Below are 114,348 nucleotides of genomic sequence, written 5' to 3' on the forward strand. Positions count from 1 at the left end.
GTATCATCATCTGTCATAGTTCAGTTGTCTCTCCGTGTTGCGTTCGTTTGCGGTGCGGAATGGAAAACAGCCGTGGCGGGTGAACGCCGCCGGCCGTGTTACAGCAACTGCTTTTCCTTCTCGTCGCGTTCGCGTTCGCGCTGCTCGGCTTCCTTCTGGCGGCGACGACCGCGCATGTACTGTCTGATTCCGGGGATGACCTTGTTCTTCAGGTCCAGGATGAACGACGCGATGCCGTACACCCAGAAGAAGAACAGGAGCGTTCCTCCCCCGAAGTACAGGAGTGCGGCCTCACTCACCATCGTCAGTCACCCGAGCGAGCCTCCGACTGGAGCGGCTGGGACAGTCCGTGGACGATAGCCTCTCCGGACGCGGTGTCGAACAGGTGGAGCCGCGAGCGGTCGAGGACGACCGACTGCGCGATGTCCTCCGAGATCTCCGTGTCCGGGTCGACACTCATCAGGAGGCGGTCGTCGCCCTCCTCCTGCATGCCAGAGGTCGCCTCGTCCCCGTAGGTGAGGTAGACGAATATCTCGTTCCCCATGGGTTCGAGCACGTCGGTCATCGTCTGGACGGGGCTGGTCGGGTCTTCGACCTTCTGGAGGTCCTCCTCGCGGTAGACGTCCTCCGGGCGGACGCCGAGGGTGACCTGGTCGCCTTCGGAGACGCCGAAGTCGCTGGGGTCGAACTGCACGTTGATGTACTCCGACGTGAAGCCACCGTTGGTCACCTCGCCCTCGATGAAGTTCATCGACGGCGACCCGATGAAGCCGGCGACGAACAGGTTCGCGGGCTCGTTGTAACAGACCAGCGGCGGGTCTATCTGCTGGAGCGTCCCGTCGTTGATGACCGCGATGCGGTCCGACATGGTCATCGCCTCCGCCTGGTCGTGCGTGACGTAGATGATGGTGGTGTCCAGCTCCTTGTGCAGGCGCTGGAGCTCCGTCCGCATGTGCACACGCAGCTTCGCGTCGAGGTTCGCCAGCGGCTCGTCCATCAGGAACACTGCAGGGTTCCGGACGATGGCGCGGGCGATGGCGACACGCTGGCGCTGCCCACCGGACATCTCGTCCGGCTGGCGGTCCAGCATGCCCTCGAGCTGTACGACCTTCGAGGCGTGCTCGACGCGACGGTCGATCTCCTCTTTGTCGTAGTCGCGCAACCGCAGCCCGAAGCTGATGTTGTCGTACACGTCCATGTGCGGGAACAGCGCGATGTTCTGGAAGACCATCGCGACCCCGCGGTCTTTCGGTGGGTAGTTCGTGACGTCGGTGTCGCCGATGAGGACCTGCCCGGACGTCGGCTTGGTGAGTCCGGCGATGGTCTCCATCGTGGTCGACTTCCCACACCCCGACGGACCGACGAGCGTGATGAACTCGCCGTCCTCGATGTCGAGGTTCATGTGGTCTACCGCTGTCACGTCGTCGTACTGCTTGATGACGTCGTTTAGTTTGACACGTGCCATGACTGAGTTACTCCTTGAGTGCTCCTGAGGTGAGTCCGCTGACGATCTTCTCCTGTGCGACCACCACGAGGATGGTGACTGGTAAGACCGCGATGATGCTCGCTGCCGCCATCGCGTTGTACGTGGTCTGGAACTGCCCGGCCCGGCGGAGCTGGAGGATACCAGCAACGACCGGTGCCCAGTTCTCCGCCTCGCCTGAGGTCATCAGGAACGAGAAGAAGAACTCGTTGTACACCGCGATGAACGTCAGCACGCCCGCGGTCGCGACACCGGGTGCCGACAGCGGCACGATGACGCGGAACAGCGCCCCCAGCCGCGTCGTCCCCTCTATCCTGGCCGCGTCCTCCAGGCCGTCCGGAATCTGGCCGTAGAACGTCGTCAGGATGAAGATGGACAGCGGCATGAAGATGGCGCTGAACGGGAGCATCATCGAGCCCGGCGTGTTGTACAGCTGCGGACTCGAGATGGTGTATCCCAGCAGCGAGAGGCTGACGTTCCCGTTGAACAGGTCCCACAGCGGCAGGAAGAACGCTGCCGGCGGGAAGTACGAGATGGCGAGCACGAGCAGCATCAGCCCGCGACGTCCCGGGAACTCCAGGCGTCCGAAGACGTAGCCTGCGAGGCTCGCGAGCAACAGCACGATGACCGTGGTGCTGAGCGCGAGGAACAGGCTGTTGAACATATACCGCATGAACGGTATCGTATCGAACACCAGCTGGAACGTGCTCACCTCGAACCCGTTCGGAAGCAGCCCGATCTCCGGGAGCGTCCCGCTCGGACCGGTCGGCGTCAACGCCAGTATCAGCAACCAGTAGAACGGGAACAGCGTCGTGGTGAGGAAGAATATCGTCACCACGTAGAACATCGAGCGGTACACACGCTGGGGGTCCTGGATGGACTTGTCGACCCAGCGCTGGAACGGGCCCCGCTTGAGCTCTGCGTCACCGCCAGCGAACGGATTCTCTTGCGTGGAATCGTCGGTACTCATGCCATGTCCTCCCGGGCGTACCCGATGATGTAGACGGTGACGACCAGGCCGATGATGCCTGCCGTCACGAACGCGACCGTCGCGGACGTCGCTATCAGGTTGTTATTGAACGTCGAGATGACGAGACATGATAGCGATGGAACCGTCGAACAACCGGACACCGTCTCGATGATCCCGTAGACCCGCATCGCCTGGATGGTGCGGAACAGCATCGCGACCAGGATGGTCGGCAGGATGAGCGGGAACGTGATGTACTTGAAGCGCTGCCACGGCGAGGCACCCGCGACGCGGGCGACCTCGTACAGGTTCCGGTCGATGCTCTGCAGCCCCGCGAGGATGAGCAGGGCCATGAACGCAGAGGTCTTCCAGATGTCCGCGACGATGACGATCAACGTGGAGTCGATCGTGTTCGCGAACGGGGAGAACGAGAACGGTCCCAGGGTCTGGAGTATGGTCGGTGCCTCTTCACTGCCGATTAGGAACCCGATGCCCGGCTGGAACATCAGGAAGAAGATCATCCCCTGCACGACGATGGGCACAGCCCACGGGATGATGATGGCGACACGAACCCAGCGTCGCCCCTTGAAGTCCTGATCGAGGACGAGCGCCTGGCCGAAACCGATGATGGTCTCGAAGACGACGCTCGTGATGGTGAAGATGAGCGTCACCGTGAGTGCGCTGTTGAACAGCGCGTCGACCGACAGACTGGTCGGGATGAACGGTGACGGCATCAGTGCGTTCTTCTTGCCGGTGAGCAGCTGGGTGTAGTTCTTGATTCCGACGAAGTCACCGACCTGACCGGCGGCGATGAGGTTGTCCGCGAACAACGACATGCGGAACGTACTCAACAGTGGCCACACCGCTATCGCGGCAAGCAACAGCAACGCTGGCGTGAGCAAAAGATACGCGAACTGGGCCTCGCTGAGATTCTCCATCCAGCGGACAGCCGACGCATATGGGCCAGATCGCTGGCTCTCACGCAGCGGGCCTGATCGTGTCTCTGATTCTGCTGCCATTATTATGTGCCAGGTCTGTTATTAGACGCTGTTCTCGATTTGTTCCAGGGAAGCGGCAAGACTCTCCATGGCCTTGCTCGGCGACTTGTTCTGCTGGAGGGTCGCATTGACTTCCTTGGAGATCTGCGTGGACTCCTGGCCCCAGACGCGCGTGACCGGACGCGGAACCATGTTCTGTCCACCGACACGGAGGGTGTCGAGGTAGCGGCCGATGATGTCGAGCTGCTTCGCCTTCTGGCTCTCGAGGACGGACGGGACCGGCGGGATCCAGCCACCGAGCTCGAACAGACGGAGCTGGGCTTCCTCCTTCGTGATCGCCTTGAAGATCTGGACGGCCGCCTGCTTCTGCGTGTCGCTCGAGTTCGGGTTGATGCCGAGGTGCCAGCCACCGAGGGCGGAGCTGGTACCACCGATGCCGTCGTACTTGGACTCCTCGGGCGTGACGCCGTACGGGACCGGCATCGTTCCGAGGTCCTTGCCCCAGGCGTCCTCTGCGCCGTTGATGATGATCGAGTAGGGCCAGTTGCGGTTGGCGATCGCGTCGCCGTTCGTGAAGGGTTCACGCGACGGCTCCTCGGTCATCTGGACGACAGCCTGGGGCGAGATGTTCCCCGTGACCGAGTCGAGCGACTGGTCGTCGCTGCTGCCGTGGATGAACGTCCGCATCATCTTCAGCGAACGGATGACGGGCTCTTCGGTGACGGTGATCGGGCGGTCGCCGACGGGGCCGAACAGGTTGTCCATTCCGCCGAAGTACGCGCCACCCTGGGTGCTCATGAATTCGTTGAACGCACAGCACGAGAGACCCTCGTAGGCCTTCCCCTGCCACGTGAAGCCGTCCTTGCCGGTCTGCTCCATCGTGTCGCTGATGACACGGGAGAACTTCTGCCAGCTCATCGGCTCGGTCGCCCAGTTGTTGTTGTCCGGGTCGTAGCCAGCTTGCTCGACCAGGTCCTTGCGGTAGTGGATGGTCGGGACGTCGGTGAACAGCGGGATGCCGTACAGGTCGCCGTCCATCGTGGCTGTCGCGACGCTGGCCTCGAAGTAGTCGCTCTTGACCTTCTCCGTGATCTCGGACGGGACGGACTTGCTCAGGTTCTGGAGCTGGCCGCGGACGACGAACGGAATCATCCAGCCGTTGTCCATCATCATGATGGTCGGCTTCTGCTGACCGGCCGAGAGGATGTTCTTGTACTTCGCCTTCCGGTCACCCGTGGTGAACGAGCCGGCGATGACTTCGAGAGTGATGTTTTCCGGCAGGCCGTTCTCGTGGAGGATCTTGTTGATCTCTCCTTCGACCTTCTTGAAGTTAGAGTCACCCGCGAACTGGACGGTGATATCCTCCGTCGGAGCTTCCGTGCTGATCTGGGTCTCGGTGTCGGTGTCTTCGCCACCGCCACCACCACTGTTATCGCCTCCGTTGTCGTTGCTCGAGACACAGCCGGCGAGTCCAACTCCCACACCGGACGCGCCAGCGACCTTCACGAACGAACGACGGCTAACTTTCCGTGCGCTTCTTCGACTCCCTTGCGAACCATTCGCAGGCATAAGCCTACGTTTATGGCCTTTGGATTTATAGATAACGTGGATACAACAGGCGTTGTAGTCCTATAGATGACAGGTTATCGGCTCTCGTATCTCCTACCTATAACGTTCGCGCACGCGAGGCTTTCCGAAAACACTCGACGGTTTGCTAGAATATCCGATACATTAGTTTGAACGACGATTCAGCGCGAAATCTCGGTCATCGTCAGCCGAATCCCCTCGATATCCTCGAGCATCGCACCCTCACCGCCGACGGTGATCTCGCCCTCGCTGGTCTCGACGGTGATCGACGCGCGTCCCGCCAGCTGGGCTAACGGAATCTCCTTTGCACCGACGTAGTCATCACCCTCGTAGTAGACGTCTGTGAGGTCGCCTTCCAGTATCCGTTCCTCACCAGACGAGACGTCCTTGCCGAGCACACGGACGCCGACGGTCGCCCCATCGAGCAAGAGCGGTTCCACGTCGCGGATGAACTCGCGAACGTCGACGTACTCGATGGGCGGCTCGTCGTTCCGGGCGGTGTAGATCTCGTCACAGATCTCCCACAGACAGCCGACGTAGTACCAGTGGAACACGTACTCGTGCATCCGGTCGTCGACGAGGACGCCGTACTCGTTCAGGGCGTCCTCGTGGGGGCCGAAACACGCCTTGCGCCGGTCGATGAGCGCGACGAACGGTGAGGGAATCGGTCGGTGGCGGGCCTCGGTCGTCGTCTTCGCGAGTCGCTCCTCGGCGGGGAGTTCGTACTCCTCGTCCGGAGCCGTGTAGATGGAGAGCTGGATGTAGACGCCGCGTTCGAGCGCCTCGGCGAGGGCACCCTCGAGCTGCTCGTACTGTTCGAGGCTGGCCGAGAGCTGTATCTGGTTCTCGGCCTCCTCGATGAACAGTCGCGCGCGGTCGACGACGGTCTCGAACCGCTTCACGATGCTCGCCGCGTGGCGGTCCAGTTCGGGCTGTTCCCACCGGTCCTCTATCTCGTCGGCGGCCTGCTCGAAGCGAGAGGCACGGCTCTGGAGGTCTTCGAGCACGTCCGCCGGGCTGTGCGCACGTGCCCGCATCGTGTCTTGCTCGTACGTCTCGACGTAGCCTCGGTCTTCGAGCGACCGGACCACGTCGTAGATTCGCGGATCCGGAACGTCGCTCGCCTCGACCAGCTCGCGTGCAGACGCCGTCCCGAGCTCGAGCAGGGCCACGTACGCCTTCGACTGGTACGGTGAGAGTCCCGCTTCCTGCAGGACTTCACGTAACTCGTCGGAGTTCATACCTGAAACGGTGGGGAAACAGGGAGAAAAACCTTCTCTCCGCGGCGACGTGTCGTGTGCTGTCGCGGACGACAGACCTTTGTCGTGCGCCACGTGACCATCTGGCGATGAGTACACTGGACCGGTTCCGGAACCCTGCGTACACGGGTGAGTCGCGTTGCTGGCCCTGTACGGTCGTCAACGTGGTCCTCGTCGGGGGCGTGGTCGCTGGCGTCGCGCTGCTGGACTACCCGGTCGTCGCGGCGGCTGTCGGCCTCGTCGGCCTGCTCGCGATCTGGGCCCGTGGGTACGTCGTTCCCTACACCCCCAGATTCGCGCCACCGCTGGTCGCCGCGCTGCCGTTGCCCGGCGACCCGTTCCACGCCGACGGCGGGGCGGAAGTCCCTGCAGAGGATGGGTCGCTCGGGAGCGACGAAATCGACGGTGAGACGGTCCTGACGCGGCTGGTCGAGGTCGGCGTCGTCGTCCCCGAGGGCGAGGACCTCATGCTCTCCGAGGAGTTCCACGCTGCCTGGCACGACCGGATGGAGCAGCATCAGGACGATTCGGCCGAAGAACTGGCTGCCGTCGTCCGCGACCTCCTGCCCGACGCCTCAGTTTCGGTCGAAGATGGTGCCCGTGGTCCCTACGTCGTGGTCTCGGCTGGTGACACGGCGAGCCTCTCCGACGCCTGGTTGACCCGGCCGGTCGCCATCGCGGAGGTCGCGGCCGTGGAAGCGCTCGCTGACACGGGACTCGACGAACAGACCCGGCTGGCGGCCGCGGAACCGCTCCGGACGTTCCTCGACGTGTGTCCGGACTGCGGTGGTGCCGTGGAAGTCACGACCACCGTCGAGTGCTGTGGGGGCAGCGCCGGGGCGACCGACCCCGACGAGGTGCTGGCCTGTACCGAGTGCGACACGCGACTGTTCACGTTCCCGGGGTAGTTCGATTCGGCGGTCAGGCACCGAGTGGCCCGCCCGCTGCTTCTGCAGAATCCCAGATGACGTTCGCCCGGTACACTGCCTCCTCGAACACTGCGGGCGTGCTGGCTCGACCCTCCAGGGTTTCCAGAAACGCCTCCTCTCGGCCGGTGTGCGCCACGATTCGGTCGGCGACGTCTTGGAGCCCCTCGACATCGTCACGGCTACAGCCCATCACGCGTTCGTTCACGGCCTGCCTGAGGACTGCTCGCTCTCGTTCGGAGAGCGGCTTGGAATCGAAGTTCAGCATTCGAGAGCTATCCACGTCGGTTGCCGGGCGTAGTTCGACTGCCAGTGCTACCCCGCGACAGTCGTCCGAGGCGAGGCACCCCGCGGAGACCGTTCCGAGCGAGACAACCGTTGCGAGGAGGGCTCGACGGTTCACACCGTCAGGTAGTCAATTATCTGGCAAGTGTCTTCTGGAGGGAGGGACCGGGGTCCGCGGTTGTCACGGATTGCTTCTCCCCAGTCCAGGTGGTCGTGGTCGATACTGGCCGAGAAGGGCGGGTCGCTGTCGGTTCAATCGGAGCGCACGAACGTCACCGGACACGGCGCGTTCAGCATGACCTCCTGGGCGGTCGACCCGAAGACGGCCTTCCCGGTCGGGGAGCGCTTGCGCCCACCGACGACGACCAGTTCCGCGTCTTCGGCTTCCGCGAGCCCGACGATCTCGTGGCCGTACTCACCGACGGCCCCGCGAATCTCGTAGTCGATACCGGCCTCCGAGAGGAGTGCTTCGACCTCCCGGACCGGGCTGTACTTCGCGGCGACGTCGTCGGGCGTGACCTCGGCGTCCTTGGAGATCGAGAGCTTCGCTTTCACCTCGTCGTACTCCTCCCACGTGAACACGTGGCCGAGGATGACGGTGGCGTCGCTGGGTGCGGCGATGTCGACGACGGTATCGGTGATCGATTCGATGCGTTCCTCGTCCCCTTGACCGAGGGCGAGCAGTACGGTGTCGAATGCCATTGTCTCGAGTCTCGCACCGCTCTGAGTTAACTGCTTGGGATAATTTACTCGGTGTGTTGTGAATGTTTGTGCGAGTCTCGGGGGTCGCTCCCAGGGCTACTGTCCGCTCGTGCCTTCGACGAGCCGCTCCAGTTGTTCGGGCGGGACAGCCCCGCGTGCGGCGTAGTCATCGTACGCGAACGTCGGGACGCCGGTGATACCAGCACGCTGGGCGTTCTCGAACTCCTCGTGGAGCTCGGCGCGAAGCGTCTCGTCGTCGATGGCCGAGCGAATCTCGTCGCCGTCGATTCCGGCCGCCTCGGCCAGTTCGACCAGGACATCCTCGTCACCGATGTCGCGACCCTCCTGCCAGAGGGCCTCGAAGATGGCCACGTCGAAGTCGAGCCACTGGTCGTTCGGATAGTGCTGTTTCACGTAGTAGGAGGCGATCTGGGCGTCGAGGGAGTCGACGTCGACCGCGAGGTCCAGCTCCATCTCGACGTCGTACCGTTCCTGCAGTCGGCGAACGCCCTGTTTCGCCTGATCGTAGTACTCCTCGTCCTTGCCGTCGTCGACCGACGTGTCGATGGAGCCGTCGGGACGGCGCTTCTGGGACCGGAGGTCGAACGGCCGCCAGTCGATCTCGAGTGGCTCGTCTCGTGTCTCCTGGTAGCGCTTCAGCGACTCGCGTCCGAGGAAGCAGAACGGACAGACGTAGTCGGAGTAGACGGTGATACGCTCGTCGTTGGCAGCGTTGCTCATACGGCAACCCATCGGACCTGCAGGGATAAATAAACGAGTCGCCTGTGGCGGTGTCGTGCACGAGCGAACACCCCTGGGACACGGAGGTTTCTCGTGCATTCATCTGTCGTGGTGTCGTAGAAAGGAGCATGGACACGGACGCCCCGTTCCCGGACCCACCGGTCGACCTCCCCGATGACGTGGTCGACGCGCTCCAGGCTCACGCCGACGAGCCCCACGTCGTCAGAGAGACCGTCCTCTACGCCCAGGAGCTACTGAACCGGTTGCACGAGCCCTCGCTCGACATCGAACCGCGGGGCGACGAGGAGATCCTGCGCGTCACCGAGCGACCGGGGTACACGGAGGTCGTCAAGCGGAACCACCCGGATTCGCCCGACGCGTACCTGTACATCGTCACCAGGGAACCCCACCCGAGCGGGGAGAACCGCCTCAGGTGGAAGGTCATCGGGCGGGTCGACGTCGACGAGATGGAAGAAGAATAGGTCGCGAACTCAGGCGAGTCGCGCGAAGCCGAGGTTGCCGGAGATGTTCTCGATGAGGACCGTTACGGTCTGGCCCTCCTTCGCGCCGGGCACGAAGATGGTGTAGTTACCGCGTTCGGCGACACCGTCGCCCTTGCGGCCCGTGCCGGTGATCTTGACCTGGTAGGTCCGTCCCTCTTCGAGCTCGGGCTGGCGCTTGTTTTTGCCCTTGCTGGAGTTCTTCGAGACGGGCTGGAAGGCACCACAGGCCTCACAGCGCAGCATGTCGATGCCGTCCTCGCGGACGAGGCGGGTGTCCGGGAGGCCACACTCGCCACAGGTGACGTACTCGGCGACGTAGCTGTCGATGGCCGCGGTGAAGTCCGCGATGGTGAACGACCCGTTGTAGCGGGCCTGCTGGCCGTCGAACTGGCCGTTGGTACCGAGTTCGCGCTGGATGCTGCGGTGCATGTGCTCGGCGTCACGCGAGACCGCGTCTGCGATCGCGTTGAGATTTGTCAGGCGTGTGAATGCGCCGTCCGTCTCGCCCGCGGGGTCGGGAATCTTGAGGCGCTCGCCTGCTTCCTGGGGTCGGTCCGGGAGATCCGAGAACGCTCTGTCGAGGAGAGAGTCGTATTCCATGGGCGTAAGAAGTCGCGGGAACGTTTAGATGTTGGGAAGCGCGTCCGACGGGACCGGGGTGGTCCGGGCTCGCGCCCGATGCGACTTAGCGCTCGAACTCCGGCGGCAACCCGGTGTGCCTGAGGCCGGACCAGTCGGTCACTTCGAACTGGTAGATATCGATGCCGAGGTCGCCACTCGTGATGGCGCGCTGGAACATCTCGGGCCGCCAGGCCGACTTCATCACGTCACCGAGGGCGCGCCACTCGGATTCTGGGACCTGGCTGAGCGTCCCGGTGAGCTGGACGCTCTCCCAGTTGAACGGTGAGTTCGTCTGATAGACCAGGAACTTGGCCGTCGTCGTCTTCTCTGTCAGTGCTCGCTTCTGGCTGTCCTTCCCGAGCAGGTAGGTGAAGTAAAGGTTCGTGTCACCGTCGTACCCGTAGGACATCGGGACGAGATAGGGCGCGTCGTCGGCCGGAAGGCCCAGGATACCCATCCCCTCGCTGTTCAGGAAGTCGCGAATCTCGTCGTCCCCCATGGCGACCATCCCGAAGTCGCTGAGTTCGTCGATAGTCATACCACCTAGAAGGTAGGTCCGCATTCACATAAGGAAAGCCACGATTTTCGAATCTGGGGAATCGACGCTCGATGTGTCCGTCGGCGTGTGATGCATTCTCTGAGGTGTCTGGTCAGTGCGTGGTCCTGTGGTCACCACGCGCCGGTTCCACGACTCGAACGAGCTCGCCCGAGCCTACCGAAAACATCACCTGCGAAGTACTCACTACCAGTCGATAACAACCGGACCGAGCGCTTCGAACCCATCATCGGCCACTGCGAGCTGGCATCGACAAAAACCGGTTCGCCCCGGACCCGCGAACTCACCGCGGTTCGAGGGTGTCTGTCTCCGTGTCGGCTGCCGACTCCACGTACTCGGTCAGTATCTTGCCCTGGGCTTTCCGGAGGTGGCTGTGGAAGGTCGAGGGGGCGATGTCCATCGCCTCGGCGACCTCCTCGGCCGTGCTGTCCCGCGGCCACTCGAAGTAGCCGGCGTTGTAGGCGGCCGCGACGGCCTCCTCCTGTCGCCCGGTGAGGTCCGCCTCGAACTGGGTCGTCGCCGGCTCAGTGGCGGGCGACCGCTCCTGTTTGGCCAGGAGCGATACCGTCCCCACGGCCTCCGAGAGCGCATCGGTCAGTGCCCGAACGTCGTTCCCGCTGCCGGTTTCGACGACGAGTTCGAGCGTCCCGTTCGCGGCGGTCGCGTCGTGGACGTTCGCACCCCGTGCCATCACGATTGGCAAAGGGGAGCCGTCGTGGAGGCGCAACTCCAGCGTGTCGCGGTTCGGGACCTGCCGGATCTCGTCGACCTCGGTCGCGTTCTCGAGTGCAGCCACGACCGATGCCACGTCCCCCTCCTCGACGGTGACGTAGAGCAGCAGGTCGTCGAGAGCGACCGGGACCGTTCCATTGACCGTCAGCCGACAGTCACAGTCGGCGCTCACGCGGGCGAGCACCGACGACGATGCGGGGAACTGGTAGGTGAGTTCGACGACGGTGTCCGCCAGGAGGGTCTGGCGGGTCTCGATGGCGTTCAGCGCCATACCGATGCTCTGTGCCAGCTCTTCGAGCGTCGCGAGTTCGCGGTCGCCGAAGGCGTCCTCCCGCTGGGTCTCGACGACCAGCGTCCCGTACGTGGTGGTCCCGAACGGGAGCGGGAGTCGCGCGGCGACTACGGGGCCATCGTCGCCGGAGTCGGTCGTCACCGACGGGTCTTCGGGGCGGCCTTCAGTTGGGCGGTCCGCGTCGACGTACGCATCGGTGTACCAGTCACTCGTCGCGAGTCTGCTCGTCGCCCCGTCGAGGAGGTCCTCGGCGGTCCTGGCACTCACGAGTATCTGGAGGACGCCGCGAATCGCGGTGTTGATCGCGTCGAGTTCGAGCAGTTCCGCGCGCTGGGACGCCAGTTCTGTCTGGCGACGTTCCAGTTCCCGGAGGTTACGCTCTCGCTCCGTGACGTCGTGGAGGGTGTAGGCAACCCCTACCGGCCGCTCCTCGGCGTCTTCGACGGTTGCCGCCGCGACCTCGAACTCGCGGTCACCGATGGTCTGCAGCGACTGTTCGGCTCCCGGCTCTGGGACCGTCGGCAGCAGGTCGTCGATGGAGTTTCCGACCATGCCAGTTGGCTTATTGAACACCCTCTCCGCCTCCTCGTTGGCGGTGACGACTGCGCCGTCGCGGTCGGTGATGACGACGGCGTCGTGGATGTTCGAGAGGACCGAGTACCGGCCGAGCTGGAGGACGGCAGGCGACCGTTCGAACAGGTCCTCTCCGGAGATGGCGGCCGCGAACGCCAACCCGGTGATGCTGAACGCGTACGGGGTCATGTCGAACCCTCGGAACGGTGCGTACCCGAGGACAGAGAGGAGGTTGGCGATGAGAGGGGCGGCCACGCCGACGAAGACCAGGGCCGTCGGCATCGAGAACAGGTCACCGGTCCGGCGAATCGCGAACAACAGGAGGAACGTTCCGCCTCCCACGAGGAGGTAGGTGTAGAGGAGGTGAACCCAGTACCATGGGCCGACATCCTGCTCGGCGATGGTGAGCGAGTAGACGACGTTGTAGTCGGTGTCCATCCAGATGAGTGGGTGCCACGGACTCGTCCACACCAGCAGCAGTGTCACACCGGGGACGATGAGCAGTCCTGCGAGGATGGACGGGTTGGCGAGTTCGTCGAACCCCGTGTACTCCGCGAAGAAGAGCAGGACGAAAACCGGGGCGAAGGCGATGCCGAACCACTGGAACTGCTCCCAGAAGAAGCGAAGCTGGGGGGCGTCGGTGAGGAGTGCCACCGCGTAGCCGCCGCTCCAGACCCCCGTCGACACCATCATCCCCACGAACGGCTTCGCCGCGGGCCGCTCCTTGACGCGCCACCCGACGACCGCGAGCCACCCCGAGAGGAGCATCGAGACGCCGAGCAGGGTGACGTGCAGGGCTGGTACCACCCCGACCATAGTTGTCACCACGATAGCAGCCGAGTGTAATTATTGTACCGATGATACGAACCGTCAGTGGCGACGCGCACCGTCTCGGCGATTCGCCCACGGGAGAATCGGGGTCTGTATGGTCGCACTCGCATGGATACCACAGGCGCTAGAAGTACTTCGCCTCGGTAGCTAAGCCGGAATAGATCCTACGGATGATGTGGGGGAGGGCGAGAACCTGTTGGGGGGAGAGAGGACGGCAAGAAGGCGGTAGAGGGGGGTCCGGACACGGTCAGCATCGTCGAACTGACTCGGCTGGGGGGCCGAGACGAACGAGAGATCGACAGTGTCCACTCGCACTCGGCGTGCTGCTACTGGGGGGTGGCCAGTTCGCCGGATACCTCGTGGAAGCGTCGGCACGACATCGACTGTCTATTCTTCGACCGCGGCTCACGACGACCGGAAATCCACGGGCTTTAGCATCATCAGAGTCTCAGCGCCTGCGTGGTGAGCACTACTCGTGGCTCCGGCAGCTGACCAGTCGATTGCAGCTGATTCCGGAAGGGATGAGACAGCCAGCGACAGTTCCGAGAGCGCTGCTGCCGGGGATGCTCCGGACGCCGACGAACCGGTCGAGGCCCGGCTCGCGGACGCGCTGGAGCGGGTCGCGCACGGCGCGACGGTCTCCATCCCGAGTATCCTGCTCGAACGCGGTCTCTCGGTCGCGTTCACCGCGGTTCTCACGAACGGGTTCTCGGCGAACGCCTACGGGTTGTTCGCGCTCGCGAGACGCCTCCAGCGGTTCCTGTTGCACGTCGCGCTGGGGTTCCGGAGCGGGCTGAGCCGTTTCCTCCCGAACGCGGATTCCCCCGAGGAACGCGACGCTCTCGTCACGTTCGCGAGCGTTCTGCTGTTCGCAGTCGCGTCGGTGTTCGGGGTGGTCCTGTACGCCACAGCCCCGACGATTGCGGACCTGACTGGCAGGGGGGCCGACTTCCGGGGTCTCCTGCGACTGTTCGCGCTTGGCCTCCCGGCGTCGGTCTGGCTGTTCACCGTCGGTGAGGCGCTCCGGGGGCTGGAGGAGGTCGTCCCGCTCAACCTCACGCTCCGAATCGGCTTCCCGGTCGGACAGCTTCTGGTGGCGGTGGCTGGGGTTTTTGTCTTCGACGACCTCGCAGCCGTCGCGGTCGGCGTCGTCGGCGTGATGGCGTTCACGGGAACCGCGGCCGCGGCCTGGCTGGTCGCGGAACGCGGACTCCGGTTCAGACTCCGAAGCCCCGGCGAGGAGGTGCTCTGGCGACGGTATCTCTCGTACACGCTGCCCCTGTTCGTGGGTGGCATCGCGACGACCATCCAGCGGCTCGGGTTCTATCCACTCATCGTGGTCTTCCTCTCGAACGTCGCGGGGGGCGTCTTCGCCATCGGTGTCCTCCTCGGGTCGCTCGTCCGGCTGCCCCTGATGGGCATCAACCAGTTCATCCCGCCGGTTGCTGCCGCCCTGAACGAAGAGGGCCACCGCGAGTCGCTCTCGCGGCTGTACCACGTCACGAGCCGGCTGGTCCTGGTGGCGGTGACCGGGCTCTCGGTCCCCGTCATCGTCTACCGCGAGTCCGTCCTCGCGCTGTTCGGGCCGACGTACGTCCAGTACGCGCCGCTCCTCCCGTGGTTCGTCCTCGCGCAGTTCGGGGCCTGTGCGGCCGGGAGCGTGGGTATCCTGCTCGCGATGACGGACAACCAGCGAGCCCTGCTGGCGGTTAACGTGTTTATAACCGCGTTCCTGACGGTCACAGCGATTCCGCTCACGAGTGCGTACGGGCTGGAGGGCCTCGTCGCGAGCTACTTCCTGATGCTGACCATCAACAACGGGCTCGAAGTCGCGGTGCTGTATCGGCTCGAAGGCCTGCAGCCGTTCACGAAACTGCACGCGAAACCGCTCGTCGCGGCGGTCCCGTTCGTCGCCGTGGCAGTCGTCGCCGGGGCGACGCTCCCTGGCTGGACAGGGCCGGTCCTCGGCACCGTCCTCGGCCTCGCGGTGTACGGACTCGTCCTCGGGCGACTGGGATTCACGCCGGTCGAACGGCGGCTCGCGGGGACGTTGGCGGAGCGGTACCGGATTCGCGGCTGGTAAGTGACCGAGGTTGGTCGCTACCGTTTCCCGGCGTCCGGCGTCCGAAGCACCGCTTCGTCCGTCTCCGGGCCGAGCGGTTCGACGCGGACGCTCGACACCTTGTACTCGGGGATGCCTGCCTGTGGGTCGAAGGACTCCTGGGTGAGCTTGTTGACTGCCCCGGCAGCGAAGTGCATCGGGATGAACAGCGTACCCGGACCGACCCGGTCGGTGACCTGCACCTTGACGACGATGTCGCCACGCCTCGACTCCACCCGGACGTACTCCTCGTCCGCGATACCGAGTTCGGCCGCGGTGTCGGGGTGAACCTCGACGAAGCTCTCGCCGACGTGGCTCATGAGCCCCTCAACGCGGCGGGTCAGCTGGCCGGTGTGCCAGTGGTACAGCACCCGCCCCGTGGTGAGCGTGAGCGGGAACTCCTCGTCCGTCTCCTCACCGGGCCGCTGGACGTCAGCGGGGACGAAGCGTGCCTTGCCGTCGTCGAAATTGAACTCGCCGTCCTCGTAGTCGTAGAGGTACGGGGTGCCGGGGTGGTCCTCGTCCCAGCACGGCCACTGCAAGCCGTGCTGGTCGCCCTCCTCGAGACGCTCGTAGGTGACGCCGCCGTAGATAGGGACGAGGCCGTTGATCTCGGCCATCACCTCACGCGGATGGTCGTAGTCCCAGTCGTACCCGAGCCGCCTCGCCAGCGCCTGCGTTATCTCCCAGTCCTGGCGGGCCTTCCCCGGCGGCTCGGACACGGGCCGAACCCGCTGGATGCGGCGCTCGGTGTTGGTGAACGTCCCGTGCTTCTCCGGCGACGTCGCGGCCGGGAGGATGACGTCGGCGTACTCCGCGGTCTCGGTGAGGAAGATGTCCTGCACGACGAGGAACTCGAGCTCATCCAGCGCCTCGGCGGCGTGCTGGATGTCCGGTTCGGAGAGCGCGGGGTTCTCGCCGACGACGTACATCCCACGGAGGTTGCCCTCGTGGACCTCGTCGAACATCTGCGGGACTTTCAGGCCCGGTTCGTCCGGCGGGCGCTCGCCCCACGAGTCTTCGAACGTGTCGAGCACGGCCGGGTCCGCGAGGTCCTGGTACCCCGGCAGGCAGTTCGGGAGCGTGCCCATGTCGCCACCGCCACCCTGGACGTTGTTCTGCCCGCGGAACGGTGAGAGCCCGGCACCCCGCTTGCCGACCTGCCCGAGCGCCAGTGCGAGGTCGGCCAATGCGATGACGTTCTGGGTGCCGTGGCTGGACTGGGTCATCCCCATCGCCCAGCCGAAGACGACGGTGTCGGCGGCCGCCAGCGTCTCGGCCGCGCTGGCGAGGTCCGCCGGTGGCACCTCGGTCAGTTCCTCGACCTTCTCGGGGGTGAAGGGCTCGACCTTCTCGACGACCGCCTCGAAGTTCCGGGTGTTGCGCTCGATGAACTCGGTGTCGTGCAGGTCGTGTTCGACGATGTAGCGGATGAGACCGTTGATCCACGCCGTGTCGTAGCCGGGCCTGACGCGGGTGAACTGGTCGGCGTGCTCGGCGATACCGATCTTCCGCGGGTCGAACACCACGAGGTCGGCTCCGTCGCGGACGTTCTGTTTGATTCGCGTCGCCAGCACCGGATGGGATTCGGTCGTATTCGACCCCGTCAGGAGGTAGGCGTCCGCCTCGCCCACGTCCTCGTTGATGCGGTTGCTCATCGCGCCGAAGCCGACGGTCTGCTGGAGCGCCGCGACCGTCGAGGCGTGACAGAGCCGGGCGCAGTTGTCGATGTTCTTGGTGCCCAGCACCTGCCGAGCGAACTTCTGGACGAGGTACGCTTCCTCGTTGCTCCCCTTCGAGGAGGCGAGACAGGACACGGTGTCGACGCCGTGTTCGCGCTGGATGTCCGACAGACGCTCGGCGACGTAATCCAGCGCCTCGTCCCACGACACCGGTTCGAGTTCGCCCTCGTCGGTCCGGCGCAAGGGTTGCGTGAGTCGCTTCTTGCTGTTGGCGAACTCGTGGCCGAACTTCCCCTTCACACAGGTCGAGAAATCGTTCGCAGGGGCGTTCGTGGGCTCCGTGACCGGGTCGACGCCGAGGACCTCGTCGTCCTTGCCGAGCATCTCGAACCGACAGCCGACGGAACAGAATCCGCAGGTGGTCTCTGCGGTGTCGATGCTGCGCTTTCGTACGTCGCTCAGGCGCCTGGAGACGTCGAACAGCATCCCCTCGGGCACGAGTTCCGAAGCGACCGTCTCGGCGGTGTGCTCCCCGGCCTGGAGTGCCCGCTCGGCAGCCGCCGAGATGAGGCCCTGTGCCTGGGTTCGCGCCTTCTGAACGCGCCCGGCCAGTCCGCGCGTTTCCGGCCCCTGGTCACTGGTGTCGTCGTCAGCGCGCCGGAACGACCGGTTCGGAGCCGTCGTCTCGTCTAACGTCTCGACGTCCTCGTGTTCGAGGACCCGACCGACCGACGTCCGCTGGTTGAACCCCGGAATCGGAAGCGCGGTGGCGGAGCCGATGCCCTTCTCGGTGAGCGACCCCGTCGGGCAGACGGTCGCACAGTGGCCACAGGAGACGCACTCCGAGTCGGCCATCGTCTCGGCGTCGCTCTGGAAGCCGATGTGGGTGTCCGACCCACTGCCCTCCATCCGGAGCACGCCCTCGACCTGCACGTCGTTACAGGCGTCGACACAGCGGTTGCAGAGGATGCACTTGTTGCGGTCTATCTGGATGAACGAGGAGGTGTCATCGATGGGTTCGTACTGGTCGCGTTCGTCGAAGACGCCGTAGCGCGGGTGGTCCACGTCCTGTTCGATGGCGGTCTCCTGGAGTTCACAGCGCCCGTTCCCGTTGCAGGTCGTGCACCGCAGGTTGTGGTTCGAGAGGACGAGGTCGAGGTTGACCGACCGGGCTTCGGCGGCATCGGGGGCGTCGACCGAGACGGTCAGTCCGTCCTCGGCCGGGAACGAACACGACGGCACCAGCCCGTGTTCTCTCGTCTCGACCATGCAGGTCCGGCACTCGCTCCGGGGACCGATTTCGTCGCTGGCGTCGCCGTCCCGGTCGTAGTAACACAGGGCCGCCACGTCTGAATCGGTGGCCAGTCCGGTCCCACCGTCGTCGAGGCCACCACAGCCGCCGGAGACGGTCACGGTGTCGTCGTCCACGCGCTCCAGTGCGTCGATAATGGTCGACCCGGCTGGGACCGTCACCGTCTCGCCGTCGACCGTGAGCGTCGTCGGCTCCTCGCCCGGCGTCCCGACGGGTGGGTCGTTCGCGGTACCGGTGTCGAACGTCTCCGTCACGGGCGTCTCGTGCCCGGGATTCGCCACGTCGGGGACGCGGGGGACTGGGTCGTCGTCGGGTGAATCGTGCGTACTCATTGTCTGAAGGTACAGCTTCCAGCTGGACAGCGGCCCTCGGCGTGGGCCCGGAACGCCGCGCCGAACTCGTCCATCGCGGTGGTCGCGGGCCGGGGTGCCTGTCGGCCGATCTGGCAGTTCGCGGACCGACGCATCACGCGCCCGAGCTCGCGGATCGTCTCCGGGTCGAAGCGCCCGTCGTACACCCCGCGAAGCAGGTCGGTGAGCTGGGTCGTTCCCTCCCGGCCCGGCACACACCGACCGCTGTTCTCCTCGGCCGCGAACCGCGCCCTGTCGCCGGCCGTTGCGACGACGCAGGTTGCTTCGGCCAGGAACTCGACGACGCCGTCGGTGCCGAGCGAGGCGGACGCGAGTGCCTGTGACGTAGGGGCGACGGAGAGGTCCCTGGTGAACCCACCGAGCACTCCGCCGACGCAGGCGAATCCGAACCCTGCGGTCGGTTCGACGGCGTCGCGAAGCGTCTCGAGACTCCCGCCCGGCGGGAGTTCGACGGTCGCGGGCGCGGCCACGTCGCCACACACCGTCACCAGCCGCGACCCAGGGTCGGCGGCGTCCGGGTCGAACGCGGTCGGCTCGAGCAGGGCACGACGGACCTGTGCGACAGTCCGCGGTGTGTGTATCACGGTCGGTCGCCCGTGGAGTCCGTACTCCGAGGGAGGGGGCGGCTGAAGCCGCGGTTCGAGGCGGTTTGCGCCCTCCATCGCCTCGAGTGCGGTCGTCGGCGCGCCGGCCCGGTACTCGTCCGGGCCGACGACGACCTCCGGCACGATGGGCAGGTCATCGGCGCTGGCACCGAGCGCCTCGTGCAGCCGGGTCCGGAGGTGTTCGTCCCCCTCGGCGAGGTAGACGACCAGGTCGCTGGCGTCGACGTACCTGGCAACGGCGACTGCCCCGTCGAGGACCGCGAGTGGCGTACTTTCGAGCAGTGTCCGGTCGGCTCGTGGGCGATGGTCGACCTCGTGCGCGTTGACGACGACGACCGGGTCACCGTCGGCTTCCCGTGCCTGTTCCCACGCGGCAGCCACCGGCGCGTCCGAAGTCGCGTCACCACGGCCACGGCCGAGGAGCCCGATGTCAAGGACGTCGCTGGCATCCTGGCTGGTCGAGACGAACTCGCAATCCTGGGGTGCAACAGGGTCGACCCACCCGCACGGGCCGAGTAGCTCGCGCCGGCCGACGGCGAGGGGTCCGTCCGCCGGGAGAGGGAGCGTCTCCGGCGTCTCGTCATGGTCGACGACGAAGTCGCTGCCGTCGACCGGGAGTGTCCCCTCGTCGAGCAGGGAAACTGCCTCGCGAACGACCGGGCCCGTCCCGGCTGTGAAGACTGCGGTTCGCCCGTCGAGGGTCGCCAGCACGAGTGGTTCGATTCCCTCGATTCCGGTCGGGCCGGTCCCCACCACCGGGACGGACTGGGCGGTCTCGCTCGCAGCGTCGAGCAGTGCCGACCGCTGGCTGTCCGTGAGACTGGCAGCGATACGGAGGGCTGTGGACTCCCCCATAACGCCCGGGCTGTGTGTCATCTGTTAACAGATTGGACCAGTGGGTGAAAAATACCGGCCCTCCCGGGGGGCGATTCCCTAGATTGATGCCATCGCTCCGGGTCTGCCCAGACATGCCCACTTCGAGCTTCGACGACTTCGACCACGAGGCGCACATGGAGGCGGCTCTCGGATTGGCCAGGGACGCGGTCGAGCGCGGGGACCGCCCGTTCGGGTCGGTCCTCGTTCGCGACGACGAGGTCGTGATGCGTGTGTCGAACCGGGTGCTCACGGAAGACGACATCCGGCGACACCCCGAACTGCACCTCGCCCAGCGTGCCTGTCGCGAACTCTCCCTGGCGGAGCGAGCCGAGACGGTCATGTATACGAGCACGGAGCCTTGCCCGATGTGCTCTGGTGGGATGGCGTACGCCGGGTTCGGCCGCGTCGTCTACAGCGTCAGCAGCGAGGACCTCGCGGAGTACACCGCCGATGCCCCAGCGGTCCGGTCGGCCGATGTGCTCGACGGCGTCACCGAGGTCGTCGGCCCGGTCCTGAACGAGGAGGGGCGGAAACTCCACGACGAGTTCGACTGGTGACCGGACCGATCTCCCGCCAGTGCTGGTGGGCGGTGCCGCCGGCGGAACAGCTAACTTTCCGACAGGTGTAGGCGAAGGCATGCCTGCGAAACCAGTCTTCGAACTGTACCGGGACAGCGCGTCGGAGTGGCGCTGGCGACTCGTCGCGACCAACGGGAACATCATCGCCGACAGCGGCGAAGGCTACTCCTCCAAGCAGGGTGCGAAACGCGGCATCGAGAGCGTCAAGCGGAGCGTGCCGGAGGCCGAGATTCGAGAGGAGTGAATCGATCGGTCACAGCGACTCCATGGCGAACGAGGCTCGATGTCGCCGAAACAGCCGTATTCGGGCCAGATATTGCTTCTAAGTGCTGAATCCGACAATCACTGCTGAACCGAGGTTTCTCGTGGGAGAACGCCTGAAACTGCCAGAACCGGCTGTTTCGGGCATATCTTGTGGTTTTTCAGACACACCCTCGTCGGTCCAGATGAACAAATGCAGGGTTCTGACAGGGCGTCTTCTCACCTGAACTGGAAAGTACTGTTCGCGCTCGTCGTGGCGACCGCGTTGACACTGCCGTGGCTCGGTGGCTGGGCGTTCGGCGCGATGCACGGACTGTCGACGCTCGCGACGGTAGGAATCAGCGGTATCGGCATCCTCGGTGCGTCCTTCCTCCTCACCTGGGGTGCCGAGACCGCCGAGAAGGACGTCCCTCGGGCGTTCGCTATCGCCGTCCTCGCGGTGCTCGCGGTCGCTCCCGAGTACGCGGTCGACGCGCTGTACGCGTGGAACGCCGGGCAGTTCGCCGGGACCGAGCGGGGCATCGAGGCGGGGAACCTCGCGGTCGCAAACATGACCGGCGCGAACCGCATCCTCATCGGGGTCGGCTGGGCCGGTATCGCGCTGTTCACGATACTGCGAGCCGGCGCTGCCACCGACGTCGCGGTCGAGAAGCGCGATGGCTTCCTCGCGGACGTGGTGACCATCGACCGCGACATCACGGTCGAGGTCGCGTTCTTGCTCGCTGCGACCGTCTGGGCGTTCGCGGTCCCGCTCGGCGGCGGTATCGACATCCTCGACGTGGTGATGCTCGTCGGGCTCTACGTGCTGTACCTCGCGGTCATCCTTCGCGGGGACGCCGACGATGGTGACGAGGAGCACGTCGGGGTGCCCGCCGCACTCCAGCAGATTCCGAACCCGTTCCGGGCTCTCACCGTCATCGGCCTCTTCGCCTTCTCCGGGCTGATAATCTTCACCGCGGTCGAGCCGTTCGCACACGGGCTCGAGGGGCTCGGGACCTCGATGGGCATCCCGTCGTTCTTCATGATTCAGTGGATCGCACCGCTCGCCTCGGAGTCCCCGGAGCTGGTCGTCGTCGCCGTCCTCGTGATGAAGGCACGGTCGACGGCTGGGTTCAACGCACTCGTCTCCTCGAAGTTGAACCAGTGGACGCTCCTCATCGGGACGCTCGCGATCGTCCACTCGGTCGCCCTGGGTGAGTACGGGGCGCTCATGTTCGACCAGAAGCAGTCCGCCGAGATCTGGCTGACCGCGGCGCAGTCGTTGTTCGCGCTCTCGCTCATCGTGAACTTTGAGTTCTCCATCCGTGAGGCCGTCGCACTGTTCGTCCTGTTCGTCAGCCAGGTGGCGGCCGAGTACCTCATCATCCGGGACCTCGTCGCCCTCCCGGTGACGAGCTACGAACTGCTGCTTGCGTTCACGGGCCTTTACATCGTCCTCTCGACGCTGCTGTTCGTCTCCCGGCGGGACGCGTTCGTGCAGCTCCTGATGGAGGCCCGCGAGACGGTTTCGGGGGCAGTCTCTCCGGAGGTACAACCCCAGAGCGCAGACTGACCGCTCACTGACCGCTGACGGTCGCTGGACCGGTGAGGCACGGCCGAGATTCCGTTGGGTTCATCGGGCCGGACCACGCCATCGAAGCCGTGAAGTGGAGACGCTACCGGGGAACGATAGTCGGCTTCCTCGCCGCGGGGCTCGTGTTCGCGGTCATGTTCTGGTTCCTCGACGCCCGGGCGGTGTTCGCCGCCGCCCAGCGTGCCGACCCGGGTCTCCTCGCGATGGTCGCCGGGGCGATACTTCTCTGGAACCTCTCGTGGGGGGTCGTCTTCTGGCAGGTCCTCAGCGCCGTCGACGCTGGCGCGTCGCTGCCGACCGCCGTCGTCATCAACGCCGCCGGTGCCTTCGCGAATCACGTCACGCCCTTCGGGCAGGCCGGTGGCGAACCGGTGACGGCCTGGTTCGTCACCAGGCGCACCGGGACGGAGTACGAGGTCAGCCTCGCGGCCGTCGCGAGCTTCGACGCCATCAACGTCATCCCGTCGCTCACGCTCGCGCTTCTCGGTGGCAGCTACTACCTCTCGTCGGTGCCGATTCCGTTCGACCTCCCTGGGGGCAAGGGGGTGGTAGCGGCCCTCGGGATGGGTGTCCTCGGTGTCGTCCTCGTCTGGCAACTCGTCCGGACCCAGGGAGCACGTCTGAGCAACGCAATCGCCAGCGCCGTTCGCTTCGTCACCAGTCGCATTCCCGGCGTTCCGACGCCCGAAGCCGACGCTATCAGGGCTCGAATCCACGGGTTCGTCGCGGCTGTCCGGCGTGTCGCCGGTGACCGCCGACGGCTGACTGCCGCGATAGCGTTCTCCGCTCTCGGGTGGACCTTCCAGGCCGTGGGCCTCTGGGTGGCCTTCCTCGCGCTCGACGCTCCCATCCCGGTGGCGGTCGCGCTGTTCGTCGTCCCCCTGAGTGCACTCGGCAGCGCGTTCCCGACACCGGGTGGCCTCGGTGGTATCGAGGCGATCAGCATCACCCTGGTCACGCTGTTCACCGGGGTCGCCGCGCCGACGATCGCGGCGGCCGTTACCATCCATAGCGTCGGTGGCTACATGCTGACGACGAGTATCGGGGCCGCAGCGACCGCGGTCATCGGTATCGACGGCGAGGGGATGCCAGACTGAGGACTCACGGGGTGCAAAGGACATGGGCGAAAGAGGATAGGGGCCGCGAGAGCGGACTGCTGCACTCTCTGGGTGCCCCACACGAAATGACTGTGCAGATTCAGCGGACGACGGTGACCGGAACCGTCGCCCGTTCCACGATCTGCTTCGCGACGCTTCCAAGCATCAGGTCGGTTCGCCCGGAACGTCCCCGGTGGCCGACGAATATCGCGTCGTAGTTCGCGGTCTCTGCGAAGTCGGTTATCGCTTCGACCGGATCGCCGTAGACCAGCTCCGTCTCGACGCTTGCACCGAGTTCCTCGGCCAGGCTGGTCGCCCTGTCGAGGTACTGTTGCCCGCGGTCTTCTGCGGCCTCGATTCGCTCGATGATGAGCCGCCGGTTTGCGTCCGACAGCGTCGAGATGGGTTCGTTTCCACCCGTGTCGTAGACAGCAGGGTTCACGGCGTGTACGACCGTGATTGCCCCGTCCATCGCGGTACCGATCTCTGCCGCGTAGGTGAGTGCGTTCTCCGCCGCGTCGGAGCCGTCCATGGCAACGAGGAATCTCATACAGGAACTTCGCCGACAGCGGATTTAAGCCGAGGCCTGATTCCCGTCGGTATCCCCGAAATGTCGCCCGTATCTCTCTCCGAGGTGAGTCGTGTCCCGTGTGTCGAATGGTCGTGGAACCGGAACGGCGCCGGGCCGGAAAAATAAACTTTTACGTAGTTTTGAGTAACGACTCATTATGGAAAACAGAACCATATCGGTTTTAGAGCGGTTTTGAACCAGCTATTTTCTAAATAACCCTATTACGAAAATCTAAAATTAGTTTATATTCTGTCTGGTGGTGAAACGTGTGGACTCTCTTCCAGTCTATCTGTGGTTCCTCTTTCTCCATGAGCGACAGTATCGCCCATGGCGAGGAAACGGTCCTGTTACGCAGATAGCTATGTAACACACTGACGCCACCGACCGCGCCATCCAACACGTCTCGCCGAGTCCGCGCCGCACCCCTATCCGAGAGATTCGGATTCTCTTCTGAAGCGAGTCAGAACGCCTGAACCGCGATTCGTTCCGTTCCAGTACTACAGCACGAAATCCGATGATTCGGCGCAGAACAGGTGCCCTCGAGGACTCTCCGACAGAAGACCGCGACACGACGGGTCGGCGATACCCGAACGCGGATCTGGCCAGACAGATAACCGGTTTTCACCTTCGTTTCGGACGAAGTGGAACGAAACAGTCGTGGTCAGACAAACAGTCTGCAATCCAAGTAATCGGGACAACAAGGCCGATATGCCCCGGACGGTCGACAGAGCTGTCGAGTGGCGATATTCTGTTTGACCACAACGATTATTAGTAATTGTCGAGTAGCTTCCGATAGCAGCGATGGCTTGTAACGCACAGCGGACGACGGAGGCCTGGGAACGGGCTGCAGAGGCACTCGCCGAGTATCCACCGAGCGTCAAGTTCGTGGCGAAGGTACTCGACGTCAACGGCGAGATGAGCCAGCAACGGCTCGTCGATGAGACGCTCCTGCCGGTCAGGACGGTCCGGTACGCGGTCAACACACTCGAACAGGACGGCCACCTCGAGTCCCGCCACTGCTTCCGTGACGCACGAAAGCGACTCTACTCGCTCGAACTGGAGTAAGTCTCTGGCTGGGGGAACGAGTACAGTCACGCACGCCGGGTTCCGCCAAGAACTAAATCACCACCCGCCGTCTACCCGGGTATGGCACAGGACGACCGGCTGAATCGAACGGTCACGACGACCGAATCCTCTATCCGTATCCTCGAATCGCTCAAGGCCCAGCCCCGGCAGACGCTGGCCGACCTGACCGAGACCCTCGACATCGCGCGCAGCACCATCCACCGACATCTGTTGACCCTCGAGGCGAACGACCTCGTGGTGCGCGACGAGAGCGACGGGACGTTCTCGCTGGGGCTGCGGTTTCTCGACTTCGGCCATCGGTCACGCGAACACGTCGAGTTCTTCGACGTGGGTCGGAAGTACGTCGACCGGCTCGCCGAGGAGACCGGTGAGAAGGTCTGGCTCATCGCGAAGGAGGGCGATTTCAGCGTCCACCTCTACAAAGCACACGGCGAGAACCCGCTGGAGACCTCGGCGAAGGTCGGCCAGCGTCGCTACCTTCACCAGTTGGCGGCGGGCAAGTCGATTCTCGCGTACCTTCCCGACGACGAACTCGACGCCATCATCGAACGCCGGGGACTCGACGAGACGACGGAGAACACCATCACGTCGCCCGACGAACTGCGCGAGGAACTCGCCGATATCAGGGAGCGGGGCTACGCGTTCAACATCGGCGAGTCCATCACGGGGCTCAACGCCATCGGGGCACCGATCCGTGACGAGGATGGGTATCCGATCGGCGCGATCAGTATCTCGGGCCCCGCGAACCGGGTCAAGGACTCGCTCCTCGAAGACGAGCTGCCGGACAAGCTTCTGGCGGCGCTCGACGAGATACACATCAGCCTGCGGTACTCGGACTCCACGTGAGGAGCGCGGGTACCGGCAGCAAACCCGACCACTGCGTTTCTGGCGCGTCGGTCGAGACTGGCCCAACCGCCATTTTGAGAGTTTCCGATGATTTATGTCTGCGGTGGTCGATGAACAGCGTGTATGTACAAGCACGTAGCGCTGCTCGTCCGACAGGACGACCTCTCGCACGAGGAGTTCGTCGACTACTGGCAGAACAACCACTCGCCACTGGCCAAGGACATCGAGGGCGTGGTGCGGTATCAGACCGTCTACCCGACGGACCCGGAGAACGCCGAGTTCGATGGACTGGCGGAGCTCTACTTCGAGACGCTGGACGACCTTCACGAGGCACTCGGGAGCGAGGGCTCGCGGGATTACGACCCCTCCCGTGAGGTCGCCGCGAAAGCTCGCGAGGACGTGAACAACTTCCTCGCCGTCGACGAGCGCCCGCGCTTCATCGGGGAGGAGAAGGTCTGGAAGGACGAGGTGGACGGCGACACCGAGGGCCTTTACAAGCACTCGGCGTTCCTCGTCCGAAAGGATGGGATGACCCACGAGGAGTTCCGCGACTACTGGGAGAACAATCACTCGCCGCTGGCCAAGGATATCGAAGGCGTGGTGCGGTACCAGACGGTGTACCCGACGGACCCGGAGAACGCCGAGTTCGACGGCGTCGCAGAACTGTACTTCGAGACGCTGGACGACCTCCACGAGGCTCTCGGGAGCGAGGGCTCGCGAGACTACGACCCCACCCGAGAGGTCGCCGCAGCCGCCCGTGAGGACGTGAACAACTTCCTCGCCGTCTCGGAGCGCCCACGCTTCATCGGGGAGGAGAAGGTCTGGAAGAACGAGGTCGGCGACCGCGATGGCTACTGAGATGACCGACCCGAACTACGAGACACAGGTCAGGGAGGCCTACCCGGAACTCGACAGTATCGAGGACGACGAGTTGCGCGAGCAGGTCGTCGAGGCATGGGTGCTCGGGCTCGAACGCGGCGGCTGGCAGCACATCGAGGACATCCCCTACGCATGGAACATCCACGAGGTCACGAACGTGGAACACGTGCGAGGCGTGACGAAGATCGCCATCGAGTCCGCCGAGATCCAGCGCGAGTTCCACGGGGCCGACCCAGACCTCGACGTCATCGTGGCGGCGTGTCTGCTCCACGACGTGGGGAAGTGCTACGAGTACGTGGACTTCGTCGATGCCGAACTGCTCGACGAGCCTGACCGCGAGCATTACGCCAGCGAGGAGATTCCGCACTCGATTTCGGGATACGCCCTCGCCCACGAGGTCGGTGTCCCGCTCTCGGTCCAGCGGGCCATCCCGCACTTCCTCGGGGAAGTCCCGACCCGCACCATGGAAGCCGAGCTGGTCAAGAGCGCGAACTCGGCGTCCTCGAACGCCATCACCCAGTCCGCCATGGGCATCACCCTGAAAGAGTGGGTGGCCGAGTACAGCCAGACGCAGAACTGAGCCGCAGAACCGAACCGTAAAACCGTCCTTCTCGAACGTTTCAGAGCGGGTCGAGGCCGGCCTCTTCGCGCAGCACGTCGATGTACTTGCGGAAGCCGGATTCGAGGTCGTACTGCACCTCGTACCCGGTGTCCTCTTCGAACGCGGTCATGTCGAGGCGCTGGGTCCACGGGAGTTCACCCTCGTCGGAGACCGTGATGTCCGCGTCGGGGATGATGTCCTCGACGGTCTCGGCGGCCTCGCGGATGGACGCGAGTTCCCCACGGACGTTGTAGATGCGTTGACTGAGGTCTTCCTCGGGGGTGAACGCGGCGAGGCGGAACGCCTGCGCGATGTCTTCGACGTGCTGCCAGTCGATCTCCTGGTCGCCGTACTCCACCGAGAAGGATTCACCCAGGGCGGGCTTCTCGATGATGTTCGCGAGGAACGCGCTTCCGCCGGTCTCGCGGTAGGGGCCGTAGGCGACGGTCGGGCGGATAGCGACGTGGTCGACACCGTACTCCTCGTTGTAGACGCGGGCCTGGTGCTCGTTGTACTCCTTGGTCGCGCCGTAGAGCGTGTCGGGGTAGACGAGGTCGTCCTCGGTGACCCACCAGTCGCCGCCATCGTCGTAGTTCGTCGGCGGGGCGTACACCGCGGCAGAGGACGCCCAGGCCACGCGTTCGACCTGGTCGTCGAGCGTTCGGGCGGCCTCGAAGATGTTGCTCGTCCCTTCCACGTTCACCTTCAGTGCGGCGCGCGGGTTGGACTCGGCCGTGTTCGTGAGCAATGCAGCGAGGTGGACGATGCGGGTCGCGCCGGTCTCGGCGACCGCGTTCACCACGTCGGTCGGGTCGGTCACGTCACCGCGGCGGATCTCGACGTCGTCCGCGATGTCGAGCTTCGCCAGGATGCGGTCGTCGGTCGAAAGGTCGTAGGCGACCACGTCGTGACCGTGTTCGACGAACGACTTGGCGACGTAGGAGCCGATGAAGCCGGTGCCACCGGTAACGAGTACCGTCTCGGTTTCTGCCATCTGTTCGATACACGCGGGAATTCGTCAAAAGCGTTGTGCTGCCTGCGGTTCCTGCAGTTACCGCCTCTCGTCCTACTCGTGGAGGCCGCCGACCTCGGCGTAGAACGAGGACTGCAGCGTCTCGACCATGTCGGGCTCGCGGTCGATGCGCACGTCGAGGACGGTCGGGACGTCCGAAGCCTTCGCCTCGGCGAGCCGGTCGTCGAGGTCGTCGGGGTCGGTCACGCGAATCCCCTCGGCACCGAAGCCCTCGACGACCGTGGCGAAGTCGGTGTCGTGGAACTCCACGCCCGGGATGGAGTCGTCCATCTGGCGGACCATCCCGAGGCTCGTGTCGTTGAGGACGACGAAGGTCGGCGCGACACCGTACTCGACCGCGGTCTCGACCGAGGTCATCGTCATGGTGAACCCGCCGTCGCCTGCCACGGCGACCACGTCCTTGTCGGTCGTGATGGCTGCCGAGACGGCTGCCGGGGTCGCCCAGCCCATCCCGCCGACGCCACCCGACCCGAAGTAGGTACGGACCGCAGGCGTCTGCAGGTAGTTCAGGAGCCAGAAGCGGTTGTTCCCTGAATCTGCCGTGACGATGGTATCCTCGTCGACGACGTCGGAAATCGCCTGCACTGCACGCTGGGGCAGGATGGGCGACTGGTCCGAGTCGCACTCGGGGACGTGGAAGTCCTCGCGGGCCTCGGCGGCACGGTCGAGTGCCCAGCCGTTCTCTCCCGCGCCGGCCGTCACCAGCGCGGCCAGCGAGTGCCCGGCGTCACCGATGAGGCCGACGTCTGCCGGGTACACCCAGCCAGCGTTGCGGGTGTCGATGTCGGCGTGGATGATGGTCTGCTCGTCGGGCCGGATGAACGATTCCGCCTGCCAATTGGTGTCCATCGGGTTCATACGACAGCCGACCACGAGCAGCGTGTCGGCCTCGGAGACGACCTGATTCGCGCCCTCGTGCCCGAAGGAGCCGATGACGCCGGCGGCGCGCTCGTGGGTCTCCGGAATCGTGGACTTGCCGAGGTAGGAGGTGGCGACGACCGCGTCGTAGGACTCCGCGACGGCCTGGAGTTCGTCGTAACACTGCGAGACGTGGACCCCATTGCCGGCGATGATGACGGGCCGGTCTGCATTCGCGAGCGCGTCGGCGGCGGCCGCCACGTCGGCGTCGGTCGGGCCGGACTCCCAGTTCTTCGTCTGCCGATCCGGCGACCAGACGGGCGGTACGTCACCCTCCGGAACCTCGCTGGTGACGGCATCGCCGTCGAGGATGACCGCGGTCGGCCCGGGACGCCCGGCGGTCGCGTGCTTGAACGAGAGCTGGAGGCTGCGCAGCGTCTCGTTCGCGGTGCGCGGGAACCACCACTCCTTGGTGATGCCGTCGAGAATCTTCGGCAGGGAGAACCCGCCGTAGTCCCCGCGGGCCTGCTGGTACGGCGCGAGCGTTGAGTAGTCGCCGCGCTCGGAGGCCTCGGTGATGGCGACCATGGGCGAGGAGCCCAGGCGGGCTTCCATCTGGCCGATTGCACCGAGGCTGCCGATCCACGGGCCCTGTCCAGTGAGGACGCCCGGTTGCTGGTGGTAGCGGCCGTACATCTCTGCCATCACGCTCGCCTCGCGCTCGTCGCGCGGGCGAACGACTTCGATGTCCGAGTGGGCGAGTTCTTCCAGCAGTTCGATGGCGCGGCCACCAGGGTAGCCGAACAGGTACTCCACGTCCAGGTCTTCCAGGGTGCGAACGATCTGGGTGCTTACGGTAGTCATGTGTAGGTGTCCTCGATGCCGACATACGGGGCAGGGCTGCTATACAGAGCCGCGTCTGTCGCGGCGAACACACCCCTGGACGTATGCGCGGTAGTACAATCGACTTTCGTCGCAGGCGTCTTTGTTCTACCGGTGCTTCCAAGCCATACCGATTGTCGGAGCATGGATGCACCGATAATCCAGCGAGCACTCGAGGGCTACGCCCTTCTGCAGGCGTCTATCGTCGGGGGTCACCTTTGCTGAAATCGAACTCTGTTGGCGACTAACTGAGGTTCTCGTGCTCGCCTCCCGAGACCATCCAAGTAGTTCGGATATTGTGTGGATAGACTCCTCGATAGGCAGCCAGCAACCGGGTCGTTGGGCGTTTTTCTGCTGTTCGACAGGGAGACGGACGACTGCTGGTGGAAGTCGACCCTTCGGCTCGTGTTTGGACCTGGCAGTTGCGGGACTACCGGCGCGGCGCAATCCGGGTGACGTCCATCAAGTCGGTGGTTAGCGTGTGCCCGTGTCGAAGAGGTAAAATAACATAAAATGAACACTAAAAGATTTATTGAAATGTCATTATAGTGTCCCCAACTTGCGGCGGGGGATCCCAGACCGAGACAATCCCGGAGAATTGATTAAATACATTTGCTAGAATTAGGCATTCATTTTGTTAGATTCGATATTAATTGGGAAAGGCCTTGTCTATCGTTGTAAAAATGTACTATTGTACTATCTATAGGTACAGCTACGACCTACTCGACTTCCGTCCAGAAATCAGCCCCTTACTGTCTCTGTTCCAAATATTGTGGTGGAACGTTAGATTACCGGACTTTTGAGATAGTTTCGGTCGACTACACAGGCCAGCTCATGCTGTCGAATATGTCTGAATATTTATTACAATCTTATAATTTTAATGATGGTTATTTTCCGTCCGGTGCCCTCTTGATGTCGCCGTGAAAACGCACCCTCCCAGAGACTGATGACCAGTCGAACGGACCCTGCCGGGGGATGCAGGGTCGGGGACGACGAGGCCCTCGCACGTGTATCTTTTCTATAAAAAAATTTTTACAGTCTATTTACGAATACTCGGGTGAGAGGCTAGCATGCCCAGAGCCGTATTCGACAGCAGTGAGTACGACCGTCGAATCGCCCGGACGAAAGAGCGGATGAGAGAGGAGGGGCTGGACGCGGTGTTCGTGAGCGACCCGGCCAACATGAACTACCTCACAGGGTACGACGGGTGGTCGTTCTACGTCCACCAGGGCGTCGTGGTCACCCAGGACCGGGACGAGCCGGTCTGGGTCGGTCGGGACATGGACGCGAACGGCTGTCGTGCGACGACCACGCTCTCCGAGGAGAGTATCCGTCCCTACAGCGACGACCACGTCCAGTCGCCCTACGACCTGCACCCGATGGACTTCGTTGCGACCGTCCTCGACGACCTCGGCGTGTCCGACGGGCGCATCGGGCTGGAGATGGACGCGTATTACTTCACCGCGAAGTCGTACACCCGGCTCCAGAAGAACCTCCCCGAAGCGGAGTTCGAGGACACCACGCTGCTGGTCAACTGGCTCCGAATCAAGAAGTCCGACGCCGAGATCGAGTACATGCGCGAGGCGGCCCGCATCTCGGAGAACGCGATGCAGGCGGGCCTCGACGCTATCGAGGAGGGTGTCCCGGAGTACGAGGCCGCGGAGGCCATCTACTCGGCGCTCATCGACGGGACCGACGACTACGGCGGCGACTACCCCTCCATCGTGCCGCTGATGCCCTCGGGCGACCACACCGGGACGCCACACCTGACCTGGACCGACGAGGAGTTCCGGAACGGCGACCCGGTCATCATCGAGCTGTCGGGCTGTCGCCACCGGTATCACTCCCCGCTCGCTCGGACGACGTACGTTGGCGAGCCCCCGCAGGAGATGCAGGAGCGCGCCGAAATCGTTGTCGAGGGGATCAATGCCGCACTGGACGCGGTCGAACCCGGTGTGACTGCGGAGTCGGTCGAGAAGGCCTGGCGCGATACCATCGCCAAGTACGACCTCGAGAAGGAGGATCGCATCGGCTACTCCATGGGCCTTGGCTACCCGCCGGACTGGGGCGAGCACACCGCGAGCCTGCGCCCGGGTGACGAGACGGTGCTGGAGGAGAACATGACCTTCCACACCATCCCCGGGCTGTGGTTCGACGACTTCGGCGTCGAGCTGAGCGAGACGTTCGTCGTCACCTCGGACGGGGCCGAGCCGCTGGCCGACTTCCCGCGCCGACTGTTCACAGCCTGACCATGCCGGAGACAACCACGACCGACGAGGACGCGGCGGGCGGCGAGACGGAGCCAGAGTCCGCCCTGGCGACGGCACGCCGACAACTGGAGCGCGCAGCCGCACATGTCGACGTCGACTCGGGCGTCGTCACGCGGCTGAAACATCCGACGAAGGTCCAGCAGGTCTCGGTCCCACTTCGACTCGACGACGGCTCGCTGGAGGTGTTCACGGGCTACCGCGCTCAGCACGACGACGTTCGCGGCCCGTACAAGGGCGGCCTGCGTTTCCATCCGGAGGTGACCGCCGACGAGTGCGTCGGGCTGTCGATGTGGATGACGTGGAAGTGCGCCGTCATGGACCTCCCGTTCGGCGGTGCCAAAGGCGGCGTCGCGGTCGACCCGAAGACGCTCTCGGACGAGGAGCGCGAACGGCTCACCCGGCGCTTCGCCGAGGAGTTACGTGACGTGGTCGGCCCGAAGAAGGACGTCCCCGCGCCGGACATGGGGACCGGCCCACAGGAGATGGCGTGGTTCATGGACGCCTACTCGATGCAGCAGGGTGAGACCACACCCGGCGTCGTGACCGGGAAGCCGCCGGTCATCGGCGGTTCCTACGGTCGCGAGGAGGCACCGGGTCGGTCCGTCGCCATCGTCACGCGCGAGGCCATCGACTACTACGACTGGGACATCGAGGAGACGACGGTCGCGGTCCAGGGCTTCGGTTCGGTCGGTGCGAACGCCGCCAGGCTGCTGGACGACTGGGGCGCGAGCATCGTCGCCGTCTCGGACGTCGACGGCGCCATCTACGACCCGGACGGCCTCGACACGCAGGACGTAAAGGGCCACGACGAGCGTCCCGGCATGGTCTCGGGCTACGACGCTCCCCAGTCCATGACGAACGCGGAACTGCTCGAACTCGACGTGGACATCCTCATCCCCGCCGCGGTGGGCGAAGTCATCACCGCGGACAACGTCGACGATATCTCCGCGGAGATGGTCGTCGAGGGCGCGAACGGTCCCACGACGTTTGCCGCCGACACCATCCTCGAGGAGCGTGGAATCCCCGTAATTCCGGACATCCTCGCCAACGCCGGCGGGGTGACCGTCTCGTACTTCGAGTGGCTGCAGGACATCAACCGCCGCCAGTGGTCGCTCGAGCGCGTCCACGAGGAACTGGAACAGGAGATGCTCGACGCGTGGGATGCGGTCCGTGAGCACGTCGAAGCGGACGACCTGACGTGGCGCGACGCGGCCTACGCGGTCGCACTCTCCCGTATCGGCGGCGCGAAGGAGACGCGCGGCCTCTGGCCCTGAGGTAGGGTCGGATTCTTTTTCGAAGAAATCGACTTGCTACTGCTGGAGCGCCTCTGCCAGCTTCTCGACTGGGTGTGGCGGCTCCGGCGCGGACTCGTCCCGGTCCCCGAGCTGGGTTCGGCACGAGGCTCCGGGTGCGACGACGGTGTCGCCCTGGCTCTCGTCGACCTGGTCGAACAGAATCTTGCCGATGGCCTCGCTCATCGAGTAGTGCTCGGCCTCGTAGCCGAAGCTGCCGGCCATGCCACAGCACCCCGAATCCAGTGGGTCGACCCGGTAGCCGGCACGCCGCAGGACGCCGACAGCATGGTGGTCCTTCCGGGTCGCCTTCTGGTGGCAGTGGCCGTGGTAGGTGAGATGCTCGTCGGGGGCTTCCGTCGACAGGTCCGCGACGAGGCGGTCGGAATCGAGGTACTCCATGATGCCGTAGGTGTTGTTCGCGACGGTGTCGACGGCATCGGTGGAGACCCCGGCGTCGCCGTCACCGAGCAGGTCGCGGTAATCGGACTGGAGCATCACGGCGTCGGAGGGTTCGACCAGGACCACGTCCCAGCCATCTTCGACCTTCGGCGCGAGCACCGAGACGTTCGTCGCGGCGCGCTCGCGGGACCGGTCGAGGAAGCCCTTGGAGTGTGCGGGGCGACCAGTCGAGGTCACATCGTCCGGAATCTGGACATGGACCTGGGCCGCCTCCAGGACGCGAACTGCAGCCTTCCCGGCTTCAGGGTGGTTGTAGTTTGTGTAGGTGTCGGGGAACAGGAGCACCTTCCGGCTCGCCTCGGCTTCCGAGACGCGGCAGCCACCCCGGCTCTCGAACCAGTCTTCGAGGGATTCCCGGTGGAACGTCGGTAGGTTACGCTCGCTGGCGATGCCCAGTACTTTCTCGCTGACGAGGTCGGCACCCGGCACGTTCTGGGCCCAGTTCGAGACTGGGGCGAGGGCCGAGCCGAGCCTGTTGAGGCGGTCGACCTCGGCGAACAGGCGGTCCCGGAGGCTCGCGCCCTCCTGCTGGTGGTGGGCGTGTTCGACCTCGGCCTTGAGCTTCGCCATGTCGACCTCGCTCGGGCAGTCGTGCTTGCAGCCCTTGCAGCCGACGCAGAGGTCCATGGCCTCGCGCATGAACTCGGTGTCCTCGGCGTCCGCGGGGAGGTCGCCGCTCATCGCCTGCCGGAGCATGTTCGCCCGGCCGCGGGTGGAGAGGCTCTCCTCCTCGGCGGCGCGGTATGTCGGGCACATCACACCACCACGGGTGTCCTGGTGGCCGCGACAGCCGGCGCAGCCGTGGCAGAGTTCGGCCATCCCCTGGAAGCCGTTCTCGGTGTCCCAGGCTAGCTCGGGTTCGAAGTCCGGTTCGAACTCGTAGTCGGGGTCGAACCGGAGGTTCTCGGTCATGCTGGCGGTCCGGGCTCTGGACGGCGCGGCGTCGTCGGACCGACCGACGACCTGTCCCGGGTTCAATAGCCAGTCCGGGTCGAACGCGGTCTTGAGGTCCTGGAACGTGCGCCAGAGCCGGTCGCCGTACAGCTTCTGGTTCCACTGTGTCCGGGCGCGGCCGTCGCCGTGCTCCCCAGACACCGAGCCGCCGACCTCGACCACGAAGTCGGTTATCTCGTCGGCGATGGTCTCGAAGGAGTCCAGCCCCTCGACGGTCTTCGTGTTCACCAGCGGGCGGACGTGCAGCACGCCCGGCCCGGCGTGGGCGTAGAAGCTGGTTCGCGCGTCGTGTTCGTCGATGACCTCGCGGAAGCGTTCGACGTACTCGGGGAGTTGTTCCGGGGGAATCGCGCAGTCCTCGATGAACGAGATGTGCTTCTCGTCGGTCGTCCGCGAGAGCAGGATGGGTGCGGCCGCCTTGCGCATCTTCCACAGCCCGGCGCGCGCCTCGGCGTCGTGGGCCTCCAGGGCATCGAAGGCGCGGGCGTCAGCTGCCTGCTCGACACCCTCGGTGGGAGTCGCTTCGGGCTCCACGCCGGGAACGCGTGCCGCGAGCAGGTCAGCGACCTGCTGACGGCCATGTTCGTCGGAGTCGGCGTAGAACTCGACGAGCAGTGCACCTCGCGTGCCGTCGGGCAACGAGGCGGCCACGTCGTGGAACTCGGCGGTGTCCAGCGCGAGGTCGATGAGCACGTCGTCGATGAGTTCGACAGCGGCCGGGTCGTGGTCGAGGATGGGGGCCACGTCGGCTGCCGCGTCGAACACGTCCTCGTAGGTGAGCAGCGCGACTGCCTTCGTCTCCGGGACCGGTTCCAGTGACACGGTCGCCTCGGTAACGACTGCGAGTGTTCCTTCGCTCCCAGCGAGCAGTCGGGCGAGATTCACGCTCCCGGGCTCGCAGGCGGGGTCGATACCCGACCCGTCGGCAGTCGGGCGTTCTCCTCGAGCTTCGTCGACCAGCATGTCGAGGTTGTACCCAGAGACGTTCCGCTTCAGGTCGGGGTACCGGGCGTCTATCTCGTCGGATTCCTCGTCGAGGATCCGGACGACCTCCCCGTAGATGCGCGGGAGGAGGGGACTCGGTGGGCCGTCTTCTCCCCACGCGTCGGCATCGGGGTCGGCCTTCGCCCGGAGTTCGTCGACCGAGATCTCGCCGAAGCGGTGGACCGTCCCGTCCGCGAGGACGACCTCTGCCTCCTCGATGTAGTGGTCGGTCTTCCCGTACACCAGTGAGTGCGCGCCGGTCGAGTTGTTGCCGATAGCGCCGCCCAGGACGCTCCGGTCGCCGGCGGCCGGGTCCGGCCCGAAGGTTAGCCCGTGCTCGGCGGCCGCGGCGTTCAGGTCGGCGAGGATTGCGCCGGCCTGGGCGGTCGCTTCTGTATTGTCGGAATCGACCGATTCGACCGAATCCATGTACCGCGAGAGGTCGAGCACGACAGCTTCGTTGACCGCCTGTCCGGCGAGACTCGTCCCGCCCCCGCGGGGGAGCACGGGAATCTCGCGCTCCGCACAGTACGACACCACACTGGCAACGTCGTCGGTCGACTTCGGCATGACCACGCCGATGGGCAACACCTCGTAAGCGGACGCATCGGTCGCGTACAGCTGGCGAGAGTACTCGTCGAAGCGAACGTCGCCCTCGACGCGCTCTTCGAGGTCAGCGACGAGTCCCGGGCGTTCGACCTCGCCCCCGGTGTACTCGTAGTCGGCTCGTGGGTCGTCGGCCGGGTCCTGCGCCGCCATCGCTTACCCCGAGTCGGGCGCGAGGACCTGGTTCTGGAGTTCCTCGCCCTCGTCGAGGCGGTCGAGGTTCTCCGCGACGATGTCGGCGAGGCGGTCCCAGTGCTTCGGCGTGTGCCCGCCGGTGTGAGGCGTGATGAGGCAGTTCTCGAGCCCCCAGAGCGGATGGTCTTCCGGGAGCGGTTCGGGCTCGGTCACGTCGACCGCCGCGCCGCGGATCTTGTTCGAGCGCAGGGCCGAGACGAGTGCGTCAGTGTCGACGATGCCGCCGCGGGCCGTGTTCACGAGCACGGCATCAGTTTTCATCGTCGCGAACTCGTCCTCGCCGATGAGGCCACGGGTCAGGTCGTTCAGCGGGCAGGCGACGACGACGTAGTCGCTCCGGGCGAGCGCGTCGTGGACGTCGTCGCTGTCGAACCCGAGCACCTCGTCGGTCGGGCCGCCCTTCGAGGGCGTGTACCGGATGCCGATGGTGTCGACCTCGAAGCCCTGCAGGCGCTGGACCACGGCCTGCCCGATGGAGCCCAGTCCGATGACCGTCACGGTGGAGTCGGTGAACTCCGAGGACTGGAAGTGCCGCCACTGCGATTGCTGCTTTCGCCGCCAGCCCTCGTGGAGGCGGCGGGCGAACACCAGCATGTTCCCGATGGCCTGCTCGGCGATACCGGGCGCGTGGATGCCCCCGGCGTTGGTGACCGCGACCCCGTGTTCTGCCAGCGTGTCCATGGGGACGTGGTCGGTGCCCGCGAAGGTGCACGCGAACAGTTCGAGGCCCTCGGCACGGTCGAGGAGGTCCTCCTCGACGGTGATGCCCGTGACGACCCGCGCCTCGGGTATCAGCTCACGTTCTTGCTTCGGCGTGCGCGCCAGCGTGACCGTCCGGTCGTCCGGAAGCCGCTCGCGAAGCGCGTCTGCGTACGATTCCATCGAAAGCCCTTCCGTCCCCTCGCGGAGGACGACGACGTCAGTCTCTGTCATGGGTGGTGTGGAGTTGTGTGTAGCGCCAGCGCCGGGTCGTGGGCCCCGGAACCCGAGACCCACGGCTGGCGCGCAGCTATGAAATCGATGGACTGGCCACACCTTAGTCCTTTTGTGTAGTCGCTGTCCACGGAAACCGTTTACCGTTAAGTGGTTGGAGGATGTTACGTGGACACATGGCAGATGCTGTGCGAGCACGATTAGCGGAGCTTCGCCGCGACCTGCATCGCTACCCGGAGCCTGGCTGGTGCGAGTTCTGGACCACCGCCCGGCTCGTTGAGGAGATACAGGCCATCGGCGTGGACGAACTCGCCGTCGGCGAGGAGGCGTACGACCCGGCCGAACGGATGGCCGTCCCCTCGGAGGACGAGCTCACGACGTGGTACCAGCGCGCGCTCGACCGTGGAGCCGACCCCGATATCCTCGAACACCTCCGGGGTGGGGAGACGGGCGCGGTCGCCGTCCTCGACCGCGGCGAGGGCCCGACGGTCGGGTTGCGCGTCGACATCGACGGGCTGTATATCGAGGAATCCGAGGACGGTGGGCACATCCCGGCCGTCGAGGACTTCCGGTCCGAGACCGGTGAGACCATGCACGCCTGTGGGCACGACACCCACATGACGTGGGGGCTCGCGACCCTCGAGGCCATCAAGGAGAGCGACTTCTCGGGTCGCCTCGTGGTCTTCTTCCAGCCCGCCGAGGAGATATCGGGCGGTGGCGCACCCATGGCCAAGAGCGAGTACTGTGACGACATCGACTATCTCTTCGCAGTGCACGTCGGCCTCGACCACCCGACCGGGGAGGTCGTCGCCGGCATCGAGCGCCCGCTCGCGATGTGCCACGTCGACGTCGAGATCGAGGGCACGTCGGCCCACGCCGGGAAGTCACCCGAGGAGGGGAGCAACGCCATCCAGGCGCTCGGGACGGCCATCGAGAACGTCTACGGCATCCCCCGCCACTCCGACGGGATGACCCGCGTCAACGTCGGCCGGGTCGAGGGCGGCACCGCGAGTAACATCATCGCCGAGGAGGTCGAGGCGGTCGCCGAAGCCCGCGGCGAGACGACCGAACTGATGGAGTACGCGAAGGCCGAACTCCGACGGAAGTTCGAGACCGCTGCCGAGATGCACGGCTGCGAGGCCGACGTCGACGTCGTGAGCGAGAGCCCGCGGGCCGACAGCGACCCCGAACTCGTCGACGTGGTGGCCGGAGTGGCCGAGGATGTCGACAGCGTCGAGAAAGTCCTCCCGACGGCCGACTTCGGGGCCAGCGAGGACGCGACCTTCCTCATGGAACGCGTCCAGGACGAGGGCGGGCTGGCGTGCTACTGCATCGTCGGCACCGACCACCCGACGAGCCACCATACGCCCACCTTCGACGTGGACGAGCGCAGCCTCGACATGGGTGTCGAGGTGCTCACGAACTCTATCCTTAGCGTCGCGGAGGAGCGGCCATGAGTCATGGACAGGAGCAAGGAAACAGCGAGACCGTCCCGTCAGCAGCCGAGGTCGTGACCGACTCCGACGTCGAGGCGGCCAACGAGCGACTCGCCGACGTGGTCCACCAGACGCCGCTCGACGGGTCGTCCACCATCGCGGAACGGTGCGGCGCGGCCCGGGTCGACCTCAAGCTGGAGAACATGCAGCGCACCGGCTCGTTCAAGATTCGCGGCGCGTACAACGCGATGGCGCAACTCCCCGAGTCGGTCCGTGAACGCGGTGTGGTCGCCTCCAGTGCCGGCAATCACGCCCAGGGTGTCGCGCTGGCAGGGCAACTGCTCGGCATCGACACGACCATCGTCGTCCCCGAGATCACCCCGGCCGCGAAGATAGAAGCGACCCGCGGCTACGGTGCCGAGGTCGTCGTCGAAGGCCGACAGTACGAGCGGTCCTACGAGTACGCGCTCGAACTCGCCGAGGAGGAGGGGCTGGAGTTCGTCCACCCGTTCGACGACCCGGACATCATCGCCGGGCAGGGGACGGTCGGACTGGAGATTGTGGACGAGGCTCCCGACCTGGACACCGTGCTCGTCTCCATCGGAGGCGGCGGCCTCATCTCGGGCATCGCGACGGTCCTGAAGGCCCACGACCCCAACATTCGAGTCGTCGGCGTCCAGCCCGAAGGTGCGGCCCACGCGAAGCCATCGATGGATCAGGACGAGATTCACATGCTCTCCGAGGTGGACACCGTGGCCGAGGGCATCGCGGACGCCCGGCTGCTGGAGCAGACCTTCGCGGTCCTCCGCGAGCGCGTCGACGACGTGGTGTCGGTGAGTGACAGGGACCTGACCGTGGCTTCGACGCTCCTTGCAGAGCGGGCGAAGACGGTCGCCGAGACGGCAGGCGCAGCACCGGTGGCGGCGCTGCTCTCCGAGGCGGTCGACGTCCAGGGTGAACACGTCGCGGCCATCGTCTCCGGTGGGAACGTCGACCTGACCGAGCACGCCGAGGTGACCCGGACTGGCCTCCACGAGCTTGGTCGCTACGTCGATGCGCGGCTCGAACTCCGCGGGTGGCCGACTGCGCTCGGAGCGGTCACCGAGGTGGTCGAGGAACAGGGCGCAGCACTCGATACGGTCGAACGCGCGAGCCGCAAGGTGGCGGACGACCCGAACCGGGTTCCGGTCTCGGTCGGTCTCGCGGGCAGTGGTCCCGAACACCTGCGGAACGTCCTGGACTCGCTCGACGGACTCGACGGGGTCGATGTCGTCGAGAATAGTCTGGATAAGTAGCGCTCTTTTCAGGCGATTGCCTGGGTCGCCACGGCGTCCATCGCCTCGCAGAAGATAGATGCGCCCAGCTCTATCTCGCGCTCGGTTGAGTCGAGCGGGGGCAGGAGCCGGATGGTCTTCTTGCCGCAGCCGAGGGTCAACAGGCCCCGTTCGAGGGCAGCTTCGACCACGGCGTTCCGACGCTCGGGCGAGTCGAACTCGACCGCGAGCATGAGTCCCTTGCCGCGAACGTCCTCGACGTGGTCGGGGGCGTCGTCGCGGATGATCTCTTTCGCCTGCCGGCCGCGCTCGGTCGCGTTGTCGAGCAGGTCGTGCTCCTCGATGGCCTGCAGGGTGAACGCGCCCTGCATCGAGGCGAGCAGGTCGCCGCCGCCGAAGGTCGAGCCGAGGCGGTTCTTCTCGGTGGGGAAGACATCGGAGTTCGAGATGGTCGCACCGACCCGGAGGCCCTTCGCGCTGGCGATGACGTCCGGTTCGATGGGGTAGTGGTCGGAGGCCCACATCTCGCCGGTCCGGCCCACACCAGCTTGAATCTCGTCGACCACGAGGGGGATGTCGTACTCGTCGCAGACCGACCCGACCTCGGCCATGAACTCGTCGCTCGGGAAGCGGTAGCCGCCGACGCCCTGGATGGGTTCGAGGATGGCGAAGGCCACCTCGTCGGGGTTGACGTGGCCACCCTCGGGCGAGAGGGAGTTCCGGAGGCGCGACCCGCCGCCCGAGAAGAACCCGCAGTCACAGGTGCCGGCGGAACAGCCGCGGTCCTCGCAGAAGGGAACCGTCTCGATGCCGCTGATCTCGGGATAGTGGCGGGTGTAGACCTCTTTGGATTTCGTGAGCGAGAGGGTGCCGAGCGTCCGGCCGTGGAAACTCCCCTCGAAGGCGTAGCCGTATTTGGCGGCAGGCTTGTGGTCGTGGGTTATCTTCATCGCGTTCTCGACCGCCTCCGCGCCGGAGTTCGAGAGGAAGACCGTGTCCATCCCGTAATGTGAGCAGACGTCTGTCAGCTGGTCCATCAGGTGGCTCGACCCGGGGAACTCGGCCGTCTCGGGGTCCGGGCCGGCCCCGAAGTACATGTCCTGGCCGGCGATCTTCATCGGCTCCACGAGGTCGAACTCGCGGAGCTTCGAGACGACCTTCTCGTTGTTGTACCCGAGGGGGGCGGCCCCGATGTGGCAGGTGAAGTCGAGCAGGACGTTCCCGTCGACGTCGGTGACGAACGGGCCGTCGGCCTCGGCGGTCACGTCCCAGACGAACTCGTGGGAGTACTCGCTGGGTGCGGCGTGCTGGGAGTGGAACTCGATCCACTTCTCGGCGTTGGGCCCGGGCAGCGCTGCTGTATCCGGCTCTGCGGTATCCCTATCCATACACAACAATCGTTGATGGCGTACATTAAAACTTGTTATCAGTCACCCGCCGTGGGCGGTGGGCCGAGCGACGGGCGACCGGGAGAAAACGATACGACGGTCGAAAAGAGGCTGCGGTCAGTCGTCGTCCTGCGTGGCCGCGTTCGCGGCCTTACTGGACTGCTTGTTGCCGGACGGCCGACCGAAGATCTGGGTCCGGTCCTGCAGGAGCAGGGAGCCGTAGTCCTTCTGGAAGCTCCGGATGAGGCCGAGCATCGTCAGCACGCAGATGAACGCGAACGGCGCGCCCGTGATGATGGCCGCGTACTGGAGCGCCTGGACCCCACCGACGACCATCAGGATGGAGGCGACCGCACCCTGCAGCACCGCCCAGAAGATGCGGTTGACTGCGGACGGTGACTCCTTCCCACCGCTGGTCATCATCGCGACCGCCAGCGTCGAGGAGTCCGCGGAGGTGACGAAGAACGTCGTGACCAGCACGAGGAAGGCGAAGAGGAGCAGCGGTCCGACGACCGGGAGGTTGCCGAAGAGGACGTACCCCGAGACCGCGGTGCCGTACTCGGAGATGGGGCCGAGGATGCTCGCCGTGCCGTTGTGCTGCATGAGGACACCTGCGCCCCCGACGATGGCGAACCACGGGATGGTCGCCAGTGAGGTCGCACCGATGCCGGCGAACGCGACCTCGCGGACGCTGCGACCGCGGGAGATACGGGCGATGAACAGTCCGGCGAACGGCGACCACGCGAGGGGCCACAGCCAGTAGAAGACGGTCCAGATGTTGACCCACTTGTCGGTACCGGCGGCGGTGGCCTGCGCGTACAGGCTCATCTCGAAGAAGTTCCCGAGGTAGCCACCGATGGCCTGCGTCCCGAGTTCGAGGATGCGCAGCGTCGGCCCGAACACGAGGGTCACGACCATCAGCAACAGGAACAGCACCATGTTGAAGTTCGACAGCCGACGGATACCCTTGTCGACCCCCAGGACCAGCGAGGTGGTGAAGATGACGACCATCCCGGTGATGACGAGGACGGTCCCGATGTCACCGAGCTGGATGCCCCACTGGAAGTCGAGGCCGGTGATGAACTGGCTCCCGATGAACCCGAGCGAGGTGGCGACCCCACCGAGGGTCGCGAACACGGCGAGGATGTCGACGGACTTGCCGAGGATGCCGTCGACGTTGTCCGCACCGATGATGGGGGTCAGCACGGCCGACACCCGCAGCGGCGCGCCGTAGTTGTACACGTAGTAGCCGATACCGAGTCCCATCACGGTGAAACAGGACCACTGGATGACGGCCCAGTGGAAGATGGAGTACTGGACCGCCAATGGCATGGCGGCTGCCGACTGGGCCTCCGCGTTGAACAGCGGTGGAACCGTGGAGTAGTGGAACATCGCCTCGGCCGGGCCCCAGAAGACGATACCTGCTGCCAGCCCGGCGGAGTACATCATCGCGAAGTACGAGAAGTAGCTGTACTCCGGACTCTCATCGCCTAACTTGAGCCTCCCCCACGGGCCGAAGATGACGAACGCCAGGAACAGGACGAACCCGAGCATGGCGAGGAGGAAGAACCAGTTGAACGTCGACAGTATCCAGAGCCGGATGCCGTTGACCAGCTCCAGTGAGGCGTCCGGCCGGAGGCTGAACGCGCCGACGAACAGGATGGTGATGATCGCGCCGAACGCGAAGATGGTCGGCTCTATCTCGTCGAGGAACTCCTCTATCGCCCCTTCCGAGGTGCTCACTCGTCCTCACCTCCGTTGGCGAGCCGCTGATTTCCGAACTGTGCGTCACAACGACCGTCACGTGGGTGTGGTATGATGGAACACATCATTGTGTGTCTGGAGGGTAGCCGTGATACTCGGTGCCGTACATCACGACAATGAGTAACATCTGTGTTAAATCCTTCGATTACTGGTGATGGTGAGTACGGATTCTGTGTACCGTGGAGTGGCTACCTCGGCTCCGACCTGTCGCTATCGCTGTGGTCGATTTCGAGCATCACAGAGCCAGCCGAGGGCGTGTTCCAGACGAACTGCCATCGACGGTATACACAAACTGTAGACAAAATGGCCGAAACCCTCGCTTTTTTGGCCCAATGTGCCAGTAATCGCCCGCTCTCGTAAGGTTTAATCGGCGACGTACACATAATCTGTATATGGAAAACGAACGCGACACCACCGACGAAGCGGCACTCACCTACTCCGCCGACAGGGGTCGCGGTATCCTGACACCGAGCGACCGCGAGTTCCTCCTCGGGCGCAAGACCGACTACACCGACCACTCGAAGAAACAGAAACGCAACCGGATTCGACGCCGACTCCGGAACGCCATCCTCGACTTCACCATCCTCTTCGAGTGCCTCGAAGAACGCGACCGCGAGACGGTCTTCAATCCGGACGCCGAGGACCGCGAGGCCTACACGCAGGGTATCACGGACATGCTCGCGTTCCTCCATCTGGGGACGATGGGCTACTACACCCCGTTCAAGGACATGCTCGCGGAGGGGGTCAACAAGGCCGAACAGGAGCTGGCCGGCTCGGACTACCGGATGGTGACCGTCGACTTCAACGTCGAACCCGTCGGCCAGATCGACGTCGACGCCGTCATCGACAAGCTGGAGGACGGTGACTACGAGCAGGTCTCCGACGAGGAACTCCAGGCGTTCGTCCGACTGCTCGCCGAGTCGGAGGACTTCTCCCCGGCGGACCTCCGCTCGGACATGAAGGCGCAGATGTCCGAGTTCCTCGCGAAACTGGACGAGGCGGACGAACAGCGGAACAGGCGCGCGGAAGAACTGAACGACTGACCGGCGTCGTGGCCGGGGTCTTCTCGTCTATTCTTCAGCCAGGTGCGCGATGGCGTCCATCTCGACGCGGACGTCGCCCGGGAGTCGCGAGACCTCCACGCAGACGCGTGCGGGTGGCACCTCACCGAAGCGAGCGCCGTAGGCCTCGTTGACGCGCTCGTAGTCGTCGAGGTCGGTGACGTAGACGGTCACCTTCACTACGTCGTCGAGTCCGTCGCCGCCGGCTTCGTCGACGACTGCGGCGATGTTGTCGAGGACCTGGTCGGTCTGTGCCTGGATGTCACCCTCGACGTCGTCCATCGTGTCGGGGTCGACCGGGCCGTAGCCGGAGACGTACAGCGTGTCCCCGGCGCGGACCCCCTGCGAGTAGGGGTTGTCGTTGCGCGGTGCGTCGTCCGTGATGACTCGTTGTGCGGGCATGGTTGGATTCGTGTATGGTTCAGCGATTGGCGGTCAGTGCTGGTCGGTGACCTCGTCGATGCCGTCGACGATGACGTCCAGTGCGGTCTCCGCAAGCTCGTGCGTGAGGACGAGCGGCGGGAGCAGCCGGAGGACGTTGCCGTGGCGGCCGGCCTTCCAGACGAGCACGCCGTGCTCGAAGCAGTAGTCCTGCAGCGCGTCGGCCGCCTCGTCGTCCGGGTTGCCGTCCTCGTCCACGAACTCCGCGCCGATGAACAGGCCCTTGCCGCGGACGTCCACGAGGGACGGGTTCTCCTCGGCCGCCTCGGAGAGCCGGTCGCGGATGTACTCGCCGAGGTCGCGGGCGTGGGCGAGCAGGTCGTGCTCCTGGATGTACTCGATGGCGCGAGTGCCGGCGCGCATCCCGACGACGTGACCCCGGTAGGTCCCGGCGTGGTCGCCCGAGCCCCAGGTGTCGAGGTCCTCGTCGTAGATGGTCGCCGAGAGCGGGAAGCCAGTTCCACCAAGGGCCTTCGCCGAGGTCATCACGTCGGGCGTCACGTCGTACCACTCGCTGGCCCACCACTCGCCGGAGCGGCCGAGACCGCTCTGAATCTCGTCGAAGACGAGGGGCACGTCGTTGTCGTCGGCGATGTCGCGGAGGCCCTGCAGGAAGCCCTTGGGCGGCGTGACGACTCCGCCCTCGCCCTGGATGGGCTCGACGAAGATTCCGGCCGGGTTCGCGAACCCGCCGTAGGGGTCGTCGAAGATGGCCTTGACCTCCTCGAGGGAGTGCTCGACCGCGGCCTGCGGTGCCTTGTCCATCTCGATAGGGTTGGGGTACGGCGCGTGGGTCACGTCGGGGAGCAGGGGCGTGTACTCGCCCTTGAAGCTCTTGTTCCCGGTGAGGCTCATCGCGCCGCTGGTCGCGCCGTGGTAGGCACCGCGGAACGCGACCAGCCCGGTGCCGCCGGTGTTGTACTTGGCGAGCTTGATGGACGCCTCGATGGCGTCGCTCCCGGTCGGGCCGCCGAAGACGACCTTGTTGTTGCCCTGCAGCGCCCCCGGCGCGATCTCGTCGAGCTTCTCGATGAGTTCGAGGCGCGCCTCGGTCGGGAAGTCGACCGTGTGGACGAACTTATCCGTCTGTTCGTGGACCGCTTCGAGCACGTACGGGTTCGAGTGCCCGACGTTCAGGACGCCGATACCGGCGAACATGTCGATGAAGGTGTTCCCGTCTGCGTCCTTGACGGTCGCACCCTTCCCGCTGTCGAAGGCGATGGGGATGTCCTCGGGATACGCGACGGCGCTGCTGTCGATGCGCTGTTGCTTCTCGATGAGCCGCTTCGAGTTCGGCCCGGGGACGGTGTCAACGTTCGGTGCGTCGTCGAAGTGTAACTCGTGGATCGGCGGACCTGCAGCCATATTCTGACCCATGTGAAACAATCATAAATAACTTGTCCACGATTGCTATGGAAGGAGTACACAGTAACTGGTTTCGGAGGGGGTGGGGTCCCGATGTCTGATACCCGAGAGTGCAGGTACCGCAATCGATTTGTGGCTGGCAACTCGTTTTCGTAGTGATGTTACACACCGAGGGCCCACTGCTGACGGTCGACGTCGGCGCGCGGGAGACACAGACCGAGGACATCGACGACGTGCTCGAATCGTACGTCGGTGGCCGGGGTGTCGCGACCAGACTCGCACACGAGCGCATCCCGTTCGACGTCGACCCGTTCGGCGCGGAGAACAGGGTGTACTTCACCACGGGGCCGATGCAGGCCTCAAACATGAGCTTCACCGGGCGGATGAACTGCACCAGTGTCTCGCCCCTGACGGACGGGCTCTGCTCGTCGAACGCGGGCGGGTTCATGTCCCGGAACTTCGCCGACACGGGGTACTCGGCCGTCGAGTTCACCGGAAAGAGCGACGAACTCGTCGTCATCCACATCACGGACGAATCGGTCGAGTTCGAACCAGTGCCTGACCTCGCGGGGGCGACCGTGCCCGAGACGGTGTCGTACCTCGACGACGAGCACGGCATCGGTGCCGACCAGACCGCGGTCGTCGGCCCTGCCGGGGAGAACCTCGTCCGGTTCGCGTCCATCATGACCAGCGAGGAGCGCGCCTTCGGGCGTGGCGGCCTCGGAGCCGTCCTCGGGTCGAAGAACGTGAAGGCGGTCACCGTCGAGGGTGACTCCGCCCCCGACATCGACATCCCGTCGTCGCAGATGGAGATTCACCGCGAGGCCGCGACCGACGACCACATCATGAAGCGCCAGGGCACCGTCGCCGTGATGGACCTCGCCAACGAGATGGACGGGCTCCCCTCGTACTACTTCTCCGAGCAGCACTTCGAGGGCGCTTCCGGCATCAACGGGAGCGCGGTCGAGGAGAAGAAGTACAAGAAGGGGACCTGTTCGGCCTGCGCGTTCTCCTGCAAGCTCCCGACGAGGGACGAGGAGGCAGGCGTCGAGACCGAGGGTCCCGAATTCGAGGTCGCGATGGCGTTCGGTTCGAACTCGGGGGTCGACGACATCGTCGACGTGATGAAGTCGAACGAACTCTGCGACCGGTACGGACTCGACGCCATCTCTGCCGGGAACACCGTCGCGGCCTACCTCGCCAGCGAGGACGCCTTCGGCGACGTCGACCGCATCCACGATACGGTCGAGAAGATCGCGAAGCGCGAGGGTATCGGGGACGACCTGGCCGAGGGAATCGCCCGCGTCCACGACGACCTCGGGGTCGAGGACTGGACCGTCAAGGGCCTCGACTTCGCCGCCCACGAGGGTCGCGTGCTCCACGGACAGGGACTCTCCTACGCGGTCTCGAACCGCGGTGCCGACCACATGTACGCGGTCTTCTACTCGCAGGAGTACCCGCTCGTCGAGGAGGACGACGCCTACCCGCCCGAGGGGTTCGAGGGCAAGCCACAGCGCCTCATCGAGAAGGAGAACCAGATGGCCCTCAACGACAGCGGCGTCGTCTGCAAGTTCTCCCGTGACTTCATGACCCCGGAACGGTACGAGATGCTGTTCGGGGCCGACTTCGAGGACCTCCTCGCGGTCGGCGACCGGGTCGTCCGCCTGGAACGGCACTTCAACAACCAGCGCGGCTTCGACCGCTCGGACGACAGTCTCCCGTACGAGGACCAGCTTCCGGGCTTCGAGGACGCGCTCGACGAGTACTACGAACGTCGGGGCTGGACCGAGGACGGTGTGGTCACCGACGAGCAGATTCCGGCCTGAACTGTATCCCACATCCGGTCCGCACCCGCCCCGCGTCTCCCGCTTATTCTTCGCCGTCCGTTGCGGCCGTCGGCTGGTACATCTCGACGAGCCCCTGCTCGAACCGCTCGACACCGCGCGACAGCAGTTCGACCTGGGTCGCCTTCGTCTCCTCGTCGACGACGTACGCGGGGCCGCTCAGGTTCAGCGAGCCGAGCACCTCGCCGCGGGGCGATTTCACCACCTTTCCGACGGCCCAGAACCCCTCTATCGCTTCGCCTTCTGCCTGGCCGTAGCCCTGCTCGCGGACGCGTTCGAGTTCTTCGAACAGTTCGTCCTCGCTGGTGATGGTCCGGTCGGTTGGTGCCGGGAGTCCCCAGCGGTCGATTATCTCGCGAACACGGCTCTCCGGGTATTCGGCGATGATGGCCTTGCCCGAGGCGGTCGTGTGGACGTGGAACGGGCTTCCGTCGATGAGGAACCGGGGGGAGTTCGCGAACTCGAGGTCGCCGTACAGGGAGACGATGCGGCCGTGTTCCTCCACGGTGAAGTCCGCCTCCATCGACGATTCGGCGTCGAGCCAGGCGATGGTCTCCTGGGCGATGCGGTAGTACTCCTTGCGGGTCCTGACGTAGTCGCCGAGGTGGCAGAACTTCGACCCGAGGTGGTAGCGGTTGTCCGAGTTGACCACGTACCCGTACTCGGCGAGGGTCGTGAGGTGGCTGTGTACCGTGCTCTTCGCCAGCCCCGTCGCCTCCACGAGCTCGGCCATCGTCGCCCCTTCGAATTCGAGGATTTGTTCGATGAGCTCTAACGAAACCGCGGTCGTCTTGAGCCCGTGCCCCGCGTCGCGTTCACCCATGGGTAGAATCTATCGGCCGAGGTTAAAGATGTACTCCCGCGATGTCCGCGTGAACCGTTCCGGTCAGTCGAACGTTTTTACACTCCTGTCGTGTGTGAACACCACACAATGTGTTCGTTTCTCGCTATGTGCGGGAAATAAAGAATCGAACGTCGCTGAGATCGACAGTCCCCGCTTTTCCTTATATACTGATTCCGAGAGTGGAAACGTAACGCGACTTTGACGGGAGTAGACGGCTGTTTCACGGTGTGAGATGCGGGTTTCGGACGAGGCGACAGCTCTCGTTCCGGAGGCTCGAACATTTATAAGTGAGCCCGCCGGTTCGAACCAGAGCGACCGAATTCGAACAGTACAGGGCTACTGTGGCTCGATATGAGCACGAGACCGGGGCTGTCTCAGTTTCAGTGCGTTTCGTCGTCGAGGGGCTCGAGTGGGTCGTGGTTTCCGCGGTACACCTCGGGGCCGTCCTCGTTCGGCGCGGCCCACTCGCACGCGTTCTGGAGGACCTGCTGGACCTCCTCCTGGAAATAGATGGGATACGTCTCGTGGCCGGGACGGAAGTAGAACACCTTGCCTTCACCACGGTGGTAGCAACAGCCCGACCGGAACACTTCCCCACCCTCGAACCAGGAGTTGAACACCAGTGCGTCCGGTTGCGGGATGTCGAAGTGCTCGCCGTACATCTCGGCTCTGGGGACCTCGAACTGCTCGGGCAGGCCGTCGGTGATGGGGTGGCTCGGGTCGGTCACCCAGACCCGTTCCTTCTCGCCCTCGTCCCGCCACTTCAGGGCACAGCTGGTGCCCATGAGCTCGCGGAATATCTTCGAGAAGTGCCCGGAGTGGAGCACGAGGAGCCCCATCCCGTCGAGGACGTGCTCTTTCACGCGAGCGACCACGTCGTCGGATACCTCGTCGTGCGCCTTGTGGCCCCACCAGGTGAGCACGTCCGTCTCCGCGAGCACGTCCTCGGTCAACCCGTGCTCGGGTTCGTCGAGTGTCGCCGTCTCGACCTCGAAACCGGCCTCCCCGAGCGCATCGGCGATGGCCGCGTGGATCCCGTCGGGATACACCGCTGCGACCGCCTCGTTCTCTTGCTCGTGCCGGTACTCGTTCCAGACCGTGACTCTGATCGTCATGGTCGAACTATCCACGGGCATTCTGCATAAGAGTTGTCGGTCGTGGACGGTGATGTCACAGGTTTAAGTGCCGCGTTCACATACAGCCACCTAATGACAGATGGGCAGACAGCCGGGTCGAACACGCGGACGAACAAGGTCGACCGCGTCATCGAGGAGTACGACCTCGGCGACATCGGAGACGAACTGGAGCGACTGTGGCTCGGAGAGGGAGACGAACAGCAGAGTGTCCGGGACCTCGCGGAGTTGTTCAACAGACGGGTCCTGCAATCGGCGATAGACGCCAGTGACGTGTTCACCCTCGGCGAGAACGTCGATCACATCTACGATGCACTCACCGGCGGGGAGTCGGAGTCAGACGACCGGACACTCATCAGGGCGCGGCTCGAACAGAACGGAATCGACGTCGAGGCGGTCGAGCGGGACTTCGTCTCGCACCAGACCATCTACCGGTATCTCAAGAACCACCGGGATGCCGAGCAGCCCGAACCGACCGACGAGGAACGGGTCGAGAAGGCCGAACAGACCATCCAGCGCCTCCGCGGCCGGACGACGGCCGTGACCGAACGCTCGCTGGAAGGACTCCAGAAGAAGGGGACCATCTCGCTCGGTGATTTCAGTGTCCTCAACGACATCCAGGTGCTCTGTGACGACTGCGGGCGCAGCTACGACGTGGCCGACCTCCTCGCCCGGGGTGGCTGCGAGTGCGAGACCTGACTGTTACACACATAGGTCTGTAACTTTCTCTGCTATCCGTCCCCTTCGGCGGTCGTAGCCGCTCGTGTCGAAGGTGGATGTCCCCGTGTACGGAACCCGGTCGTCTGTGACTCTCGGTCAGACCTGCGCTGTAGTGAGTGCTGGCGCGCCTGCTAGACGGACCAGCATGCATGTTAGCGGGGGAAGGCCGATGCAACAGGCCCTCAGCTGTTCTGCTCTGGTGAACACCGACGTCCCAGCACGGTGGTGAGTTCGGAGATAGGTCGCCACGACTCCGGCCGGGCTGTCCCGGACACGCGACCGGTTCATGCTGTCTCTGCGACGCTGCCTCCGGCGTGAGTCTTCACGTGCCTGGACGCGGTGGAATCGCAGTTTCTCAGGTGGTTGCGCGATCTCGGAGGTGAGTGCGAGTGACACATGGGACTCCTCCTCCCCAAGTACCGCACCGTCGTACGGTTCTGCGGTCAAGATACGTCCAACTGCCTACTTTTCTGGCGCTGACTCCGGCCGTTCCGGAGTGGTGAACGATTCGCGGCAATAGTGACCGTTCCCCGACAACTGTGGCCGGCGCATGGCCGATCTCAGCGAGTGACGCCGTGAAAATGGAACCACTTGCGAAATACGGGGTCCACCAGCTCATTCCGCAAGAAACTGGTGAACGCGACGACTCTGGAGCGTTTCTGGGATTTCCACACCCAGGGATATCACTTCCCCTGCTCGTGGTATCACCGTCTCAGGACCCGTCTCGAGGGCCTGTGGGAGATAGCATCACAGGGGACGTGGCACACGCCGCGTTCAATCCGTATGAACGGGAAATCGAGATACACGTTCTCGTGGGGCACAGAGGTCGAAATCGCTGTCCGAACGCTCGCTCATGGCGCTCCAGTCGTGCGTTTTCTCGATTGCTGGAGTCAGGAACAGAGGTCGTCGTGACGACTCGCCGCGGAATCTATCATCAACGATATGGTGGGACGTGTTTTATCAGGCTGAACGCGAGACCCGGTCTCACTCGGTGACATTCCGGAGGCAATCGACGTGATTCAGGCCGTCTGCACCGTTGCGGTCGTTCGCCCGCCAGACCTTGCCGACGATGTCCGGTCGGCCGTCACCGTCGACGTCCAGCACCCGTGCGCAGTGCGAGCCGAGGTTCTCATCGAGAAGCACACGGCGCTCCCAGGTCTCGCCATCGGTGCCGAGACACCACCAGCGGGGCGTCACCGATTCCCCATCCGTCTTGTCGTTCTCCATCTCGGCCGTGACCACCTCCAGGCGTCCGTCTCCATCCAGGTCCGCCAGTTCCAGCGTGTGAAGTGCCCGTCTGTCGTCCTCGGCATCGAACAGCAATCGGTGTTCCCACGGGCCAGTGTCCGTCCTGGAGAGTACTGCCAGCCTCGCGTTCGCGTCGAGCTCTGACTCGGAGATGACGACCTCGAGGTCACCGTCGTCGTCGACGTCCCCGACAGCGATGCGGGTCTCGTGGTCCCAGTCCAGGGCCGGGTCGACGAGTGGGTGCTGCTGCCAGTCGGTCCCCTCCCCATCCACGTTCTGGAACCAGCCCTGGTTGGTGACGATGTCGAGGCCCGGGCCGTCCGAGATGTCCGCGACCGCCGTTCCATCTCCATCCAGCCCGGACGCGACGACGGTCGGTACCCACTCGCCGTCGCTCCCTATGTCGTCGAACACGACCAGAGAATGGTCTTTGACTCGTGCGACGATCTCCATCTCGCCATCGCCATCGACGTCCGCGGCCAGCAAGTCGTGGGGGCCGTTCTCGAATCCGTCGTAGACGACTCGGGCTGTTCCGAACGACTCCGCGGTCGGGTCTGCATCGACGACGAACAGGCGACTGCCCCACTCGCCGCAGACGATCTCGGGGCAGCCGTCACCGTCCACGTCCGTCGCAGTTGCACCGACGCCCGGGCGGAAGTCCGGCTCGAGTTCGTAGCGGTCCCAGCCGTCGGCCGTCCGGTCGTACAGGTGGTAGTACCCACCGTCGGGGGATAACCTGCCGCCGGTTGCGAACTCGTCGCGGCCGTCGCCGTCGAAGTCCGCCGCGGCGACGCCACCCCAGGCATCGTAGCCAGGTGACTCACCACCCCAGGAGATGTTGAATATCGTCGTATCCACGGTCTCGTGTTCGAACTGCAGGGCTTCGCGCATCGCTGAGTACCTTCGCACGGGGTGGTAAATAATTGAGGGGCAGGGGAGTTCCGGAGGAAACCGACAGCTTGCGTGTGGTTCGCGACCGAATCGAACGATACGGCCGACATCCGAACGGCCCACGTCCGGGAGCCACCGAACGCAATCGTGACTGAATTCTGTCGTACGGATTTAAATATCGGATTCACATCCCCACGATGTAGTGAAATGAATCGGTTAGGAATGCTTGGCCTCGACACGAGTCATCCGGCCTCCTTTGGACCCATCCTGGAAGCGATGCCGAACGCGTCGGTGACCTCGCTCTGGGATGGTGGTGACGTGCGGGAGGAGTCGTACTGCCACGAACTGGCCGCGGAGTACGACGCCACGCTGTACGACGACCCGGAGGACATGCTCGGTTCGGTCGACGGCGTTCTGGTCATGGCGGTCAACTGGGACACCCACGTCTCCCTCGCGGAACCCTTCCTCGAGGCTGGTGTTCCGACGCTCATCGACAAACCCGTCGTCGGCTGTCTCGCCGACCTCGAAACCCTCGAATCGCTCGCGACCGGGACACCGCTGTTCGGCGGCTCGTCGGTCTCGTTCCATCCCCGGCTGTCGGACTTCCCGACGGGCGTCCCGGACCGGCTCCTCTACGGGGCTGGGTACAACGACCCGTTCTACTACGGGTCGCACATGACCGACACTGCGCGCCGAATCGCGGGTGCCGACTGGGTCGCCGCGGACTGCGCCGACTATCCTGGTGCCGCGGTCGACATCGAGTTCGAAAACGGGGCGACGGCGGTTCTCAGGCTGGACGGTCCGTCCCAGCCTGGCGCGTTCGGCCTGCTCGACGTCTCGGACGAAACCCGCTCGGCCGTCATCGGCGGGACCGAGGAGGAACTCCAGAAGATGTACCGGTCGTACCTGCAGCGGTTCCTCGATATCGTCGAGGGCGAACGGGACGAATCACGCCGGATCCTCGACTCTGCTTCGCTCCTGCTCGGTGTCCGCGCCGCGCTCGAGACCGGGGGCCGGGTCACACCCGACTCGTCGGCACTTCGCGAGACGACTGCAGACGGGCACGACTTCCTCGATTCGTACCAGCCCTACGCGACCTCGTGACTCATCGATTCGGTGGCGTGAGTGGCGAGTCGGGGGCTCGTTCGTAGACCATCTCCCGGACGTGTTCTTCGTAGGCCTGCACCGTCGGCAGGTCGAACTGCGCCTCGACCTCCTCGACCCTGAGGTCCTCGTCGAGCGTCTCCAGCACGATGGTCGCGTCGTCGTAGTTTGCGTGGAGGGCGATGTCACCGCCGTAGTACTCCTGTACCTCGTCCATCGTCTCGAAGTCCAGTCCGGCGCGCGAGTAGGACTTGCAGTCCGTGTTCACCTCGGCGAAAGAGAACCGGAGTCTTCCACCACCCAGGTCGAGCCCCAGGGCCTCGGGGTGGGTCGCGTGGCGGTCCTGCCTGGCTATCTCGCTCCCGTGCGGCGTGTATATCTTCGAGTACGGACCCCAGGTGACGGGGACGTGGTAGCCGTGGTAGACCGCCCAGTTACGGAGCCGGCTGTAGCTGGTTCCTTGCGTCGGGTGGAACAGTACGTTCACGTCTCGCGCACCGAACGCGACGCCGATCTCGTCGAACCGGACGTCCCAGCATATCGTGGCCGCGACACGCCCGAACGGCGTGTCCCACGTCGGCAGCTCGGTCCCGGGCGAGATGCCGCGGTCCATCTCGCCGTCGGTCGGCGCGAGCTTCCTGTACGTGCCTAGGAACTCGCCGTCGGGACCGACGAGTCCGACGCTGTTGTAGACGGTCCCCGCCGCGTCCTCGTACGTCGGGACCCACACGTAGGAACCGAGTTCTCTGGCTTTCTCTCCGATTCGCTCCGTCACCGGTCCCGGGAGGCTGACCGCCAGTTCCTCGGGGAGGACGTCGCCCTCGGCCCCCTTGGCCAGGGCCAGTTCCGGGAAGGAGACGAAGTCCGGCTCGAACGATGCTGCGCGGTCGAGCGCCGTGAGCATGTTGCGGAGGTTGGTTTCGACGGTCGATTCGGGGTCACTGTCCGGATTGAGCAGGGCTGCCTGCAGGATGCGGGTCGGTCGCATATGCGCCACTCGATGGCACGGGAGTTATAGCTAGGCGTCCACCAGCAAGCAGAGTGCAGCGTCATCTGGGCGGGGAGGGTTGTCACCCGAATGGAACAAACACTTTTGCTAATGGATGGCGAATCCTGGCTATGCCTTGTCCTCACGCAGGAGGCGGTAGGGTCGACGATACCGCTCCATCCGACGACCCCGATGCCTCGCGTCGGGAGTTCATGAAAGCTGCCGTGGCCATCGGCGGCGCGGCCGCGCTGTCGGCGTGCCTCTCCCGGTCACCGGAGGTCGACTCGACGACCACCACCGACACCCAACGGACCGCCAATCCCGTCGAGACACAGCGATTCGCGCAGGGAACCGACTCGCTGGACGACCTCCCGGAACGCCAGCACGAGTGGGGCAAGTACGTCCAGGTCGACAGCTACGGGAATCCGGACTTCCCGCATCACCAGGCGTTCCTCCTGCTGAACTACGTCGGTGAGGACACCCCGACAGAGGCCGAACGAACACGGGTCGAAGATGCGTTTCAAACCCTGGAACGGGCGTTCAAGCGCGGGGTCGGCACCGACCGACGAGCCGTTATGAACGACGGACTGCTGTTCACGGTGGGGTACGCACCGTCGTACTTCGACCGGTTCGAGGAACCGCTCCCAGACTCGGTCGATATCATGCCCCCGGCAGCGCTCCTCGAGCGGCTCGGGGAGGACCCGGCGAACGCGACCACCTGTGATGCCGCTATCCACCTCGCGAGCGACCTCGCACCCGTCGTGCTGGCCGCCGAGGAAGCGCTCTTCGGGCGGCTGGAACACGTCAACGGCGTCGAGGTCCAGGGAAGCCTCGACGGTGTGTTCGAGACCGTCGAACGCCGGACCGGGTTCGTCGGCTCGGGATTCCCGAAAGAACGACTTCGTGACGACATCCCGGCGCGCGCACCCGTCTCGATGGGGTTCAAGTCGAACTACCGCGACACCTTCCCCTCCGAGGACAAGATAACCATCACCGAGGGGCCGTTCGCGGGCGGCTCGGTGCAGCAACTCTCCAAGCTCCGGAACCACCTCGACGAGTGGTACGACCAGGACCACGAGCAGCGCGTCGAGAAGATGTTCAGCCCCGACCACAGCTCGGACACCGTGGGAGACGTCGGCGAGAACCTGGCGAGCAAGAGCGAGATCACGCGCGAGATTGCCGACCGAACCCTCGAAGACGCCCAGACGAAAGGCCGTGTCGGACACGGGCAGAAACTCGCCCGGGTTCGAGACGACGACGACGAGCCACTCATCATGCGGCGTGGTGATTTCAACGCGGCCGCCGAGTCCGGTGCCATCCTCCACTTCGGGTCGCTCCAGCGCGGCATCGACGAGTTCGTCAAGACCCGTGACGCGATGAACGAGGTGGACCTCGACGGAACCGGCGACGGGCCCGAGCTCCCCGACTCCGAGAACGGTATCCTCGATTTCATCGAGGTTCTCTCACGGAGTACCTTCCTGGTCCCACCCCGGCAGTACCGTTCGCTTCCTACCCCACGACCCAGCTAACATGAGACGAGATAGACACCCACCCGGCAGTGAGAACGGAACCAGAGACCAACCCGGGCGTGACAGGGCCGCCCGTGCAGGCGTCGGGGCTACCGCGCTCATCGGCGTGGCAATCCTGGTCGCAGCCATCGGGGTCGGGTTCGTCCTGCTGGGGGGCGCGGCCACCGACGCCAGTCCGCCGGTCGAGACGCTCGGCGAAGGGCAGTTCACCGATGTCGCACCAGAGGCGGGACTCACGTACCAGCACAGTCCGGGCGGCCAACTGACCAACGGGAACGCGAGCCTCTACGTCACGGACTACGACCGCAATGGGTACCCGGATCTCCTGGCCTTCGGCGGCGGCGCGCCCGTCCTCTACCGGAACGACGGCGGGACGTTCTCCGAGTCAGGACAGCTCCCGGAGATAGACGGCTATCTCAAGGGTGCCCTGTTCTTCGACCAGGAGAACGACGGCTACGACGACCTGCTGTTGCTCCGAGTCGATGCGGACCCGGTCTTCCTCGCGAACCGGGACGGTTCGTTCGTCAGGGAACAGGTCGGGTTCGCGGCGGCCAACTTCACCGTGCCGTACGGGGCGTCCGCTGCTGATTTCGATGCCGACGGCTGCCTCGACGTCTTCGTCTACCAGAACGGGGACTGGCGCGACCGCAACCCGGAGCGTTCGAACCTCCACTACGACGGCGCACCGGTGCGCGAGCTATCGCCGGTGGAAGACGACAACGGCGCGCCGAACTACCTGTTCCGCGGGTCCTGTGGCGACGGGTTCGAGCGCGTCACCGACGCGGGCCTCGACCTGACCCACTGGACCATGGCCGCGAGTTTCGTCGACTTCACCGGCGACGGGCTGCCCGACATCCACACGGCGAACGACTTCAACAACGACGTGCTCTACGTGAACCAGGGCGACGGCACCTTCGAGAGCCACCGGATTCCGGATACCAACAGGCACGGGATGTCCTCCGAGGTCGCAGACGTGGACGGCGACGGGTTGCTTGACGTGTTCGTGACCAACATCCAGTACAGAGAGGAGGTGTTCACCCTCTCGTCGATGCCCGCCGTGAGCCAGAAGGGCAACAACCTGCTCATCAACGACGGCAACGGGAGCTTCGAGAGCCGCGAGGTCGAATACGGGGTCGAGTACGCCAGATGGGGCTGGGCAAGTTCGTTCGTCGACCTCGACGACGATGGCGACGAGGACCTCATCCACACGACCCGGGCGCACTGGCCGAAGGAGAGCCTGCAGATGGTGGTGACGCTCCCGCACGTCTGGGAACGGACGGGCGAGTCGTTCGAGATGGTCAACGCGTCCACGCTCGGGTTCGAACGGTCGCGCGGCCGGGGAATGGCGGTGCTCGACTTCGACCGGGACGGTGACATGGACATCGCGGTCGCCGACCGCAAGGGGCCGACGAAGCTCTACGAGAACCGTGGGACGAGCAACAACGCGCTGCAGGTCACCGTCCCGAGTGACGGGCAGGTTGCGCTGGGGACCGTCGTCGAGGTGACCGTCGACGGGGACACCAGCTGGGACCTCGTGAGTGCGAAGTCGGACTTCCTCTCGCAGGACACGCGGCTCTTGCACTTCGGGCTGGGTTCGGCGACCACCGTCGACGAGGTGCGCGTCGAGTTCCCGGACGGGACGGTCCGCGTGTTCGAGGACGTGGAAGCCAACCAGCGCCTCGTCGTGACTCCCGATGGAGAACTCGAACTGGTTTCGCTGAACGGTGACGGCGAGGACTGACGTCGGACGCTTCTCGGATTATCCCGTCCGTTCCTGTGCGGCCCGGACCTGCTCGAAGTACCAGCGGATGCCGGGGTCTCCCGCGGTGCCCTGTCCGGCGAGGTCGTAGCGCATCGGCAGTTCGGGGTGCTGGCACCACCGATTGTTGTGGAAGAACACCGAGAGCCCTGGTCTGGCCGCCGCACGCTGGACTTCTCTCCCGTATGCCAGTCTCGCGTCCGGAGGGAACACACCCCGCGGGAATCGCTCCGTCCAGCCGCCGAACAACTCCACGTTGACGAGTGGCTTGTCCCGGACACCGGCTCGCACGAGTCGGTCGTGCATCGCACCCGAGTCGTTGTCGGTGTAGATCTCCTCACCGGTGTCGAACAGGCAGACATCGACTGTATCGGCGCGACCGATGACCGCGGTGGTCTCCGGGTGGAATCCGCCACCGCCGACGAGCCGGTCCGGGTCGGTCTCTTTCAGGACCGAACAGCACTCGACGATGTTGTCGGGGTCTCTGAAGTCGTAGGCGTCTGCGTGCTGGTCCCAGCCGTAGGAGCTGTGCTCGTTCGCGACGTTGACGATGACGTTCCGATACGGTTCCAGGTGGCGGGCGACCTGCCCGAGTGCTTCGTGGACGGCGTTCGCGTCCCGGAGCCCGAACGGCGCGAACTGGTAGAACACACCGACGACGAGGACCATGTCGCGTGCCGCACACGCCTCTGCGATTCGTTCCATCCGGCGACGATGGTCGGGGTCGATGCTGGAGCCGTCCGGTGCGAACGGGTCGTAGTTCGCCCCCATACACCCCATGTAGAACACCGTCACCGCGTTCACCCCGTGGGCGGTGTAGTCGTCCAGCTGGTCGATGAGGTGCTGGCATTGCTCGTCGGTCGCCGTCGCACTCGCGGTGCGGATGCCCCAGAGGTCGACCAACTCGCCGTCGAGGCGGAAGCGGTTCCCGTCGGTCGTCACCGTCGGTCCGTCGGAACGTCGTGCCGTCATCGTGTGGAACCCACGACACCGGTGGTCGTAGCTGTATTGGGTCGACCGGCCCGAGGCCGGTCCCGAACGTGCCGGGTGCACCGAACCGGCGTGACAGAGGTACACAGTGCCAAGGTTTATGGTGAGTATCAGCAATTGAGTAATCAAGCAGGTATGCAGTACCACCTCAAGCGGATTGGCCAGGGTGTCCTCACGTTCGTCACCGCGACGACGATCGCCTTCGTGATGTATCGTATGTTGCCTGGGGGGCCCATCCAGGCGATGACTAGACAGCGATACCGTCGCTGTCTCGAACGGTTCGGTGCCGGTGCGTGCAGTATCGAGGAGATACGGAGCGAGGTCGAACTGCTCATCTCTATCGACCCCGGGCAGTCGATTCCCGAAGCGTTCGTCACGTTCATCACGAACATCGTCGTCCACCAGGAGTTCGGGACCTCCCTGCAGTACAACGAGCCCGTCTTCGACCTGCTGTTCGCTGCGATGCCGTGGTCGGTGTTCGTCAGCATCTGGGGGCTCGTCCTCGGGTTCACGTTCAACATCTTCTGGGGTGCACTCCTCGCCTACCGGGAGGGGAGTCGCTTCGACAAGGGGGGCACCATCTTCGCGATGGTCGGGAACTCGATTCCCTACTACGTCGCCGGTATCCTCGCGCTCGCGGTCTTCGGCTACAACTTCGGCATCTTCCCACAGGGTGGGCGATACCCGGCGGAGTTCTCGCTGGGGGCCCCGATAATCGGGACGATAATCAACGACCCGAACGTGACGCCGGGGTTCAATCCGGGGTTCATCGCTGGTGCGGCCTGGTCGGCGGCGCTCCCGGTGTTCACCGGGTTCGTCCTCGGCATCAGCGGACTCGGCATGCGCGGGAACTCGATTCGCGTGATGGAGTCCGACTACATCCGCGTCGCGAGACTGCGTGGACTGAGCGAGAGCCGTATCGCGAGCCGGTACCTGGCCCGCAACGCGGTGTTGCCCCTCTATACGACGCTCATGATAGGTATCGCGGGCATCTTCAGCAGCGGTATCATCATGGAGCGTATCTTCACCTATCCTGCGGTGGGCTGGTACACGTTCAACGCGCTGGTCCAGCGGGACTACCCGCTGTTGATGGGTGCGTTCGTGTTCTACACGGCGGTGACCATCATCGGGATACTCATCGCGGACTTCACGTACGGCTTCATCGACCCACGGGCTGGTGGAGGTGAGGAACGTGAAGCTTACTGAGACGCCTACGGACGCGGAGGACGACCGGCCGAACGTCGAGGCACTGGTCGGTGGCATCGAGGCCAAGGGTGCCGGGAACTCCGTCAGTGTCTACCAACAGAAGGTGGAGGCGAACCTGGTTGCCCCGCTTCGCATCGCCTGGTACGACTGGCGCGCGAAACTCGGTCTTTCAATCGTCGCCTTCTTCGTCTTCATGGCGACCATCTGGGAACCGATGTACGACGAAGCATACCTGAACTACGCGCCCTCGTTCATCAAGCCGTTCGACTCCGAGTACAGGCACTACATCTTCGGTATCGAGCAGTTCACCATCCCGGTCATCGGCTGGACGTACACCGGTATCTGGCAGTATCCGCTCGGCACGAACGAGGTCGGGCAGCCGATCCTGATGCGTATCGTCAACGCGGCCCCCGCGATGGCGGAACTCGTCCTCGCCGGCGGGGTCGTCTCCATCGGCGTGGCGGTCATCGTCGGGACGACGGCGGGGTACAAGGGTGGCCGGATCGACGACGTCCTGATGGGCGCGACCGACGTGATGATGACCATCCCCGGCCTGCCGCTGGTCTTGCTGCTCGCGGCGGTGTTCCAGCCGAGCGACCCGTTCGTCCTCGGGATGATTCTCGCCATCGACAACTGGCCGGGGCTGGCCCGGTCGCTCCGGTCGCAGGTGCTGACCATCCGGAACGAGTCTTACGTCGAGTCCTCCCGCACGATGGGCGTCTCGACGGGTGGCATCCTGTTCAAGGACGTCATTCCGCAGCTCATGCCGTACATCCTCATCTCGGCGGCGGCGGCGGGTAAGCGCGTCATCACCGAAGCTGTCGGACTGTACTTCCTCGGCTTCCTGCCACAGGGGGCACCGAACTGGGGGAAGATGATGAACGACGCGTACGAGATGGGGGCCATCACGAGCTTCGACACGTTCTACATCATCCTCTGGCCGATGCTCGTGCTCGCGATGCTGTCGTTCGGGCTGGTCATGCTCGCACAGGGCCTCGACAAGATATTCAACCCGCGACTCCGCGCCCGGCACTCCCGCAGCGTCGGTGGCGACGGCGAGGCCGACTAGTCGGGGTGCAGTCGTTCGACCCACCGGAATCGATTTAATGGTCCGCGGTAACTGTTCACATCAGCATGGCGATGTCCAGCACAGACGTACGTAGTTTCTTCCAGACGCGGGCGAAGTACCGAACCCTGACGGCACAGACCACCATCCTCATCCTCGCGGGCATCGCGTTCGCGGCCGATATGCTGGTCGTCTACCTGTCCATGGGAGAGGCTCGGCAGATATACGGCGGTGTTTCGCTGCTTCTCGTGGGCGTGTACGCCTTCACACCGCTCATCGGCTGGATGGCGATGACCGCCGTCGTCACGGGTATCGGGCAAGTGGTCAAGGCCCGCATCCGGTACGGGACGTTGCTTCGGGTCACCGGGTGGGCGTCGATTCCCCTCGTCGGGACCGGTGTGAGCTGGTCCCTGGGTCGCTACCTCGCGCTCGGGTCGAGCGAGCCCTGTGCTGATGGGTCCTTCGAGTGTGGCCCCGGGACGTACGCGACCATCCAGGACCAGGTCCAGGCTATCTTCGCGTACACTGCAGGGGCATCGGCGGACCCACTGTTCCTCGGCTTCTTCGTGGTCGGTCTGGTCTTCGCCGTGGCGACGGCGGTCCTCTGGGTCTGGGCCGCCGAGCAGGTGAGCACGTTGACCATCCAGGGCGCGGTCGTCGCGGCCGGTATCCCCGCGAGTCTGCTCATCGCACTGCTGGTGTACCTGTCGGTGTTGTAGGCAGGCGTCGATGCTGTCTGGAATCGAAGACAGTGGTGTGACCGCTCAGTCGAGGGGGTTCGGTTCTTCCGGTACGTCGCGTTGCTGGCGACGACAGAGAAGGAGCAGGAGGCCGAAGAAGGAGACGAACACGATAGCGATGATGAGGTTCAACAGGACGATAGCGCCGGTCCCGGTGTCCGGACTGATGAACGGCAGCCACAGCAGCATCAGCACCGCCACGCTCACCGAGAGGGTCATGAGGAGTCGGATACCACCGGCCGACCGGCAGACGTGGAACATGAACCCCTTCGAGGACGGTTTACTCATAGACACTCGTTACCGCCGGTGACGAAAGAGCGTTGCGCCGGTTCGGGCCAGCCACTCGGGTGAACATCAGTAGTACCGGCTCAGCAGCCGGTAGATGAGGTAGCCGGAGAGGCCGATGGCGAAGGTGAGGAGCCCGGAGATAGCCAGGAGACCGGCCCACACGTCGTGCCCGGCGTACACGAGAACGGTGCCGGCGAACACGAACAGCAGGATACCGGCGGTCGCGATGAGCAGGTTGAACGATTTCTTTATCGTGTTCGGAAGACTGCGAAGCCAGCCGATGAGCTGTTCTGAGGGGGACCTCCCCTTGTTCATGGTTGCCATGACCGATACGTCTGTGGCCGCCGATATGAAGGTACTGGTCGGTACGATACCTCCCAAAATTATTTGAATGACTCAGTTGTACAGGTGGTAACCAGCCGCAACTGATATGAGTAACAAAGCTACGCCTCCAGGGACGGGGTTCACGCGGACGTCGGCGACGGTAACAGACGAACGGCAGTCGCCGGACCGGATACTCCGGGTCCGGAACCTCGACGTCTGGTTCGAGATGGACCGCGGCGCTGCGAAGGTGATGGACGACGTGGACATGGACATCTACCGGAACGAGATTCTCGGCATCGTCGGCGAGTCCGGGTCGGGGAAGTCGATGTTCGCCTCGGCGATGCTCGACGCGGTCCCGGAACCGGGAGAGACCACCGGGAGCATCCGGTACTACCCGGACGACGGTCGTGACCCAATCGACGTGCTCGACCTCTCGAAGAACGAGTTGAAGTCGTTCCGCTGGGAGGAGATCTCGATGGTGTTCCAGGGGGCGATGAGTTCGTTCAACCCCACGATGACCATCGGCGGCCACTTCGAGGAGACTATCGTCGAACACGGGATGGACCTCGATAGCCAGATGGACCACGCGCGCAACCTCATTGCGGACCTCTACCTCGACCCCGATCGGGTGCTCGACGCGTACCCGCACGAACTATCGGGTGGGATGAAACAGCGCGCACTCATCGCGTTGAGTCTCGTGCTCGAACCCGACGTGCTCGTGATGGACGAGCCGACCGCTGCGCTCGACCTGTTGATGCAACAGTCAATCAAGACCATGCTTGCGACGCTGCGAGACGAGTACGACCTCACCATCATCTTCATCACCCACGACCTCCCGCTGGTCGCGGGACTGGTGGACAGGCTGGCGGTCATCTACGCGTTCGACTTCGTCGAGGCCGGGACGCGCGACGAGGTGTTGCTCGACGCGGCGCATCCCTACACACGGGCACTGCTGTCGGCGGTCCCCAGTCTGGACACGCCGGTCGACCAGATGAAACCCATCGAGGGGTCGAGTCCCGACCCCGTCAAGCGGCTCGAAGGGTGCCCGTACCACCCCCGGTGCCCGCTCGCGGACGAGCGTTGTGTCGAGTCGGACCCGGACCACTTCAGCGTCTCTGAGCGACATTCGGTGGCGTGTTTCTACTCGGACGAGGCGGCCGAGGCCGTCCCCTACACGCTCGAATCCGAACTCGAGATCGACCTCCACCTTCTCGAGGGTCAGCTACAGCGGGGGCGACAATGAGCCGCACGTCGCCGTCGACCGAGCCCGTGGTGGAACTCGACGACGTCCAGGTTCACTTCAATGCCCACAATAGCTCGTTCTTCGGCGAGCAGAAGGTGGTCAAGGCGGTCGACGAGGTCGACCTCACCATCTACGAGAACGACGTGGTGGTACTCGTCGGCGAGAGTGGGTGTGGGAAGACGACGCTCGGGAAGACCGCCATCGGCCTGCAGCGTCCGACCGGTGGGAGCGTCAGATACCGGGGACAGGACGTCCACGACGCGATGGACGGGACCGGCACGGTGAACATCCCGTTCGAGCGCATCAGGCGGTCGCTCCAGATCATCCACCAGGACCCCGGTAGCTCACTCAACCCGAATCGGACTGTGTTGACGAACCTCGCCGTGCCGATGAAGAAGTACCGACCCGACCTGGGGTCGGCACAGCGCGAGGAGGTCGTCCACAAGCTCCTCGAACGCGTTGGAATCACGCCGGCGACCGACTACGCGACCCGGTTCCCTCACCAGCTCAGTGGTGGGGAGCAACAGCGGGTCGCACTCGCGCGGTCACTGCTGATGGAACCGGACCTCATCCTCGCGGACGAGGCGGTCAGTGCACTGGACGTCTCCCTGCGCGTGCAGATGATGGACCTGATGCTGGACCTGCGTGACTTGTTCGACACCTCCTATCTGGTGGTCTCGCACGACTTCGCCAACGCGCGGTACCTCGCCGAGAAGGCAGACGGTCGAATCGGCGTGATGTACCTCGGGAAGCTCGTCGAGATCGGGACCGTCGACGAACTCATCCAGAACCCGAAACACCCCTACACGCAGGTTCTCATCTGGTCGACGCCGATGCTCGACCCGCGGTCGGCGGCGGAGATGTCGACGGACGACCCGCCGGTCAGGAGCATCGACATCCCGACGCCGGACGACCCGCCGGGTGGCTGCCACTTCCACACCCGGTGTCCGGTCATCATCCCGCCTGCCGACCTGGATATCGAGCAGGACACCTACAACGACATCATCGACCTGCGCCTCGACATCGAGGATGAGGACGTAGATGTCGAACGGGTATGGGCAGCGCTGGAGGCGGACAAGCCGGTGCCATCGGAGTCGGAGCGGTCCGAACTGGCGTCGGAATTCGCGGTCACGGCCCGGGAGCTGTTCGTCGATGCCGACCTGGACGATGAGCACCGGGAGGCAATCGAGGGTGCACTGGAGGCTGTGGCCATCGGCGATTGGGAGCACGCCGCGGAAACACTACGCTCGAAGTACGAGAGCGTCTGCGAGCGAAAGCAGCCCCAGTTGCAGTCGGACCACCCGGTCGCGTGCCACCTGTACGACACCGAGGACGTGTCCGAGTAGTCGCGGTCGGCCCGTCCCATTCTCTCTTTCTTTGTTTCCCAGTGACAGGCGAGCGGTCTCCCCTCCCGGGACTACCGATAATGCGCAAATTATTACAATATGTTTATTACTATGGGATAGGTTCTCTGACCATGGTTGACGATAGTCATCCTCATAGCGGAGAGGGCGACCCGCGATGGCGTGGGCTTCGCCGGCGACAGTATCTCGCGGCAATCGGCGCAGCTGCGGGAGTGGGACTCGCGGGTTGCAGTTCTCAGGCCGAGGACACACAGACCAGCGAGGACGGGAACGACGAAGGTGGAAGCACCGAGACCTCGAGCGGTGGGACCGAGGAAGGTGGGTCCGAGAGTTCTGGTCGTGGCCCGGCCGTCGACCCGACGATGAACCTCATCACGGGTACCGCACCACAGGACATGAACTTCTGGCCGTTCTTCGGCCGGAGCAACATGGACTCGATATACTTCCTGCCGCTCCAGACCTGGTACGGGGCCGGGCAACTGGACCAGTACACCGGTGGCGAGTACGATGGGCTCCTGGTCGCGGAATCGCGACTCATCAACGACTTCAGCACCTGGGAGATCAAGCTGGACACCGAGCACGACTGGACGTGGCACGACGGTGACTCGGTGACCATCGACGACATGTACGAGTACGACAAGTACTTCCACGAATACGACAAGCTCCTGGGCAACACCCCGGACTGGAAGAGCGTCACGAAGGTCGACGACACGACCATCCACCGTGAACTCCACGAGCGCACTGCACCGTTCGCGTTCTTCCACACCAACCAGCGGCCCAACATCCACTTCCAGGGCAAACACGCCAAGAAGTTCCGCGAGATGATGGAGGACGCCTCGACGGAGAAAGAGGCAGCCGACATCAACAAACAGGCCACCGAAGCCAACGAGATTGGCTTCGAGGACGCTGTCGGGAACGGGATGTTCGAGGTCTCCGAGGTCGCAGACGACCGGGTGGTCTACTCGAAGTACGAGGACCACCCGTTCGCCGACCAGCAGAACATCGAGAACATCGAGATCCTGTTCCGTGGGGACGACTCCGGCTTCCAGCTGGCGTTCCAGAACGACCAGATCGACCTCACCTTCGAGGAGCCGAACCCCCAGCAGACCCAGTATCCGGACGACGTGAGCTACGTCACGAAGCCACAGCCGCGTGGTGAGGTGTACATGCTCAACCAGCACAACAAACACCTGGCCAAGGTCGAGGTGCGCCGCGCGATGGCGTACTACCTCGACTCGCAGGCTATCGTGAACAACACGAACGGCGCGGCTGTTACCACGCAGACCGGTGCGGCCCCGGTCGTGCTGGACCAGTGGCTTCCGGACCCGAGCGTCGCGGACGACTACATCCAGTACGGCGCGACGCGCCAGCCCGAGAAAGCCGCGGCCGAGCTCCAGAAGGCGGGCTACTCGAAGAACAGCGACGGTATCTGGGAGGACGAAAGCGGCGACACGCTCTCGTTCATCATCAGGACCTACGACTGGCGGCCGACCGTGGGTCGTACCATCAACAGCCAGATGCGCCGCGCCGGCTTCGACGTCGACGCGAAGGTCATCGGGGCCCAGGAGTACCTCAACGAAGTGTACAACCAGCCGCCGGAGTCCGGTGTCTGGGACATGATCTTCGACTTCCACGCGGGCAGCATCAACCACCCGACCCACAGCTACGCTGACTCGATAAGCGAGCTGAAGCTGACGAACGACGACGGGAGCCCCGGCTGGGCGAACCGCGACGTCAACCCGACGGTCCCCTCGACCGTCGGTGCCGAAGAGGTCAGCGGGTCTGGCAAGACGCTCGACCTGCGCGCGCTCCAGCGCACGCTCGCCTCGCCGGACTCCTCCGTCGAGGAGACCAAACAGGCGACGCACGACCTGGCGTGGTACTGGAACTACTCGGTGCCCTCCCTCGTCTTCAAGACGAGCCAGGCAGCGTGGGCATTCGACGACACCAACTTCGTCATGGAGGACTACGACGGCGACGGCTACGCCGACCTCGGGATGTCCTACAACTTCAGCAAGCCGACGGTGTACGGCGTCGAAAAGTAAGGGCTCGGCGTCTTTTCTTCTCTGCTGTCACCCCACGACCGCTTCTGCGTTTTTCGGTTCGATACCTCGCGCCTGCAGCGATGCGGATATCCTCCCTGCACGGTGGGAGAGACCATCGGGTAGCCTGCCCGTTCTAGCTTCCTGTGTCCTCCGGGTTGGGTGTCGAACGCTGGGACTCACCTTCGAAAACCGACTGTGCTGTTCAGCCTAGCCAAAATTTGCAGTCAGATAACCAACATGCGTTTGGTTCTGGTGAACAACGCCGCGTCGTTGCCCGGCCACACCAGCCGGATTCGGGGACGCCTGTCCGAGTCAGAACGGTGTTCGATGGCTCTCTAGAATCACCCACCACTGTCTCGAAGAGCCTCCAGTCTCCCGGTTTTCGCGCCCACAACCTCCTGTGTGTCGGTAGAACGTTACGTCTCTATTGCTGTAACGTCACGAGCTGTGTCGTCTGTCATGGACGACGTTCTACCTGAAATGCCCGAAAACCTCCTTCTAACGCCGTTTTGGGCCCCTCTTCAGTAGAGGTGAACGTATTTCGACCAGCACCGGGAAAACAGGCACTCTCGGTTCGAGAGCGGTGAACGAACGGCAAAACCAGCGTGGGTTACTCGAGCACTCGAACCGTTCGTCCTGTCTCCGCCGACTCGTACGCCGCATCGAGTACCCGCAAGACACGCTGGGCGTCCTGGAGACTCACAGGAACGGGGCCGGATTCCTCACAGGCACTGAGGAACTGTTCGGCGAACGCGTACCCCCAGCCACCGCCGTACCCGGGGGTGTCTGCGTACTCGTATCGAACGGACCGCGCCGGGGTTTCCCACCGGCCCTGGAGGTCGGTCAACTCCAGCGTCGTCTCCCCCGAGAACCCGAACTTGTGACCGATGGGGTCCCATCGCGCGGTTCCCGCCGAGCCGCGGATGCGGATGTCCGTGTCGTAACAGCCCTCGTCGAGATAGTAGCCGGTGGTGAGGGTACAGAGGGTGCCACCGGCGAGTTCGAACTGGAGCGTCGCACTATCCTCGACGTCGACGGACGGTGTGTGCCTCGCGGTGCGGGCGGTCACCGTCTCGATTCGACTGTCGAGCACGGCCGGCAGCAGGTCGAGCCAGTGGATACCGAGCCACTGGAGGATGCCGCCGCGGCTCATCTCGGCGTCGAACAGGAAGTGTTCTGTGTCCCGATGTGCGAGTGCCGACGCGACGAACCGTGCCTCGACGGACCTGAGGGCACCGAAGAACCCGTCCGCGCGCCGTCGCGTGAGCTCCGTCGCGAACGGATGGTTCCGCCACGGGTACGAGACACAGACGATGGCCTCACTGGCACGCTCTGCCTCGATGACCGGGTCCAGTTCTGCAGCGGTTCGAGCGACCGGCTTCTCGGTGTAGACGTTCACGCCGTGGTCCAGTGCTTGCTGAATCGCCGCGGGCGTATCCCTGTTCGAGAGCGTGATCCAGACCGCATCGAGGGATTCGGCCTCTAGCAGTGCGTCGACCGACTCGTAGACCGGTGTCTCTTCGAGCCTCTCGATGTCGGTCGTGTCGACCGCAGGGTTCGGTTCACAGGCCGCCGTCACGTCGACCGGGAGCTGGGCCAGCGTTTCGAGGTACGGGTCCCGGTGGTGGTGGTCGAGCCCGATGTATCCGACGTTCATCGTCGCCTCACTGGAACGCCGGGATGACAGCGTCACCCAGGCGCTCGAGACAGCGGCACGTCGACTCCTGTGACTGGCCGGGGAACTGGACCCGCAACACGACGTGGTCGACGCCGAGTTCCTCGTACACCCGGAGCTGTTCGATGCAATCTTCCGGAGAGCCGAGGACGAACTTCTCGGCGAGTTCGTCGTAGTCGACCGTGACCTCGTGTTCGTCGAGGTAGGTCTGGCCCCAGCGCGCGTACCACTCGTAGAGCTGGAGCAGATGTGGCTCGATGGCCTCGCGGGCCTCCTCGACGGAGTCCGCCACGTAACAGTCGCGCATCAACACGACCTCGTTGTCGTCCCGGTCCATCCCGAACTCGTCGAGAGCGTCCTCGTAGACGCCGATCTGGTCGGCGAGGTCGGCCGTGGTCGAGGAGGCACTGGCGATCCAGCCGTCGCTCCGGTACGCGGCCCGCTTGATGGCGATGTCGGCGTGGCCACCGATCCACATCGGCATCTCGTCCCGTGGTCGTGGACTGACGAAGGCGTCCTCGAACTGGTAGTGGCGACCGTCGTGGGTCACGGAGGGTTCGCGCAGGAATCGCTTGAGGAGTTCGAGGGACTCGATGAAGTGCTTCCCACGGCCCTCCTGCTCGACTCCGAACGGTTCCAGTTCGCGCTCGCGGTACCCGAGTGCCGCGCCGAACACCACCCGGCCGTCGGAGAGCCTGTCGAGCATGCTCAGTTGCTCGGCGAGGTGTATCGGGTGGTACAGTATCGGCAGCATCGCGGTCGTCGTCAGCGTGAGCCGTGAGGTTCGAGCCGCGATGGCCGCGAGTGCCGTAATCGGTTCGACGAAGCCCTCCTCGTGGATGTGGCGCTCACCGACAGCGACCGAGTCGAACCCGACAGTCTCCATCAGCTCCGCCTGTTCGAGCAGGTCGTCCACCTCGAACGCCGACTCCGGGGTGTAGTACTGGTTGAGGAACACCCCGAACTTCATGGCTCGGCCACCGTGTTCGAGAGGGTCCCGATGCCCTCGACGGAGACCGAGACCGTGTCACCGGGGTGCATCTCTCCGATACCGGCCGGCGTCCCGGTCAGCACCACGTCACCCGGGTACAGCGTGACGTGCCTGGAGATGTACGCGAGCGCCTCCGGGATGGGGAAGATGTGGTCGTCCGTGTTCGACGACTGCACGACCTCGTCGTTCAGGCGGGTCTCGATGGCGGCACCCATGGGGTCGACACCTTCGCCAACCGGCGTCACCCACGGGCCGAGTGGCGTGAACGTGTCCATGCTCTTCGAGCGATACCAGGGGTTCGACCCGTCGAGGTCGCCCATCTGCATGTCGCGGGCGGTCACGTCGTTGCCGACGACGAACCCGAAGACGTGGTCGAGCGCGTCCGCCTCGTCCACGCGACTGGTCTCCTTGCCGATGACGAACCCGAACTCGCCCTCGTAGTGCAACTCGGTCACCTCGGGATGCTTCACGATGTCCGCACCCGGGCCGACGATGCTGGACGGAGATTTCGCGAAGAAGAGTGGTTCGTCCGGAATCGGGAACCCTCCCTCCTCAGCGTGGCCGGCGTAGTTGAGCCCGATACCGACGAGGTTCGTCGGGCGGGCGACCGGCGCGAGCAGTGTCAGGTCGTCCAGGAGGAGTTCGTCGTCCGTCGTCGCAGCCTGCAGGTCCGACCACGAGTGGTCCACGAGTGCGGCTTCGAGCGTCGTTGCGTCCGTGTCCAGCGGCGTCACTGTCTCGCCATCGAGGAGCCCGAGCGATACCGACTGGTCAGTCTGTGTGTACCGACAGATGTCCATGCGTATCACTGCACGGCGTGAGAGATAATAACAGTACAGGCCTCCGGCTGTCCGTCGAGTGCGAAGTCCGGGCAGAATTCGCTGCACCTGTCGGTCGAGGAGTGCGTTCCCGATGCCTGCTGTTCTGTCGCCGAGTGCTCCTCTCTACAGTGCGAGGCGCGGAAGCGAGAGGTTTCCGTGCTGGAGCGAGCCGACCGGGTCGGTCGTCTTGCCGTGTTCGTAGATGATCGCGTCGACGCCGGTGTCGCGCGCGGCCCGGACACAGGCCGCCAGGTCCACTTCGCCCGCAGCGAGTTCGACGTGGACGGTGCTATCCGAATCGGACCGGGTGTCGGTGAGGTGGACGAGGTCGATTCGGTCGCTGTACCGGTTCAGCAGTTCGACGGGGTCCTGCCCTGCGTGCTGGGCAGACCCGGTATCGATTTCGAGACCGACCAGGTCGTCGAGGTGGTCGACGAAGACGTCGAACGCGGTGGCGTCGCCCAGGGGGACGAACTCGAAGCGGTGATTGTGATAGCTCAGTCGGAAGCCGTCACCAGCGAGTCGGCGGGCGAGTGCCGAGATTCGCTCGGCGGCTTCCTCGACACCGGCGACGGTCTCGAACGCGGCTGGGTCGTACCGTGGGATGACGAGATGTGTGCAACCGATTGTCCGGTAGGTTTCGACGACCGCCTCGTAGTCAGCCTCTAACTCGTCGATGTCGACGTGCGCGCCCAGCGGTTCGAGGCCCGCCTCGGCCAGGTCCGCCGCCAGCCGGTCCGGATCACTGCCCTCGATTCCGGCGAATTCGACGCCGTCGAACTCCGTCTCGGCGACCCGTCTGGTCTTCTCCAGGAGGGATTCGTCGAGCCCGACGAGCGTGTACAACTGTATCCCTATACTAACCATATTGTCTGGACTTTCACGTGCTTATACAAAGCTATATCGTCTATTCGAACAGTACTCGGTGGCTCGCCGGCCGACGGACGTGACCGCAGAATGGATAGACCGGATGGACGGACCGGCTACAGCGACGTCGCGTTGATCTGGATGATGTTCACACTCCGTGTTATCATGTCCGGAATCTCGCCGTAGAACCGGTCCTCGTCCATCCTGCTCGACGGTCCGATGATGCTGATTGCGCCGATGACCGTCCCGTCCGGGTCGAAGATGGGTGCGCCCACGCCGATGAGACCCTTGATGGTCTCGCCGTGGTTGAACGCGAAGCCCTTCTCGCGCACCGTCTCGAGTTCCTCCAGCAGCTGGCTCTTGTCGGTGATCGTGTCGGCCGTCTGTGCGGTCAACCCACGGGTCTCGATTATCTCCTCGATTCGATGCGCCGGAAGATTGGCCATGATCGCCTTCCCGACCGCGGTGTGGTGGAGCTCGTCGCGCTGACCGACGTACAGCGAGGTCTTGACCGAGTCGGCCCCCATCGCCCGGTAGACACACACCCCGAGCCCGTGTTCCTCGACGGTGAACAGCGCCATCTCGCCGCTGGCCTCCGCGAGCTTGTCGACTTCGTTCTTCACGAGGTCGTAGATGGTGATGCGCCCTTTCGCCTCGTGTGCCAGGTCGAGGAAGCGCAGGCCGATCTCGTAGGTGTCGTGTTCGGTCTTCACGATGTACTCCTCGTGGAGCAACGTGGAGAGGTGATTGTGGACGGTCCCTTTGGAGATGCCGAGGTCTGTTGCGACTTCTGTCACACCTGCACCACCGCGTCGTTGCAGACAGTCGAGTATGTCGAAGGTCGTCCGCACCGAGTTGATGGTGTTGTCCGGGGGGGCTGCCATAGCCGTCTTTCGGAGGGAGAGGATAAAAACTGTTCACCCTTGCTAAACGTGCTGGAACTGGTCTGATAAACACAGCGACCGGCGAAAATTAGCAGACTGCGCTGCAGTGTGGCCCTTGGTCACCCACTCTTGCTGTTGTGCAAACGACAGGAACGCGGTCAGTGGAGGTCGTATCGCTCGTCTATCTCGACGATTCGACCCTCCGCGATGGAGCGTTCCGCGCCGATGGCGACAGCGGCAGCCTTCTTCGCGTCCCGGGCGGTCGCAGCAGGGTCGCCGCCGTCTGCGAACGTCTGGAGCACGTCCTTCCACATCCGTATATCAGCGCCACCGTGCTCTCCTCCCGTGTTGGTGAACGAGTACGTGTCGTGTGCATCCCAGCCGAACACCTCCCAGGAACTCGAATCGCGACCGCTTCGGACGAGCCCGTCGGTGCCGCGGGCGGCGTACACCCTGTCGCCGGGCTGGGTGTAGGGCGCGTACATGCAGAGTTCGAGCGTCGCCTTCACGCCGGACTCGTACTCGACGATGACCGTCGCGTGGTCGTTCACGTCCGTTCCGTGGTCGAGGACGTGCTGTCCGCCGAAAGCCACGACCCGGACGGGGTCGCTCCCGGTGTACCAGTTGAACAGGTCGAAATCGTGGCAGTCCTTCTCCAGCAGCGTGCCACCGCTCTCGTCCTGGGTGTAGTAGTGGCCCCAGGGGAACGGGACGCGCACCTCGTGAGCCGAGAGCATCCCGAGGCGTCCGATGGCACCTGCCTGGATGAGCGACCGGAGCTTCCCGTACTGCTGGCTGTGGCGGAGGTTGAACCCGACGTAGAACGTCCCATCGGACTGGTCGGCCGCGTCGATGAGCCGGTCGTGGTCGGCGAGCGTCGCGGCCAGGGGCTTCTCACAGAAGACGTCGAGGTCACGTTCGAGCCCCGGCAGGGCTGCCTTGGTGTGGGTGTGGTTCGGCGAGGCGACGATGACGGTGTCGAACTCGCCGTCGCGATAGAACGCCTCGATGGTCTCGAACGTGTCCGGGTCGTCACCGTGTTCTTCGCAGACGGCCACGGCCCGCGCCCGCGAGTCGGTCGAGGGGTCACAGACAGCGGTCACCGACGCACCGAGCCCCGAGATATCCGTCGCCCAGTCGGGTACCTCCGAGGCGTAGTCGTGGTAGACCCCGAACGGGAACCCGGGTTTCGCCGCCGGCCAGGGCTTGTCCCACACCTCGAAGTAGTCCCGCGAGACGATTTCGTAGAGCTGTTCGAGATGGAAGACACCGCGGGAGCCCGCGCCGATGAGCCCGATGGCTGGGCCTGGCTCGCGTTCTGACATGCAATCGAAGACCACTGGGGCCATCTTAATACTTGGCGTGCCCCGGTCGCTCCGAGGTGGTGGTCACTCGTCGTCGGCCGACAGCCAGTTCTTCGTCATCGTCTGGAACTTCGCGCGAGAGATACTGTGCTGGAGTGGTTCACCCCGGCTGAACCGCTCGACCTCCGCAACCATCGCCTCGGCCATGCGGTGCCGCGTCGGTGACCCGGCGATGTGTGGGGTCCTGACGGCACCCGCCACCTGTCGCAATGGACTCTCCTCGGCCAGCGGCTCGCGCTCGAAGACGTCCAGTGCAGCCGAGAGCCGACCGGATTCGAGTTCCGCGAGCAGCGCCCCTTCGTCGACGAGCGCGCCACGCGCGGCGTTCACCAGGAGGGAACCGTCGGGCATCCTGGCAAGCTGCTCCGCGTCGAGCATGTGGATGGTCTCCTCGGTCTTGGCGGCGTGGACAGAAACGACATCGCTCGTCGCCAGCACCTCCTCGAGCGTGGCTTCCTCGGCGAAGTCGTACTCCGCGAGCGCGCCGTCGGGAAGGTAGGGGTCGTACCAGCGAACCGTGACGCCGAACGGTTCGAGGAGGTCGAGCAGGGCGTGGCCGACCGAGCCGACGCCGACGAAGCCGACCTGTTTCCCGAACAGTGTGTCGACCCGGTCGGTCTGGCGGTCCCAGCCGCCGTCGCGGATGCTCTGGTCGTGCTCACGGATGGCTCGCAGACTGTCCAGTGTGAGCGTGAGGATGTGTTCGGCGACGAAGGGGGCCATCACCCTGACCGCGCTCGTGACACGCACGCCGTGGTCGTAGAGGGCGTCGGTCGCGATGCCTGCGACGCTCCCGCCGACGTGGGCGACCAGCTGGAGGTCGTCCGCCGCTTCGAGGGCCGACTCGGTGAACGAGGGCGACCCCCAGTGTGTGAGACAGACGTCGATGCCCGGGAGGCGCTCGGCCAGGTCGGACTCGGTGAACTGTTCGCCGGTCTCGTTGTACGTGACCGTCCCGACGGCCGCGAGTCGTTCGTGGACCCGTTCGGGGAACATGTGATAGCCGCGCGTGTTCGGTGGTATGACCAGTATCTCCATCGCTCGAGGTTCTCCGACGAAACCTCCGCGGAGCAGGATGATAAGTGATTCGTGCGCCGAAGCCACCGGCCCGCCACCACTCACCTCAGACCTTGTCCGGCGGCTGGGTCAGCCCGCGGCTGTCGCGCTCGACGACCTCGATGAGCCACTCCAGTGCATCGACGTACTCGTCGACCACGGCGGGGAACCTGGCGTCGGCCCCGACCGATTCGAGCGTTTCGATGGTCTCCTCGTAGTTCGCGATTGCCTCGGGGGCCGGTCGTCCCAGGGCCGACCCGGGGAAGTGCGCCTTCTTCGCGTAGTCGTTCGAGATGGTCGGCAAGACAACGCCGCCGAGAGCCGCGAACACGTCGAATTTCGCGGGGATATCGGGGCCCAGGAGGTGTCTCGTGACCGCGCGCGAGAACGCGTCCCGGTCGTCGATGGGAGTCGCGTTCCAGACGCGGTCCGCGAACACGGCGACGCCGGACGGCATCACCCGGTCGTGGTACGCCTGCATCTCGTCGTTGTCGTCGATGGCGTCGCCCCAGATACACAGTTCGCCACCGGGGACGCCGGAGACGTTCTCCTCGCTGACCTCCGGGCTGGTCGTCGGTGTCCAGGCCAGCAGGCGCTCCGGGTCGAGCGTGTTGAGGTACGTCGCCGGCGGATACGAGTTCAGCAACTCGTAGCCCTCTTCCGCGAACAGGTCGAAACTGTTCCCCTCGAAATCGGGTCCCCACGGCGGGTACGAGACGATCCAGAAGTGCATCATGATGTCCGAGGGGAGGGTCGGCCGTTCCGAGATATCGATCTGTTCGGACCACATCGACATCCGCTTGCCGCGGTCGGTGACCATCCCGTGGGCGCGGTGGATGAAGTCGTAGAACAGTTCCTGGACGTCGTCGAGTCCCTCCGATTCCATGTAGGCTCGACAGTCGATGCAGTCCTCCCACTCGATACCGTGGTGACTCCACTCGTCGGCCCCCACGTGGACGATATCGGCGTCGAACACCGAGACGACCTCGTCGAGCAGGTCTCCCCACACCTCGTACGACCGGTCCTTGCCCAGACAGAACGCGGGCTTCAGGTTGAACACCGTCGTCTCGCCGGGCGTGTCACACCGGATGTCTGGAATCTGTGTGAGCAGGTGGAGGCCGTGGCCGGGCGCGTCGAGTTCGGGGATGACGGTGATGTCCCACTCGGCGGCGTGCTCGACGAACTCGGCCATCTCATCCTGTCCGTAACTCGGTCGCTCAGTCCCATCGGGGGACCGGTTCAGTTCGGGATACGCACTCGATTCCATCGCGTAGCCCTCGTTGTCGATGAGGTGCAGGTGGAGGACGTTCAGCTTCGCGCGCGCCATCGATTCGACCAGGTCGTACAGGTCGGAGAGCGGGATGAACTTGCGGGCAGGGTCGACCATCACGCCGCGCCATTCGAACGCCGGCCAGTCGACGACCTCACAGGTTGGAACCGTGTACGCCTCCCCGGAGTCTGCAGCCTCGATGAGCCCAGCCAGTGTCTGTGCGGCGTAGTGGAAACCGGCTGCCGTGGTCGCGACCAGCTCGATGCCATCGCCGGTCACCGAGAGCCGGTAGGCCTCGTCCTCGTGGTCGATAGTCCGTCCGGCTGGCGGCTCGAGGGTATCGACCGTTCGCAGAGCGATGCTCGGGCCTGTTGCCTCGTCGCTGTCGACCGTCGGGAGGGTTTGGTCGATTTCACGGTCGATGATGGTCTGGACACGGTCCACGCTGGCAGTGGCTGGCGTGGTGCCGTTCGTGGTGATGCCATCGAGTGCGTCGAGGTCGATTCGGTCGTCTGAGTACTGTTCGTGTTGTGGTCGCGGGACGAGGTGCATGTGAGTGGAGTCTCCGGTGTGTGGTCTCGTGTGGTCTCGGGCGCTTCTGGTTCAGGTGCGGCGTTCGTCGGGCCGGAAGGCGACGCTCGGGAGCGTGATGCGCTCCTCGCAGTGTGAGCATTCGATTCGGAGCGTCTCGGTTTCGCGTGCCGTCTCGACCAGGAACGGCTGTCCGCAGTCCGGACAGGTGACCTGGCACGACTTGGTTGGGACTGCCATCGGTTACCACCCCTTGACCGACTGGGCTCTTTAATATTGGCGTCGGCTCTGCTGGTTCGCACCCGTGACCGCACGCAAGCCGAGGGGGGGAAGGATTATGCGGCCCCCCGTCAAGGTCTGAACCGGTAGCATGCAACCGATAAGTACCGACGAGGCACCGGGAGCCATCGGGCCGTACTCACAGGGAATCATCGACGGGGAGACCGTCTACGTCTCCGGGCAGGGACCGGTCGACCCCGAGACGGGCGAGATAGTCAGCGACGACATCCGCGAACAGACCCGGCGAACGCTGGAGAACGTGGCCGCGATTCTCGAAGCTGGCGGGAGTTCGCTCGACGACGTCGTCAAGGCGACCGTCTTCGTCAGGGATATGGCCGACTACGAGGCAGTCAACGAGGTGTACGGCGAGTACATGAGCGACCCGTATCCGGCGCGGAGCGCGGTCCAGATCGTCGACCTCCCGATAGACATCGACGTGGAGATAGAAGCGATCGCGACGCTCGCCGAGTGAGCGTCGACTAGAGGTTTCTCAGGAAGTCGACGCCGTGGGCCAGCGACGCGAGCGGGTCCTCCGGCACGTCGTGTTCGTAGACGAGCCACTCGGCCCCGATGTCGGCGGCCGCGTCGGCACAGGCCTGCATGTCGACCGCGCCGGTTCCGATTTCGACCGGCCGACCGGGGTGTGGGAGCTCTCCCCACTCCTCCAGTCGGACGTCCTTCATGTGGACCTGCGTGCACCGGTCACCGAGCCGCTGGAGCCACTCGACGGGGTCCTCACCGCCCGCGAGGACCCAGCCCACGTCGAGTTCGAAGTCCACGTCGGTCCGTTCGGCGAATATCTCCAGCCCGAGCGCGCCGTCCTCGACCGCCCGGAACTCCTGGTGGTGGTTGTGGAACTGGAGGCCGAGGCCGTGCTCGCCGAGGGCGTCGTCGACCGCAGCCAGCCTGTCGGCGAACGTCTCGACCCGCTCACGAGAGTCGAACAGCTCCGGGCCAGCCCACGGGACGACGACGCTGTCGACACCGAAGCGTTCGCACAGCTCGACCACGGGGTCGAGGTCCGATTCCAGCAGGTCCAGGCTGAGGTGGGGCGGGACCGCCTCGACTCCCGCCGCGGACAGTCGCTCGGCAAGCTCGACGCCCAGGTCGTCGGGGGCTCCCGAGTACTGGATACCGTCGTAGCCGGCGTCGATGACGCGCTCGGTCGTCTCCGCGACGGGGTCGTCGAGTTCACGAAGCGTGTATTGGTTGATTGCGATGTTCATTCTACCTCCACGTTCTCGGGGGCGGGATTTAGTACCCCGTCCTCCACCATCGCCTCCAGTGGGTTATCGTCGATGTCGAGCGGGAACTCGACGCGGCCGCGCTGCCGGGCGGACTCCCACGCGCCGAAGATTATCTCAGTCGCGCGAAGCGCGTGCTCGCCTGAGAGGGCCGGTTGCCGCCCGTCGTCGTACGCCTCGACGATGTGCTCGATAGCCCGCGGAATCAGCGGCCCGAGCCCCATGTAGTGCTCTTCCCACTCGGTTCCATCCTTGTGGCGAACGCGAAGCGTCGGGCCGTCGTCACCCCAGCCCTCGGGGAGGACCTCGATACGGCCCTCGGTGCCGAACAACTGGTTGTGGACCGCCGGCATCTCCTCACCGACACCCGTGCTCGCGACGCCGTAGACACCGTTCTCGTAGCGCCACTGGACGAACGCGTGGTTCTCGTTGTGCGCGCCGTACTTGATGTTCTCCTCGCGGTAGTCGATGGCTCCGAGGATCCACTCGGGGTCGGTCTCGTCGACGTAGTAGTGACAGAGGTCGATGAGGTGGCTCCCGTAGTCGAACAGCTCCGAACAGCCCATCTCGACCCGGGTCAGGTCGCCGATGACACCGTCGTCCAGCAGGCGCTTGGCTTCCATCCACGGGTCGCCGAACCGGCGCTGGTGGTTGAACGTGAGCTGGACGCCTTCTCGGTCGCAGACCTCGGTCATCCGGCGGGCGTCGCCCCACGTGTTGGCCATCGGCTTCTCGCAGTGGATGGCTCCGACGTGCCCGCTTTCGGCGAGGTCGGTGACGATTGCGGCGTGTGTGGGAATCGGCGTACAGACGCTGACGAAGTCGGGCTCGTGTTCCGCGACCATCGCCCCGTAGTCCTCGTAGACGGCTGCGTCGGGGAGGTCGAACTCGCCGGCGAACTCCTGGCCTCGTTCGGTCACGAGGTCTGCACAGGCGACGAGTTCGCACTGTTCGAGTTCCTCGTACCCTCGCGCGTGGTGATACGCCATCCCGGAGTGAGTCCCCCAGTCTGGGTTCTCTGGGTCGGGGCCGGTCCCGACGAAGGCGACGCTAAAGTTTGGCATACGTGGTTGTGGACACGTACCACAGTAATAACGGTTGGGGGTGGGTGTGCGACCCCGGTCTCACTCGTCGCCAGTCCCGTCGATATCGTCTATCTCGTACACGTCCCGAAGCAGCGACTGGTCCAGTCCGGAGAGCAGGCCACCGTCGACGACCAGTTCCGTGCCGGTGACGAATCCGGCGGCATCGGACGCGAGGAACAGGGCCGCGGTCGCGACCTCGTCGGGGCGACCGAACCGGCGCAGTGCGTACTGGTCGAGCCACTTCTGTCGTGCCGAGCCTTCCTCAGCCCGCTCCTCAGACTCCTCCATCTCCCGGCGTCGTTGCTCGGTCTCGATGGTCCCCGGGGCCAGCACGTTGGACCGGATGCCGCGATGGCCGTATTGGGTCGCGATGTTGCGGGAAAGCTGGAGCAGACCGCTCTTCGCCGCCGAGTAGGCACTGAGGCCGATACCGGTCATGCCGTTGACCGACCCGACGTGGACGATTGAGCCGCCGCCCCCGGTTATCATCTCGGGAAGGGCGGCTTTCGCGACGCGGTAGTGCCCGGTGAGGTTCACGTCGAGGTTCTGCTCCCACGTCTCCTCGTCGAGTCTGAGAATCGTTTCGTCGGCAATCGCGCCGCCGGCGTTGTTCACCAGCACGTCGATACCCCCGAAGGTATCGACCGTCGTCGCGACGAGCGCCTCGACCTCCTCGGGCTCGGTCACGTCGCACGCGACACCGACGGCACGGGTGTCGTATGTCGTTTCGATGTCGGCTGCCACCGACTCCACCGTCTCGCTGGAGCGAGCGCAGAGCACGACGTTCGCGCCCGCGTCGGCGAAAGTCTCCGCGATAGCTTTCCCGATGCCACGGGAGGCACCGGTGACGATAGCAGTCCGGTCGGTGAGGGTGAATGGGTTCGAATTCATGACTCGATGGATGCGGGGGTCTCCCGCATCAGCGACCTCCCACGTTGGTCAGGAGGTCGATGTGGTTCTGGCCGTCGACGCCGTTGACCTCGTTCGCGCGCCAGGTCTTCCCGATGATGTCGGGCCGGCCGTCGCCGTTCGCATCGATGACGGTCGCACAGTGGGTGCCGAGGTTCTCGTCGAGCAGGACGTCACGCTCCCACTCGCCGTCCTCGTAGGAGAGGAGGTACCAGCGCGGTTGTGTCTCGACGCCGTCGGTCTTCCTGTTCTCCATCTCGGCGGTGAATATCTCGAGGATTCCGTCGCCGTCGAAGTCGGCGAGCGCGAGGGAGTGCATCGCGCGGTAGTCGGCTTCGGCCGGGAAGAGCACCTCCACGTCCCAGTAGTCGTCGTCGCTCTCGGGGCGTGAGCAGACGGCGAGCCGTGCGCCCGTGTCCTCCTCGCTCTCGGTGACGACGAGTTCGGCTTCACCGTCGCCGTCCACGTCGCCCATCGTGATCCGAGTCTCCGGGTGCCAGTCCAGGTCCGGCGGAAGGACGGGATGTCGCTCCCACTCCGTTCCGTCGCCAGCTACGTTCTCGTACCAGGCCACGGCTGTCACCACGTCGAGCCCGGGTGAGTCCGAGAGGTGGGCTACGAGGGTACCGTCGCCCGGCACCTCGTCGTCGATGACCGTCACTGGCCACTGGCCGGTCGGGTCCTCCTCGGGGATGTGGTGGTACAGCAGTCGCAGTCCTTTCTCTCGCCCGATTATCTCCTCCCGCCCATCGCCATCAAGGTCGGCTGCCAGTATGTCGTGATACCCGAGCGGGCCGGGTTCGGTTACTTTGTGACTCGTCCCGTAGTCGTCGCGGTCCGGAGCCAGAACCACCCAGCGAAGGATACCGTGTTCGTTGTCGCTGCAGACGAGTTCCGGGTTCCCGTCGCCATCGACGTCGAGCGCTACTGCACCGACGTCCGGCCAGAAGTCCGGGAATAGCTCCCGGCGAGACCACTCGCCTGTCCCTGGGTCCCGGTCGTACTGGAACAGGAACCCCTGTTCGTCTTCACGGTGGACCCCACCGATAGTGTACTCCGGATACCCATCGCCGTCGTAGTCAGCGACCGTGACACAGCCCCTGGAGACGTAGCCCGGTTCCGTCGGGGGCCAGCCCCAGAAACAGTCCGTCGTATCGATGAGCGTATGCTCGAATAGCGGGTGCGAACCCATACCAAACTCTTCACTACCACCGATAAATAGCTTCCTCCCGGGGGTCAGATTCAGCCGTCGAGGGCGTACTGCGCCACGGCGTCCATGTCGACCTCGACGCCCAGCCCGGGCCCATCGGGGAGTTCGATACATCCGTCGGCGACGGTGAGTGGCTCGGTAATCACGTCGCCTTCCCAGCCGTAGTAGACCGTGTCCGGCGGGAGCGTGAATCCCGGAACCCCGAGCACGGCGTGCATGACTGCGGCGGTCCGGATGCCGAGGTCGAAGGCACAGTGATGGGTCACCGACAGCCCGGCGTCCTCGGCAATCGCGGCCTGCTGGCGGAGGCCGGCGATACCACCGGCGGGCGTCATGTCCAGAATCGCCACGTCGACCGCGTCCTCGCGGGCGAGCGCGCCGATGTTCCGCGGGATGTAGGTGTCCTCGTTCGCGCCGATGGGCTGGCGCGTGCGGTTCCGAAGGCTCGCGAGCGACCCGTGGCCGTCGACCCGAATCGGCTGCTCCACGTACTGGAGGTAGACGCCAGCGTCTTCGAGCATCGCACACACACGAACCGCCTGGTCCAAAGTCCAGCCCTGGTTGGGGTCGAGCCGGAACTCGAGCTCGCCGTCGACCGCCTCGTGCATGGCGACGATGCGGTCCACGTCGGTCCGCCAGTCCCTGCCTGCCTTGGTCTTCAACACGGAATAGCCCGCGTCGCGGACCTCGACGGCGCGCTCGGCGGAGGTTTCGGGGTCGAGGATGCCGAGACAGTAGGCGCACTCGACGCTGTTCGTCTCGTCGTACTCGTCCTGGTGTTGGCGGTGCCGACGCGAGGCGGACTCGGGCGCGGTCCAGCCCCCGAGCAACTCGTACACGGGCCGGCCGGTGGCTTTGCCGACGATGTCCCAGCAGGCGATCTCGATAGGGGCGAAGAACAGCTCGACGTTCGTGTACTCGATGAACAGTCGTCGACGGAACGCCTCTATCTCGAACGGCGACATGCCGAGGACCATCGGCGCGATGCCCTCCTTGATGAGCGAGACGGTCGCCTCGGGGGAGAGGAACACCCGGACCTCACCCCAGCCGCTGATTCCCTCGTCCGTGTCAACCCTGACGAGGACGCGTTCCATCGAGTAGAGGTTGCCGTGGTTGGTCGTGTAGGGAGCGATACCGTCGACGCCCTCATCGAGGTCGACGAGCGGCACGTCGACTACGTAGGTCTCGATACCCGTGATTTCCATGCCTGAACGTGGATAACACCCAATATAAATACCGGGGTCGACCGGATGCAGGTTTAAATACTCTATGCGAGAAGAGGGTCGTAATGACCGGGAGTTCGAACGAAGCGACACTGCGGTGTCTCACGCTCACCGGGACGCCCTACGAGCGTGGGGTCACGCACGGCGAGGCGTTCAGTGACGAGATCAGCCACAACCTCGATACCTACCTCGAGACGTTCACCTACTGCGGTGTGGAGGAATCCGCTGTGTACGAGATGGCCGAGCAGTTCGTCGACGTCATCGCCACGGCAAACGAGAGCTATTACGAGGAGATGCAGGGAATCGCCGATGCGAGCGACTGCTCGCTGGTCGATATCACCGTGCTCAACGCACGGTACGAGGTTCTCTACGGGGCCTGGCACACGGAGGCAGCGGATCTCGCGGATGGCTGTACGGCTTTCGGTGCCCGTCCGGAGATTACGGCGAATGGGCACACCATCATCGGGCAGAACTGGGACTGGCTCGTTCCACTGTCGACGTTCGTGATGGAGCTTCGCCGAGACACGGCACCAGACATGCTCGTGATGACGGAAGCAGGTATCGTCGGTGGGAAAGTCGGCTTCAATGAGCACGGTATCGGGATGCTGCTGAACGGGCTGGTGACGGCCGACGACGGCGAGGAGCCGTTCAGGACACCCTACCACGTGCGGTTCCGTGAGGTCCTCGACTCGGCACGGTTCGACCACGCCATCGGGGCGCTGTTGACCGAGAACAGGGCCTGTTCGGCGAACGTCATCCTCGGGCACGCACAGGGAGAACTCATCGATCTGGAACTCGGACCGACGACCGCGAACCACATCTTCCCGGACGACAGGACCCACCTGCTGACACACGCCAATCACCTCGAAGGGCCCGAGATGGAGAGTCGACTCGAGATCCGGAGTCCGGATACGCTCTGTCGCTCGAACCGGCTGCGACGGCTGCTTCTGCAGGAAGGGACGGAGCTCTCCGTCGAGGCGGCACAGGCGGTCCTGCAGGACCACTTCGGGCGTCCGAAGAGCATCTGCCGCCACCCGGACGAGACCGAAGACGAACTGGACCGAACACAGACGAAGGGGAGTTTCGTCATCGACCTCACCGAACGGCGGTTCGTCGTGACCGATGGGCCGCCCTGTGAGCGGGAGTACGCCGAACTTCAGCTGTAGACGCGGTCGCGACCCGTACAGCTAAGGTCCCCCTTGCCACTCTGTATCCATGGAGTATACGACACTCGGCTCCAGCGGACTGCACGTCTCGAAGCTCTGCTTTGGAACCTGGCGGTTCAATCAGGAGGCAGCCGACGGGACGGTAGAGACGACCCGGGAACAGGCACACGAGCTGCTCGACACCTTCGAGGAGGCGGGCGGGAACTTCATCGACACCGCCAACGACTACGGCGATGGCGAGTCCGAGCGCTGGATCGGCGAGTGGCTTGCCGAGCGCGACCGCGAGGACTACGTCGTCGCCTCGAAGGTGTTCTGGGCGCAGAACTCACGATTCTCGGAGAACCTCTCGCGGAAGAACATCCGTGCCGAGATAGAGGGCACGCTGGACCGCCTGGACACCGACTACATCGACGTGTACTATCTCCACCGGTTCGACGACGACACGCCGGTCCGCGAGACGCTCCGGACGCTCGACCAGCTCGTCAAAGAGGGGAAGATACACTACATCGGCGCATCCGCGATGGCTGCATGGAAGCTCACCAAGGGGCTCTGGACCGCGGACGTCGAAGGACTGGAGGAGTTCGTCGTCACCCAGCCGCGGTTCAACGCGGCCGACCACCCCCGCGACTACCTAGACGTCTGTGCCGACCAAGACCTCGCGGTGTGTTCCTATTCGCCGCTGCAGGCGGGTATCCTGACCGGGAAGTACTCCGGGAGCGAGAACCCGGACGGCTCGCGTGCCGACCTGAACGGCTGGGAGATGGAACTCTCGGACCGACAGGTTCGGGTCGTCTCTGCCATCGAGTCTGTCGCCGAGGAGACCGAGTCGTCGATGGCCCAGGTCGCCCTCCGGTGGCTCATCGACCAACGAGAGTTCACATGCGTCCCCATCTTCGGGGCCAGGACCGTCGAGCAGATGGAGGAGAACCTCGGTGCGGTCGAGGTCTCGCTCTCGGACGAGCAGTTCGACCGCATCACCGACGCCTACGGCGAGCCAGACGACGAGTAAGTCAGTCGGGGACCCGGCTCACCGGGACGGGTCCAGCAGCAGTTTGATGTCCCGTTTCTCTCGCAGTCGCTCGAACGCCGTCTCCCACTCCGTCAGCGGGAGCGTATCAGTGATGATGTCGGAGACGTGCAGGTCTCCCGCCTGAATCGCCTCGACGGCTGCCGGGAGCGTGTCGCTGTCACCGCCCCAGCGGCCGCGAATCTGGATGCTGTGGTAGGCGACCCGTCGCATGTCGATATTCCATGGGCCATCTCCGAGTGCGTTGCAGACGACTCGACCGCCCGGCGCGACGTGGTCGACGGCGGCCTCGATGGCTGGCGGCGCACCGGACGTGTCGAACCACACGGTCGGCGGTTCAGCCTCGATGGCTGCCAGTGCTTCCTCGCCGAAGACGAAGGTCTCGTCGGCACCCATCGTTTCGGCGGTTGCTAACCGAACGTCGACGTCTGCGTCGGTTCCCAGGACGACCACCGACGACGCGCCGTCCATCTTGGCGATGTTCGCGACGAGGAGGCCGATGGGTCCCGGGCCGGATACGACGACCCGTTCACCTGTCTCCAGGCCCGCGGTCTCTCTGACCCACGTCATCGGGCCGATGACGGTCTCGTACTGGGTCGCCTCCGCGAAGCTGATGTCGTCCGGGAGTCGCCAGACGTTCGCCGCCGGGGCACGCACGTATCGTGCGAAGCCACCATCGGCCCCGACGCCCGGGAACGGGTTCCAGGGTCGGCGGTACCCTACCCGGTCCCCCACGTCGAACGTGTCCACGTTCTCACCGACCGCATCGACGATACCGCTGAACTCGTGGCCGAGGACGACAGGTGGGTCACAGGGGTGTGTTCCCGCTTCGATGTGTAGGTCGCTTCCACAGATACCACAGACCGCGACCTCGATTCTGATGTCGTCCGGGCCGATATCCGGAATCGGTACGTCACGGAGTTCGAGCGCGCCTTCGCCTGCTTCGGTCTTGACGAGTGCTTTCATTAGTTGTCCTCTGGATACCGGTTACTCGCCCGGTTACGTGCTCCGAGAGTCGCAGACCGGTGACTTCTAGCTTCCGGCGGGCGCGGCGGAGGTACTTGCGAACCGCGTGGCGAGCCCCGGTCGGTGGGGCAGCGGTACGATTATACCCTGGCTCGCTGTACTCTGCTCGATGCGGCATCCAGACCACTCCCCACCTATTCGGAGGTATCCGTCCAGATGACGGACGAACCGACCCAACTCCAGGAATCGGCGTTCAGTACGCGACTCGAGCCACTCGGACGGATTCTGGAAGACCGGTACCACTACATCTGGGGCTGTTCACCGATCTATGGCCCTGACGGCACGGTACACGTCTTCTACTCTCGCTGGCGACGCAAGCACGGGATGATCGGCTGGCTCATCGACTGCGAGATAGTGCATGCGGTCGCAGACCACCCCGCAGGCCCGTACCAGCTCGTCGACGACCCTGTCGTCCTCGCGGGGGCGGGCGGGGACAACTGGGACGGCGTCACCGTCCACAATCCGGAGGTCCACGAGGTGGACGGCGGCTACGTGATGCTCTACGTCGGGAACAGCCTCGCGTACAGCCAGAACCTGGTCGAGCGGACGAAGATCGGGATGGCGTTCGCGGATTCGCTGGACGGCCCGTGGACGCGACACCCCGACAATCCCATCATCGACCGGGGCGAGCGTGGCGAGTGGGACAGTGTCTCGGTGGACACGCCCTCGCTGCTCGCCCATCCCGATGGTCGGTACTTCATCTACTACCGGTCCTGGACGGGCCGCGACAGCGACGTCAGGAACGACACCATCGGCGTGGCAATCGCCGAGGACCTCCTTGGGCCATACGAGAAGCACCCCGAGAACCCCATCATCGACCCGCGGACTCTCACCGACCAGCGACCCGTCGGCGTCGAGGACCCGTGTGCCTTCGTGGAAGACGGGACCATCCACCTGCTCACCCGAGACTTCGGCGTGCAGTCGGGGCGCTCCGGATTCAGCCCGTGTTCGGGGCTCCTGTTCAGCTCCGAGGATGGCATCGACTTCGCGATGCCGCCCGAAATCGGCTACCACGAAGCCGAACGGTACTACGGGGAGGCCGAGAACGACCACGACCTGATTCGGTACGGACGGTTCGAGCGGCCGAAGGTCCTGATGGAGGACGGCCACCCGCGATACCTGTTCAATGCCATGCGGGGTGGCCCATTCGGGACCGCCACTGGCCACGTGTTCGAGGTCGATTCGCCATGATTGGTGGAGAGTGATACATCGGCCATGAAGATTCGAACGCTTCGCCCAGAGGACGTTCCAGCTGCGTTGGCGCTGTCGACACAGGCAGGCTGGAACCAGCTCGAAGCGGACTGGACCCGCCTGCTCGACCTGGCACCCGAACTCTGTTTCGCGGGTGTCGTCGACGGGGAACTGGTCGCGACGTCGACGCTTGTCTCGTACGACGAGGTGGGGTGGGTCGGGATGGTGCTCGTCGATGAGAGCCATCGCAGACAGGGATACGGGATGGAGATATTCCGTCAGGCTCTGGACGCCGCAATCGAGGTGGGCCTCGAGGTGGTCGGCCTCGATGCGACAGACGCGGGCCGGGCGGTGTACCAGAACGTCCAGTTCGTCGACGTGGCCCCCATCACACGGTGGCAGGGTGAACTCACCGTGCCACCGGCCACCGCGTCATCCGCGTTCGATGGAACCCCCCCTGTCGTGCGGGATCCACCAGTCGCTCGGCTTCGTGAACTCGACGAGCAGGCGTGCGGTGTCGACAGGGGCGACCTGTTGTCTCGGCTGCTGTCCGAGGAGGGAACGGTGGCGTTCCAGGCCGCGGACGACCGGGGGTACGCGATAGTTCGACCGGGTCGAACACACTGGCAGGTGGGACCGGTCATCGCGAGGGACGGGCAGACATTGGAGGCGTTGCTGGAAGCGGTGGCCGACTCCCTCCCGGATCGACGCGTCATCGTCGACGTGCTCGGCGAGTCGGGATACGCGACGGAACTGGGTCGGTTCGGGCTGACCGAGCACCGGCACCTGACGCGCATGACGCATCAGGCCTCGAACCCGGCGCTCATGGGTGATGCCGTCGTCGCGGCGGCCGGGTTCGAACTCGGGTGACGGCTCCAGACTGCCTCTTGATTCCGCGGTTTCGGCCGCGCCAAACGCTAAGTAGCCACCCGACCTCCTCCGGGGTATGACTGCAGCGACAGCCGATTCGCCGAACGTCATCGTCATCCATCCCCACAACCTCGGGCGGTACCTCGGGTGTTACGGGAAACAGGTGGCGACCCCGAACATCGACGCGCTCGCGACCGAGAGCATCACGTTCGAGAACTACTTCTGCACCGCTGCGCACTGTTCGCCAGCACGCGGAAGCATGTGGACCGGCCGCTACCCGCACCGGAACGGCCTCATCGGGCTCGCCCATCTCGGCTGGAGCCTGCACGACGACGAGCGGACACTGGTCGACTTCCTCAACGACGAGAGCTACCGGACCTACCTCTTCGGCCTCCAGCACATCTGCGGGGACGCCGAGGACGTTGGCTTCCAGCACGTCCAGGGGTCGACCCACGAGTTCAACGTCGACGAACCGGCCGAGACGGTCGCCGAGCGCGTCGAGGCGTTCCTCGAGAGCGACGAGGCGGACGACGACGACCCGTTCTTCGCCTCTGTCGGCTTCTCCGAGGTGCACCGCCAACCACTCGTCGAGCGCTGCCTGGACTGCGGCTGGACGTTCGACCTGCCAGGGTATGGAGCCGACGACCCCGACGAGGTCGAGCCGCTCCCGTACCTTCCGGACCGACCGGGAATCCGCGAAGACCTCGCGCACTTCCACGGGATGATACACGCGGTCGACGACGGGGTCGGTCGCATCGTGGATGCGCTCGACGAATCAGGGCTCGACGACGACACCATCCTGGTGTTCACGACCGACCACGGCATCGGCTTCCCGCGGGCGATGGGAACCTGCTACGACCCGGGCGTCGAGACGTTCCTCATCGTCCGGTGGCCCGGCACCACCACGCAGGGGGCCCGCGATGACCACCTCCTCTCGCACGTCGACTTCCTGCCCACGATGCTGGACCTCGTGGGAGGGCAGGAACCGACCGACATCGACGGTCGGAGCTTCGCCCCGCTCGTCACTGATGAGGGCTCGTACGAGCCACGAGAACGGCTCTTCGTCGAGTTCACCTGGCACAGCAAGTACAATCCGATGCGGGCGGTGCGAACGAACCGCTACAAGTACATCCGGAACTTCGGCGACGTACCGCTGGTGTATATTCCCGCCCCGCTGTTCTCTGCCGCCGCCGGCAAGGAGGTTCGCGAGGAGTTCTACGGCGAACAACGCCCGGAGGAGGAACTGTACGACCTGCAGGCGGACCCGAACGAGATGACGAACCTCGCCGACGACCCGGCCCACCAGGAGACGCTACAGGAACTGCGTGGCGTGGTCGACGAGTGGATGGTCGAGACCGACGACCGGTTGCTGGAGGGCGACTGGCCGCCCTCGGCGAAGCAACTCGAACGCATCCAGAAGTCTCCCTGGGTACCCCGCGACGTCGACGAGTTCTGTTGAGTCGGCGCTGCCGACCCGTCACTCCCCGCGGGTGTACTCGTGGACCGCCCGGAGAATCGTTTCGAGTTCGTCACCGAGGAGCTCCGCGATGACCTCACCTTTCTCGGCGGACGCGAGTTCCGGCGCGCCGATGGCACCGCACTCGGAGTACTCATCGAACCCGCGGTAGGACGCGAGTGGGCCACCGGCGAACATGTCCGAGGGGCCGTGGTCGTACTCGGTCTCCCACGAGGTCGCCTCGAAGCGGTCCTCGTGGACGAGGTCGGGGTAGAGGTACTGCATGAGCGAGGTCTCGAACTCGCCACCGTGGGCCATGCCCCCGAGGTCGCTCTCCCTGATGTCGTCGATGAACGACCCGGCGAGCTGGAAGTAGGTGAGGCCCAGGACCTCGGTCTCCGGGTGGGCGACGCCGATGGTCGAGACGGCACCGTTGACCAGCGCGATGTTTCCGCCGTGGCCGTTCAACAGGAGTATCGCGTCGAAGCCGTTCTCGAGCGCCGAATCGGCGACCGATTCGAGCAGGCCCAGCAAGCCCTCGAATGTCGTCGTGATGGTCCCACCGAACGAGAGATGATGTGGGGAGTAGCCCGACCAGACTGGGGGCGTCACGAGAATCGGGACGTCTCCCTCGACACGGTCAGCACCGAGGTTCGCGACCGCGTCGACGAGCAGCGTATCGGTCGCGACCGGCAGATGATGGCCGTGCTGTTCGATGCTGCCGACGGGGACGATGAGGATCGAACCCGCGGATTCGGCCGTTTCGAGGACTTCCGGGTAGGTGCGGGCTGCCCAGCTGTGACTGGACTCGAGTGAGTCGAACGCCATGCGGCAAGAGGGGTGCGGGTCGACTTAACCGTTGGCCCCCGTACGTTTATGCGCTACCGAATCAATCTCTGGACAATGCCAGCCGTCTGGACGTATCCATGGAACCTCTACGCCGAGGGTCCTGACGACGCATTCGCCACGCTCCGAGAGCACGGTATCGACACGGTCAACCTCGCCACCAGCTATCACTCCGTTCGGTCGCTGAACCCGCGGACACCCGACCACCTGTTCGTCGAACGGCCCGGTGGGCTGTACTTCGACCCCGGTGATGCGTTCGCCGAGGTTCCAATCACCCCGCGCGTGGACGATGGAGCCGGCGTCGCCGACCAGCTCGCCGACCTCTGTACTCGCGCCAAGGCCGAGAACATCACCGTGAACGCCTGGACCGTCTGCCTGCACAACTCGCGCCTCGGTGCGGAGAACCCCGATTTCCGGATAGAGAGTGCCTTCGGCGATGCGCACGACCACTCGCTCTGTCCATCGCACCCGGCGGTTCGAGCTTACTTCGCGGCTCTCACGGGCGCGATCGCCACCTATGATATCGGCGAGATACAGCTCGAATCCGTCGGCTTTCCGGGCGTCTTCCACGGCCACAGTGACACCTTCGGCCACGACAAGCGGTCCGTCCTGACGAGCACGACGGAGGAGGTCCTCCTCTCGCAATGTTTCTGTGCGGGCTGTCGCGAGACTGCGACGGACCTCGATATGGGCGCGGCACAGACGCTCGTCAGAGAGCTGGTGACCGAGGCGATGGCGAGCCCGCACGACGGGCTGCCATCACTGGAGGCCCTGACTGTCGAGTACCCGCTCCTCGACGACCTCTTCTCCTTCCGTGCGTCTGTCGTCACGGAGTTGGTCGAAGCCATCGCCGACGCCGCGGGCGACGTGCCGGTGAACTACTACGTCGGTGAAGCGTTCGGGTTCGACGTGGCGGACCTCTGGCCGACCGGCGTCCGACTCACCGAGCTCGCAGGGCACGTCGACCGCTTCACCGCCCTCTGTTACGTCTCTGACCCCACGGTAGCCAGGCGCCGACTCGCCAGCGTTCAGGCAGTCGTCGACGAACCGGTCGACGTCGGGCTGACGCTGGACCCCGAGGCCGTCCCCGACGCTGACACACTGGCAACTCTGGTCGAGGCTGTCCGAGCCGAGACAGACGGTGACGTGTTCGTCTACCATCACGGGCTCGCGAGCGACGCACAGCTGGAGTGGATTGCCGACGCGTTCAGGTGATGAACCGACCGGGAGAGCGGGTTTCTACTCGGTGAATTCGGCCGTGCCGAGGCTCGCTGGCTCCTTGACACCGAGCATCCCGCCGCCGTAGGTACGCCAGTGTTCGCCTCGCTCGGCCTGACGGTCGTGCTGCGCGATGGTCAGGGAGAGCCGGGTACCGGGGGCTGGGTCGAACTCGTGGCCGAGTTCCGACCACGGTATCGCATAGGCGAACTCGGTCCGTCCCTCGCCGTCGTCCGGGAAGTGTTCGACGCGCATGTCGATATCGGTAACCGAGCGAGAGGCCTCGTCCGAGGGTTGCATCACGTGCCAGAGGATGGGTCCCTCGAACGTATCACCGAAGTTCAGCTCTACGAAGTTCGACGCGCCGGTCGGCGCGCCGGGGGCCATCCCGACCTGAAATGCGTCGTTGTCCCAGACGATCTTCTCGGTCCCGATGAACTTCTCGAAGTGGGAGTTCTGGACGGCAGCCGCGAAGTAGAACTGCTCCTCGTCCCACCGGAGCCAGATATCGCCCTCGCCGGTATCCCCCAGCCAGGCGTCGAAGTCTTCCAGTGGGACGGTCGGCGCGCCCAGTGACGAGAGGTCCGTGACATCGATGGACCCACGCTGAATCGCGAGCGTGTCGAACTCCGGGGTCGTGGTGGTCGCGGTTTCGGTAGCTGTCGGGGTCGCTGTCGCCGTCTCGGTGGGGGTCGCTGACGCAGTTCGTGTGTCGGTCGCCGTCTCGGTACCGCCGTCATCGGCGGCTCCCGAACACCCGGCCAGTCCCGCAGCACCCATCGTCAGTAGCCCCATCTGAATCGCCCGTCGCCGTGAGATCGTCCGCTGTCGCTCACGGGGTCGGTCCGCTGGAACGTCGTCTCCCATTGCTACACGATGCCAATACGCAGGCATAAAGATTCGTGTCACCCGAACTATTTTTCTCGAAACGCGCACTCGCTGTCCGGCGGCTGGTGCTCCCCGGCGATAGCGTTTTGCTGCCGGTAGGCGAAGTAGCGGCATGCGATTCCTGCTGGTGGACATCGACTCGTTGCGCCCGGACCGACTGGGCTGCTATGGCTACACTCGCGACACCGCACCGACCATCGACGCCATCGCCGAGGAGGGGGTACGGTTCGACCGGTGTCACGTCTCCGATTCGCCGTGCTTGCCCAGTCGAACCGCCCTCGCGACGTGCCGGGTCGGGGCGAAGACGGGCGTGGTCACCCACTACGGCTCCGGCCAGTGGTACGACGAACCCGGCGAAGGACACCAGCAGGACCCCGAGCGGCCGCTCTCGTTCCGGCACCTGATGGAACACGGCATCCGGACCGTGACCGTCACCGGGTTCGCCCAGCGCCACCTCGCCCATCACTTCACCGCGGGCTTCCAGGAGCACATCCAGCCGACGCCGCTTGCCGGACTCGTGGCCCAGGAGGACGGTGCAGACGTGACGGCTGCAGCGACCCGCTGGCTCGACGCGAACGCGAGCGACGACGACTGGTTGTTGCACGTCAACTACTGGGACGTCCACCACCCGTACCTGGGAATCACGCCCTACGTCGACGACGTTCGAGACTCCGGCCCGCCAGCAGCCTGGCCCGACCAGGACGCCATCGACGCCCAGCAGGGCGGGACCGGTATCCGGACCGCAGACCTCTGGCCTGTGCCGGGGAACATCGACGACGAGGGGATATCGGCGCTTCGCGAGGAGTGGCCGTTCCCCGAGCGAATCGCCGACAGGACTGACGCGACCCACCTCATCGACGGGTACGATGCGGCGATTCGACGGGTCGACGATGAGGTCGCGACACTGCTGGCGACGCTCGACGCCCACGGCGTCCGCGATGAGACGTGTATCATCGTCACCGGTGACCACGGGGAGGCGTTCGGTGAACACGGTATCTACGCGGAACACGCGTTCCCGGACCCCGCCTGCCAGCGCGTGCCCTTGGTCGTCTCGTGGCCGGGCCTCACCGATGCTGCGGCCGGAACCGGAGTCGACGACCTGTGCTACCAGTTCGACCTGCTGGCGACCATCTGTGACGCCAGTGACGTCCCGATTCCGGCAGGCTGGGACGCCGAGCCATTCACGGCCGCACTTCGGGGAGAACCTGATGGCGGCCGCGACTCACTCGTCTGTGGGCACGGCATCTACACCTTCGGACGCGCAGTGTACCGCGACCAGTGGGTGTACATCCGGCTGCTCCATCCCGGCGTGTTCTCCATGCCCGGACAGTACAACGACCCCGCCCTGCCTGAGGGGGGATTGGAACTCCTCCACGACCTCGACGCGGACCCGCACATGACCGAGAACCTCGTCACCGCCCAGCCCGAGGTCACGGCCGAGTTGCGGACTGAACTCGACCGCTGGACGGCCGAGGTCCTCTCTTCTGTCGACGCTGCGGGCGAGGACCCGCTCGCCAGAATGGCCGTCGAATCGGGCCCGTTCCTGTACGTCGACCCCGAGGAACTCGCCGAGTACTACGCGGCGAACGGGCGAACCGAGCAGCAACGGGCTATCGTCGACCGTGCGAGGCGGTATCCGCCCGGTGCAGGCGACTGACGGCGAGGGCCATCACGCCAGCTCCAGCTCGCGAACCTGCTCGAACGGAGTCGCAGTGATATCGAGGTCGAAGTCGTACCCGAACGGAGCCTCGACCACGGAACCGATGTCGATTCGGCCATCGGTCACGTCGACCGTCGGGACACCCACCCCTTGCGGCCGGTAGAGGTCACCGTGTGTCGCTAGGATTTCCCTCTGCTGTTTGTCCGGGAAGTCCGCCAGCCCGTGGATGTAGTGGTGACCGTTCCGTTCGACGTGACCGAACCCGAGCGCCGAGACGACGGCGAGGTCTTGCAGGAGCCCGACCGGTCCGACGGTCGTCAGGTCCTCGGCACTCATGACGTATCGTCCCTCGCCAGACCGACGCCGGTGTTCGAGAAGGCATGCGTTCACGACTCCGCGGAACACGCCCTTGCAGTTCTTGTGACTGGTGCCGGCGTAGCCAACGTCGAGCGCGTCGCCGAGACGGTCGTCCCTGTCGTCTGATTCGTCGATGATGACCGGCGGCCGGTCAGTCCACCCGTCGAAGACACGGGCGGTCGCACCGGTGAGGGCCTCGTCCCGATGGAGTGGCTGTTCGACGTACGCGGTTCGGCCGACCATCTCGGAGAGGGCGTCGACGTCAGCGATGGTTCGCCAGGCATCGCGGAACGATTCGGCGTCCTCGTACGACTCGTTCGCATCGAGGGTAACGGTCGGCGACGTGACCGCGGAGATGACCTCCCAGACGTCGGTGAGGCGGTCGACGTCGGCGGTCACGTCCCCGCTGAGTTTCACCTTGAAGTGGTCGAGGCCCTGGGACTCGATGTACGATTCGAGCGAGTGTGGGAGTCCGTCGTCGACGCGGTCTCCGGCTGGTACGTCAGTTCGCCGCAGGGGGTCGGTGAACCCGACGGTGTGTCGCAGTGCGACCGAGTGAAGCGGTGGTTCGGAGAGCGCGACCGTCGGGCGAACCCCGGTCAACTCGTCGTAGATCTCCCCCGGTCGGATACCGAACTCACCCGCCTGGAGGCCGTCGGAGAACGAGTGACCGTTCTGCCGACAGACCGCATCGATAACTGCTCGTTCGACCATACTCACGCCGAATCCGTACTCGAGTGCCGGGGTGTGGGTTCCCGCGTAGTGGTCCGCCTGCGCGGCCGAAACTGCCTGCTGGAGCGCGAACGCGGACCCGACGGGATTCAGGTCGAGGGCGGACCGACACGCCGTCGCGACCGTCTCGACCATCTCCGCAGCTCCTGTTTCGTAGGACCGGTCCCGGTCCTTGACGAACCACGGGGCGATGAGGTTCTCTGCGGCGAGTCCCTGTGTTCGCCGACCATCGACATCGATGTCGAGGGCCAACAGCAGGTGTGGGACGCGCCGAACCGTCGCGTTCCCGAAGTGGAAGGGGATGCGTAGGGCGAGGTCGATGGTGGCTCCACGGGTCGCGACAACGTCGAGCATTGCACCTCGTACCGTCGAGAACGACATAAATAGACAGGGTAGAGGAAGGGACGATCCACCGCACCCATATCTTTAAGCCCCGATTTTCCAAAGCAGGAGTATGCCCCTGGAGATACACTACAACGTGTTCGGGAGCTTCCGCCCTCCCGGCGAGGATATCGACCTCGCGCGGGACGCCGTCGACGCGGGCTTCGACGGCATCTGGATCGGTGACCATTTCCTGCCGTGGCTGGATTCCCGTCCCTACGCACATCACACGCTCGCGTGGCTCGGCTCGTTGATGGAGGCCGTCCCGAAAGTGCCGGTCGGAACCTCGGTGACCTGTCCGACGATGCGGTATCATCCGCCAGTGCTGGCACAGGCACTCGCGACGCTGGACAACGCGTATCCGGGGCGACTGGAGTTCGGTGTTGGGGTCGGCGAGGCGGTCAACGACGCGCCGTTCTACGATGGTGACTGGCCGGAGTGGGGCCAGCGCGCTGGAATGCTCATCGAGACGATTCAGCTGATGCGGGCGCTCTGGAAGTCCGAGGAGTACCAGTCTCACGACGGGAAGTACTACCAGTACGAGGACATCCGGCTCGCGACGCGCCCTCGCTCAGACCTCCGGTTTCACTGGGCGGGCTGGGGCCCGCAATCGTGTCGGTGTGCGGGGAAGTACGCGGGGAACATCCTCACCGTCGCCCCGCCGGCGTTCATCAGGGACGAACTCATGCCGCCGTTCGAGGAGGGCTTGCGCGAGGCCGGGCGTGACCCGACAGCTGCCGATGTGACGACCGAGTTCACCGTCAACGTCGGAGACCCCGCCGACCTCGTGGCCGAAGTGCGAGACCGCGGTGAGTACGTCCCCGACGAGACGGAACTCGACACGCCGGACCCGCGCGTCATCCAGGAGGTGGCCGACAGACGTCTGGCGGAGAAGAGCGACGACGAACTCGTCGAGGACTACCGGATGACCCGAGATGCTGGTCGCGTCATCGACGACCTCGAAGCTCTAGAGGCTGCTGGCGTCACGCGTGTCCTCGTCGGGTCGGTCTGTGGGGACCCGCGGGATACCATCGACCTCTTCGAGGACGAGGTCTTCCCACACTTCGCCTGAGACGGCCCAGTGGTGGGCCATCGGGACTAGCCGTCCTGGGCGTTCAGCTCTGTGGAACAGAGTTCACTATTGTGTCCCAACTGGTTCTCGTCTTCACGTGCGGACGAGCCGGAGATGGCTCGAAAGCGACACTCCCGGAATGCGGGTCCGGTGTGGCCCGTGAGTCGATATCGTAGTTCGGCCTCTGTCAGGAGGACGGGGTGCGACTTAGCCCGGACCGGGCGACCGGCTCCGCTCTGCAGTGAGAGCCTGTCCACCCTGTCTGAACGGTGGCTTGTGCCGAGTGGGACAGGTAGGTGCGCGAAACACCCCGAGCGTAACCCCTCTCTGTGAGGCCACGTGAGGCGGACATCCAGATTCTGCGGTCTCACTGGGGGTGCGCCACAGAACGAATCTGTCGTTTCCCACAGGCGGTCGAGGACCGCTGCGTCGGCTCGGCTGTTCAGCAGGGAAGAACGACGAGCTCGCGTAGAGGGTGTTACGAGTATAGGTGTGTAACTCGGCCTGTCTTGGAACATGGTCGCTACGAGTGGTGGGCCGACGGCAGCGTCTGTGTGTTCCGTCGTGTCGACGCGTTCTGTTGGTGGTGCATTCGACATCATCGAACAGACCTGTGGGCACGACCACTGTCGGCTACCAGGTTCATCCCTCCGAGGCCGGTGTGTACTGTCCCACGGTCATATTCGGTCAGGTCGAACACTCGCGAACAAAAGCCAACCACATATTACGGTTCACCACGTCGTCCGAACCAGCATGACCGACCCCATGCCCGGCTCGATTCGAAGCGACGAAACGCTGTTGAGTATCGTCGAGGCAGTCGAAGCCCTCGGAGAGGCAGGGGTCACGGAGATCGCCGACCAGGTAGACGTTTCCAAGAGCACGGTGCATGGGCACCTCACGACGCTCAAACAGCAGGGCTACGTCGTGGCCGAGGAGGGTCGCTACCGCCTGAGTCTGCGGTTCCTCCAGCTCGGCGAACACACACGGACGCAGACGGGCATCTACAACCTTGCGCGGCCGCACGTGGACGAACTCGCGCGGGAGACGAACGAACTCGCGAACCTCGCGGTCGAGGAGAACGGTCGTGGCGTGTACCTCTACCGGACCCAGGGTGACCAGACCATCCAGTTCTCGACCGATGCGGGGGACGTCCATCAGTTGCACTGCAGTGCGACCGGGAAGTCCATGCTCGCGCACATGCCTCGCGAGCACGTGGACGAGATACTGGACGAGCACGGCCTCCCGGCGCACACCGAGCAGACCATCACCGACGAGGCGACGCTCCACGAGACGCTGGTCGATGTCCGCGAGCGCGGTGTCGCGTTCGACGACGAGGAATACGGTGAAGGATTGCGGTGTGTGGGTGCGCCGATTCGAGGCCCCGAGGGGGACGTACTCGGGGCCATCAGCGTCTCAGGGCCCGCGACGAGGCTGCCGGAGGAGCGGTACCGCGAGGAACTGCCCGACATGCTTCGCCGGGCCGCGAACCTCATCGAGATAAATCTGAAGCAGTATTGAGATGCTGTTCGATGTTATCGAACAGGGTTCGGTCGGTCGTCAGTAGTTGCAGTAGACGGTCTTCGTCGTGGTGAAGAAGTCGAGGCCGGCGTCACCCTGCTCGCGGTAGGTCTCGCTGGAGGAGGCCTTCATCCCGCCGAATGGGACGTGGAGTTCGAGGCCGGTCGTCTTCTCGTTCACCTTGACGACGCCCGCCTCGACCTCGTCGACGAAGCGGTTCGCCTCGGTCAGGTCGTCGGTGACGACGCTGGCCGCGAGCCCGTACTGGGTATCGTTCGCGACCGCCACGCCCTCTTCGAAGTCCGACACCGGAATGACGCCGACGACCGGGCCGAAAATCTCCTCCTGGGCGATGCGCATGTCCGGCGAAACGTCCGAGAAGACGGTCGGTTCGACGAAGTGCCCGGACTCGTACTCTCCCTCGTCGAGCGCTTCACCGCCCGTCTCCAGGGTCGCACCTTCCTCCGTCCCCACGTCGATGTAGCTGAGGGTCCCGTCGAGTTCGCTCGCGCTGACCTGCGGGCCCATCTCGTAGCCGTCGAGGCCGGGACCGATGGAGAGCGATTCCGCATACTCGACGAGTTCCTCGACGAACTCGTCGTACACCGACTCGTGGATGATGGCTCGCGAGGTCGCGGTGCAGGCCTGCCCGGTGACGCCGAACGCGCCGCTGCCGACGATCTCGGCGGCCTCCTCGACGTCTGCGCTCTCGGTGACGAGGGTCGGGTTCTTCCCGCCCATCTCCAGCTGGACGCGCTTCTGGTCTTCTGCGGCCTGCTGGTAGACCACGTCGCCGACGTTCCCGCTCCCGGTGAACGAGACGGCGTCGACCGCGTCGTTCGTCGTGAGCTCCGTGCCGACCTCGCTCCCGGGACCCGTCACGAAGTTCACGACACCGTTGGGAAGCCCGGCCGCGTCGAGACATTCGACCAGCTTGCGGGCGACGTTCGGGGCCCGCGAGGCGGGCTTGATGACGACGCTGTTGCCGGTGACGAGAGCGGGTGCGAGCTTCCAGGCAGGGATGGCGACGGGGTAGTTCCACGGGGTGATGAGCCCGGCCACGCCGAGGGGTTCACCGACCGTGTAGAGGTTGGTGTCGCGGCCACTCGGTGCCTTCACGTCCCCACCGAGGTCACGGGCCTTCTCCGCGTAGTAGTAGAAGATGTCGACGGCGCGCTGGACCTCACCTGCCGCCTCGGGCCGAGCCTTCCCCTCCTCACGCACGAGGGTCTCGGTCAGTTCCTCTTGCCGGTCCTCTATCTGCTGGGCGGTCCGGGTGAGAATCCGGCCACGCTCGGGGGCGGGGGTGTTCGCCCACTCGTCCTGGGCTGCGGCGGCCGCCTCGATGGCTTCCGCGGTGTCCGCCGCGTTCGACTGCTGGAAGTGCGCGACCACGTCGTCCGGGTCGGCCGGGTTCTCGACCGTGAAGGTCTCGTTCGTTTCAGATACTGTCCACTCACCGCTGACGAAGTTGCCGACTGTCTCTGGCATGCAGCCAACACTGCTCGTTTCTCACATAAATGACTACCTCTTGTGGAAAGATTGTGGGGCATCCTTGCCCGCCCTCGCGTGTGTGCGAGAACGGGCGCGTAAAACGCTCTCTGTCCAAAATTCTGGTAATAATGGTTTCAATTTGCCCAAGGTTTTTGTGTCAGGGGTCGAAACTGCTCTGGTGAGACATGAGCGGAACAGTAGTGGTACTTGGCGGTTCTGGCGCAATGACCTCGTCCTGTGTCTACGACCTGCACAAGACGAGCGGATTCGACGAGATCGTCGTCGCGGACGTCGACGAGGAGAACGCACGGAAGCTGCTCGACGTGGTCGACGACGAGCGGGTCAGCTTCACCGACGTCGACGCGACCGACACGGCGGACCTGGTGCGGGTGCTGGAGGGAGCGGACTACGTGGTCAACGGGCTCCCCTACCAGTTCGAGGACAACGTGCTCGACGCCATCGTCGAGGTGGGTGACATCACCGGCGTGGACCTGAACGCGTTCGACTTCGACCGCATCCTCGCTCGCTCGGACGAGTTCGAGGAGGCGGGCTGTGCGCTCTGGTTCTGTAACGGTGGCGTCGTCAGCACCATCATGCTCGGGATGCTCGCGTGCCAGGACATGGATGACGTGAGCGAGGTGAACTTCTACTGGGGCATGTGGCGGCTGCTCACGCAGACGACCGCGGGCCTCACCGACACGGTCACCTACGAACACGACCCGAACGTCGACGAGCGCGTCGTCTGGCAGGACGGCGAGGTCACCAAGGACCTCCCGCCGTTCGGCCTGCGCAAGGAGTTCGACTTCCCGGACCCGGTCGGCCAGCAGGAGACCTACGTCATCACGCACCCCGAGTCCATCACGTTCCCGTGGTCGGACATCGCTCAGGAGACGGGGGTCGAGCGAATCGTCACCCGCGGTGTCTGGCACCCTGAGTGGCAGGATTACGAGGAGACGCTCCTGAACGCGGGCCTCTTCGATGCGGACCCGGTCGAGGTCGACGGGGCAGAGGTCGACGCGCTGGAGGCGATGCAGCAGGCCATCATCCAGCAGGGTGCCGAGGACGAGTGGCGCGACCCGAGCGAACTCTCGCCGGAGACCGAGTGGACGCCCCAGACCATCCTCTCGACCGAGGTCGTCGGGACCGAAGGCGACCGCGGCGCTCGGTCGGTGTACCACATGACCCAGCCCTTCCCGTTCTTCGACGGCAACGACATCACGCTGATGCGTGAATACGGCTGCTACGTCGGCGTCCCGCTGTCCGTGACGCTCCAGCTCATGGCGGCGGGCGAGTCGACCGGGTCGGGCATCTTCACCACGGAGACCAGCGGTGTCTCCCCGGAGCGGTACTTCGAGGCCATGGAGGAACGCGGCTTCGAACTCGTTCCGGAGACGACGCCGGCGAAGTAACGAGAATCGCGGTCGAAGCGGACGCGGTCGAATCGTCCACAGAACGAGTCTGTCCCCTTTTCACAGCGCGCAGTCCGCAGGGCGGGTCATCGAGGCTTCAGCGTGCGCCGTAGTTCAGCTCGACGATGTTGATAGCCGAGAGGAGCTTGTTCGTCAGTTCGTCTTCGACCTCGTCTTCACGCATCCGGTGGGCTGGCCCGGAGACGCTGATCGCACCGAGGACCTGGCCGTCGTCGGCGGTAACGGGCGCTGCGTAGGACATCATACCGAGTTTGTACTCTTCGCGCTCGTAGCTGAGGCCGCGCTCGCGGATTAGCTCGAACTGGTCGAACAGCTCGTCCCGGTCCGTGACCGTGTTCGGCGTCCGTTCGGGCATCCCGTGTCGGTCCAGTATCTCGTGGACGCGTTCTTCGGGGAGGTGCGCGAGCATCGCCTTGCCGGTGGCCGAGGAGTGGAGGTGGAAGTGCATCCCGGGGAACGTGTTGTACTGGATGCTCTGGCTGCTCCAGGCCGCGGCGAGACAGACGGCCTTGCCGTCCTCCTCGACCACGAGCGAGACGAGTTCACTGCTCGATTCGTCCGCGAGCCGGTCGATTTCTGGCTTGGCGATGTCGTAGAGCGGCTTCCGCGAGCGTTCCTTCGACCCCAGTTCGAGGAAGCGAAGACTGAGCCGGTACCGGGGCCCGTTCTTGACGACGTAGCCGAGTTGTCGCAGCGTGCTGAGGTAGTCGTGGACGACGCTCTGTGGTCTGTCGAGTTCGTCGGCGACCTCGGTCACGCGCGCACCACCCGTCTCGTCCAGTACCGCGACCATCTCGTCCATGGTCAGCAGCGATTTTATCGGCCGGTTTGCCTCGTCACCCATGAGAGAGACAATGCGTCACCAGTCACAAATAGATTCGGGATTATCGAATCGGCGGCGGCGTCTCTGGGCCGCACCGTATCGCAGTATCGGCGTAGCGATGCTCGACTTCTGGATACTCGTCATCGTCCATGACAGAAACGGCCGATGGCCACGTGGGTTTCCGGTCGATTCTGCGACGACTGTTCAGCGTCTCTTCGCAGAACCAGATTCGCGATTGTCGAATATCAGTTTTCTTTTGATAAATCGGTGTCTGTGCCGGAGAAGGCCCCAGACACACACATTCGGCAAAATAAGATATATAAAATATCGGTAAATAACTTGCAGATTGGATAACGTTTTTGTATAACAACCATGTACGTTCGGGTGGACACTATGACAACGCCTCACCAACGAGTGGGCGAACAGTCGGCACCCGAGAGCGAGCTCTCGCTGATCGACTGTGACATCCATCAACGGTGGAAAGACGACGCGGAGTTCGTCAAGTACCTGCCCGAGCAGTACCAGCGAGACGGTATCGTCACGCCGACCCTGCTGTACCGCAACCCCGGCGGGTTCCTTCGGCAGGACGAGAAGCCCGAGGATGGGGGCAAGCCCGGCTCTGACCTCGAGAAGATCGCCGAGGACCACCTCGACAAGAACGACATCGACTACGCCATCCTCACGGGGAACTCCTGGCTCAACCTCGGGGCAGTCCCGAACAGGGATTACGCGGCGGCCCTGGCTGACGCGTACAACCAGTGGCTCATCGAGGAGTGCCTCTCGGTCGACGACCGGTTCATCGGGTCGCTCTACGCGGCCCCGAAGAATCCCGGAGCGTCTGCCGAGCAGATCCGCGAATACGGTGACCATCCACAGGTCAAGCAGGTCCTCATGCCGGGTGGGTCCGAGGACCCCTACGGTCGCCCGCGCTACTGGCCGATATACGAGGCAGCCGTCGAGAAGGACCTCGCGGTAGGGGTCCATCCGTTCTCCGAGGGCCACGGGGTCGCCAACCCGCCGACCGGTGCCGGGCACCCGAACACCTACATCGAGTGGCACACCCTACTCGGCGCATACTACATGGGCCAGCTGGCCAGCCTCGTCACCGAAGGCGTGTTCGTCGAGTATCCTGACCTGCGCTTCGCGTTCATCGAGGGCGGCTACGGGTGGCTCCCGCACTTCATGTGGCGCCTCGACAAGAACTGGAAGGGCCTGCGCTCGCAGGTCCCGTGGCTGGAGAAGAAGCCGAGCGAGTACATCCGCGAGAACGTCTGGTTCGCCAGCCAACCCATCGAGGAGCCGGAGCAACCCGAGCATCACAACCAGATACTCGAGATGATGCACGCCGACGAGATCCTCATCTTCGCGAGTGACTACCCCCACTGGGACGGCGACGACCCGACCTGGGGGTTCCCGCCGATGGACGAGGAGATGGAGCGTGCCATCCGGTACGAGAACGCCGCGGAACTGTACGACCTGCCGGTCCAATCGGGTGAGCGCTGAATGGAGAAGCGCTTCGAAGTCTGTCCGGCGGACGAGATCCAGCCCGGCGAGCGCCACATCACCGAACTCGAGGGGTTCTCCATCGGCATCTTCAACGTCGACGGCGAGTACTTCGCGCTGAAGAACGACTGCCCCCACCAGCGCGCACCGCTGTGTAAGGGGCCGGTCACCGGGACGACGAAATCCGATACCCCGGGCGAGTTCAACTACGAACGCCCTGGCGAGATCGTCCGCTGTCCGTGGCACGGGTGGGAGTTCGACATCAAGACGGGTGAGTCGATCTTCAACCCGCACAAGGTGAAGGCCAAGTCGTTCGAGGCGACGGTCGAACCGGCAGAAGACGTAGCGACCGACGGAGGCGGGTGTGACAACTGCTCCGTCGAGATAGAAGGTGAGGAACCTCCCGTCGAGACGTACGACGTGGAGGTCGAACAAGACACCGTCGTGGTGTATCTCTAGGAGGGTTCACGATATGAGCACCGAATCAGACAGTATGTTCGGGGAGTTCAGGGACGAGATTCAACCATCGGTCTTCTGGGGTGGGGCGATACTGACCGTCATCGCGATCGCGGTCCTCGGCACCTGGCCGAGCGCCTCGGCAGAGGTACTGACCAACGTCAACACGTGGCTGTGGAAGAACCTCAGCTGGGTGTATCTCGGCATCATGTTCATCTGCGTCGGCTTCTGCCTGTGGCTGCTGCTGGGCCCGTGGGGACGCATCAAGCTCGGGGGCGAGGACGAGGAACCGGAGTACTCGTTCTTCGCGTTCTTCGCGATGCTGTTCTCTGCAGGGCTCTCGACGGGCCTCGTCTTCTTCGGGCCCGCAGAGGCGCTGTTCCACTACTCGTCGGGACCGCCGTTCCTCAGCGCAGGCTCGAGCTCCGCCGCGGTGATGCCCGGCGCGATTCAGTACACCCTGCTGCACTGGGGTATCTCGCCGTGGTCGGCGTACCTCATCGTCGGCGTCACCATCGCGTACTTCGTGCACCGGCACGGTGCGCCCATCAAGCCATCGACCATCTTCGCGCCGTTCATCGGCGTCGAGAACCTCGACAAGGACTGGGTGAAGCCCCTCGACATGGGCATCGTCGTGCTCTCGGTCGGTGGCGTCGCCGTCTCGCTCGGCTTCGTCGTCACCCAGTTCCTGACCGGACTCAACTACAACTGGGGTGTCCAGGTCGGTGACCTCGGCATCCTGCTGGTCACGACCGGACTCACCATCGGATTCACCATCTCTGCCGCACTCGGCGTCGACAAGGGTATCCGCCGCATCTCCCACTTCAACATGGGGCTGTTCGTCACCCTGCTCGTCGTCGCCTTCCTCGCCGGCCCGACCGGGTTCCTGATGAACCTCGGCACGGAGGCGGTCGGCGGGTACGTCAACGACTTCGTCGAGATGAGCCTCTACGCGAACGTCGCCAACGGCGCGTCCTGGGTCGGCGGCTGGACGGTCTTCTACTGGGCCTGGTGGTTCTCGTTCGCGCCGATGATCGGCATCTTCATGGCCCGCATCAGTCGCGGCCGGACCATCCGCCAGGTCGTCTTCGCCGGCCTCGCTGGAACCTCCGCGGCCTCCTTCCCGTGGTTCATCGTGATGGGCGGCTCCTCGCTGTGGGTCCAGCACAACGGCCAGGCCGACATCCTCGGCGCGGTCGGCGAGTACGGGACCGAGGTCGCCGGGTTCCCGCTGTTCGAGCAGATCGTCCCCTTCGGACTCGGCGGCGTCTTCTCGGGGCTGTACCTGCTGCTGGTGCTGACGTTCCTCATCACCACGGTCGACTCGACGACGCTCAGCCTGGCGATGTTCACCACCGGCGGCGACGAGGACCCCTCGACCATCAACCGGGTCACCTGGGGAACCCTCGTCGGCGTGCTCACGTCCATCCTGCTCATCGTGGGCGGCCTGCCGGCGCTCAAGGACATGATCGTCCTCGTCGGCCTGCCCGTGGCACTCGTCTGCCTGCTGTGTTTCGTCGGGCTGACCAAGGAACTCGAATCCCGCCATCCCGTCCTGCTCACCGACCGCGACCGGTCGCCCGACGAGAGTGGGACCGGCACCTCGCGGCCCAACCGGAGCCCACAGGACTCGGCGATGGTCACCGAGGACTGAACGACTTCGACGTACCGCTCGATTCGACCGAACCGGGAGAAGACGACTGCGCTTCGCGTTAGCTGCTACCTGCGGCGTTGACGACCGGCCGGTCGGCGTTCAACATCACCTTCTGGGTCACACTGCCGAACAGTGCCTTCCCGGCAGGCGTCCGTTTTCGCCCGCCGATGACGATGTAGCGAGCATCGACCCCATCCGCGTATTCGACGATGTTCTTGACGGGGTCACCGACACGTACGACGGTCGTTACGGGGTACTCAACAGCATCGGTCGCCGAGCCCACGATCCGGTCCGCAGCCTGTTGGACCTCGTAGTTCTCGGTCACGTCCTCCTCGTCCAGCGTGACCTCGAGGACGTCGACGAGCTTCGAGCGCTCGAACACGTGGAGGACGTGGAGTTCGTCGTCGAACGCCGCCGCGAGTTTCGCAGCTTCGTCCGCGACGCGCGATGCTCTCTCTGATTCATCGATGGCTGCCACGACTACCATACGTGACGCTTCGTGCGCACTGAGTAAGAACTTCGGGTGCGTTCTCACCGACTGATTACTGCGCGAGGAGGATGACGGCGGCGACGGCGAAGCCGATACCAAGGACGTTCATCTTCCCGAGGGATTCGTTGAGGAAGACGACGCCGAGGACGGTCACTACCAGCAGGTACATCCCGCTGATGCTGGTCGCGATGCCGACCGAGCCATCGGTCAGGGCGATGTAGTACGCGAGTGTTCCGAGGCCGAGGCAGAGCCCACTGAGCACGGCGAACCAGAGGCCGTCGGTCGCGACGGCGATGGAACTGCCGGAGTTGACCCCGATGTAGGCCCCCACCGCGAGGAGCGCGGCGATGTAGGTGTAGACTACCGCCTGTTCGGCCGGGATGTTCCTCGTGGCGAGCTTCGCGAAGAAGGCCCACCCCGCGTAGAGTATCATGGCTGTACCGGCGAAGAGAACTGTGGCTTTCGACATTGCGTACGTCAAGCCGACACGAGGAGGGGACAAAGCCGTTTCGACGCGGTCAGAGCTCGCCGCGACCATGCAACCCGTTCGAGTGGTGGCCGCTCCACCGCGCCAGCAACAGGCCGCCAGACCACGCCAGCAACACTTGCCCGCAATCGCTACCTATTCAACCCGTCCCTGTGACGTTTTCACAACGACCGATATGAGAGACGTCATCTCGGGGTACGCCGGCCGACAGCTATCGCTCCACGCACTGGGACTCGTGGTCATCCTCTCCGGCGTCCTCGTCGTCGCGCCGCTGCTTCCCTCCATCATCGAGACGTTCGACATCTCGCCCGCCACTGCGGGGTTCTCCATCTCGGTCCTCTGGGCGACCAACGCCCTGGTCCAGTACCCCGGCGGCCGGTACGCGGACCGCCTCCCCTCGACCGTCGTCCTGCTCCTGAGCCAGACGCTGCTGGTCGTCGGCTTCCTCTCGCTGGCCTTCTCGACCACCTTCCCGCAGTTCGTCCTCGGTCTCGCGCTCGTGGGGGCCGGCTATGGGATGTTCGAACCGGCGGGGATGGTCCTGCTCGGTGACCTCTTCGACGAAAAGCGTGGCCGGGCGTTCGGAATCCGGGACGCCGCTGTCAACTTCGGCAGCACGCTCTCGGCCGCCCTCGCGGCCGCCGCCCTCACCTACACCACGTGGCGGGCCGCCTTCGTGCCGGTCGCACTCTTGCTCTGTGTCGTGCTCTTCTCCTTGCATCGCGTCACCAGGGACAGCTATACCGTCTCCACCGTCGACCTCGAACTGCGCAACACGGCGGTCAGATTGTTCGAGACCCCACAGTCCGGGGCGCTCGTCGCGGTGACTGCGATGACGCTGTTCGCCTGGCAGGGGACTGCGAGCTTCCTGCCGACGTTCCTCCAGCTGGAGAAGGGGTTCTCCGAACTCGCCGCGACGCTTGGCTTCGCTGGTCTCTTCCTGGTGGGAACCGTGACGACGCCGGTCGCTGGCGCACTCGGAGACCGCTGGTCCCATCTCCGTGTCGCGGCTGTGACGACGGGGTTCAGCGTGCTCGGCCTCGCAACCCTCGTGGTCGCTGACCGCCGCCTGCTGGTCATCCTCGGGTTGGTCGTCTTCGCCGTCGGGCTGACGACGTTCTGGCCGGTCATCTACGTCCATCTCGTCGGCCAGCTCTCGGGGGATACTGTCGGGGGCGACCTCGGCGCGCTTCGGACAGCGTACTTCGCCATCGGGAGTCTCGGGCCGTCATACGTGGGACTGGTCGCCGCGAAGTTCGACTACTCGCTCGCCTTCGCGAGCCTGCTCGTCTGCTTCCTCGGTGCCGGTGTGACCGTGCTGTGGCTGGCAGACGGCTGAGGAACGAACGGCGGCGTCGGTTCGCCAGCTCGACGACAGGGTTTCGGGGTGAACCTTGGCCACGTCCCTGTTGCTGTCACCGAAACCTCTCCCCGCGAAAGCTGGGAACATCCGCGTCTCGTTTTATACGGCTGACTGGCGATAGTATACGTATGGTAGAGCACACCCGGACCCTCGATTTCAAGATCGCCTTTGCCATCGGGCTGGGGACCATGATCGCAGCGGGTATCTTCTCGCTCTCGGGGACGGCGGTCTTCCGAATCGGGTCGAGTGCGGTCCTGGCGTTCGTGCTTGCCGCAGTCGTCGCCAGCATCACCGCGGCTGCCTACTCGGAGTTCGCGTCGGTCTACTCCGAGAACGGGGGTGGCTACCTCTTCGTCTCGGAGACGTTCGAGGGGCGAGACCGGTTGAAATACGCGGTCGGGATGTCGCTCTTCCTGGGGTACACCGGGACGACGGCGTTCTACCTGGCGACGATGGACGAGTGGTTCTTCCGGTTCATCCTTCCGGAGTCACTGTCCGTCCTGCCGCATGGAAGCATCGGAATTCTCGCTGCGATTCTGCTGGGTGTGCTCAACGCTCGAGGGACGGAAGAGTCGGGCGTCTTCCAGCTCCTCGTCACGGCCGCGAAGGTCGTCGTCCTCCTCGTGTTCATCGCGGGCGCGATAGCCTTCGCCGGGCCGGGTCCCGCAACGGCCACGTTCGTCGACAACGTGCAGGTCGCGCCAGTCGGTATCGCCTCGGTCGCTGCGCTCGCGTTCATCACGTTCTTCGGGTTCTCCGCCATCGCGGCCAGCGCGGGTGAGATCATCGAGCCACGGAAGACCGTCCCGCGGGCCATCGCGGCGAGCATGATCACCGTGACCATCCTGTATGCGCTCGTCATCGTCGCGATGGTGAACGCGCCCGTTCCGCCCGAAGTACTTGCACAGGGAGAGACCGCGATGGGCACCGTTGCCGCGTCCTTCCTCGGGCCGTGGGGACAGATCCTCATCGTCCTCGGGGCGGTGTTCTCGATGGTGAGTGCGTCGAACGCCTCCATCCTCGCAGCCAGCGGTATCGGGTCATTGATGGGGCGCCAGGGCCACGCGCCACGTCGGTTCGCCCGCATCCACAGGGAGTACCGGACCCCGTCCTGGAGCGTGCTGACCGCCACGGCGACCATCACCGTGCTCATCTTCGTCTTCATCACGCTCTTCTCGGAGCACGGGCTGTTCGGCACGCACTTCCTCGGCCTCGAACCCCTCACCGGGTTCGCCACGTTCAACCTGCTCGTTCCACTCGCGGTGGTGAACGCCACGTTGATCTACTCGCGGCGGAACTTCCCGAGCCTCGAACGCGGGTTCCGGATGCCCCTCGTCCCGATTCTCCCGGTCGTCGGTATCCTCGCGAACCTCGCGCTCATCTGGAACCTCCCTGCCGTCGGCGTCATCGTAGGCATCGGCTTCACCCTCGCACTGGTCGCCGCATACCTCGTCTGGGGTGGCGCGCCGCACGTCGAGGAACTCGTCGAGGAGGTCGTCCCGTCCCGCGAGCCGACCCGGGAACGGACGGCGGCAGTGCCGGCGGAAGAAGCCGCGGCACCGGAGGGAGACCGCTACCGGATTCTCGTCCCGGTCGCGCGGCCCGACCGTGCCGTCTCGTACGTCCGACTCGCGGGAGCCCTGGCCCAGGCGCGGGACGCCAACCCGCTGGTCCAGGTCCTGCACGTCACGCATATCCCCGACCAGACTCCCAACGAGATGGTCCGCGAGGCGGCTCGCGATTCGACCGACCAGATCACCGACCTCCTCGAATCGGCCGCCCTCGATGTCGAGTACACGGTCGAGGGGCACATCTGTCGGGATGTGGCGTTCGACATCCTCCAGACGGCCCGGGACGACGGGGTAGACGAGATACTGATGGGCTACCCGGAAGACCATCCGAACATCACCGAGACGGTCGAATACCAGGCCCCCTGTGGCGTGTTCTTCACGAACAACGTCGAGGCGATGGACGACCTCTCGGTCGTCAACATCGGTGCCGGCGGCGGCCCGCACCACCTCGCGCTGTTGCCGTTCGTGAACCGGCTCGGGATGGCCGGGTCCGAGATCCACGTCATCAGTGTCATCCCGCAGTCGGGCGGAACGCCGGAGCCTGTCGAGGAGACGCTCGCCGCGCTCTCTGGTATCGAATCCGTCCAGGTCCACAACGTCTCTGCGGACACCGTCGCGGACGGGCTGGTGGCCGCAGCGGTCGGAAACGGGGGCGTCCTCTTCATCGGTGCGACCCGCGACCGTCGGCTCCGCCGCTGGGTGTTCGGTAGCACCCCTGACCAGACCATCGAGTACGCCAGGGACGCGAACGTGCCCGTGGTCATTCACGCGAGTACCAGCGGTCTCTCGGGACGCCTCGAGGAGTACGTGTTCCCGGTCTACCGCTATCTTCGCCGTCACGTCGGCGGGCGACGAGACGTCCGTCGGGTTGCTGAGCGGCCGAAGAAGGCCAAGTAGGGTCGCGTTTCCAGGGCCACGTGAGGTCAAACGTTGGCGGCCCCAATTTTGTTCGAACCGAAGGTAGTACGGGAGGGGTTCGTGGGGGCGAAGCAGATTTCCCCCGCCATCAGCAGCGGCTCGATGCGTACATCGTTGGGGAATCTATGGCGCATAAATATCTGATTTCGATTCTATTCGCTGAAGCGATATGAGGTGGTTTGTGGTCTCCGTATTGAACCATCGATCCGGAGGTTGAATTGGCCATCGTCGGGAACTCTGTGGCTCGAGATGAGGTCTGCCCAACGAAACAAATATTTCTTCAGTTTCTAGATAATATCAAAATTAGTTTTCAGGCCTTCAACACTGCGTGTAGGGTGCTTCATCGGAGTAACGTAATTCACAAATCAGTACTTTCGTTTCGGCATGGCTGTGGTGTCGTGTCAAGACCGTCTCGACCTGATAGTTGCACCCCAACCAGCACCGTTCCTTCGTTCATTATGTTTGCTGAACTTGAGTTCTGGGTATATGAAATTCAAATGGTGAATGATGTGGCTCTCGGAATTGTTGCCTCAGTGCGCCAACTACTCCCTCCACGCCTCCATCTGGTGGCCACGACATCGACCGTGCTGGCCACCGAATCTCTAGACCCTCGTTGCTTGTTTCCGTATGTTGAAGGGAAGCCCACTGGACGGTACACGCATGAGCGAACACCCAACGCGAATCGCGGTGACGGGCGGGCTGGGCGGCGTCGGCAGCTGGGTCGTCGACCGACTGGCAGACGATGGATACGACGTCCTCGCTATCGACACGCACACACCGGAGCAACACGTCGAGAACGTCCGGTTCTTCTCGGCAGACCTCACCGACGCGGGAGAGACGTTCGACATCCTCCACGCGTTCGACCCGGAGGCCGTCATCCACCTCGCAGCGATTCCGGACCCGACCGCACACGCCGGGACGCGCGTGTTCTCGAACAACATCCTCTCGGCGTACAACGTCCTCTTCGCCGCCGGTCGACTCGGGAGCGATATCGTCTGGGCCTCCAGCGAGTCCGCTTACGGGTTCCCCTTCTCGGAGTCGCTCCTTCTCCCGGAGTACCTCCCCATCGACGAATCACACCCCATGCGACCCGAAGACCCGTACGGTGTCTCGAAGGTCGCCGGTGAGTCGGTCGCCGAGATGGTCACCCGCCGGTTCGGTGTCCAGGTGGCGTCCATCCGCCCGTCGTGGGTGCAGTATCCAGGCGAGTACGAGGTGAGCAACATCCGTCGGGAAGTCGCCGTCGACGAGATAGAAGCCGGGACCAAACCGCCCGGGAGTGGGAACTTCTGGTCGTACATCGACGTCCGGGACCTCGTCGAACTGTGCGTGAGAGCTGTCGAGGCTGACTTCGACGGGCACGAACCGTACCTCTGTCACGCCGCAGAGAATTACATGGGCGTCGAAACCGCCCGACTGATCGCGGCTCTCAGTGACGGGACGGCGCCCGACCTGTCCGGGCTCTCCGGAGAATCCTGTGCGTTCACCACGCAGAAGGCGTTCGACGAACTCGGCTGGGAACCCGAGCACACCTGGCGAGAAGCCGAGTCCGAGACGGTGGACGGTCCATCCTTCATCTGACCGGGCAACGAGAGGCTCGCGTCGGCCGCTCCGGTCCGGTCACCGGTTGAGGGTATGGACGGCTGCACCGTGGGCGTTTGCAGCCGCTTCCATCACGGCCTCGGTGAGGGTCGGATGGGTGTGGACCGTCGACGCGACCTCTGTGAGGGTCGCCTCGGTTTCGACGGCCAGCGCGAACTCTGCGACCAGTTCCGAGGCGTCCGGACAGACCAGCTGCGCGCCGAGTATCGTTCCGGTTGTCCCGTTCGCGACGACCCGAACGAAGCCATCGGTCTCACCGAGCGTGAGTGCCCGGCCAGACGCGCGCATCGGCATCTCCCCGACGATGGGCTCGAGGCCAGCTTCCTCGGCCTCGGCCTCGGTCATCCCGACCGTCGCAATCTCTGGGTCGGTGAAGACAGCAGCCGGAATCGCCCGGGGATCGATGGTCTCGGAAGTCCCAGCGACCACCTCTGCTGCAATCTCACCTTCTTTACTCGCCTTGTGTGCGAGCATCGGTTCGCCGGCGACGTCCCCGACAGCGAAGATGTTGGCTGTACTGGTTCGGGTCTGTTCGTCGGTCCAGACGAAGCCGCTGTCGTCGGTCTCGATGGCTGCAGCCGAGAGGTTCAGCGTGTCCGTGACCGGCTCACGGCCGACAGCCACGACGACGTGGTCGCCGTCGTATTCGAACCGTTCGTCGTCCTCGTTCCGGGTACTGACACGCACACCAGTCGTGGTCGGCTTCCAACTCGCGGCCTGCTCCCCGAAGCGGAAGTCGATACCCAGTTTCTCTCCACGACGCCGGACGACGCGGGCGACGTCCCGTTCGTAGCCGGGGAGCACCTGGTCCAGCATCTCGACCACCGTCACGTCGACTCCCAGTTTGGCGAACACCGTCGAGAGTTCCATCCCGATGTAGCCAGCGCCGATGACGACGAGCTGGTCGGGCAGGGAGTCGAGTGCCAGCGCATGTGTCGACGAGAGTATCCGCTGGCCGTCGAAGGAGAACCCGGGAAGTTGGATGGGGCGCGAGCCCGTTGCTACGATAGCGTGCTCGAACGCGAGTACGCCCTGTCTGGTTCCGTCGCTGGTGATCTCGACCTCGTTCTCGCCCGTGAACGAGGCGACACCATCGAGGAGGGTGACGCCGTTGCCCTTGCATAGCTTCTCGACACCGCCGGTGAGTCGGTCCACGACACCGTCTTTCCACTCGGTCATGCGACCGAAGTCCACGTCGATGTCGGCGCTGATTCCCATGGTCTCCGCTTCGCTGGCCTCGTGGGCGATGTCGGTCGCCGTGATGAGCGCTTTCGAGGGGATGCAACCGACGTTGAGACAGGTCCCACCGTATGCATCCTTCTCGACGAGCGTCACGTCGAGACCTGATTGCGCCGCCCGGATCGCGGCGACGTACCCACCAGGGCCAGCACCGATAACCAGTACCTCCGTCTCTGTTGGGAGTGAATCTGCAGCCATCTATTGCTACCTGATACCGGATGCTACAGTGTCCTGCCTAATATACCCCCCTGCCTGAGGGGGTACAGTTATACTGCTTGATTCGCATATCCCAAAAGGAGGAATGTCATCAACACTTCACTCGCAGGTCGAGGAGTATCTACACGGGCTGTCCAAACAGGGTCTCCCACCGCTGTATCGGCTCTCCCTCGACGACGCTCGCCAGACGTACCGTGACCTCAGCGTGCCAAGTGAGCCCCCGGACGACGTCGCGTCGGTCACGGACCGGACGATTCCGGGTCCGG

General features: G+C 64.6%; 99 protein-coding genes (2 of these 99 running past the window's edge). 45 read left to right on the plus strand and 54 right to left on the minus strand.

The annotated features are described in order from the left end of the window. The 7 genes from N6C22_RS18250 to N6C22_RS18280 form a co-directional block, all read right to left on the minus strand. A protein-coding gene (locus tag N6C22_RS18250; RefSeq protein WP_261652627.1) for a Gfo/Idh/MocA family protein crosses the window boundary here: on the minus strand, positions 1-17 show its 5' portion. The gene continues 1,102 nt to the left of window position 1, outside the view; the window shows 17 of its 1,119 coding nt (coding positions 1-17); the start codon lies at positions 15-17; its stop codon lies off the left edge, out of view. 81 nt (positions 18-98) lie between these two features. Then, positions 99-302 (minus strand): hypothetical protein, encoded by a 204-nt coding sequence (locus tag N6C22_RS18255; RefSeq protein WP_261652628.1) that lies wholly within the window; start codon positions 300-302, stop codon positions 99-101. 2 nt (positions 303-304) lie between these two features. After that, on the minus strand, positions 305-1,465 hold the full coding sequence (locus N6C22_RS18260; protein ID WP_261652629.1) for an ABC transporter ATP-binding protein: 1,161 nt from the start codon (positions 1,463-1,465) through the stop codon (positions 305-307). Between the two features lie 7 nt (positions 1,466-1,472). Next, the gene (locus tag N6C22_RS18265) at positions 1,473-2,453 is read right to left on the minus strand and encodes a carbohydrate ABC transporter permease (protein ID WP_261652630.1); all 981 of its coding nucleotides are present in this window, start codon (positions 2,451-2,453) and stop codon (positions 1,473-1,475) included. Beyond that, positions 2,450-3,388: a carbohydrate ABC transporter permease gene (locus tag N6C22_RS18270; protein ID WP_369684452.1), complete on the minus strand. Its 939-nt coding sequence runs from the start codon at positions 3,386-3,388 to the stop codon at positions 2,450-2,452. The genes N6C22_RS18265 and N6C22_RS18270 overlap by 4 nt, the downstream gene beginning before the upstream one ends. A gap of 102 nt (positions 3,389-3,490) precedes the next feature. Further along, complete coding sequence (locus N6C22_RS18275) at positions 3,491-4,954, minus strand: extracellular solute-binding protein (RefSeq protein ID WP_261652632.1); 1,464 nt, start codon at positions 4,952-4,954, stop codon at positions 3,491-3,493. A gap of 242 nt (positions 4,955-5,196) precedes the next feature. Beyond that, a complete protein-coding gene (locus N6C22_RS18280; RefSeq protein WP_261652633.1) occupies positions 5,197-6,276 on the minus strand; it encodes a TrmB family transcriptional regulator in 1,080 nt (359 codons plus the stop codon). A gap of 107 nt (positions 6,277-6,383) precedes the next feature. Between N6C22_RS18280 and N6C22_RS18285 the strand changes: the two genes are divergently transcribed. After that, the gene (locus N6C22_RS18285) at positions 6,384-7,202 is read left to right on the plus strand and encodes a hypothetical protein (RefSeq protein ID WP_261652634.1); all 819 of its coding nucleotides are present in this window, start codon (positions 6,384-6,386) and stop codon (positions 7,200-7,202) included. 13 nt (positions 7,203-7,215) lie between these two features. Here N6C22_RS18285 and N6C22_RS18290 read toward each other — a convergent pair whose 3' ends face one another. From N6C22_RS18290 to N6C22_RS18300, 3 genes are all read right to left on the minus strand, one after another. After that, positions 7,216-7,623 carry a hypothetical protein gene (locus N6C22_RS18290; RefSeq protein ID WP_261652635.1) on the minus strand — a complete coding sequence of 136 codons (408 nt, stop codon included), beginning with the start codon at positions 7,621-7,623 and terminating at the stop codon, positions 7,216-7,218. Between the two features lie 134 nt (positions 7,624-7,757). Continuing rightward, the gene (locus tag N6C22_RS18295) at positions 7,758-8,207 is read right to left on the minus strand and encodes a universal stress protein (RefSeq protein WP_261652636.1); all 450 of its coding nucleotides are present in this window, start codon (positions 8,205-8,207) and stop codon (positions 7,758-7,760) included. Positions 8,208-8,303: 96 nt separating this feature from the next. After that, positions 8,304-8,948, minus strand: coding sequence for a DsbA family protein (locus tag N6C22_RS18300; RefSeq protein WP_261652637.1), 645 nt, complete (start codon positions 8,946-8,948; stop codon positions 8,304-8,306). A gap of 128 nt (positions 8,949-9,076) precedes the next feature. Here N6C22_RS18300 and N6C22_RS18305 point away from each other — a divergent pair, with 128 nt between their 5' ends. Further along, positions 9,077-9,430: a hypothetical protein gene (locus N6C22_RS18305; protein ID WP_261652638.1), complete on the plus strand. Its 354-nt coding sequence runs from the start codon at positions 9,077-9,079 to the stop codon at positions 9,428-9,430. A 9-nt stretch (positions 9,431-9,439) separates the two neighbouring features. On the opposite strand, the gene N6C22_RS18310 is transcribed toward N6C22_RS18305, so the two are convergent. The 3 genes from N6C22_RS18310 to N6C22_RS18320 all read right to left on the minus strand — a co-directional run bounded on the left by N6C22_RS18310 (position 9,440) and on the right by N6C22_RS18320 (position 13,041). Beyond that, a complete protein-coding gene (locus tag N6C22_RS18310) occupies positions 9,440-10,051 on the minus strand; it encodes a translation initiation factor IF-2 subunit beta (protein WP_261652639.1) in 612 nt (203 codons plus the stop codon). Between the two features lie 85 nt (positions 10,052-10,136). Then, on the minus strand, positions 10,137-10,610 hold the full coding sequence (locus tag N6C22_RS18315) for a pyridoxamine 5'-phosphate oxidase family protein (protein WP_261652640.1): 474 nt from the start codon (positions 10,608-10,610) through the stop codon (positions 10,137-10,139). Between the two features lie 301 nt (positions 10,611-10,911). Continuing rightward, positions 10,912-13,041, minus strand: coding sequence for a histidine kinase N-terminal 7TM domain-containing protein (locus N6C22_RS18320; protein ID WP_261652641.1), 2,130 nt, complete (start codon positions 13,039-13,041; stop codon positions 10,912-10,914). Positions 13,042-13,531: 490 nt separating this feature from the next. Here N6C22_RS18320 and N6C22_RS18325 point away from each other — a divergent pair, with 490 nt between their 5' ends. Beyond that, positions 13,532-15,139, plus strand: a complete 1,608-nt coding sequence (locus tag N6C22_RS18325; protein WP_261652642.1) for a lipopolysaccharide biosynthesis protein — start codon at positions 13,532-13,534, stop codon at positions 15,137-15,139. 17 nt (positions 15,140-15,156) lie between these two features. Here the strand turns inward: N6C22_RS18325 and fdhF are convergent, their stop codons facing one another. Both fdhF and N6C22_RS18335 read right to left on the minus strand, forming a co-directional pair. Beyond that, positions 15,157-18,483: a formate dehydrogenase subunit alpha gene (gene fdhF, locus N6C22_RS18330; protein WP_261652643.1), complete on the minus strand. Its 3,327-nt coding sequence runs from the start codon at positions 18,481-18,483 to the stop codon at positions 15,157-15,159. Further along, positions 18,480-19,982: an NADH-ubiquinone oxidoreductase-F iron-sulfur binding region domain-containing protein gene (locus tag N6C22_RS18335; RefSeq protein WP_261652644.1), complete on the minus strand. Its 1,503-nt coding sequence runs from the start codon at positions 19,980-19,982 to the stop codon at positions 18,480-18,482. Before N6C22_RS18335 ends, fdhF begins: the two co-directional genes overlap by 4 nt. Before the next feature lie 113 nt (positions 19,983-20,095). On the opposite strand from N6C22_RS18335, the gene N6C22_RS18340 reads away from it, so the two are divergent. From N6C22_RS18340 to N6C22_RS18355, 4 genes are all read left to right on the plus strand, one after another. Further along, complete coding sequence (locus N6C22_RS18340; RefSeq protein ID WP_261652645.1) at positions 20,096-20,560, plus strand: nucleoside deaminase; 465 nt, start codon at positions 20,096-20,098, stop codon at positions 20,558-20,560. 79 nt (positions 20,561-20,639) lie between these two features. After that, complete coding sequence (locus tag N6C22_RS18345) at positions 20,640-20,825, plus strand: HVO_2922 family protein (protein WP_261652646.1); 186 nt, start codon at positions 20,640-20,642, stop codon at positions 20,823-20,825. 240 nt (positions 20,826-21,065) lie between these two features. After that, positions 21,066-22,394, plus strand: a complete 1,329-nt coding sequence (locus N6C22_RS18350) for a sodium:calcium antiporter (RefSeq protein ID WP_369684457.1) — start codon at positions 21,066-21,068, stop codon at positions 22,392-22,394. 89 nt (positions 22,395-22,483) lie between these two features. After that, entirely contained in the window at positions 22,484-23,512 is a 1,029-nt protein-coding gene (locus N6C22_RS18355) for a lysylphosphatidylglycerol synthase transmembrane domain-containing protein (protein ID WP_261652647.1), read from the plus strand. Between the two features lie 100 nt (positions 23,513-23,612). Here the strand turns inward: N6C22_RS18355 and N6C22_RS18360 are convergent, their stop codons facing one another. After that, positions 23,613-24,062: a universal stress protein gene (locus tag N6C22_RS18360; protein WP_261652648.1), complete on the minus strand. Its 450-nt coding sequence runs from the start codon at positions 24,060-24,062 to the stop codon at positions 23,613-23,615. Positions 24,063-24,884: 822 nt separating this feature from the next. On the opposite strand from N6C22_RS18360, the gene N6C22_RS18365 reads away from it, so the two are divergent. The 4 genes from N6C22_RS18365 (at position 24,885) to N6C22_RS18380 (ending at position 27,474) form a co-directional block, all read left to right on the plus strand. After that, the gene (locus tag N6C22_RS18365) at positions 24,885-25,148 is read left to right on the plus strand and encodes an ArsR family transcriptional regulator (protein WP_261652649.1); all 264 of its coding nucleotides are present in this window, start codon (positions 24,885-24,887) and stop codon (positions 25,146-25,148) included. A gap of 81 nt (positions 25,149-25,229) precedes the next feature. After that, entirely contained in the window at positions 25,230-26,015 is a 786-nt protein-coding gene (locus tag N6C22_RS18370) for an IclR family transcriptional regulator (protein ID WP_261652650.1), read from the plus strand. Positions 26,016-26,138: 123 nt separating this feature from the next. Then, positions 26,139-26,873, plus strand: a complete 735-nt coding sequence (locus tag N6C22_RS18375; RefSeq protein ID WP_261652651.1) for an EthD domain-containing protein — start codon at positions 26,139-26,141, stop codon at positions 26,871-26,873. Between the two features lies 1 nt (position 26,874). Next, positions 26,875-27,474, plus strand: a complete 600-nt coding sequence (locus N6C22_RS18380; RefSeq protein WP_261653161.1) for an HD domain-containing protein — start codon at positions 26,875-26,877, stop codon at positions 27,472-27,474. Positions 27,475-27,514: 40 nt separating this feature from the next. On the opposite strand, the gene N6C22_RS18385 is transcribed toward N6C22_RS18380, so the two are convergent. Both N6C22_RS18385 and N6C22_RS18390 read right to left on the minus strand, forming a co-directional pair. Then, on the minus strand, positions 27,515-28,489 hold the full coding sequence (locus N6C22_RS18385; protein ID WP_261652652.1) for an NAD(P)-dependent oxidoreductase: 975 nt from the start codon (positions 28,487-28,489) through the stop codon (positions 27,515-27,517). A gap of 72 nt (positions 28,490-28,561) precedes the next feature. After that, on the minus strand, positions 28,562-30,250 hold the full coding sequence (locus N6C22_RS18390) for a thiamine pyrophosphate-binding protein (protein ID WP_261652653.1): 1,689 nt from the start codon (positions 30,248-30,250) through the stop codon (positions 28,562-28,564). Positions 30,251-31,338: 1,088 nt separating this feature from the next. On the opposite strand from N6C22_RS18390, the gene N6C22_RS18395 reads away from it, so the two are divergent. Then, the gene (locus N6C22_RS18395) at positions 31,339-32,517 is read left to right on the plus strand and encodes a M24 family metallopeptidase (RefSeq protein ID WP_261652654.1); all 1,179 of its coding nucleotides are present in this window, start codon (positions 31,339-31,341) and stop codon (positions 32,515-32,517) included. Between the two features lie 2 nt (positions 32,518-32,519). Further along, a complete protein-coding gene (gdhB, locus tag N6C22_RS18400) occupies positions 32,520-33,812 on the plus strand; it encodes a glutamate dehydrogenase GdhB (RefSeq protein ID WP_261652655.1) in 1,293 nt (430 codons plus the stop codon). A 36-nt stretch (positions 33,813-33,848) separates the two neighbouring features. Here the strand turns inward: gdhB and N6C22_RS18405 are convergent, their stop codons facing one another. Both N6C22_RS18405 and N6C22_RS18410 read right to left on the minus strand, forming a co-directional pair. Next, the gene (locus N6C22_RS18405) at positions 33,849-36,989 is read right to left on the minus strand and encodes an FAD-binding and (Fe-S)-binding domain-containing protein (RefSeq protein WP_261652656.1); all 3,141 of its coding nucleotides are present in this window, start codon (positions 36,987-36,989) and stop codon (positions 33,849-33,851) included. Between the two features lie 3 nt (positions 36,990-36,992). Continuing rightward, positions 36,993-37,964: a D-2-hydroxyacid dehydrogenase gene (locus tag N6C22_RS18410; protein WP_261652657.1), complete on the minus strand. Its 972-nt coding sequence runs from the start codon at positions 37,962-37,964 to the stop codon at positions 36,993-36,995. Positions 37,965-38,140: 176 nt separating this feature from the next. Between N6C22_RS18410 and N6C22_RS18415 the strand changes: the two genes are divergently transcribed. Then, on the plus strand, positions 38,141-39,421 hold the full coding sequence (locus N6C22_RS18415) for an amidohydrolase (protein ID WP_261652658.1): 1,281 nt from the start codon (positions 38,141-38,143) through the stop codon (positions 39,419-39,421). Then, positions 39,418-40,695 carry a threonine ammonia-lyase gene (gene ilvA, locus N6C22_RS18420; protein ID WP_261652659.1) on the plus strand — a complete coding sequence of 426 codons (1,278 nt, stop codon included), beginning with the start codon at positions 39,418-39,420 and terminating at the stop codon, positions 40,693-40,695. The genes N6C22_RS18415 and ilvA overlap by 4 nt, the downstream gene beginning before the upstream one ends. Positions 40,696-40,703: 8 nt before the next feature. Here the strand turns inward: ilvA and N6C22_RS18425 are convergent, their stop codons facing one another. Together N6C22_RS18425 and N6C22_RS18430 are read right to left on the minus strand one after the other, a co-directional pair. Then, positions 40,704-42,062, minus strand: coding sequence for an aminotransferase class III-fold pyridoxal phosphate-dependent enzyme (locus tag N6C22_RS18425; RefSeq protein ID WP_261652660.1), 1,359 nt, complete (start codon positions 42,060-42,062; stop codon positions 40,704-40,706). 117 nt (positions 42,063-42,179) lie between these two features. Beyond that, positions 42,180-43,805: a BCCT family transporter gene (locus tag N6C22_RS18430; protein WP_261652661.1), complete on the minus strand. Its 1,626-nt coding sequence runs from the start codon at positions 43,803-43,805 to the stop codon at positions 42,180-42,182. Between the two features lie 413 nt (positions 43,806-44,218). Here N6C22_RS18430 and N6C22_RS18435 point away from each other — a divergent pair, with 413 nt between their 5' ends. Further along, on the plus strand, positions 44,219-44,869 hold the full coding sequence (locus tag N6C22_RS18435; protein WP_261652662.1) for a hypothetical protein: 651 nt from the start codon (positions 44,219-44,221) through the stop codon (positions 44,867-44,869). Positions 44,870-44,896: 27 nt separating this feature from the next. On the opposite strand, the gene N6C22_RS18440 is transcribed toward N6C22_RS18435, so the two are convergent. Beyond that, positions 44,897-45,289: a Rid family detoxifying hydrolase gene (locus N6C22_RS18440; RefSeq protein WP_261652663.1), complete on the minus strand. Its 393-nt coding sequence runs from the start codon at positions 45,287-45,289 to the stop codon at positions 44,897-44,899. Positions 45,290-45,322: 33 nt separating this feature from the next. Then, entirely contained in the window at positions 45,323-46,693 is a 1,371-nt protein-coding gene (locus N6C22_RS18445) for an aspartate aminotransferase family protein (RefSeq protein WP_261652664.1), read from the minus strand. 158 nt (positions 46,694-46,851) lie between these two features. On the opposite strand from N6C22_RS18445, the gene N6C22_RS18450 reads away from it, so the two are divergent. Then, positions 46,852-48,519, plus strand: coding sequence for an aldehyde ferredoxin oxidoreductase family protein (locus N6C22_RS18450; protein WP_261652665.1), 1,668 nt, complete (start codon positions 46,852-46,854; stop codon positions 48,517-48,519). 43 nt (positions 48,520-48,562) lie between these two features. Here the strand turns inward: N6C22_RS18450 and N6C22_RS18455 are convergent, their stop codons facing one another. After that, the gene (locus N6C22_RS18455; RefSeq protein ID WP_261652666.1) at positions 48,563-49,360 is read right to left on the minus strand and encodes an IclR family transcriptional regulator; all 798 of its coding nucleotides are present in this window, start codon (positions 49,358-49,360) and stop codon (positions 48,563-48,565) included. A 401-nt stretch (positions 49,361-49,761) separates the two neighbouring features. Then, entirely contained in the window at positions 49,762-50,496 is a 735-nt protein-coding gene (locus N6C22_RS18460; RefSeq protein WP_261652667.1) for a ThuA domain-containing protein, read from the minus strand. Positions 50,497-50,589: 93 nt separating this feature from the next. Between N6C22_RS18460 and rdfA the strand changes: the two genes are divergently transcribed. Then, on the plus strand, positions 50,590-51,213 hold the full coding sequence (gene rdfA, locus N6C22_RS18465; RefSeq protein WP_261652668.1) for a rod-determining factor RdfA: 624 nt from the start codon (positions 50,590-50,592) through the stop codon (positions 51,211-51,213). A 1,005-nt stretch (positions 51,214-52,218) separates the two neighbouring features. Here the strand turns inward: rdfA and N6C22_RS18470 are convergent. Next, on the minus strand, positions 52,219-53,373 hold the full coding sequence (locus tag N6C22_RS18470; protein ID WP_261652669.1) for a VCBS repeat-containing protein: 1,155 nt from the start codon (positions 53,371-53,373) through the stop codon (positions 52,219-52,221). Between the two features lie 222 nt (positions 53,374-53,595). On the opposite strand from N6C22_RS18470, the gene N6C22_RS18475 reads away from it, so the two are divergent. Continuing rightward, complete coding sequence (locus tag N6C22_RS18475) at positions 53,596-54,477, plus strand: Gfo/Idh/MocA family protein (protein ID WP_261652670.1); 882 nt, start codon at positions 53,596-53,598, stop codon at positions 54,475-54,477. A gap of 1 nt (position 54,478) precedes the next feature. Here the strand turns inward: N6C22_RS18475 and N6C22_RS18480 are convergent, their stop codons facing one another. Continuing rightward, on the minus strand, positions 54,479-55,465 hold the full coding sequence (locus tag N6C22_RS18480) for a carbon-nitrogen hydrolase family protein (RefSeq protein ID WP_261652671.1): 987 nt from the start codon (positions 55,463-55,465) through the stop codon (positions 54,479-54,481). Positions 55,466-55,677: 212 nt separating this feature from the next. Between N6C22_RS18480 and N6C22_RS18485 the strand changes: the two genes are divergently transcribed. Beyond that, positions 55,678-56,994, plus strand: coding sequence for a Dyp-type peroxidase (locus N6C22_RS18485; RefSeq protein ID WP_261652672.1), 1,317 nt, complete (start codon positions 55,678-55,680; stop codon positions 56,992-56,994). 1 nt (position 56,995) lies between these two features. Further along, positions 56,996-58,735 carry a CRTAC1 family protein gene (locus N6C22_RS18490; protein ID WP_261652673.1) on the plus strand — a complete coding sequence of 580 codons (1,740 nt, stop codon included), beginning with the start codon at positions 56,996-56,998 and terminating at the stop codon, positions 58,733-58,735. A gap of 18 nt (positions 58,736-58,753) precedes the next feature. Here the strand turns inward: N6C22_RS18490 and N6C22_RS18495 are convergent, their stop codons facing one another. Beyond that, the gene (locus tag N6C22_RS18495) at positions 58,754-59,725 is read right to left on the minus strand and encodes a hypothetical protein (protein ID WP_261652674.1); all 972 of its coding nucleotides are present in this window, start codon (positions 59,723-59,725) and stop codon (positions 58,754-58,756) included. Positions 59,726-59,986: 261 nt separating this feature from the next. On the opposite strand from N6C22_RS18495, the gene N6C22_RS18500 reads away from it, so the two are divergent. The 3 genes from N6C22_RS18500 to N6C22_RS18510 all read left to right on the plus strand — a co-directional run bounded on the left by N6C22_RS18500 (position 59,987) and on the right by N6C22_RS18510 (position 62,734). Then, a complete protein-coding gene (locus tag N6C22_RS18500) occupies positions 59,987-60,949 on the plus strand; it encodes an ABC transporter permease (RefSeq protein WP_261652675.1) in 963 nt (320 codons plus the stop codon). Further along, positions 60,936-62,018 carry an ABC transporter permease gene (locus tag N6C22_RS21235; RefSeq protein WP_261652676.1) on the plus strand — a complete coding sequence of 361 codons (1,083 nt, stop codon included), beginning with the start codon at positions 60,936-60,938 and terminating at the stop codon, positions 62,016-62,018. Before N6C22_RS18500 ends, N6C22_RS21235 begins: the two co-directional genes overlap by 14 nt. 65 nt (positions 62,019-62,083) lie before the next feature. Continuing rightward, complete coding sequence (locus N6C22_RS18510) at positions 62,084-62,734, plus strand: YIP1 family protein (RefSeq protein ID WP_261652677.1); 651 nt, start codon at positions 62,084-62,086, stop codon at positions 62,732-62,734. A gap of 45 nt (positions 62,735-62,779) precedes the next feature. Here N6C22_RS18510 and N6C22_RS18515 read toward each other — a convergent pair whose 3' ends face one another. Together N6C22_RS18515 and N6C22_RS18520 are read right to left on the minus strand one after the other, a co-directional pair. Beyond that, positions 62,780-63,043 carry a hypothetical protein gene (locus N6C22_RS18515; protein ID WP_261652678.1) on the minus strand — a complete coding sequence of 88 codons (264 nt, stop codon included), beginning with the start codon at positions 63,041-63,043 and terminating at the stop codon, positions 62,780-62,782. Positions 63,044-63,109: 66 nt separating this feature from the next. After that, the gene (locus N6C22_RS18520) at positions 63,110-63,367 is read right to left on the minus strand and encodes a hypothetical protein (protein WP_261652679.1); all 258 of its coding nucleotides are present in this window, start codon (positions 63,365-63,367) and stop codon (positions 63,110-63,112) included. Positions 63,368-63,473: 106 nt separating this feature from the next. Between N6C22_RS18520 and N6C22_RS18525 the strand changes: the two genes are divergently transcribed. The 3 genes from N6C22_RS18525 to N6C22_RS18535 all read left to right on the plus strand — a co-directional run bounded on the left by N6C22_RS18525 (position 63,474) and on the right by N6C22_RS18535 (position 68,019). Then, on the plus strand, positions 63,474-64,610 hold the full coding sequence (locus tag N6C22_RS18525; protein WP_261652680.1) for an ABC transporter ATP-binding protein: 1,137 nt from the start codon (positions 63,474-63,476) through the stop codon (positions 64,608-64,610). Next, positions 64,607-65,956 (plus strand): ABC transporter ATP-binding protein, encoded by a 1,350-nt coding sequence (locus tag N6C22_RS18530; RefSeq protein WP_261652681.1) that lies wholly within the window; start codon positions 64,607-64,609, stop codon positions 65,954-65,956. The genes N6C22_RS18525 and N6C22_RS18530 overlap by 4 nt, the downstream gene beginning before the upstream one ends. Positions 65,957-66,087: 131 nt before the next feature. Then, positions 66,088-68,019, plus strand: coding sequence for an ABC transporter substrate-binding protein (locus N6C22_RS18535; protein WP_261652682.1), 1,932 nt, complete (start codon positions 66,088-66,090; stop codon positions 68,017-68,019). A gap of 610 nt (positions 68,020-68,629) precedes the next feature. Here N6C22_RS18535 and N6C22_RS18540 read toward each other — a convergent pair. The 9 genes from N6C22_RS18540 to N6C22_RS18580 all read right to left on the minus strand — a co-directional run bounded on the left by N6C22_RS18540 (position 68,630) and on the right by N6C22_RS18580 (position 77,718). Then, positions 68,630-69,676 (minus strand): Gfo/Idh/MocA family protein, encoded by a 1,047-nt coding sequence (locus tag N6C22_RS18540; protein ID WP_261652683.1) that lies wholly within the window; start codon positions 69,674-69,676, stop codon positions 68,630-68,632. A 7-nt stretch (positions 69,677-69,683) separates the two neighbouring features. Beyond that, on the minus strand, positions 69,684-70,664 hold the full coding sequence (locus tag N6C22_RS18545; RefSeq protein WP_261652684.1) for an LLM class flavin-dependent oxidoreductase: 981 nt from the start codon (positions 70,662-70,664) through the stop codon (positions 69,684-69,686). Beyond that, the gene (locus N6C22_RS18550) at positions 70,661-71,485 is read right to left on the minus strand and encodes a fumarylacetoacetate hydrolase family protein (protein WP_261652685.1); all 825 of its coding nucleotides are present in this window, start codon (positions 71,483-71,485) and stop codon (positions 70,661-70,663) included. Before N6C22_RS18550 ends, N6C22_RS18545 begins: the two co-directional genes overlap by 4 nt. A 144-nt stretch (positions 71,486-71,629) precedes the next feature. Continuing rightward, positions 71,630-72,373: a sugar phosphate isomerase/epimerase gene (locus N6C22_RS18555; RefSeq protein ID WP_261652686.1), complete on the minus strand. Its 744-nt coding sequence runs from the start codon at positions 72,371-72,373 to the stop codon at positions 71,630-71,632. 116 nt (positions 72,374-72,489) lie between these two features. Continuing rightward, positions 72,490-73,257, minus strand: coding sequence for an IclR family transcriptional regulator (locus tag N6C22_RS18560; RefSeq protein ID WP_261652687.1), 768 nt, complete (start codon positions 73,255-73,257; stop codon positions 72,490-72,492). Positions 73,258-73,415: 158 nt separating this feature from the next. After that, positions 73,416-74,582 (minus strand): Gfo/Idh/MocA family protein, encoded by a 1,167-nt coding sequence (locus N6C22_RS18565; RefSeq protein WP_261652688.1) that lies wholly within the window; start codon positions 74,580-74,582, stop codon positions 73,416-73,418. 63 nt (positions 74,583-74,645) lie between these two features. Continuing rightward, positions 74,646-75,617, minus strand: a complete 972-nt coding sequence (locus tag N6C22_RS18570) for a hydroxyacid dehydrogenase (RefSeq protein WP_261652689.1) — start codon at positions 75,615-75,617, stop codon at positions 74,646-74,648. Between the two features lie 127 nt (positions 75,618-75,744). Then, a complete protein-coding gene (locus N6C22_RS18575; protein WP_261652690.1) occupies positions 75,745-77,499 on the minus strand; it encodes a family 20 glycosylhydrolase in 1,755 nt (584 codons plus the stop codon). A 51-nt stretch (positions 77,500-77,550) separates the two neighbouring features. Next, complete coding sequence (locus N6C22_RS18580; protein WP_261652691.1) at positions 77,551-77,718, minus strand: YgzB family protein; 168 nt, start codon at positions 77,716-77,718, stop codon at positions 77,551-77,553. 130 nt (positions 77,719-77,848) lie between these two features. Here N6C22_RS18580 and N6C22_RS18585 point away from each other — a divergent pair, with 130 nt between their 5' ends. Further along, the gene (locus tag N6C22_RS18585; protein ID WP_261652692.1) at positions 77,849-78,229 is read left to right on the plus strand and encodes a RidA family protein; all 381 of its coding nucleotides are present in this window, start codon (positions 77,849-77,851) and stop codon (positions 78,227-78,229) included. A gap of 7 nt (positions 78,230-78,236) precedes the next feature. Here the strand turns inward: N6C22_RS18585 and N6C22_RS18590 are convergent, their stop codons facing one another. From N6C22_RS18590 to N6C22_RS18610, 5 genes are read right to left on the minus strand one after another with little or no spacing between them, the layout of a single operon-like run. Further along, positions 78,237-78,983 (minus strand): sugar phosphate isomerase/epimerase, encoded by a 747-nt coding sequence (locus N6C22_RS18590; protein ID WP_261652693.1) that lies wholly within the window; start codon positions 78,981-78,983, stop codon positions 78,237-78,239. Then, the gene (locus N6C22_RS18595; protein ID WP_261652694.1) at positions 78,980-80,065 is read right to left on the minus strand and encodes a Gfo/Idh/MocA family protein; all 1,086 of its coding nucleotides are present in this window, start codon (positions 80,063-80,065) and stop codon (positions 78,980-78,982) included. Before N6C22_RS18595 ends, N6C22_RS18590 begins: the two co-directional genes overlap by 4 nt. A gap of 60 nt (positions 80,066-80,125) precedes the next feature. After that, on the minus strand, positions 80,126-80,977 hold the full coding sequence (locus N6C22_RS18600; protein WP_261652695.1) for an SDR family NAD(P)-dependent oxidoreductase: 852 nt from the start codon (positions 80,975-80,977) through the stop codon (positions 80,126-80,128). Between the two features lie 28 nt (positions 80,978-81,005). Beyond that, on the minus strand, positions 81,006-82,187 hold the full coding sequence (locus N6C22_RS18605) for a VCBS repeat-containing protein (RefSeq protein ID WP_261652696.1): 1,182 nt from the start codon (positions 82,185-82,187) through the stop codon (positions 81,006-81,008). Between the two features lie 50 nt (positions 82,188-82,237). Continuing rightward, on the minus strand, positions 82,238-83,410 hold the full coding sequence (locus N6C22_RS18610) for a mandelate racemase/muconate lactonizing enzyme family protein (RefSeq protein WP_261652697.1): 1,173 nt from the start codon (positions 83,408-83,410) through the stop codon (positions 82,238-82,240). Between the two features lie 83 nt (positions 83,411-83,493). On the opposite strand from N6C22_RS18610, the gene N6C22_RS18615 reads away from it, so the two are divergent. After that, positions 83,494-84,594 carry a C45 family peptidase gene (locus N6C22_RS18615; RefSeq protein WP_261652698.1) on the plus strand — a complete coding sequence of 367 codons (1,101 nt, stop codon included), beginning with the start codon at positions 83,494-83,496 and terminating at the stop codon, positions 84,592-84,594. Between the two features lie 49 nt (positions 84,595-84,643). Beyond that, entirely contained in the window at positions 84,644-85,603 is a 960-nt protein-coding gene (locus N6C22_RS18620) for an aldo/keto reductase (protein ID WP_261652699.1), read from the plus strand. An 18-nt stretch (positions 85,604-85,621) separates the two neighbouring features. Here N6C22_RS18620 and N6C22_RS18625 read toward each other — a convergent pair whose 3' ends face one another. Further along, on the minus strand, positions 85,622-86,587 hold the full coding sequence (locus tag N6C22_RS18625) for a zinc-binding dehydrogenase (RefSeq protein ID WP_261652700.1): 966 nt from the start codon (positions 86,585-86,587) through the stop codon (positions 85,622-85,624). 216 nt (positions 86,588-86,803) lie between these two features. Here N6C22_RS18625 and N6C22_RS18630 point away from each other — a divergent pair, with 216 nt between their 5' ends. From N6C22_RS18630 to N6C22_RS18640, 3 genes are all read left to right on the plus strand, one after another. Beyond that, positions 86,804-87,838, plus strand: coding sequence for a glycoside hydrolase family protein (locus N6C22_RS18630; protein WP_261652701.1), 1,035 nt, complete (start codon positions 86,804-86,806; stop codon positions 87,836-87,838). Positions 87,839-87,862: 24 nt separating this feature from the next. Beyond that, complete coding sequence (locus N6C22_RS18635; RefSeq protein ID WP_261652702.1) at positions 87,863-88,708, plus strand: GNAT family N-acetyltransferase; 846 nt, start codon at positions 87,863-87,865, stop codon at positions 88,706-88,708. Between the two features lie 76 nt (positions 88,709-88,784). Then, a complete protein-coding gene (locus tag N6C22_RS18640) occupies positions 88,785-90,167 on the plus strand; it encodes a sulfatase (protein WP_261652703.1) in 1,383 nt (460 codons plus the stop codon). 18 nt (positions 90,168-90,185) lie between these two features. Here N6C22_RS18640 and N6C22_RS18645 read toward each other — a convergent pair whose 3' ends face one another. Next, positions 90,186-90,992 (minus strand): creatininase family protein, encoded by an 807-nt coding sequence (locus N6C22_RS18645; RefSeq protein WP_261652704.1) that lies wholly within the window; start codon positions 90,990-90,992, stop codon positions 90,186-90,188. Between the two features lie 75 nt (positions 90,993-91,067). Here N6C22_RS18645 and N6C22_RS18650 point away from each other — a divergent pair, with 75 nt between their 5' ends. After that, on the plus strand, positions 91,068-92,225 hold the full coding sequence (locus N6C22_RS18650; RefSeq protein WP_261652705.1) for a hypothetical protein: 1,158 nt from the start codon (positions 91,068-91,070) through the stop codon (positions 92,223-92,225). Between the two features lie 24 nt (positions 92,226-92,249). Here the strand turns inward: N6C22_RS18650 and N6C22_RS18655 are convergent, their stop codons facing one another. After that, positions 92,250-93,095 (minus strand): hypothetical protein, encoded by an 846-nt coding sequence (locus N6C22_RS18655; RefSeq protein WP_261652706.1) that lies wholly within the window; start codon positions 93,093-93,095, stop codon positions 92,250-92,252. 133 nt (positions 93,096-93,228) lie between these two features. Here N6C22_RS18655 and N6C22_RS18660 point away from each other — a divergent pair, with 133 nt between their 5' ends. Further along, positions 93,229-94,773 (plus strand): sulfatase, encoded by a 1,545-nt coding sequence (locus N6C22_RS18660; protein WP_261652707.1) that lies wholly within the window; start codon positions 93,229-93,231, stop codon positions 94,771-94,773. 12 nt (positions 94,774-94,785) lie between these two features. Here N6C22_RS18660 and N6C22_RS18665 read toward each other — a convergent pair whose 3' ends face one another. Beyond that, positions 94,786-96,219, minus strand: a complete 1,434-nt coding sequence (locus N6C22_RS18665) for an enolase C-terminal domain-like protein (protein ID WP_261652708.1) — start codon at positions 96,217-96,219, stop codon at positions 94,786-94,788. 100 nt (positions 96,220-96,319) lie between these two features. Here N6C22_RS18665 and N6C22_RS18670 point away from each other — a divergent pair, with 100 nt between their 5' ends. Then, on the plus strand, positions 96,320-97,318 hold the full coding sequence (locus N6C22_RS18670) for an LLM class flavin-dependent oxidoreductase (RefSeq protein WP_261652709.1): 999 nt from the start codon (positions 96,320-96,322) through the stop codon (positions 97,316-97,318). A 753-nt stretch (positions 97,319-98,071) separates the two neighbouring features. Then, on the plus strand, positions 98,072-98,836 hold the full coding sequence (locus N6C22_RS18675) for an IclR family transcriptional regulator (protein ID WP_261652710.1): 765 nt from the start codon (positions 98,072-98,074) through the stop codon (positions 98,834-98,836). A gap of 39 nt (positions 98,837-98,875) precedes the next feature. Here N6C22_RS18675 and N6C22_RS18680 read toward each other — a convergent pair whose 3' ends face one another. After that, entirely contained in the window at positions 98,876-100,327 is a 1,452-nt protein-coding gene (locus N6C22_RS18680) for an aldehyde dehydrogenase family protein (RefSeq protein WP_261652711.1), read from the minus strand. A 188-nt stretch (positions 100,328-100,515) separates the two neighbouring features. Here N6C22_RS18680 and N6C22_RS18685 point away from each other — a divergent pair, with 188 nt between their 5' ends. Then, positions 100,516-101,739: a saccharopine dehydrogenase family protein gene (locus tag N6C22_RS18685; RefSeq protein ID WP_261652712.1), complete on the plus strand. Its 1,224-nt coding sequence runs from the start codon at positions 100,516-100,518 to the stop codon at positions 101,737-101,739. A 97-nt stretch (positions 101,740-101,836) separates the two neighbouring features. On the opposite strand, the gene N6C22_RS18690 is transcribed toward N6C22_RS18685, so the two are convergent. Then, positions 101,837-102,604, minus strand: coding sequence for an IclR family transcriptional regulator (locus tag N6C22_RS18690; RefSeq protein ID WP_261652713.1), 768 nt, complete (start codon positions 102,602-102,604; stop codon positions 101,837-101,839). A 372-nt stretch (positions 102,605-102,976) separates the two neighbouring features. Here N6C22_RS18690 and N6C22_RS18695 point away from each other — a divergent pair, with 372 nt between their 5' ends. From N6C22_RS18695 to N6C22_RS18705, 3 genes are read left to right on the plus strand one after another with little or no spacing between them, the layout of a single operon-like run. Then, the gene (locus tag N6C22_RS18695; protein ID WP_261652714.1) at positions 102,977-104,086 is read left to right on the plus strand and encodes an amidohydrolase family protein; all 1,110 of its coding nucleotides are present in this window, start codon (positions 102,977-102,979) and stop codon (positions 104,084-104,086) included. Beyond that, positions 104,087-104,545: a Rieske (2Fe-2S) protein gene (locus tag N6C22_RS18700; protein WP_261652715.1), complete on the plus strand. Its 459-nt coding sequence runs from the start codon at positions 104,087-104,089 to the stop codon at positions 104,543-104,545. Positions 104,546-104,558: 13 nt separating this feature from the next. Further along, positions 104,559-106,196 carry a BCCT family transporter gene (locus N6C22_RS18705; RefSeq protein WP_261652716.1) on the plus strand — a complete coding sequence of 546 codons (1,638 nt, stop codon included), beginning with the start codon at positions 104,559-104,561 and terminating at the stop codon, positions 106,194-106,196. Positions 106,197-106,254: 58 nt separating this feature from the next. On the opposite strand, the gene N6C22_RS18710 is transcribed toward N6C22_RS18705, so the two are convergent. Both N6C22_RS18710 and N6C22_RS18715 read right to left on the minus strand, forming a co-directional pair. Beyond that, on the minus strand, positions 106,255-106,683 hold the full coding sequence (locus N6C22_RS18710; RefSeq protein WP_261652717.1) for a universal stress protein: 429 nt from the start codon (positions 106,681-106,683) through the stop codon (positions 106,255-106,257). A gap of 55 nt (positions 106,684-106,738) precedes the next feature. Next, the gene (locus N6C22_RS18715) at positions 106,739-107,155 is read right to left on the minus strand and encodes an EamA family transporter (protein WP_261652718.1); all 417 of its coding nucleotides are present in this window, start codon (positions 107,153-107,155) and stop codon (positions 106,739-106,741) included. A 193-nt stretch (positions 107,156-107,348) separates the two neighbouring features. Here N6C22_RS18715 and N6C22_RS18720 point away from each other — a divergent pair, with 193 nt between their 5' ends. The 3 genes from N6C22_RS18720 to N6C22_RS18730 all read left to right on the plus strand — a co-directional run bounded on the left by N6C22_RS18720 (position 107,349) and on the right by N6C22_RS18730 (position 112,606). Beyond that, positions 107,349-108,512: an MFS transporter gene (locus tag N6C22_RS18720; RefSeq protein ID WP_261652719.1), complete on the plus strand. Its 1,164-nt coding sequence runs from the start codon at positions 107,349-107,351 to the stop codon at positions 108,510-108,512. Positions 108,513-108,664: 152 nt separating this feature from the next. Continuing rightward, complete coding sequence (locus N6C22_RS18725) at positions 108,665-111,004, plus strand: amino acid permease (RefSeq protein ID WP_261652720.1); 2,340 nt, start codon at positions 108,665-108,667, stop codon at positions 111,002-111,004. Positions 111,005-111,685: 681 nt separating this feature from the next. Continuing rightward, on the plus strand, positions 111,686-112,606 hold the full coding sequence (locus N6C22_RS18730) for an NAD(P)-dependent oxidoreductase (protein WP_261652721.1): 921 nt from the start codon (positions 111,686-111,688) through the stop codon (positions 112,604-112,606). Between the two features lie 39 nt (positions 112,607-112,645). Here N6C22_RS18730 and lpdA read toward each other — a convergent pair whose 3' ends face one another. Further along, positions 112,646-114,064: a dihydrolipoyl dehydrogenase gene (gene lpdA / locus N6C22_RS18735; protein ID WP_261652722.1), complete on the minus strand. Its 1,419-nt coding sequence runs from the start codon at positions 114,062-114,064 to the stop codon at positions 112,646-112,648. 103 nt (positions 114,065-114,167) lie between these two features. On the opposite strand from lpdA, the gene N6C22_RS18740 reads away from it, so the two are divergent. Continuing rightward, positions 114,168-114,348, plus strand: the start of a protein-coding gene (locus N6C22_RS18740; RefSeq protein ID WP_261652723.1) for an alpha/beta hydrolase. Its footprint extends 782 nt past the window's final position; the window shows 181 of its 963 coding nt (coding positions 1-181); the start codon lies at positions 114,168-114,170; its stop codon lies off the right edge, out of view.

Origin of the sequence: Haloarchaeobius sp. HME9146 (assembly GCF_025399835.1) — an archaeon.
GTDB lineage: Archaea > Halobacteriota > Halobacteria > Halobacteriales > Natrialbaceae > Haloarchaeobius.

Excerpts from the sequence above, each read along its gene's own strand:
- N6C22_RS18255 (WP_261652628.1), bottom strand. The coding sequence starts at position 302 with ATGGTGAGTGAGGCCGCACTCCTGTACTTCGGGGGAGGAACGCTCCTG.
- N6C22_RS18260 (WP_261652629.1), bottom strand. The coding sequence starts at position 1,465 with ATGGCACGTGTCAAACTAAACGACGTCATCAAGCAGTACGACGACGTG.
- N6C22_RS18265 (WP_261652630.1), bottom strand. The coding sequence starts at position 2,453 with ATGAGTACCGACGATTCCACGCAAGAGAATCCGTTCGCTGGCGGTGAC.
- N6C22_RS18270 (WP_369684452.1), bottom strand. The coding sequence starts at position 3,388 with ATGGAGAATCTCAGCGAGGCCCAGTTCGCGTATCTTTTGCTCACGCCA.
- N6C22_RS18280 (WP_261652633.1), bottom strand. The coding sequence starts at position 6,276 with ATGAACTCCGACGAGTTACGTGAAGTCCTGCAGGAAGCGGGACTCTCA.
- N6C22_RS18285 (WP_261652634.1), top strand. The coding sequence starts at position 6,384 with ATGAGTACACTGGACCGGTTCCGGAACCCTGCGTACACGGGTGAGTCG.
- N6C22_RS18295 (WP_261652636.1), bottom strand. The coding sequence starts at position 8,207 with ATGGCATTCGACACCGTACTGCTCGCCCTCGGTCAAGGGGACGAGGAA.
- N6C22_RS18300 (WP_261652637.1), bottom strand. The coding sequence starts at position 8,948 with ATGAGCAACGCTGCCAACGACGAGCGTATCACCGTCTACTCCGACTAC.
- N6C22_RS18305 (WP_261652638.1), top strand. The coding sequence starts at position 9,077 with ATGGACACGGACGCCCCGTTCCCGGACCCACCGGTCGACCTCCCCGAT.
- N6C22_RS18310 (WP_261652639.1), bottom strand. The coding sequence starts at position 10,051 with ATGGAATACGACTCTCTCCTCGACAGAGCGTTCTCGGATCTCCCGGAC.
- N6C22_RS18315 (WP_261652640.1), bottom strand. The coding sequence starts at position 10,610 with ATGACTATCGACGAACTCAGCGACTTCGGGATGGTCGCCATGGGGGAC.
- N6C22_RS18320 (WP_261652641.1), bottom strand. The coding sequence starts at position 13,041 with ATGGTCGGGGTGGTACCAGCCCTGCACGTCACCCTGCTCGGCGTCTCG.
- fdhF (WP_261652643.1), bottom strand. The coding sequence starts at position 18,483 with ATGAGTACGCACGATTCACCCGACGACGACCCAGTCCCCCGCGTCCCC.
- N6C22_RS18335 (WP_261652644.1), bottom strand. The coding sequence starts at position 19,982 with ATGGGGGAGTCCACAGCCCTCCGTATCGCTGCCAGTCTCACGGACAGC.
- N6C22_RS18340 (WP_261652645.1), top strand. The coding sequence starts at position 20,096 with ATGCCCACTTCGAGCTTCGACGACTTCGACCACGAGGCGCACATGGAG.
- N6C22_RS18345 (WP_261652646.1), top strand. The coding sequence starts at position 20,640 with ATGCCTGCGAAACCAGTCTTCGAACTGTACCGGGACAGCGCGTCGGAG.
- N6C22_RS18360 (WP_261652648.1), bottom strand. The coding sequence starts at position 24,062 with ATGAGATTCCTCGTTGCCATGGACGGCTCCGACGCGGCGGAGAACGCA.
- N6C22_RS18365 (WP_261652649.1), top strand. The coding sequence starts at position 24,885 with ATGGCTTGTAACGCACAGCGGACGACGGAGGCCTGGGAACGGGCTGCA.
- N6C22_RS18370 (WP_261652650.1), top strand. The coding sequence starts at position 25,230 with ATGGCACAGGACGACCGGCTGAATCGAACGGTCACGACGACCGAATCC.
- N6C22_RS18375 (WP_261652651.1), top strand. The coding sequence starts at position 26,139 with ATGTACAAGCACGTAGCGCTGCTCGTCCGACAGGACGACCTCTCGCAC.
- N6C22_RS18380 (WP_261653161.1), top strand. The coding sequence starts at position 26,875 with ATGACCGACCCGAACTACGAGACACAGGTCAGGGAGGCCTACCCGGAA.
- N6C22_RS18385 (WP_261652652.1), bottom strand. The coding sequence starts at position 28,489 with ATGGCAGAAACCGAGACGGTACTCGTTACCGGTGGCACCGGCTTCATC.
- N6C22_RS18390 (WP_261652653.1), bottom strand. The coding sequence starts at position 30,250 with ATGACTACCGTAAGCACCCAGATCGTTCGCACCCTGGAAGACCTGGAC.
- N6C22_RS18395 (WP_261652654.1), top strand. The coding sequence starts at position 31,339 with ATGCCCAGAGCCGTATTCGACAGCAGTGAGTACGACCGTCGAATCGCC.
- gdhB (WP_261652655.1), top strand. The coding sequence starts at position 32,520 with ATGCCGGAGACAACCACGACCGACGAGGACGCGGCGGGCGGCGAGACG.
- N6C22_RS18405 (WP_261652656.1), bottom strand. The coding sequence starts at position 36,989 with ATGGCGGCGCAGGACCCGGCCGACGACCCACGAGCCGACTACGAGTAC.
- N6C22_RS18410 (WP_261652657.1), bottom strand. The coding sequence starts at position 37,964 with ATGACAGAGACTGACGTCGTCGTCCTCCGCGAGGGGACGGAAGGGCTT.
- N6C22_RS18415 (WP_261652658.1), top strand. The coding sequence starts at position 38,141 with ATGGCAGATGCTGTGCGAGCACGATTAGCGGAGCTTCGCCGCGACCTG.
- ilvA (WP_261652659.1), top strand. The coding sequence starts at position 39,418 with ATGAGTCATGGACAGGAGCAAGGAAACAGCGAGACCGTCCCGTCAGCA.
- N6C22_RS18425 (WP_261652660.1), bottom strand. The coding sequence starts at position 42,062 with ATGGATAGGGATACCGCAGAGCCGGATACAGCAGCGCTGCCCGGGCCC.
- N6C22_RS18435 (WP_261652662.1), top strand. The coding sequence starts at position 44,219 with ATGGAAAACGAACGCGACACCACCGACGAAGCGGCACTCACCTACTCC.
- N6C22_RS18440 (WP_261652663.1), bottom strand. The coding sequence starts at position 45,289 with ATGCCCGCACAACGAGTCATCACGGACGACGCACCGCGCAACGACAAC.
- N6C22_RS18445 (WP_261652664.1), bottom strand. The coding sequence starts at position 46,693 with ATGGCTGCAGGTCCGCCGATCCACGAGTTACACTTCGACGACGCACCG.
- N6C22_RS18450 (WP_261652665.1), top strand. The coding sequence starts at position 46,852 with ATGTTACACACCGAGGGCCCACTGCTGACGGTCGACGTCGGCGCGCGG.
- N6C22_RS18455 (WP_261652666.1), bottom strand. The coding sequence starts at position 49,360 with ATGGGTGAACGCGACGCGGGGCACGGGCTCAAGACGACCGCGGTTTCG.
- N6C22_RS18460 (WP_261652667.1), bottom strand. The coding sequence starts at position 50,496 with ATGACGATCAGAGTCACGGTCTGGAACGAGTACCGGCACGAGCAAGAG.
- rdfA (WP_261652668.1), top strand. The coding sequence starts at position 50,590 with ATGACAGATGGGCAGACAGCCGGGTCGAACACGCGGACGAACAAGGTC.
- N6C22_RS18470 (WP_261652669.1), bottom strand. The coding sequence starts at position 53,373 with ATGCGCGAAGCCCTGCAGTTCGAACACGAGACCGTGGATACGACGATA.
- N6C22_RS18475 (WP_261652670.1), top strand. The coding sequence starts at position 53,596 with ATGCTTGGCCTCGACACGAGTCATCCGGCCTCCTTTGGACCCATCCTG.
- N6C22_RS18480 (WP_261652671.1), bottom strand. The coding sequence starts at position 55,465 with ATGCGACCGACCCGCATCCTGCAGGCAGCCCTGCTCAATCCGGACAGT.
- N6C22_RS18485 (WP_261652672.1), top strand. The coding sequence starts at position 55,678 with ATGAAAGCTGCCGTGGCCATCGGCGGCGCGGCCGCGCTGTCGGCGTGC.
- N6C22_RS18490 (WP_261652673.1), top strand. The coding sequence starts at position 56,996 with ATGAGACGAGATAGACACCCACCCGGCAGTGAGAACGGAACCAGAGAC.
- N6C22_RS18495 (WP_261652674.1), bottom strand. The coding sequence starts at position 59,725 with ATGACGGCACGACGTTCCGACGGACCGACGGTGACGACCGACGGGAAC.
- N6C22_RS18500 (WP_261652675.1), top strand. The coding sequence starts at position 59,987 with ATGACTAGACAGCGATACCGTCGCTGTCTCGAACGGTTCGGTGCCGGT.
- N6C22_RS18510 (WP_261652677.1), top strand. The coding sequence starts at position 62,084 with ATGGCGATGTCCAGCACAGACGTACGTAGTTTCTTCCAGACGCGGGCG.
- N6C22_RS18515 (WP_261652678.1), bottom strand. The coding sequence starts at position 63,043 with ATGAGTAAACCGTCCTCGAAGGGGTTCATGTTCCACGTCTGCCGGTCG.
- N6C22_RS18520 (WP_261652679.1), bottom strand. The coding sequence starts at position 63,367 with ATGGCAACCATGAACAAGGGGAGGTCCCCCTCAGAACAGCTCATCGGC.
- N6C22_RS18525 (WP_261652680.1), top strand. The coding sequence starts at position 63,474 with ATGAGTAACAAAGCTACGCCTCCAGGGACGGGGTTCACGCGGACGTCG.
- N6C22_RS18530 (WP_261652681.1), top strand. The coding sequence starts at position 64,607 with ATGAGCCGCACGTCGCCGTCGACCGAGCCCGTGGTGGAACTCGACGAC.
- N6C22_RS18535 (WP_261652682.1), top strand. The coding sequence starts at position 66,088 with ATGGTTGACGATAGTCATCCTCATAGCGGAGAGGGCGACCCGCGATGG.
- N6C22_RS18540 (WP_261652683.1), bottom strand. The coding sequence starts at position 69,676 with ATGAACGTCGGATACATCGGGCTCGACCACCACCACCGGGACCCGTAC.
- N6C22_RS18545 (WP_261652684.1), bottom strand. The coding sequence starts at position 70,664 with ATGAAGTTCGGGGTGTTCCTCAACCAGTACTACACCCCGGAGTCGGCG.
- N6C22_RS18550 (WP_261652685.1), bottom strand. The coding sequence starts at position 71,485 with ATGGACATCTGTCGGTACACACAGACTGACCAGTCGGTATCGCTCGGG.
- N6C22_RS18555 (WP_261652686.1), bottom strand. The coding sequence starts at position 72,373 with ATGGTTAGTATAGGGATACAGTTGTACACGCTCGTCGGGCTCGACGAA.
- N6C22_RS18560 (WP_261652687.1), bottom strand. The coding sequence starts at position 73,257 with ATGGCAGCCCCCCCGGACAACACCATCAACTCGGTGCGGACGACCTTC.
- N6C22_RS18565 (WP_261652688.1), bottom strand. The coding sequence starts at position 74,582 with ATGTCAGAACGCGAGCCAGGCCCAGCCATCGGGCTCATCGGCGCGGGC.
- N6C22_RS18570 (WP_261652689.1), bottom strand. The coding sequence starts at position 75,617 with ATGTTCCCCGAACGGGTCCACGAACGACTCGCGGCCGTCGGGACGGTC.
- N6C22_RS18575 (WP_261652690.1), bottom strand. The coding sequence starts at position 77,499 with ATGCACCTCGTCCCGCGACCACAACACGAACAGTACTCAGACGACCGA.
- N6C22_RS18580 (WP_261652691.1), bottom strand. The coding sequence starts at position 77,718 with ATGGCAGTCCCAACCAAGTCGTGCCAGGTCACCTGTCCGGACTGCGGA.
- N6C22_RS18585 (WP_261652692.1), top strand. The coding sequence starts at position 77,849 with ATGCAACCGATAAGTACCGACGAGGCACCGGGAGCCATCGGGCCGTAC.
- N6C22_RS18590 (WP_261652693.1), bottom strand. The coding sequence starts at position 78,983 with ATGAACATCGCAATCAACCAATACACGCTTCGTGAACTCGACGACCCC.
- N6C22_RS18595 (WP_261652694.1), bottom strand. The coding sequence starts at position 80,065 with ATGCCAAACTTTAGCGTCGCCTTCGTCGGGACCGGCCCCGACCCAGAG.
- N6C22_RS18600 (WP_261652695.1), bottom strand. The coding sequence starts at position 80,977 with ATGAATTCGAACCCATTCACCCTCACCGACCGGACTGCTATCGTCACC.
- N6C22_RS18605 (WP_261652696.1), bottom strand. The coding sequence starts at position 82,187 with ATGGGTTCGCACCCGCTATTCGAGCATACGCTCATCGATACGACGGAC.
- N6C22_RS18610 (WP_261652697.1), bottom strand. The coding sequence starts at position 83,410 with ATGGAAATCACGGGTATCGAGACCTACGTAGTCGACGTGCCGCTCGTC.
- N6C22_RS18615 (WP_261652698.1), top strand. The coding sequence starts at position 83,494 with ATGACCGGGAGTTCGAACGAAGCGACACTGCGGTGTCTCACGCTCACC.
- N6C22_RS18620 (WP_261652699.1), top strand. The coding sequence starts at position 84,644 with ATGGAGTATACGACACTCGGCTCCAGCGGACTGCACGTCTCGAAGCTC.
- N6C22_RS18625 (WP_261652700.1), bottom strand. The coding sequence starts at position 86,587 with ATGAAAGCACTCGTCAAGACCGAAGCAGGCGAAGGCGCGCTCGAACTC.
- N6C22_RS18630 (WP_261652701.1), top strand. The coding sequence starts at position 86,804 with ATGACGGACGAACCGACCCAACTCCAGGAATCGGCGTTCAGTACGCGA.
- N6C22_RS18635 (WP_261652702.1), top strand. The coding sequence starts at position 87,863 with ATGAAGATTCGAACGCTTCGCCCAGAGGACGTTCCAGCTGCGTTGGCG.
- N6C22_RS18640 (WP_261652703.1), top strand. The coding sequence starts at position 88,785 with ATGACTGCAGCGACAGCCGATTCGCCGAACGTCATCGTCATCCATCCC.
- N6C22_RS18645 (WP_261652704.1), bottom strand. The coding sequence starts at position 90,992 with ATGGCGTTCGACTCACTCGAGTCCAGTCACAGCTGGGCAGCCCGCACC.
- N6C22_RS18650 (WP_261652705.1), top strand. The coding sequence starts at position 91,068 with ATGCCAGCCGTCTGGACGTATCCATGGAACCTCTACGCCGAGGGTCCT.
- N6C22_RS18655 (WP_261652706.1), bottom strand. The coding sequence starts at position 93,095 with ATGGGAGACGACGTTCCAGCGGACCGACCCCGTGAGCGACAGCGGACG.
- N6C22_RS18660 (WP_261652707.1), top strand. The coding sequence starts at position 93,229 with ATGCGATTCCTGCTGGTGGACATCGACTCGTTGCGCCCGGACCGACTG.
- N6C22_RS18665 (WP_261652708.1), bottom strand. The coding sequence starts at position 96,219 with ATGCTCGACGTTGTCGCGACCCGTGGAGCCACCATCGACCTCGCCCTA.
- N6C22_RS18670 (WP_261652709.1), top strand. The coding sequence starts at position 96,320 with ATGCCCCTGGAGATACACTACAACGTGTTCGGGAGCTTCCGCCCTCCC.
- N6C22_RS18675 (WP_261652710.1), top strand. The coding sequence starts at position 98,072 with ATGACCGACCCCATGCCCGGCTCGATTCGAAGCGACGAAACGCTGTTG.
- N6C22_RS18680 (WP_261652711.1), bottom strand. The coding sequence starts at position 100,327 with ATGCCAGAGACAGTCGGCAACTTCGTCAGCGGTGAGTGGACAGTATCT.
- N6C22_RS18685 (WP_261652712.1), top strand. The coding sequence starts at position 100,516 with ATGAGCGGAACAGTAGTGGTACTTGGCGGTTCTGGCGCAATGACCTCG.
- N6C22_RS18690 (WP_261652713.1), bottom strand. The coding sequence starts at position 102,604 with ATGGGTGACGAGGCAAACCGGCCGATAAAATCGCTGCTGACCATGGAC.
- N6C22_RS18695 (WP_261652714.1), top strand. The coding sequence starts at position 102,977 with ATGACAACGCCTCACCAACGAGTGGGCGAACAGTCGGCACCCGAGAGC.
- N6C22_RS18700 (WP_261652715.1), top strand. The coding sequence starts at position 104,087 with ATGGAGAAGCGCTTCGAAGTCTGTCCGGCGGACGAGATCCAGCCCGGC.
- N6C22_RS18705 (WP_261652716.1), top strand. The coding sequence starts at position 104,559 with ATGAGCACCGAATCAGACAGTATGTTCGGGGAGTTCAGGGACGAGATT.
- N6C22_RS18710 (WP_261652717.1), bottom strand. The coding sequence starts at position 106,683 with ATGGTAGTCGTGGCAGCCATCGATGAATCAGAGAGAGCATCGCGCGTC.
- N6C22_RS18715 (WP_261652718.1), bottom strand. The coding sequence starts at position 107,155 with ATGTCGAAAGCCACAGTTCTCTTCGCCGGTACAGCCATGATACTCTAC.
- N6C22_RS18720 (WP_261652719.1), top strand. The coding sequence starts at position 107,349 with ATGAGAGACGTCATCTCGGGGTACGCCGGCCGACAGCTATCGCTCCAC.
- N6C22_RS18725 (WP_261652720.1), top strand. The coding sequence starts at position 108,665 with ATGGTAGAGCACACCCGGACCCTCGATTTCAAGATCGCCTTTGCCATC.
- N6C22_RS18730 (WP_261652721.1), top strand. The coding sequence starts at position 111,686 with ATGAGCGAACACCCAACGCGAATCGCGGTGACGGGCGGGCTGGGCGGC.
- lpdA (WP_261652722.1), bottom strand. The coding sequence starts at position 114,064 with ATGGCTGCAGATTCACTCCCAACAGAGACGGAGGTACTGGTTATCGGT.